Genomic DNA, 115,343 nt, shown 5'->3' with positions numbered 1-115,343 from the left:
AACCCGGACGCCACACACCGGCTGTACGCCGCGCTGGCGCGGGTGTCGGGCGCGCGGCGGCCCGTCACGGTGACCGATCCGCACGTCTCGGCGGACGTCGTCGCGCACGCGGACGGCCGCCGCTTCGTCTGGCTGGTCAGTCAGAGCGACGGGCCGCTGGTGGTCCGTCCGCGGACCGACGGGAAGCTGCACGCCCTGGCCGACGGCGAACCCGTGGACGATGTGCGGATCGACCCGTACGGCGTCGCCGTCCTGGAGCTGCGATGACCGTCCCCCGCTACCGCGACCCGGCGGCGCCGGTGCCGGAACGCGTTTGCGACCTGCTGGGCCGCATGACCCCGGCGGAGAAGGTGGGCCAGCTCAACCAGCGCATGTACGGCTGGCACGCCTACGAGCGCGGCCCGGACGGCCACCGCCTCACCGACGCGTTCCGCGAGGAGGTCGCCGCCTTCGACGGCATGGGCGCGCTGTACGGACTCCAGCGGGCGGACGCCTGGTCGGGCGTCGGGTTCGAGGACGGCCTGGACGCCCGGGACGGCGCCCTGACGGCGGCGGCCGTCCAGCGGCACGTCCGGGACAACACCCGGCTGGGCATCCCCGTCCTGCTGGTCGAGGAGATGCCGCACGGCCACCAGGCGCTGGACGGTACGGTGCTGCCGGTCAACCTGGCGGCCGGCGCCACCTGGGATCCGGAGCTGTACGCGGAGGCGGTGGCCGGCGCGGGCGCCGAACTGCGGGCCCGGGGCGCGCACATCGCCCTGGTGTCCGCGCTGGACCTCGTACGTGATCCCCGCTGGGGACGCAGCGAGGAGTGCTTCGCCGAGGACCCGTATCTCGCGGCACGGATGACCGAGGCCCTGGTCGAGGGTGCGCGGCGGGCGGGTGTCGCCGTGGTGCTGAAGCACTTCGCCGGCCAGGGCGCCACGGTCGGCGGGCGCAACAGCGCGGCGACGGAGCTGGGCCACCGCGAGCTGCACGAGATCCACCTCGCGGCGGCCCGGGCCGGGGTGGCGGCGGGCGCGGCCGGGGTGATGGCCGCCTACAACGAGTTCGACGGCGTACCGTGCGTCGCCAACCGGTACCTGCTGACCGAACTGCTGCGCGACGAGTGGGGCTTCGACGGTGTCGTGATGGCGGACGGAACCGCGATCGACCGGCTGGTGCGGCTGACGGGTGACCCCGTGTCGGCGGCGGCCCTGGCTCTGGACGCGGGCTGCGATCTGAGTCTGTGGGACGACTGCTTCCCCCGGCTGGGCGAGGCCGTGGAGCGGGGGCTGGTGTCCGAGGAGGCCTTGGACACCGCGGTGGCGCGGGTGCTCACGCTGAAGTTCCGCCTCGGTCTGTTCGAGCGGCCCGGGCCCGCGGACGGCCCGGGGAGCCCCGGCCGGCCGGACGTCGGCGACCTGGGCGAACGGATCGCCCGCGGCTCGGTGACGCTGCTCGCGCACGAGGGCGGGGTCCTGCCGCTGTCCCGGGCCGCGCGGCGGATCGCGGTGCTCGGGCCCAACGCGGATTCCGTCGCCCAGCAGATCGGTGACTACACGGCACCGCAGCGGCCCGGTGACGGCGTCACCGTCCTGGACGGCATCCGTGCCGCCGTCGCGCCCGGCACCGAAGTGGGGTACGCCCGTGGGTGCGAGCTGGTGGGGGACGACGTGTCGCGGGTGCCCGAGGCCGTGGCACTGGCCGCCGGCTCGGACGTCACCGTGCTGGTGCTGGGCGGTTCCAGTGCCCGCACCGCCGACACCGCCTTCGAGGAGAACGGGGCGGCCGTCACAGGGGCGGGAGCGCCGTCCGGCATGACGTGCGGTGAGGGCGTCGACCTCGCGGAGCTGGCCCTGCCACCGGCGCAGCGGGCCCTGCTGGCGGCCGTGTCGGCGACCGGGACGCCGGTCGTGGTGGTGCTGGTGCAGGGCCGGCCGCACGCCCTGCCCGAGGTCGACGCACCGGTCTCGGCGGTGCTGAGCACCTGGTACCCGGGACCGCGGGGCGGGCGCGCCGTGGCCGAGGTGCTGTTCGGCGACGCCGAGCCGCGCGGGCGGCTGCCGGTGTCGGTGCCCCGCTCGGCCGCCCAACTGCCCGTCTTCTACAACGGCAAGGACCACCGCTACCGCGGCTACGTCGACCAGAGCGCGACGCCCCGCCACGCCTTCGGGCACGGACTGTCGTACACGAGCGTCGAGTACGGGGCACCGCGCCTGTCGCAGGTCCGGGTCGCCGTGGACGCGCCCCGCCTGACCTGCCGGGTCGCCGTCCGCAACACCGGGACGCGGCCGGCCGACGAGACGGTGCAGCTGTACCTGCGCCGGGTGTCGGGGGGCACGTCCTGGCCGCGGGTGCGCGAGCTGCGGGGGTTCGTCCGCGTGCGCCTCGCGCCGGGCGAGCGGGCCGACGCGGTCTTCGACCTGGACGCTCGGACGCTGGCGTCCGTGGGGCGCGACCTGCGCCTTGCCGTCGAGGCGGGCGTCGTGGAACTGGAGACGGGACCGGCGTCCGACCGTACTCAGGGGGCACGTCTGGAGATCACCGACTCGGAATCGCGTGCAACTTAGGCTAGCCTTCCCTTCATGGCGAAGGTTCGTCGGCTCACGCCCCAGCAGCCCGAGATGTTCCGCGCCCGCGTGGTGCGGACCGAGCGGGTCACCCCGTCCATGCAGCGCGTCACGGTCACCGGGCCGGGGCTCGGCGGCTTCCCGTGGCTGGGGTACGACCACTGGTTCCGCCTCTTCCTCCAGCTCCCCCACCAACGCGCCCTCCGCCTACCGGAGTTCACCGGCGCCCAGTGGTGGCAGCCGTACCTGGCCATCCCCGAGGCCGAACGGCCGCACTGCGCCAACTACTCCGTGGCGGACTTCCGCCGCGAGAGCGCGGAGATGGACATCGACTTCGTGGTGCACCGCGGGCCCACGGGGGAGATCGAGGGCCGGGCCGCGATCTGGGCCTGCGCCGCCCGGCCCGGCGACGCGCTCGCCGTGCTCGACCAGGGGATCCTCTTCGACTGCCCGCGGGACGCCTCCGAGGTCACCGTCGTGGCCGACGAGACGGGCCTGCCCGCGACGGCGGGCATCCTGCGGTCCCTGCCCGCCGACGCGGTGGGCCGGCTCATCCAGGAGGTCCCCACCGCGGCCGACCGGCGCGAGCTGCACGCCCCGCCCGGCGTGAGCGTGACCTGGGTCGTGCGTGAGGACAGCGCCTCGGTCCCCGGCGCCGCCGCCCTGGGCGCACTGCGCCGGGTCACCCGCGCCGAGGCCACGGGGTACGCCTTCGTCGTCGGCGAGTCGACACTGGCCACCGAGGGCCGCAGGCACCTGCACCGCCTCGGTCTGCCGAAGGAGCGCATCACGTTCTCGGGCTTCTGGAAGCACGAGAAGGCGCAGGCCGCGGCCTGAGGCGGTTCAGGACTGGGCGTCCTTGACCCGCTGGTAGTGACGCCGGGCCTTCATCCGGTTCCCGCAGTCGGCCATGGAGCACCAGCGGGCACTGTTGGGCTTGCTCCGGTCCAGCAGGAAGAGCCGGCACTCGGGATTACCGCACGGCTTGAGCCGTCCCGGCTTCGTTTCCCGCAGATGCGCCCAGGCCAGTACGGACTCCACCGCGAGTCGCCGCGCCGCGGGCACCCGCAGCGACCACTCCAGCCTGCCGTCCTCGATGTCGGGCACGCTGTCGACGCCGTCGAGGAAGCCGCGCAGGGAGTCCGGCCCGCGCTCACCCCGGACGACGCTCTGCAGCACGTCCCGCACCTCGGCGAGGAAGGCGATCTCCTCACGCGTCCCGGCCCCGCCGTGGTCGCGCACCCAGGCGCGGGCCTCGTCGGGCGCGCCCAGGGTGTCGTGCACCGCACCCGCCACGACGGGCGTCGTGTTGAGCAGCTCCAGGAGCCGCTCCTCGGCCGCCCTGTCGATCATCACGTCCACCGTCTAACCCCTCTTCGCGAACTGACAGGTTACAGCCGCTCACACACTCTAACCCTTTATCTTCGCTTGACAGGTTAGCCCCGGAGTGCTCCACTGAAGCTAACCACTTAATGCAAACAAAGGGGTTACGATGAATGCCACCGTCCATCACCGCACCGCCACCATCGACGGCCTGGACGTCTTCTACCGCGAGGCCGGGGACCCGCAGGCGCCCGCCGTCGTGCTGCTCCACGGCTTCCCGACCAGCTCCCGCATGTTCCGGAACCTGATACCGAAGCTCGCGGACACCTACCACGTCATCGCGCCGGACATGATCGGCTTCGGGCATTCGGCGATGCCCCGGGTCGACGAGTTCGACTACAGCTTCGCCTCCCTCACCGACGTGACCGTCGGCCTGCTGGACCACCTCGGCGTCGACCGGTTCGCGGTGTACGTGCAGGACTACGGGGCGCCGGTCGCCTGGCGGATCGCCACCCGGTCACCGCGGCGCATCTCCGCGATCATCACGCAGAACGGCAACGCCTACACCGACGGCTTCGTCAAGACGTTCTGGGACGGACTCTTCGCCTACACCGACCACCCGGCCCCCGAGACCGAGGCCCCGGTCCGTGCGGCACTGTCCCCCGAGATGATCCGGTGGCAGTACGTGAACGGGGTGGCGGACCCGACCGTCGTCAGCCCGGACAACTGGACCGTCGACCAGGCCCTGCTCGACCGGCCGGGCAATGACGCCGTCCAGCTCACGCTGTTCCGCGACTACCCGACCAACGTCACCCTCTACCCCCGGCTCCAGCAGTACTTCCGCGACTCCCAGGTACCGCTGCTGGCCGTCTGGGGCGCCAACGACGAGATCTTCGGACCCGACGGAGCCCGCGCCTTCCAGCGCGATCTGCCCGAGGCCGAGATCCACCTCCTCGACACCGGGCACTTCGCCCTGGAGAGCCACCTGGAGGAGATCACCGGCCACATCCGCGGCTTCCTCGCCCGCGTCGCCCCCTGACCGGCGCCCGCCGGGCCAGGACCTCACGCGTGGCCGGCCGGGCGCCCCATGACGTGGGGCGCCAGGATGTCGGCCACCGTGCGGTTGCGCGGGACCGGGATGCCGAGACGGTCGGCGAGGTCCGCCACTCCCCCGCTGAGCCAGGGCAGTTCCAGGCGGTTGCCCTGCTCCAGGTCGTGGTGCATGGAGGACGTCATGTCCGCGGGGAGCGTGTCGCAGAAGTCGAGTCGGTCGTCGGCGAACCCGCTGTCCAGCCGCACGCCGGACGCCCGGGCCACGGCCACCGTCTCGGCCATCACCTCGCGCAGCAGGCGGCGGCTCTCCTCGTGGGCCCGCACGACCCCGATGGGCCGGCGGACGGCCGCCGTGGTCGCCGACAGGCCGACCAGGAAGACGAACTTCTCCCAGACGACCCGCTCGATGTCGTCGCTCGTCTCCGCGTCGATCCCGGCGTCGCGGAACGTGGCGAGTAGGGCGTCGCTGATCGCCTTCTGACCGTCGTGGTAGGGGCCGAGCACGATCCTCTGCAGCGTGCCGTTGTGGACCACGACCCCGGGCTCCTGGATGAACGCGGAGATGAAGCAGACACCGCCCAGGACCTGTTCGTCCGTCAGCCGGTCACGGAGGATGCCGTCCTTGTGCACCCCGTTCTGGAGGGACAGCACCGGCGCCGAGTGCGCCGCCGACGACCGCAGCTGTCCGGCGACGTCCTCGGTGTCCCAGAGCTTGACGGCGACCAGGACCACGTCGACGGGGCCGAGTTCGGAGATGCTCGCGACCACCGAGGCGGGCGGCGCCCGGAACACGCCCAGCGGGCTGCGCACGACCAGCCCCGACCGGCGTATCGCTTCGAGGTGGGCGCCGCGGGCCACGAAGGTCACCTCGTTCCCGGCGGCGGCCAGCCGCGCTCCGAAGTACCCGCCGACGCCGCCTGCCCCGATCACCGCGATGCGCATGAATCCGCCCCACTCCCCTTGGTAACCATTCGAACAGTTACTATCCAACCATGGACGGTGAGCAGCGGGACACACCTCGTCGCAGGGTCACCGCGCGACTCCGGGAGCTGCGTTTCGACGCGGGGGCCCTCTCCCTGAACCTCGTGGCGACGGTGGGCCGCAGGCCCGGCGTCCCGGTCGAACGGATGGGGGACGTCGCACGCCTCGAAACCTGGTGCCGCGGCGTGGGACTGGTGCCGGCCGAGGGGCAGGACCCGCAGGAGATGCTGCGCTCGCTGCACGCCCTGCGCGCGGCCGCGTTCGACATCGCCTCCTCCGCGCTCGACGGCCACCGGCCCCGGCCCGCGTCGGTGGACCTGGTCAATCAACTGGCCCGTGCCCAGCCGCCGGTGCCGCGACTGGAACTTGCTGCCGACGGTGGCGGCTGGGTCCCGAAGAACGGCCGGGCGCTGACCCGGGAAGCACTGCTTTCGCTCGTGGCACGGGACCTGATCGACCTGATGACGGACGAGGCCCGAAGCTCCCGCCTCACCGCGTGCGCCTCCGAGGTGTGCCGGATGCTGTTCCTCGACTCCGGCGGCGGCAGGCCGCGCAAATGGTGTTCCATGCGGCGCTGCGGCAACCAGGCCAAGGCGGCCGGCCACCGGTCGAGGGCCGGCGGGCCCCGGTGAGCCGTCCGCTATGACTTCACGAAGGCCAGGAGGTCGGGGTTGATGACCTCCGCGTGGGTCGCGTGCATACCGTGCGGGAACCCCTCGTACGACTTGAGGGTGCCGTTCTCGAGGAGTTCGGCGGAGAGCGGGCCCGCGTCGGCGTAGGGCACGACCTGGTCGTCCGTGCCGTGCGCGACGAGGACCGGTACGTCGATCCGCTCGAGGTCCTCGGTGAAGTCGGTCTCGGAGAACGCCTTGATGCACTCGTAGTGGGCGTTGGCCGCGCCCCTCATCCCCTGGCGCCACCAGTTGTCGATGAGGCCCTGCGACACCTTCGCGCCCTCCCGGTTGAAACCGTAGAAGGGCCCGGACGGCACCTCGATGTAGAACTGCGCCCGGTTGGCGGCGAGGGCCGCGCGGAACTCGTCGAAGACCTCGATCGGCGTGCCGCCGGGATTGGACTCGGACTTGACCATGATCGGGGGCACGGCGCTGAGGAGCACGGCCTTCGCGACCCGGCCCGGCTTGGCACGCGCCACGTAGCGCGCGACTTCGCCGCCGCCGGTCGAATGCCCCATGTGCACGGCGTCCTTCAGGTCGAGCGCGTCGGTCATGGCCGCCACGTCGGCGGCGTAGGTGTCCATGTCGTGGCCGGTCGAGGGCTGGCCGGAACGCCCGTGACCGCGCCGGTCGTGGGCGATCACACGGTAGCCGTGCGAGAGGAAGAACAACATCTGGTTGTCCCAGTCGTCCCCGCTGAGCGGCCAGCCATGGTGGAAGACGATCGGCTGCGCGTCGCGCGGCCCCCAGTCCTTGTAGAAGATGGTCGTGCCGTCCGAGGTGGTGACCGTGCCCATGGCTGATCCTTCCGCGTCCGGGGCAGGAGAGAGCGCCGGACCCTGGCCGGGGCCGGAGGCCGTGGCCGAGTCCGTCTCCGCCAACCCTACGTCGATGTCGGACATGCCACATTTTCACCCGTAATGATGAGCCGACATTCGCACAAGACCCGCGACCGGCGCCGACCGCACCATCGCGGGCATGAAGGAGAACGGCACCCGCACCCACCTCTCGCACGGCCTGCACGTGGTGCGCGACGGCCCGCCCCAAGCGCGGCCGCTGCTGCTCGTCCACGGCACCGGAGCCTCGGGCGCGTCCTGGGGTCCCGTGACCCCCGCGCTGGCCGCCCGCCATCACGTCGTCCGGGTCGACCTCCCGGGCTGCGGCCAGTCCCCGCCCGCGGAGTCGTACGACGTCCCCGCGCAGGCGGACCGCGTCGCGGCGCTCCTCGACCACCTGGGGCTTCGCTCCGTGACCGTGGCCGGGCACTCCAGCGGCGGGTACGTCGCGACGGCGCTCGCCGAGCGGCGCCCGGATCTGGTGGGGGCCATCGCGCTGGTCAGCACCGGTCCGGACATGGACGCCTTCCGCACGCAGCCCCTCGCCCTCCGCCTGCTGCTGGGCCCGCCGTTCGGCCGTCTCCTGTGGTCGCGCCGCACGGACGCGATGATCCGCAAGGGGATCGGCGCGACGGCCGCCCGCCCGGTGGACGTCCCGGACACGATGATCGACGATCTGCGGAACACCTCGTACCGGGCATTCCGGACGTTGTCGCACCGGAACATCGCGTACCTCACCGAGCGCGCCGTGTCCGAGCGCCTCGCGGCGCTCCGCCTCCCGGTGCTGGCCGTCTTCGGCGACGCCGACCCCCGTTGGGAACCGACGTCGGCGCACCGGTACGGCGCCGTGCCCGGCACGCGGGTCGAGACGCTGCCGGGGGTGGGGCACCTTCCCCCGCTCGAAGCGCCCGCGGCGACCGCCGAACTGCTGCTGCGTTTCGCGGCGAGGGGCGCCGGCGCTCCGCCCGTCGCCCACTGAGACCTAGAGTGTGCCCGTGTTGCCGTCAGACGCGCCACCCGACTGGACGAGCGTGGACATCGCCGTCCCGCACCCGTCGGTCCGGCTGCCGGGCATCAGCATGGCCGGCTTTCGGCAGCCCGTCCCCTCCTTCACGGACATCGCGATGGTGGCGCACCCGTCCGTCACCCTGCTCATCGACCTGAGCGAGGGCGAGGGCATCCAGTACGGCGCCCACGGCCGGCACGGTCGCGGCAGCTTCGTCGCCGGTCTCCTCCCGGGCGAGCTGCGGGCGTCGGGACGAGTGGGCGAGTGCCTCCAGATCCGGCTGGAGCCCGCCGCGGCGACCGCTGTGCTGGGCTGGTCGACCGACCTCACCGGGCGGGTCGAGTCCTTCGCGGACGTCTGGGGCCGGAACGCGGAACGGACCGAGGAGGAACTGCGCGCCGCGGGGTCGTTGGACGAACGGTTCGCCGTCGCGGCGGGCATGCTGCTCCGCCGGGCAGCTGACCGGCGTCCGGTCGACCCGGAGGTCGCGCGTACCTGGCGGCGGACGCTCACCGGCCGGGGGCGCGTACGGGTCGACGGCCTGGCCGGCGAGGTCGGTTGGAGCCGCAAGCACCTGTCGGCGCGTTTCACGGCCCAGCTCGGCATCACGCCCAAGCTCGCCGCGCGTCTCGTCCGCTTCGACCACGCCGCCCACCTCCTCGCGGCGGGCCTCGCCCCGGCCGCCGCGGCCGCGGAGGGCGGCTACGCCGACCAGTCCCACCTCCACCGCGAGGTGCGGGCATTCACCGGCCTCACCCCCACCGCCCTGGCCGCCGCACCGTGGCTGGCGATCGACGACGTCGCCTGGCCCGGCTCGTCACCGGGCCGGTCCGCCCCGCGTGCGGGTGTCACACGGCGTTGACCGGGTGCCGTACGACCGCGTCGGACAGGTGGCCCTGCGAGTTGTGGACGGTCGCGTCGGGCCATGGCGCTTCGTAGAGCCAGGCAGCACTGGTCCTCGCCGCACAGTTCGCCCGGGCCCCTGCCGTCCGCCTCCACCTCGGCGACGTAACCTCCGGCCGTATGGAACCCGTGCGCCGTCCTCCGGAACCCTCCTCCGTCGCTCCCCGGCCCCGGGCGCGTGACCTCGGTGTCGTCATCGGGTCCGGCACCCCCGGGCCCCGCAACGCCATCACCGACGTGCCGGGCGTCCGGGTCGGGCACACCACCGTGCGGCGGCCGCCCGACGTCCACAGCGGGGTCACCGCCGTCCTGCCCGACCTGGTCTGCCCCCGGACCCCACTGCCGGCCGGGGTGTTCAGCGGCAACGGCTACGGCAAGCTCATCGGGACCACCCAGCTCACCGAACTGGGCGCGCTGGAGACCCCGGTCCTGCTCACCTCCACCCTGTCGGCCTTCCGGGTCGCGGACGCCCTGGTCGGCTGGATGCTGCGGCGGCCCGGATGCGAGGAGGTACGCAGTCTCAACCCCGTGGTGGGCGAGTGCAACGACGGCTTCCTGTCGGACATCCGGGCACGTCCCGTCCACGAGGACCATGTGCACGCCGCCCTGGACACCGCCGCCGGCGGGGCCGTGGCCGAGGGGTGCGTAGGCGCCGGAACCGGCACCGTGGCGCTGGGTTTCAAGGCGGGCGTCGGCACCGCCTCGCGCACTCCGGAAGCGGGTGGCCGGCGCCGCACCGTGGGCGTCCTGGTGCAGGCGAACTTCGGCGGCACGCTCCGGGTGCTCGGCCGGACCCTCACCCCCCGCTCCCTGGGCGTCGCCGGGGCGGACAGTGCGGGGCCGGTCGCGGACGCGGGGTCCTGCATGATCGTGGTGGCCACCGACGCGCCGCTCGACGCCCGGCAGCTCACCCGGGTCGCCCGGCGCGCGGTGTTCGCGCTGGCACGCACCGGCGCGGCGTACAGCCACGGCAGTGGTGACTACGCCGTCGCCTTCGCCACCCGCCCGGGCGGCGCCCCGGTGGCCGATGCCGACCTGAACCCGCTGTTCGAAGCGGTGCTCGACGCCGTCGAGGAGGCGGTGCTCAACTCCCTGCTGGCAGCGACCACGACCACCGGCCTGGACGGCCGGACGGCCCCCGCGCTCCCGGCGGAGTCCCTGCTCCGCGCCCTCTCCGCCCCTCCGGCGCCGGGCGCCTGAGGCGAGTTCCGGCCTCATCGGTCAAGGGGAGTTCACGCGACGTACCGTGCGGATCAGGCTGGTCGATCAGAGGCATAGCGGGCGAGCGTGGTCTCTACCGCCTGCTCGACGGCGTAGCGGATGTCGGAGGCTGCCGGGTTCCAGTCGGTCAGCAGCATGCGGGGCCACAGGACGTAGTTGGCGATCATCCCGAGGAACTGGTTGGCAGCGCTCTCCGCGTCCGGAACGTCGGCGTTGCCGGCCTCGTGCTCCGACTCCAGGTAGTCCTGGACCGAGGTGAAGTAGGGCAGCTTGCCGAGCTGGAACTGCATGCGTCCCAGTTCGGGGAAGCGGGGCAGCTCGGCGATGACGATGCGGAACAGGGCTGTCATGCCGGGCCGGCTGATCAGGTCGGCGTAGCGGTGGCCGATGGAGGTCAGGCCGGAACGGAGGTCTCCTGCCCGAGGTCGCGCGACGGCGCCTGTGGCGTCACGCTGCCAGGACTCGGTGACGATGGCCTCGAAGAGGGCTGCCTTGGTGGGGAACTGCTTGAAGAGGGTGGACTTCGAGACTGCCGCCCCTTCGGCGATGCGGGCGAGGGACGTGCCGTCGTAACCGTGGTTCAGGAAGAGGTCCGTGGCCGCGGAGATGATCGCCTCACGCTTCTGCTGGGCGAGACGGCGGTGATGTGCGGAGAGCTCTGCTGCCATGCGTGCAGTATGCCCCAGCCCCGAGGCGAGTCACTTGACTCGCCTCTTTGGGCGCACCTACGCTGCACGGGAAAGGCGAGTCACCTGACTCGCATCCGATGGCGGTGTCCCAGGTCTCTCTGGTGCCGTGCGATGAGGGAGTAGCCGATGGCAGCCGACATGATCGCTCTGGTGACCGGCGCGAACCGCGGTCTGGGCCGGAGTACGGCCCTGGCGCTGGCGGCGCGCGGGGTGAGGGTCGTGGTCACTCATCGCGGTGATGCGACCGGCGCCGAGGAGACGGCGCGGCAAGTGCACGCCGCGGGTGGGACTGCCGCCGTCGCGCGTCTCGACATCAGCGACGTCTCCTCTTTCGGGGTCTTCACCGCCGAGCTGAGCGGACTCCTTGAGCGTTGGGGGGCCTCTCGGCTCGACATCGTGGTCAACAACGCGGGGGTGGGTGTCTTCGGCCCACTGGAAACCGTCACGACCAGCGACTTCGACACGGTGTTCGACACGAATGTGCGGGGCACGTTCTTCCTCGTCCAGTCGCTTGTGCCGATGCTGGCGAAAGGCGCCCGCGTCATCAACGTCTCGTCGTCGTTGACTCGCCACACCAGTCCCGCGACCTCGGTCTACTCCGCCTCGAAGGCCGCCGTCGAGGCCCTGAGCCGCACTCTGGCCGCAGAACTCGGCCCCCGTGACATCCGGGTCAACTCCATTGCCCCGGGGCCGACCGCCACCGACTTCAACGGCGGCGCCATGCGGGACGACGCCGGCATGCGCCAGGGCCTGGCCGGGCAGACCGCGCTCGGCCGCGTCGGCGAACCCGAGGAGATCGGCGACGCCATCGCCACGCTGGCGTCCGAGGGCCTGCGCTGGATGACCGCCCAGCGCGTCGAGGTCTCCGGCGGCGCCCTCCTCTGACCGGGTGAGCCTGCCCCGGGAGAGCCCAGGTTGATAGGCAAGTCGACGCTTGCCTATTCTGAGGTCATGACGCAGGATGTGTTCAAGGCGCTGGCCGACCCCACCCGCCGGCGCATCCTTGACGAACTGGTCGAACGGGACGGCCAGAGCCTGTTCGAGATATGCGCCCGCCTCACCACCAAGCACGGCCTGGGCCTGTCACGGCAGGCGGTCAGCCAGCATCTCGCCGTGCTGGAAGCGGCGGGCCTGGTCGTCCCCAGGCGTGAGGGCCGCTACAAGTTCCACGACCTCGACACCGCACCCCTGGAGCGCATCGTCACCCGATGGCTCAGACCCGACGCACCGGAGAGCACCCCATGAAAATCCACCTCACCAGCGTGTTCGTAGACGACCAGGAGAACGCCCTGCGCTTCTACACCGACGTCCTGGGCTTCGTGAAGAAGCACGACGTCCCCATGGGCACGGACCGGTGGCTGACCGTGGTCTCACCGGAGGCCCCCGACGGAACCGAGCTTCTGCTGGAGCCCTCCGGCCACCCCGCGGTGCGGCCCTACAAGGAGGCGCTGGCCCACGACGGCATCCCGGCCGCCTCCTTCGCCGTGGACGACGTGCCGGCGGAGTTCGACCGGCTGCGCGGGCTCGGGGTGCGCTTCACCCAGGAGCCGCTGGAGATGGGCCCCATCACCACCGCGGTGCTGGACGACACCTGCGGCAACCTGATCCAGATCGTGCACAGCAAGTAGCGGAGCGGGTCACCCCGCCGGCGGGCGGAACTGGGGGCCGTAGTTGCCCCCGCCGTCCGGCAGGGCGGTCTCCATCAGCCGCAGCGCGGGGGCTTCCATCGCGCCCATGGCGCGGACGGCCGAGCGCAGGGTGCGCGGGTCCCCGTCGGTCCACGCCGCGTCCAGGGTGCTCAGGACCTTGGCGTAGGCGGTGTCGAACTGGTCGAGCAGACCCTGGACGGAGGTGGACGCACCGGACCAGCCGCCCGCCGGGACGCGGGCCATGGGGCGTGCGGCGGGGAAGGGGACGGGGGCGCCGGTGAACTGCCAGCCGTCCTCCGTCTCGCGCAGCTGCCGCCCGTGGTAGATCTCGCCGAAGGCGTAGTAGTGGGCGGGGTGGTCGTCGCCGAAGGCTTCCGCCGGGGAGCTGGCGGTGCCCTCGCCCTGCTCCTTGATGATCTCGATCGAGCGCTCGACGCCGTCGAGGTCGGTCACGGGTTCCATGACGTCGTTGCCGATGCGATCGGAGAGCTGTCCCCGCGCCGTCATCTCGGGCGCCGCGGCCTTGAACGCGCCGAGCAGGGCGTCGTAGAAGTCACCGATGCTGGGCGCGTCCTCCACGTGCCGGGCGAGCGGTACGTCGGGGGCTTCGATCGCCATCATCACGTCGTGCACGTAGGGGCGGGTGAGGCCCGACAGGTAGACGTTCACCTCGGCGCGCACCCCGCCGGGGAGCGGCCCGGGGTAGGCGAGCGCCGCGTCCGCGATGCGTGGCCGGCCGCCGACGGCCACCAGCAGGTTGCAGACCACGCCCATGTGGTACATCTCGTCGGCGAGGATGCGCCGGATCAGCCGTGCCGCCTGGCTCGAGCGGTCCTCGATGGACCACCAGCCGCACAAGTACGGCGGGATCGTGGCGAGTTCGAGCGCCACGGCCACCTGCAGGGACTGCTTGAGCCACTCGACGTCCCGGCCGTCCGTGGGGACGGCGAGCAGCGACGCCACGGACGGGCAGGGGCCCGTGCCGACCGGGCAGCCGGCCGCCGGGACGGGAGCGGCCGCCGCCGAGGGAGTGGCCGCCGTCACGGGAGCGGCCGCCGTCAGAGCGGCCGACGCCATGAAGGTCCTCCGCCCGAACGGGGCCCGGGCCCCCGACGATTCCGCGCGCACATCTGTCACCCGCTGCTCCCTCGCATGTGAACCGCGCCTCGGACCGAGGCGTCCGGTTTCCTCCGACGGCTGGCGAAACTAGCAGCGTGGACGCCGTTTCCCCGGCGCGCGCCGCCGAGTGCGGCATCGCCCACCCGGTCGGCCGTATCGGTGGCGCGTCCGGCCGGGGCGGGCCCCGGTGGCCTCGGGGTCAGGAGTCGGTGGTCGCGTCGGCCGGTTCCGGTCCGTCCGCCGGGGCGGGGCCGGGGTGCCGCGGGCCCCGGGCGAGGACGTAGAAGAAGAGGACCGCCATGACGGCGACGCCCGCCCACATGGCCTGTCGCCGGCCGTCGACGAACGACTCCCTGGGCGCGTCCGCCACCGCCCGCGTGTGCGGCCCCGCCCGGTGCGCGGCGTCCAGCGCGTTGGCGACCCCTTCGCGCGCCGTGTCCGCGGTCGCGCCGTGTCCGCGGTCGCGCCGTGTCCGCGGTCGCGCCGGGGACACCGTCGAGCCGGGCGTCGACGGCGTCGCGGCAGCCCGCGGAGAGCAGGGCCCCGAGGAGGGCGACGCCGAGCGCGGTGCCGAACTCGCGGGTGACGTCGTTGAGCGCGGACGCCCCGCCCTGGTGCCCGCGCGGGAGGGCACCGGTGATGGCCTCGGTGGAGGGTGTCATCGCGAGGCCCATGCCGGCGCCCCCATGGCGAGCATGCCGGGCAGGACGGACAGGTAGCCGCCGTCGACAAGGCCGAGCCCGGCATGACCGTGGTGCGCCGGCGCATGACCGAGCCGGCGTCCGACCATCCCGCGCGCACGCGGGCCCACCCGGGGCGCGAATGGCTGGTCGTCCTGTCGGGCACCGCGACACTGCTCCTCGGCAACCGGCGGTTCCGGGTGGAGACCCACCAGGCGGCGGAGTTCCCCACCATGCTCCCGCACAGCATCGGCGCCGAGGGCGGGCCCTGCGTGATCCTCGGCATCTTCGACCGCGACGCCCGACGGGGCCACCAGCCCGGCGAGACGGGGACTCCCGCACGGTGATCCCGGCCCCCACGCAACACTCTTGACACGCTCACGTCGACCGCTTGTATGGTCTAGTCCAACAGAACTCGCCGCTCCGTTTGCGGAGTTGGCCCCTGCCCGGGGCCGTACTTCGCGCGAGGACGGCGAGCGCGCGTCACCTTCGCGCCTCTTGGCCCCACCCACGAGAGGCCGTACTCGGCGTGCGCGGTCACCCCCCACATTCGACCGCGCGCCGCCCTGGAACGGCCTGATGTGAAGGAGTTCCCCATGCACGCACGCAGGAAGACCGCCGCGCTGATCGGCGCGGCCCTCGCTCCCGTCGTCGCCGTCAGCCTCCCCGCCTCCTCGGCGAGCGCACACGGTTACATCTCCGATCCGCCCAGCCGCCAGGCCCAGTGTGCCGCCGGCACGGTGTCCTGCGGTGACATCCAGTACGAGCCGCAGAGCGTCGAAGGGCCCAAGGGGCTGACCAGTTGCAGTGGCGGCAACAGCCGCTTCTCGGAACTGGACGACGACAGCAAGGGCTGGGCCGTCACCCCGGTGTCGAAGAACACGACGTTCTCCTGGAAGCTCACCGCGCAGCACAACACCAGCACCTGGGAGTACTACGTCGGCGGGCAGCGGATCGCGCTGTTCGACGACGGCGGCGCCAAGCCGGGCGCGGTGGTGAACCACCAGGTCGACTTCGGTGGCCTCTCCGGCCAGCAGAAGGTGCTCGCCGTGTGGAACGTCGCCGACACGTCCAACGCCTTCTACGCCTGCATCGACGTCAACGTCGGCGGCTGACGTACCGGTTGCAGCAGTCCGGGAGCGGTCGCACTCCCCCTGAGGGCCGCGACCGCTCCCCCCTCCTCCGCCCTCCGTGCCGTTCCCCCCACCGAGCAGGAGTCGACAACCGTGCAGCACCGCAAACTCGCACTGCTGGCCGCCACCGGCGCGGCCGCCGCCCTCTGCAGCCTGGCCCTCGCGCCGTCGGCCCTCGCCCAGAAGTCCGACGCCCCCAGGTCCGACGCCGGGGCCGCCGCCGGATTCGTGGTCAGCGAGGCCCAGTTCAACCAGATGTTCCCGAACAGGAACTCGTTCTACACCTACAGCGGACTCACCGCGGCGCTCAGCGCCTACCCCGGGTTCACCAACACGGGCAGTGACACGGTGAAGAAGCAGGAGGCCGCCGCCTTCCTCGCCAACGTCAGCCACGAGACCGGCGGGCTGCAGTACGTGGTCGAGCAGAACGAGGCCAACTACCCCCACTACTGCGACGCCAGCCAGCCGTACGGCTGCCCGGCCGGCACCGACAAGTACTACGGACGCGGTCCCGTCCAGCTCAGCTGGAACTTCAACTACAAGGCCGCCGGGGACGCCCTGGGCATCGACCTGCTCAACAACCCCGACCTGGTCCAGAACGACGCGGCCGTGGCCTGGAAGACCGGCCTCTGGTACTGGAACACGCAGAGCGGTCCCGGGACCATGACACCGCACGACGCCATGGTCAACGGCGCGGGATTCGGCGAGACCATCCGCGCCATCAACGGCAGCCTGGAGTGCGACGGGGGCAACCCCGGTCAGGTCCAGAGCCGGATCGACAACTACCAGCGCTTCACGCAGGCCCTGGGCGTCGAGCCCGGCGGCAACCTCAGCTGCTAGCCGACGCCACCGGCCCCTCGCGATCAGCGGCACCGCCGATCGCGAGGGGTCGCCGCGCTACCCGCCGCAGGGAGAGCACCTCTGACCGGAGAGGGTGGCGCGCAGCCGCCACAGGTCGCGGAGGACCGCGATCTCGGACATGTGGTGGATGAACTCGAGGTTGGCGCCCGCCACCACGGTGATGTAGGGGTCGTCCGGGTCGGAACCGTACGGGTACTGCGAGAAGCCGACCGTGTCGAGTTGCTCGTCGGTGACGGTGGCGACGTCGGCGCGCCAGCGGTCGATCAGCGACCAGAAGCGGTCGAGGGCGACGTCGGCGGAGGGAGAGAAGTCGACCAGCTGCCTGGGGTCCTGCCGGCGTTCGCCGAAGGTCCACTCCCACTGGCCCGCGAAGCAGGAGTGCAGGTGCCCGAGCCGCCAGGCAAGGGTGGTGAACGGTGCCTCGTCCGGGGGCGGTTCACCGGTGTGGGCGAGCACCTGCCCGACGCGCTCGACGCTCACGCTCCAGTCCGCGGCGATCTTGGCGACCGGCATGCCCCCGGCGGCCTGTCGCGCCACCTCGGCGTACTCGTTGGCCGGGATGTCCGGGGCACCCTTGTCCAGCACCCACTCGCCCGGCCCGTACGCCCGGGGCGTCGCCGCCTTCGACCTGCGCCGGATCGACCAGCAGCCGCGCACCGGCTCCCACAGGTACTCCTCGTCGCCGAGTCCCGCCAGTCGTACCTGCGCCATCTCCCGGGCCTGGTCGAACTGGTCGAGCAGGCACCCCAACCGGTCGGTGCGCGCACCCTCGGTCTCCATGTCCGGCTCCCCTCGTGGCACCCCGCGCCCTCACGGCGTTCAGGCGGAGGCTAGCGAGACGCCACCCGGCGGTGCGACTGGATTTCGGCGCCGGAGGAGTTCACGGGGACGGCGTGACCCCGGCCGCGGTGGGCCGGCCGTCGACGTAGGTGGCCACCACCTCGATGTCGCCGATGCGCGAGGGGTCGACGCGCCGCGGGTCGTCGCCGAGCACGGCCAGGTCGGCGCGCTTGCCCTGGGTGAGGCTGCCCAGGTCGTCCTCCCAGTGGCAGGCGTGGGCACCGGCGACGGTGTAGGCGTGCAGGGCCTCGTCGACGGTGATGCCCTCGGCGGGGCCGATCCGCCGGCCCGACAGCGAGGCGCGTTCGACCATGAACTGGACGGCGCGCAGCGGGGATCCGTCGGTGACGGGGCGGTCGGAGCTGCCCACCAGCGGGATGCCGTGGTCCAGGAACGCCCTGCCCCGGTAGAGCCACGGGGCGCGTTCCGCACCCATGATCGCGGCGTAGTCGTCGCCGAAGCAGCGCAGGAAGTTGGGCTGGACGACCGCGGTGACACCGAGCCGGGCGAAGCGCGGGAGCTGGTCGGGGCGGACCAGTCCGGCGTGCTCGACGCGGTGCCGGGCGCCCGGCCGCGGACGGAGGGTCTGCGCCCTTTCCAGCGCGTCCAGGGCGACGTCGGCCGCGCGGTCGCCGATCGCGTGGACGGCGAGCTGCCAGCCGGCGAGGTGTCCGTCCACGATGGTCCGGGCCAGCACGTCGGGGTCGTCCTGCAGCTGGCCCGCGTGGTCGAGCCCTACGTAGGGGCTGCTGAGCGCGGCGGTCCTGGCCATCATGCCGCCGTCGGTGAACACCTTCAGCGCGCCCACGGAGAGCCGGTCGTCGCCGAAGCCGGTGCGCAGTCCGAGGTCGAGGGCCCGGGGGATGCCGTCCCTCTCGTGGGCGTCGACGGGGTGCAGCCGGTCCGCGGACACCATGAGCTGCACCCGTAGCGGCAGCAGGCCCCGGTCCCGGGCGAGTTGGTAGGCGCCCAGCTCGACCGGGCTGTGGCCCAGGAGGGTGCCTCCGATGCCCGCTTCGGCGCAGGCGGTGACGCCCTCGGTGAGGCAGGTGCGGGCGGCCCGTCCGATCGCCTCGGCCAACTCGTCCTGGGCGTGCGGCAGGCGCAGGGCGCGGGCGGCGCCCATGGCGCCCTCGGCGAGGAAGCCGTTGTCGTGCGGGGTGCCGGCGGGGAGCAGGTCGAGAACGGCGGAGTTGACGGCGCAGCCGTGCCCGGAGTCGTGCATCACGTAGAGCAGGTGTCCGTGGCTGACCCGGTCCAGTTCGGCGGCGGTCAGGTGGCGGCCGAGGACCCGCTGGTCGTAGCCCGCGATGCTCACCCAGGAGCCGGGGGTGCCCTTGCGGGTGACGGCCTCCGCCACGACCGCGAGGACGTCCTCGACCCGTGTGAGCCCGGCGATGCTCGGGGTGCTCTGCTTGAACCCGGTCCAGGCCAGGTGCACATGGGCGTCGATGAAGCCCGGCAGCACGGTGGCGCCCTGGAGGTCGACGACTTCGCGGGCCGGCAGGGAGGTCACGGCCTCGTCCAGGCCGACGATCCGGCCCCGCCAGATGCCCAGGTCGTGGGCGACGGGGTGGTCCGGGTCCATGGTGAGGAAGCGCGCGTTCGTCAGTCTGGTGGAGAGCATCGGGGGTCGGATCCTCCTGAGGCATTAGGTTAGGCTCGCCTAACGGCTGGCGAGCTTAGCCGTCCCGTTTTCCGCTCCACAAGGAGACGTTCATGAGGCTGGTGGGGGAAGAGCCCTTCGCCGCGTACGGGCTCTCCGGCGCGCCCGGCACCGACGCCTTCTGGGCCGGAGCGCGGACTCCCGCGTCGTTGGCCGACGGCGACGGCTGGACGACCCTGTTCCTGCGGCGCGGCGGGGAGGCGGCGAGCGTCGGCTTCGAGAGCTGGTCGGACCCGGTGCCGTTGCGCAGGTGGGGGCTCACGGACTGCTGGTACGCCGAGGTCCGCATGCCGGCGCGGCTGCGCGTGACGTACCAGTTCCTCGTGGGCGACGAGGCGTACGCGGACCCGTGCAATCCGGTGGGCGCGGGCGGCGAGCGGTCCATCGCGGCGACACCGGACGCCCCGCCCCAGCCGCACTGGCCCGTGGTGGGCGCCGACGACGTCCTGCCCCTTCCCCGCACCCGGCTGCGCTGGACCAGTGAACGCCTCGGTGGGCGGCGCACCGTTCGGGTCCATGAGGTGGGCGGGGGCGGGCCGGTGGTCCTGCTGCTCGACGGGGACGACTGGCTGTATCTGCATCCGGCGGCGGCCGCGTTCGACTCGGCGGTCACGAGCGGCGAGATACCGCCGGTCACGCTGGTGTTCCTGCCGGCCAAGGACCGGCAGACCGAGTTCGGGTGCCGGCCCGCGCTGTGGGAGGCGGTCCGGGACGAGTTGCTGCCCCTGGTGGCGGAGAGCGCCGTGCACGCCGACCCGGACCGGCTGGTGGTGGCGGGCCAGAGCCTCGGCGGACTGAGCGCGGTGTACGCCGCGCTGGAGTTCCCGGACCTGGTGTCCCGGGTGGCGTGCCAGTCGCCGTCGCTCTGGTGGACACCGGACGCCGCGCGCCTGCCGGACCCGCTGGGCGGCCCGGTCGGCGGCACCGTCGCCGCGCGGCTGCGCAGGGGTCCGGACCTGTCCGGGCTGCGGATCGCGTTCGACGTGGGGGAGCACGAGACGCGGATGCTCCCCCACTGCTCCCTGGTGGAGACCCTGACCGAACAGGCCGGTGCGACGGTGCTCGTCTCCCGCTCGGCCTCGGGCCACGACCGGGCGGGCTGGCGCCACGCCCTGCTCCGGGACGTGGCCTGGGCGCTCGCCTAGGTCCTGTCGTCGGACTCACGGCCTAGGAGGTACCGCCGACGACGGAGAGGTCGAGGGCGCGGTCGGCGTCGTGCGGGCGGAGGACGCGCGTGATGCCCTCCAGCAGGTAGTAGTCGGCGTAGGGGAGGGATATCTCGACGCCGTCCTCGGCCGGGCGGTTGCGCGTGCAGCGGGCGACCACCGCCTCGGCCCGCGTCGAGCCCCGCGTGAGACATGTCCGGGCCAGCGCGGTGAGCAGCCGCAGCGCCGTCTCGCGGTACTCCCGCCTGCCGGTGGCCGCTGCGAGGTCGAGCAGGCCGCAGGCCATGACCGCACCGGCCGAGGCGTCCTTGACGTCGTACGGCTGCTGCGGCGCCCGGTAGTCCCACACGGGGACGTGGTCCTCGGTCAGGGCGCCCGTCGCGAAGTCGGCCAGGCCGCGGGCGGTGGACAGGAAGGCGCGGTCGCCGGTCCTGCGGTACATCGTCGTGAAGCCGTAGATGCCCCAGGCCTGGCCGCGCGCCCAGCACGACGTGGGACTGTACCCCTGCACGGTGCCGGGCCCGACGGGCGCTCCGCTGTCCGGGTCGAAGTCGTAGACGTGCGGGGTCGATCCGTCGGGGCGGAGGAAGACCCGCTGCGTGGTCCTGGCGTGCTCGACGGCGATGTCCAGGTACTTCCCGTCCCCCGTCTCCCGGCTCGCGAAGGCCAGCAGGTCGAGGTTCATCATGGTGTCGATGATGACCCGGCCCGCGTTCCCGGGGTCGGAGAGCGCGCCCCACGCGCGGATGAAGCGGCCGCGCGGGTTGTACCGCTGGATGAGGGAGTCGGCCGCCCTGATCGCACCGTCCTTCCAGGCGGCGTCGCCCGTCAGGCGCCAGGCGGTGACCCACGACGGGTAGAAGAGGAAGCCCAGGTCGTGGGTGGAGGTGTCGTACCGGCGCGGCGCGAGTCCCCGCGCCGAGTCGAGGGCCAGGGTGCGGAAGTCCTCGTCGCCGCTGTGGAGATACGCCATCCAGAGCGTCCCGGGCCAGAACCCGCCCACCCAGTCGCCGTTCTCGGAGTAGACCCACTTCTCGAACTTCGTCCCCACCGGGAAGTCGCTCACCGTCGGCGCGACGACGCGGAGCTTCGCGACGGCGTAGTCCGCCGCGTCCCGCAGGACGCGCTCGGTGGCCGGCGCGGGCGCCCCGGCGTCGGCGGCGGCGGCCGCGGTCTGCTGTGACAGGGCGTGAACGCCCACGACGCCGGTGGCCGAGGCCAGCACGGTTCGACGGGAAACACTCATGGGTGGTCGTCCTCCAACTGGGCGACGGGACCTGGGAGTTGTCCGAAGCGTGGCACACGGCACCATGGGTGTACACCCTTGGGTGCTGTTCCTGTACGTGAACGGAGGTGATCACTCAGGGATCCCGCGGGCGGTCTTTCCCACTCGGCGCCGACGTGCCATGCTCCCCCGAACTCCACCGCGAACGTGATTCACATACATGTCTGATGGCATAAGGGAGAGGGGTGGGTATGTCTCACGACAAGAGCCACGGCGGCGCGGGTGGTTGCGCCGGTCCGGTCACCAGACGGGGTCTGCTCGGCGGTGCCGTGGTCGTGGCCGCGGGTGCCGTGGCCGGGGCGGCGCCGTCGGCCCTCGCCGCGGCCGGGGCACCGCCCGGCACGGCGCCCGGCAGGGTGCCGTCCCTGTGGCGTGAGTTCGCCCGGTCTCCCTTCACGCACCCCCAGATCCCCTTCGTCGGCCGGGCCGGCTGTCTCGGCGGGGCAGCACGGCTCCCCCGGCACACCGTGGTCGCCGACGTCCGCGACTTCGGTGCGGTGGCGGACGGCACGACCGACTGCGCCCCGGCGATCAATCGCGCCCTCGCCGCCGCCGGGCGGGCCGGCGGCGGCACGGTCACGCTGCCACCCGGCACCCTCCGCATCGACGGCCTGATCCGCGTCGGCCACTCGAACGTCGTGCTGCGCGGCGCCGGAAGCGACCGCACGACACTGCGCGCCACCAAGCACCTCACCGAACTCGTCGGCGCCTACGGGTCCCGGTACGGCGGCGACAAGTCCTCCTGGTCCTGGGCCGGCGGCCTGATCTGGCTGGCCCCCGAGGCCCGCTGGAACTCCCTCACCGACGCCATCAGGGCGAAGGAGTGGCCGTTCGAGGGCTGGACCGGCAACCGGCGCGACGAGTGGCGCACGCTGACGACCGTCGCCCCCGCCCGACGGGGCTCGTGGACGGTCCGGGTGAGCGCCCCCTCACGGCTCCGTCCCGGCGACCTCGTCCTGCTGCGCCTCGCCGACGACGCGGACCACACCCTGCTCGCCCACATGGCGGGCGGCGGACCGGGCGCCGAGTCCTACGCCTGGGACGATAAGACGAAGCTGACGTCGTACGTGCCCTACGAGTGGCCGGTCCGCCTCACGGAAGTGGACGGCCGACGCGTCACCCTGGAGCGCCCGCTGCCGCTCGACCTCCGCCCGGAGTGGGATCCCCGGCTGACGACGCACGTCGAGGAGTTGACCGGCTCGGGGGTCGAGGGGCTGACCCTGGAGGCCCCCGACGTTCCCCAGCAGCCGCACCTGCTGGACCGCGGGTACAACGGCGTCGTGCTGCAGTGCGCCTACGACTGCCGGGTGGACGACGTGACCGTGCGCCACGTCGACAACGGGTTCGGACTGGTCGCCGCCTCGGCCTGCACCCTGAGCCGCACCAAGGTGACTGGGCGCGGTTCCCACCACCCTTACTTCTGCCGCGAGGGGTCCCACGACAACCTGATCGAGGACTTCACCGTCGAGGAACGCACCACGCCCGCCCCCGCCGGCACCCAGTTGCACGGCATCAACGTGGAGGGGCTCTCCTCGCACAACGTCTGGTCACGCGGGGTGATGGAGATGGGTACCTTCGACAGTCACCGCGGCATGCCCTTCGCGAACGTGCGCACCGACATCACCGTGGACAACAACGGCCGCCACGGCGGCGACGCGAGCGCGGGACCGCTCTTCGGAGCCCGTTTCGCCCACTGGAACATCAGGGTGACGAACGGCCGGGCCGGTCTGATGAAGATCGACGGTCTGGCTCCCTGGTCCGCCACCGTCGGGATCAACGAGGTGCGCGAGTTCGACCAGATCGACGTCCCCGACTTCGCCGGGGACCTGCACGCGCGCCTGGAGCTGTACGGCACGACCGACGCCGTACGACCGCGGAACCTGTACGAGGCTCAGCACGGGCTGGGGCGGTAGGGCCCGGAAACGCGTCGGGTGGGGGGCTCACGCCACCCACCCGAGACGACGGGACGTCCTCAGCTCTGCGGACGGCTACCGTGGTTGGCGCCGTTCTTGCGGCGGGCCTTCTTCTTGCGACGTCGCTTCGAGGACATCGAAACCTCCTTGCTGATCACTTTTCACACGCTGTGCACCGGATGGTCGGCTCCGGTGATCACAGGTCCCCTTTCCCGTGTGTGCCACGGCAAACATCCGGAACGGGTGCATCGGGGGACACCTGTACGAGACCTGCGTCACCGGGTCACCGGGTCACCGCCAGGCGGTACTCCTCGTCGGCGGCCAGGAGGTTGCGGTGCGTGTCCTCGGCCGTGATGACGCCCTCGTCGAGGACGAGGACGCGGTCGGCGGCGTCCAGGAGGGCGGGGCTGCTGGTGATCACCAGGGTGGTGCGGCCCCGGCGCAGCTTGGCGACGTTGCGGGCGATGAGCTGTTCGGTGACCGCGTCGACGGCCGTCGTCGGGTCGCGCAGCACGAGGACGTCGGTGTCTGCGGCGAGGGCGCGGGCCAGGGAGAGCCGCTGGCGCTGTCCCCCGGAGAGGTTGGCACCGCGGTCGCGGACCGCGTAGTCGAGCCCCTCGCGGTGCAGGGCGACGACGTCGGTCAGCATCGACGCCTCGACCGCCTCGGGGACCGTCCGCCCGGTGCCCGACGGGTCGATGTTCGTGCGGAGGGTGCCCGCGAAGATCTCCGCGTCGTACGGGTTGACCAGCATCTGCTCGCGGACCGTCTCGACCGGGAGGCCGGCCAGGTCGCGTCCGCCGAGCCGCACGCTCCCGTCGTACCTGTCGGGCGGGACGTGCAGTGCCAGGACCGAGGCCAGGTCGGCGGCGGCGCGCGGCTGGTAGGCGGCGATCGCGACGAACTCGCCGGCGCCCACCCGGAACCGCACCTTGCGCAGCGTCCCGTGCCGTACGCAGTCCACCTCCAGGTCGGCGCCCGCGGGCGGCCGGCCGGTGCCCGGTGTCGTCACCGGCGGCGCGGTCAGCACCAGCGCCATCCGCTCGGCCGAGGCCCGGGCGATCATCACGTACTTCGGCATCTCCGAGAACAGCCTCAGCGGCTCCATGATGAACTGCGCGAGCCCCACGGCCATCACGAGTTCGCCGATGTTGATCCGGCCGGCGAAGGCCAGCCAGCCCGCCGTCAGGGTCACCGCGGCGGCGAGCACCGCGTTGAGGCCCAGCGCGGTGCCCGCGTAGACGCCGTTCACCCGGGCGACGGTGATGGACTGGTGCTTCGCCTCGGTACTGACCCTCCGGTACGAACGGAAGGCGGCGTGGTTGCCGCCGAAGCCGTGCAGCGGACGGAGTCCGATGATCAGGTCGGCGACCTTGGCGCCCGCCCGGGCCACCCGAGCCTGCTGTTCACGGGTGCTGGAGCCGATCCGCCGGGACATCACGCTCAGCACCGACAGGATCGCCGCGGTCCCCACGATCACCAGCAGGCCGAGCCGGATGTCGGCCAGGCCGAGCGCGACCGCCGCGATCAGCACCGCGACCAGCGAGCTGATCAGCAGCGGTACCACCTCGATGATGTCGGCGGTCTGGTCGGCGTCCTCGGTGGCGATGGTCAGCACCTCGCCGGACTTGAGGTCGATGTCCCGGGCCACGGGCTGGAGTCCGCGACCCGCGACCCGCACCCGCCAGCGGTGCGCCTCGGTCGTGTTGGCCTTCTGGAGCACCCGCATCCCGAACCGCCACGACAGCGACACGGTCGTGATGATCACGGCCAGCGAGCCGATGGAGACACCGAGCCTGCCGGGACTCCGGTCCCGCATGGTGTGTTCGACGATCAGTCCGAGCGCGATGGGGAAGGCGGTCTCGGCGGCCTGGTAGAGGCCCATGAGGAGGGTGCCCCAGGCCATGGCGCCGAGGTTGCGCCGCAGGGCGGTGCGGAGGATGTCGGACCCCTGGCGGGTCCGCTGCTTGTCAGAATTCTTCATCGAGGTGGCGGGCAATCGCTTCCGGGGTTCGCAGGGTCAACAGGTCGCGGATCGTGATCACTGGACCGTACTCCCGGCGGAGCAGTCCGGTCAGCCGTACCGCCAGCATGGAGTGCCCGCCGAGGGCCGTGAAGTCGCTGACCGCGCTCACCTCGTCGTCGTCCAGGTCCAGTGCCTCGGCGAAGAACTCGCAGACGGTGGTCTCGGTCTCCGTCTCCGGGCCGCGCTCCCCCGCCGTGGTCAGCGCGCCCAGCGGCTTGGCCTCGGGCAGCGCCTTGGTGTCGGCCTTCCCGTTCACGGTCAGCGGGACGGCGTCGACCCGCGCGTAGTGCGTGGGGCGCAGGAAGTCCGGCAGCCCGGCGCCGACCTCGGCCGCGACCGCCGCCAGGTCGGCGCCGTCCAGCACGAGGTAGGCGGCGAGCCGGTGGGCGCCGTCGACCTGCGGGTCGGGCTGGGCGACGGCGGCGGCGAACCGCACCGCCGGATGCGCTGCGAACACCGCCTCCACCTCGCCCAGTTCGACCCGGTGGCCGCGGATCTTGACCTGCTGATCGGTGCGGCCGAGGTACATCAGGTTGCCGTCGGGGCGGCGCAGCACGAGGTCGCCGGTGCGGTACATGCGCGCGCCGGGGGCGCCGAAGGGGCAGGCGACGAAGCGGTGCGCGGTCTGCGCCGGCTGCCCGAGATAGCCGCGCGCGATGCCGATGCCGGACACGTACAGCTCCCCGGGGACGCCGTCGGGCAGCGGCCGCAGCCACGGGTCCAGGACGTACACGTCGGTGTTGTCGATGGCGACCCCGACGACCGGGTCCTGGCATTCGAAGGTGCCGACGCCGAGGGTGTTGATGGTGTACTCGGTGGGCCCGTACAGGTTGTAGCCCACGGTGCCCTCGGTCGCGGCGAGCCGCTGCCACAGGGCCGGGGTGACGGCCTCGCCGCCCAGCAGCACCAGCGCGGGCCGGCGGGCCGGGTCGTCGAGCAGTCCCTCGGCGACCAGGTGCTGCGCGTAGGTCGGGGTCACGTTGATGACGTCGATGCCGTGCCGGAGGCAGTACGCGACGAGGCGGGGCGCGTCACGGCGCAGTTCCTCGTCGCAGATGTGCACCTCGTGGCCGTCGGCCAGCCACAGCAGTTCCTCCCACGACATGTCGAAGGCGAAGGACACGGTGTGGGCGATCCGGAAGGTCCGGTGGCCGTGTTCGGCCAGTACCGGTCCGAAGATGCGGCGCTGGTGGTTGGCCAGCATGTTGGTCAGCCCCGCGTACTCGGTCACCACACCCTTGGGCTTCCCGGTCGATCCGGAGGTGTAGATGGTGTACGCGGGGTGCCGCAGCCGGTGCGGATCGTCCGGCGTGAAGGTGCGGTACGGCTCGGCCTCGGGCAGCGGTCGGTCCAGCTCGATCAGGTCGCCGGTCAGCCGGGGCGAGACCGCGCTCACGGTGAGGGTGACGTCCGGGCGGGCGTCCGACACGATCGCGGCGATCCGCTCGTCGGGGTGGTCCAGCTCCAGCGGCACGTAGGCGGCGCCGACGCGCAGTACGGCGAACAGGGCCACGATGGAGTCGAGCGAGCGCGGGACCGCGATGGCCACGTTCGTCTCGGGTCCGATGCCGCGCCCGGCGAGGACGCCCGCCACCGCCCGGCTGCGGTCGCGGAGTTCCGCGAAGGTCATGGTGGAGCCGTCGGCGACGAGCGCCACCCGCTGCGGGTGGTGGTCCGCCGCCCGGTCGAAGCGGTCGACGACGGTGTCGGTGCCGACGTCGGTGCGTTCGACGGGGCGGGGCTCGGAGCCCAGGCCGCGCAGCGCGCCCACCGGGCCCGTGGCCCGGGCCAGGTCGTCCAGGACGCGCAGGTAGTCGTCGAGGAGGCGCCGGGCGTTCGCGGTGTCGTGGTCGCGGTACTCCAGCTTGACGGTGAGCCGGTCGCCGGGGGTGACGACCCAGGTGAACGGGTAGTGGGTGGAGTCGTCGGCGCGCACGGAGGTGATGCCGTGCCGGGCGTTCATCTCGGCGAAGGCGTCCAGGTCCAGGAAGTTCTGGAGCACGAACAGGTTGTCGAAGAGGGTGTCGTGGCCGCCGGCCCGCTGGATCTCGCCGAGCCCGAGGTGTTCGTGCTCCATGGCCTCGACCCTGGCCGTCTGGACCGCCGTCAGGTAGTCGCGGACCGTGTCGTGCGGCCGGGCCCTGGTCCAGGTGGGCACGGTGTTGAGGAGCACGCCCACGATGTCTGCGAGCCCCTCGCCGTCGCGTCCGGAGACGGTCACGCCGAACACGGCGTCGGTGCGGCCGGTCCGGGCGGCCAGGAACAGGCCGAACGCGCCGGTCAGGACGGAGTTCAGGGTGACCCCGTGCGTCCTGGCCGCCTCCCGCAGCAGTTCCGACTCCTCGGCGCCCAGTGTGTGGACGAGTGCGCGTGGCAGGTCGTCCGTGAGGGCCGGGACCGGTCCGGCCAGCAGGGTCGGGCCGGGGAGACCGGCCAGGTGCTCCGCCCAGAAGCGTTCGGAGGCGGCGGGATCCTTGGCGGCGAGCGCTCGCGCGTGGTCCTCGAAGCCGGGCGTGGCCGGGACCGCGACGGGGAGTGTGCCCGCGAGGACGGACCGGTAGGCGTCGAAGAGGTCCCGCAGCACGATCTCGCGCGACCAGCCGTCCCACAGCAGCAGGTGGTAGCTGAGCAGCAGGCCGTCGCGGTCGTCGGGCAGGCGCACCACGGTCAGGCGGATCAGCGGTGGTGCACCCGGGTCGAATCCCGTGTCCCGGTCGGCCAGTCTCAGGGCCTCGACCTCCGCGTCCGTGGCCGCTTCGACGGTGCGGACGCCGGCCCGCCGTCCGGCGGCGAGGACCTGGACGGGGTCGCCGTCGGCGTCCGTGGTGAAGCCCGCGCCCACAGCCGGGTGCCGGTCCATGACGAAGGCCATCGCCTCGGCCAACGCGTCGGTGTCCAGGCGCCGTTCGAAGGTGAAGTAGCTCTGGGCGACGTAGTGCCCGGTCGAGCCGGCCAGCTGGGCCTGGAAGAACAGGCCCCGCTGGAGGGGGGTGACCGGCGCGGTGCGCTCGGCGGTCCGCGCGGCGTCCGCGATCTTTGCGAGTGACGTCAGCCAGTGCCCGGTGATCGCGTCGGGGACGCCCTCGGCGAGGGTGAACTCCGCGTGCAGGGCGCCGGTGGCCGCGTCGGTCCACGCGTTCACCTCGACGGCGTACGGGCTGTGACCGTCCTCGCCGGTCAGGCGCGGCGCCTCGGATTCACCGCCGCGGCCCAGGTAGTTGAAGAGCACCTGCGGGTGGGTGTCGAAGAGCGGGGCGGTCTGCGGATTGAGGTACCTGAGCCGGCCGTAGGCGGCGTGCGCGTCCTCGTCGGGCTGCCGTTCTGTGATCTCGCGCGCGGCGGCGACGGGGTCGGTGTGCGGGGTGAGCCGTACCGGCGCGATGGCGGTGAACCAGCCGACGGTGCGGGTGTAGTCGTGGTGTGCGAGGGCCGGGACGCGGCCGTGCCGCTCCAGGTCGATCGCCAGGTCGGTGGGTTCCGCCTGGACTTGGGTGAGTGCTGTGCGCAGCGCGCCGCACAGCAGCTCGGTGAGACCGAGGCCGAGTGCGGCGGGCGCGGTACGCGTCAGGCGTTCGCCGACCTCGCTCGGGAGGACGGCCGTGGTCTGGCGCAGCCCGGTGGCCGGGGGCAGGGGTGTGGGGGCCGCGAGTGTGGTGAGCCAGTGGTCCAGGTCGTCGACGGCGGTGGCGGACCGGTACGTCAGCGCTTCGGCGTACTCGGCGTAGGAGGTGGTCGGCGGTGCCAGGGGCGTCCCGCGCAGGGCGTCGGCCAGGTCGTCCAGCAGGATCAGCCAGGACACGGCGTCCACGGCGAGGTGGTGCACGACGACGACCAGGGTGCGGCTCGTCTCCAGCCAGGTGAACGCGGCGACCTCGCCGGACTCGGGGTCGAGCCGGCCGGCGGCCAGGTCGGCGGCGGCCGCCGTGTCGGTCCCGTCCGTGCGGACGACCGTCACCTCGCGTTCGGGCTCCGTGGTCAGGGACCACACGCCGTGCCGGACGCGCAGGCGCAGCCTGAGCGCCGGGTGTGCGCTCACGACGGCATGGGCTGCGCGCCGCACGTCGGCGGGTCCGGCTTCCTCGGGGACGGTGAGTGTCCTGGCCTGGGCGAACCGGGTGAGCGGGCCGCCCAGTCGGCGCCGGCGCAGGATGATCGGTGTGAGGGGCAGCGGGCCGTCCTCGCGGCGGGTGGGTGCGGGGGTCCCGGTGTGCGGGGCGCCGGTGGTGCGGAGGTGGTCGGCCAGGGCGCGCGGTGTCCTCAGCAGGAACACGTCGCGCGGGGTGATCGGCAGGCCGAGCGCCCGGGCGCGGTTGATCACGGTGATGGCGACGATGCTGTCGCCGCCGGCGGTGAAGAAGTCGGTGTCGGCGTCCACGGCCGCGCCGGGCAGCGTGTCGGTGAAGATGCCGACGAGCGGGGTCAGGGCGTCGGTGCCCGGCCGGGCCGTCACTGGTGGCACTCCGGGCCGGCGGGTCTCGGCCGTGTCCTCCGGCTCCACCACGTCACGGGATGCCGCGGCGGCGCGCGCGGTCAGGGCGCCGCGGTCCAGTTTGCCGTTGACCGTCAGCGGGAGGGCGTCCACGGTCAGCACCCGGCCCGGCACCATGTGGGCGGGGAGCTTCGCCGCCAGGCGGGCGGTGAGGTCGTCGGGGACCCGGCCCACGACGTGGGCCACCAGGTGGTCGCCGGTGTCCGCCACCGTGACGGCCGCGTCCACCACCCCGTCGAGGTCCCGGAGCGCGGACTCCACCTCGCCGGGTTCGATGCGGAACCCCTTGAGCTGCACCTGGTCGTCGGCGCGGCCCGCGAACTCCAGCTCGCCGTCGAGCGTGCGGCGGGCGAGGTCGCCCGTGTGGTACATCCGGGAGCCGTCACCGGCGAACGGGTCGGCCACGAAACGCCCGGCCGTGAGCCCCGGCCGGCCCAGGTAGCCCAGGGACACCTGGTCGCCGGCGACGTAGACGGCGCCGACCCGTCCCGGCGGTACCGGCCGGAGCCGGTCGTCGAGCAGGTGGGTGACCAGGCCGGGGATCGGGCCGCCGATGGGACTGGCGTAGTCACCGGGACCGAAGTCCGCGTCGGTCAGGACCCGGTGGGTGACGTGGACCGTGGTCTCGGTGATGCCGTACATGTTGACCAGCTCGGGCGAGGCGGTGCCGTGCCGCTCGACCCAGCTGCGCAGGCGTCCCAGGTCCAGCGGTTCGCCGCCGAAGATGATCCGGCGCAGTGCGGGGAGCGGTCCACCGGCGTGCCGGTCGGCCTCGGCGAACTGGTGGAACGCGGACGGCGTCTGGTTGAGCACGGTCACCCCACGCTCGCGGACCAGCCGGTGGAAGTCGACCGGGGAACGGGTCAGCGCGTAGTCGGGCACCAGCAGTTCGGCGCCGTGGGCCAGCGCGCCCCACAGTTCCCAGACCGCGAAGTCGAAGGAGAAGGAGTGGAACTGGACCCACACGTCGTGCGGGCCGAACTCCATGGCGGGCCGCGTGTGGGCGAGCAGGGTCACCACGGCGGCGTGCGGGACGACGACACCCTTGGGCCGGCCCGTCGAGCCGGACGTGTAGATGACATAGGCGGGGTCGCGCCAGTCGGCCTCGCGACCCGGCTCGGTGCCGGCCGGTACGGGCTCCTCCCCCTGGACGAGCACCCGGGCGGCGACGCCCGCGCGGTCCAGCAGCCGGGTGAAGCGGTCGCGCTGCTCCGGGGCCACGAGGACGACCTGCGGCGCGGCGTCGGCCAGGACGTACTCCAGCCGCTCGTCCGGGTAGGCCAGGTCCAGCGGCACATAGGCTCCGCCCGCGCAGACCACCGCGACCAGGGCGACGACCTGCTCGACGGAGCGCGGGACGGCGACGGCGACGCGCCCGCCCGGTGCCACACCGGCCGCGCGCAGGACGGCGGCGAGATCGTCCTTGGCGTGCGCCAGTTCGCCGTAGGTCAGGGACCGGGTGGTGCCGTCGAGGGCGCACTGGGTGACGGCGGTGGCGGCGGGGTCGCGGCGCGCGGCGGCGTCGAAGAGCCCGCCCAGGGTGGCCGGGGCGACCGGTTCGACGTGCTCGGCCTCCGCCGTGGTGAGGTGGCCGACCGGGGTGTCGGGGCGGGTGAGCAGGCCGGTGAGGGTGCGGGTGAAGGTGTGCAGGATGCGTCGGGCCCGGGGTTCGCGCAGCAGCTCGCCGTCGTGGACGAGGTTGAAGCGCGGTCGGCCGTCGGGGGTGCGTTCCACCACCAGCGTCAGGGGGTAGTGCGGGGCGCCCTCGTTCACGATGCCGGTGACGGCCAGCGTGTCGCCGGGTCGCCGCAGGTCCGCGGTGTCGGTCGCGACGTCGAACACCACGAGGGTGTCGAAGAGGGGTCCCGTGCCGGCCCGCCGGGTGACCCCGGCGAGGGGGACGTGCTGGTGCGGCAGGACCGCGCTCTGGTGCTCCCGGACGGCGGCGAGCAGGTCGCGTGCGGTCGTGGTGCCGGTCCACCGGGCGCGCAGGGGGATGGTGTTGATGAAGAGGCCGACCATGTCCTCGATGCCGGGCACGTCGGCGTCGCGCCCGGAGACCGTCGAGCCGAACACGACGTCGTCGCGGCCCAGGAGGGAGCCCAGGGTCAGGGCCCAGGCGCCGTGCACGGCGACGCTGAGCGGCACGCCGGCCGCGCGGGCGGCGGCCTCGGCGTCGGTATCCGGTACCACGGCCGTGTCCGCGAAGCGGTCGGAGGGGGTGTGGCCCTCGGCGACCAGGGAGGGGCCGGGCAGTCCGTCGAGCTGCTCGCGCCAGACCCGGTCGCTCTCCTCGTCGTCGCGTGCGGCGAGGCGGCGCACGTGGTCGGGGAAGCCGCCGAGCGGGTGGACGGTGCCCGGCGCGTGGTACTCGGCGAGGAGGGTGCGCAGCATGGGCGGCACCGACCAGCCGTCGGCGATGATGTGGTGCACCGTCTGCACCAGGACGTGCCGGCCCTCGCCCGTGCGGACGAGGGTGTACCGCATCAGCGGGCCGGTGGCCAGGTCGAATCCGGCGCGGCGGTCGCGCTCGGCGTGCTCGCGTATCTCGTCGCCGGTGAGGCCGGGGCGGTCGAGCACGGTGAAGGGCGCCTGGACGCCGTTCTCCAGGACGGAGACCACCCGGCCGTCGTCGAGGGCCACGAAGCGCGCGGTCAGGTTCGGGTACAGGCTGAGCAGGCGGGTGGCCGCCGTGGCGAGCCGGTCGGTGTCGACCTCGCCGTCCAGGGTCAGCAGTTGCTGCTCGACGTAGCTGCCGGTCGCGTCGTCGTCGTAGACCGAGTGGAAGTACAGGCCCTCCTGCAGGGGGGTCAGCGGGAGGATGTCCCGCAGCGCGGTTCCGTCCAGGGCGTCGACGTCGGCCTGGGTGAGGGACAGGGGCCGGAAGTCGCTGGGTGTGTGGCCGCCGCGGTCGAGTGCGGCCAGGCCGTTCAGCGCGTCCAGGTAGTAGCCGCCGAGGGTGGTGATGTCCTCGTCGGTGAACATGCCGTCGGGCCAGGAGACGGTGGTGACGAGCTGGTGGGCGCCGTCCGTGCCGGGTTCGGCGACGGCGTTGAACTCCAGGGCGCGCGGCAGGCGCATGCGCGGGTCGCGCTTCTCCCCCAGCTGTTCCGTGTTGCGCGCGAGCTGCCAGTCGCCCGAGCCCCCGGCTTCGAACCGGCCGAGGTAGTTGAAGAGCACCTGGGGTGTCGGTGCGTCGAAGGAGACTCCGGCGAGGTGGCGGAGGGCGCCGTAGGAGACGCCGTTGTCGGGTACGCGCGCGAGGTCTTCCTTCACCGCCTTGAGCGCGGAGGCCAGGTAGGCGGGTGCGGTCGGGTCGGGGGCGCTGCCGGGGTCCACGGTGACCGGGAAGAGAGTGGTGAACCAGCCGACGGTCCGCGAGAGTTCGGGCTCGAAGCCGGCGGACGGGGCGACGAAGCGTCCCTCGCGGCCGTGGCCCTCCAGTTCGATGTGCGCGAAGGTCTGGGTCTGGCCGAGGTCGCGGCGCCACCGGGCGAGGGCGACGGCCAGTGCGGTCAGCAGGACGTCGTTGACGCCCGCGTGGAATCTGGCGGGTGTCTCGCCGAGGACGGCGGCGGTGGCACCCGCGTCGAGCGACACGGTACGTACCCGTTCCCTCGCCACGGTGTCGGTCACGGCCGGCGCGCGACGGCCCACCGGTTCGTCCGGGCCCGGCAGCGGGTGCCGGAAGGGGGCGCTGTCGGCGTCGAAGGCGGCGCGCTCGAGCAGCTGGGTCCAGCGCCGGAACGACGTCCCCTCGGGGGGAAGTCCGACGGGTGTGCCCGAGGAGAACTGCCGCCAGGCCGTGGCCAGGTCCTCCATGAGCACCCGCCAGGACACCCCGTCGATCACGACGTGGTGGACGACCAGGACCAACTGCCGTGCCGCGCGCCGCCAGACGGCGCTCAGCATGGTGCCGGACTCGGGGTCCAGTGCCTCGGTGGCGAGGGTGACGCACGCGTCGAGGGGCCGGTCGCTCTCCTGCCAGAGGGCCGCGGCCGGGGCCGTGTCGGGGATGTCGAAGCCCCAGCGGTCGCCGCGCACCAGCCGGGCGCGGAGCATGGGGTGCCGGCCGGTCAGGGCGGTCAGGACCGCGTCGAGGGCGTCCGCGCCGAGGCCGGCCGGGGTGTTCAGGACGACCGACTGCACGAAGCCGTCGACGGCGTCCGTGGTCTCGCCGAGCCACTGCACGACGGGGGACCCCACGACGGTGCCGGTCGGGACGTCGCGGTGGTCCACGGCCGTGGTGTCCTCGCGGCTCGCCACGGCGGCCAGCGCTCCCACGGTGCTGTGGGTGAAGATCTGCCGGGCCGTGACGTAGAGGCCCGCCTCGCGCAACGCGCCGAGCAGGAAAATCGCCAGGATGCTGTCCCCGCCGAGCTGGAAGAAGTCCTGGTCCACGCCGACCTCGTCCAGTCGCAGGAGCGCCGCGACCGCCGCGCACACCGCGCGCTCGTTCTCGGTGGCGGGCGGCACGGACGCGGCGGCGCCGGTCACGGGTTCCGGCAGCGCGTGGCGGTCGATCTTGCCGCCTGCGGTGAGCGGGAACCCGGTCGTCACGACGACGTGGGCGGGCACCATGTACTCCACCATGTGCGCGCCGGCCCACGCCAGGACGTCGTCGGCACGGAGGTCCTCGTGGCCGGCGGCGGGGATGACGTAGCCCACGAGGTAGGTGCCGCCCGCGGCGTTCTTCCTGGCGACGACGCAGGTGTGGCGCACCCCGGGGTGTTCCGCGAGGCCGATCTCGACGTCCTCGATCTCCAGGCGCATGCCGCGGATCTTGACCTGGTTGTCGGCGCGGCCGAGGAAGTCCAGCGAGCCGTCGGGGGCGAAGCGCGCGAGGTCTCCGGTCCGGTAGAGCCTGGACCCGTCGTCGGCGAAGGGGTTGGCCACGAACCGTGACGCGGTCAGACCGGGCGCGCCCGCGTAACCGCGGCCCAGGAGGAGGCCGCCGACGTACAGTTCGCCGCCGACGCCGACCGGGACGGGGCGCAGTTCGTCGTCGAGGACGTACAGCTGGGTGTTGGGGTTGGCCTTTCCGATGGACGTCGACAGGCGTTCCGCCGCGCCCCGGTAGACGACGTGGGAGACGCCGATGGTCGTCTCCGCCGGGCCGTAGCCGTGGTAGAGGGGGATGTCGAGCCGGGTGCGGAAGCGTTCGTACAGCTCGGGGGTGAGCACCTCGCCGCCGCACCACACGTGGCGCAGGCTGTCGAGTCGCCCGGAGTCGCCCGCCATCTCCAGCAGGACGTCCAGCATGGACGAGACGAGGTAGGTGAAGGTGACGCGCTGTTCGGCGATGACGCCGAGCAGATGGTGCGGGTCGCGTTCGCCGCCCGGGCGCAGGACCACGAGCCGGCCGCCGCGGACCAGCGGCAGGAAGATCTCGTTGACGGAGATGTCGAAGGAGAGCGGCGCTTTGAAGAGCGACACGTCGTCCGGACCGAAGCCCAAAATGTCCTCAGCCTGCCACAGCAGCCGTTCACTGATTGCCTCGTGGCGGATCATGGCGCCCTTGGGCCGTCCGGTCGACCCGGAGGTGAAGACGACGTAGGCGAGAGCGTCGCCCCGGACGGAGATTTCCGGCGCTTCGGCGGGGTGGGACCCGTAGCGCCAGTCGGCGAGGTCGACGGCGAGGGCCTCCGGTTCGTCCGGGGCGTGTTCGCCGGTGGCGTTGAGCTGTACGACGATCCCGGCGTCCTCGATGACGACGGCCCGGCGCTCGGCCGGCCAGTGCGGATCGAGCGGTACGAACGCGCAGCCCGCCCGGAGCACGCCGAGCAGCCCGACGACCATGTCGGCGGAGCGCTCCAGTGAGATGCCCACGGCGCATTCCGCGGTCAGCCCGCGTCCGGTCAGCCGGTGGGCCAGCTGGGCGGACATGGCCGCCGCCTGACGGTAGGTCAGTGAGCGGTGCTCGTCGACCACGGCGATGGCGTCCGGTCTGGTGCGGGCCTGGGCGAGGAACATCTCCACGAGCGTGGGACGCGCCCGGTCGGCGTCGGTGTCGTTCCAGGCGGCCAGGCTCGCCAGCCGGGCCGCCGGGCCGGAGGGGCCGATGGTGCCGAGGGGCCGGTCCGGGAAGTCGGCCAGGTCGTCGAGCGCGAGCTGCGCGTCGTCCGGTACGACGCCGTCCGGGAGGGTGATGCTCCGGCCGTCCGCCGCGACCTCCCAATCGCCTGGCGTGGCACCTCCGTTGGCGACCCAGCCGAGCACGTCGCCGAAGAGGGTGCCAGGGGTGAGGTCGAGCCCGGCGGGGCTGCGGCCCGTCGCCCAGTACGACAGTCCGATGGCGCAGGCCGCGGCGATGGTCCGGTCGGCGAAGTCCCCGGCGCGTCTGCGGATGTCGGTCAGGTGCCGGGGAGAGAGCTGTACGAGACGAGCGGTCGGTTCCATCATCGAAGACTCCACGCCCTTCCGAGGAATGCACGCAGGCTAACCTAACTAAGGCTTACCTAACCACTCTTGCCTAACTGCCCTCTCGCCAGGCCTGCCACAGCCGCGCGTACCGGCCGCCCAGCGCCACCAGTTCCTCGTGCGTCCCCTCCTCCACGACACGCCCGGCGTCCAGGACGGCGATCCGGTCCGCCGCCATCGCCTGGGTGAGCCGGTGCGCCACGAACAGCGTGGTCCGGCCGGCGCACGCGGCGAGCACGGCACGTTCCAGCTCGGCGGCGCCCTCGCTGCCCGCCTCCGCCGTGGACTCGTCCAGCACCACCACGGGTGAGCGGCTCAACACGAGCCGGGCGAGGGCGACCTGGGCGACCTTGGTCACGTCCAGGCGCTCTCCGCCCTCCCCCACCAGGGTGTCCAGTCCGTCGGGCAGGGTGTCGACCCACCGGTCGGCGCCCACCGTCCGCAGGGCGTCGGCGAGTTCGGCGTCGGTGGCCTCCGGCGCGGCCAGCCGCAGGTCGTCGGCGAGCGGCCCGGAGAACACGTGTGTCTCCTGGGTGAGGATGGTCACCAGGGACCGCGCCCCGGCCTCGTCCAGTCCGGCCAGGTCGGTCGGCCCGACCCGCACCGACCCCGCCTGCGGAGTCCCGATGCCCGCGATCAGCGCGGCCAGCGTCGTCTTCCCCGCGCCTGTGGCGCCGACCAGGGCGAGCGAACCACCGGCGGGGATCGTCAGGTCGACGTCCCTGAGCACCGGCTCGTCGGCGCCCGGGTAGGTGAACGTCAGCCCCTCCACCCGCACCGGACGGACACCGGCCGCCGCTGGCCCGACCGAGGCGTCGCCCACCAGCCGGTCCTCGGCGTCCTCGCCCACCACCCCGACCAGCCGGGTCAGGCTCGCACCCGACTTCTGCGCCTCGTCGAAGGTGAACATGATGGCACCGAGCGGCGTGAACAGCCGGTGGAAGAGCAGCGGGGCCGCCGACACCTCGCCGAGGGTGGCGGCGTCGGCCTCCAGCAGGGCGTACCCGACCACCAGGATGAGCGTCAGGCCGATGAACTCGGCGCGGTTCTCCCGGCCGACGAACCGCCCGAAGAACCGGAACACCTCGATCCCGAGATCGCGCACCCGCCACGACTCACGGGTGACCTGCTCGCGGAAGGCGTCCTCCAGCCGGTACGCCCGCACCGTGTCGATGCCGTTGAGACCGCTGATCAGGGCCTGGGCACGGTCGGCCTGGGCCACCCGCTGCCGCTGGTAGAGCGGGGCGGAGCGCGGGAGGTACCAGCGCAGGGCCAGCGCGTACGCGGGCAGCGCGCCCGCGCCCGCGAGACCGAGCCGCCAGTCCAGGCCGAACATGCCGGCCGTGGCGATGACGACCAGCACCCCCGCCGAGAAGACCGTGGGGACCGCCGTACGGATGCCCTTGGAGAGGACGGCCACGTCGTCGCCGACGCGGGACAGCACGTCTCCGCGCCCGACCTGCTCGACACGGGCGCTGGGCATGGCCAGCACCGCGCGGACGGCACCCTCGCGCAGTCGTGCGAGCAGGTCGGCGCCGAGCCGCCCGATCAGGTACGTCGACACCGCGGTGGCGGCCGCGCCGAGGAGCGCGGCCGCCACCATCACGGCGCCGATCGTGACGAGGACCGAGCGCGACTCGCCGCCGACCACGGCGTCGACCACCTGGCCGAGCAGCAGTACCGGGAGGACCTGGAGAGCCGCTCCGGCCACCGTGGTCAGTGCCGTGGCGAGGGTCAGCCACGGCACCTCACGGCAGTGCGCCCCGACCCAGCGGGTGGCTTCGCGTCCGGTCGCCGTGCGCAGGGCGGCCGGGGCGACCCGGGTGTCCGTGGCGCTCACACCTACCCGGCCGACTTGACGAGTTCGTCCACCGCGTACGGCATCGACAGCAGGGTGCCCTGGGAGATGGCCGCGCCGACCGCCGGGCCCTCGCTGTCCAGCAGGTAGGTCACCTTGCCGTTCTTGACCGCGTCGAGATTGGTGAAGAGCTTGAACTTCTTCAACGCGTCCTGATCCGCCTTGTCGTTGATGACGAAGACACGGTCGACGTCGACCAGGTCGACGCGTTCGGGCGAGAGCGTGGTGTAGAAGTCGCCGCCCGCGACCTCGTCGATCTTGGTCTGGTACTTGAAGCCGATACCCGTCACCAGGCGTCCGCGTACATCGGTTGAGGTGAACGGGGCCACCGAGTCCTTGTACCAGGAGAGTGCGACGGCGGTCCGGTCCGCGAACTCGGGGTGCGCCTTCTTGGCCGCGTCGAGCTTGCCCTGGATGTCGGCGACCATCTTCTCGCCCTCCTCGGCCTTGCCGAGGGCCTTGGCGATGTGCAGGGCGTTGTCCTGCCACGGGGCGCTGAACGGCTCCTTCTCCGCCTTGGTGCGTCCCACGGTCGGCGCGATCTTGGAGAGTTTGTCGTAGGCGGCCTGGTCGACCTCGGAGTACACGGCGACGATCAGGTCGGGGCGCAGTGCGGCGATCTTCTCGAAGTTGGGGCCGGTGTCACCGTTCTTCATGACGACCTCGGGCTTGGCGTCGCCCCACTTCTCCTTCACCCACGGCCACTGGGTGTTGATGTCGGGGCTCTGGCCTTCCGGGTTCGGGTACTGGTCGACCATACCGACGGGCTTGATGCCGAAGGCCAGGACCGTCTGGTCGTCCGTGTAGCCGACGGTGACCACCCGCTCGGGCGCCTTGGCGACCTCCGTGGTTCCGAACGCGTGCTCCACGGTGACGGGGAACGCGCCGGCGCCGTCGGTCGCCTTGTCGCCGCCCGCGCTGTCCGACGGGTCGTCGGAGTCGGAGCCGCACCCCGCGAGGAGGCCGACGCCGAGCGCGGCGGCGGAGAGTGCCGCCGCCAGTCGTCGCCAGGGCGTCATACGCGTCGTTCTGAGGAGCATCCGGAGATCCCTTGCTGTCGCGCCGTCCACTGCGCCCCGTTCTGAGGGCAGCGAATCTTATCGCACCCTAGTGAGGTTAGCCTACCCTCACTTCGACAACTCCGGGGAAACCGGGTCGAGTTCGACGTGGGCCCGCCCGATGGGCACGATGAGGGGCCGGTCCCCCACGGGGTCGTCGATCACCTTGGCGCGCAGCCCGAAGGCCTCGTGCAGCAGTTCGGCGGTGATGACCTCCCTCGGATGTCCCTGGGCCAGGATGGCCCCGTCCCGCATCACGACGAGGTTGTCGCTGTAGCGGGTGGCGAGGTTGAGGTCGTGCAGCACCATGACGACCGTGCACCCGGACTCGTGCAGGTCGTCCACCAGGTCGAGCACGTCGATCGCGTGCGCCAGGTCCAGGTAGGTGGTCGGCTCGTCGAGGAGCAGCAGATCGGTGCCCTGGGCCAGGGTCATGGAGATCCAGACGCGCTGACGCTGCCCGCCGGAGAGCGAGTCGACCGGACGGTCCGCGAGGTCGGACACCCCGGTCATGGCCAGTGCGCGGCCCACCACGGCCGCGTCGTCCGACGACCACTGCCTGAGCCAGCTCTGGTGCGGGTGGCGGCCCCTGGCGACCAGGTCGGACACCGTCAGTCCCTCTGGCGCGACCGGTGCCTGCGGCAGGAGTCCGAGCTTCTTGGCGACGTCCCGGGTCCTGAGCCCCGCGATGTCCTCGCCGTCCAGCACGACCGTGCCGCTGGTCGGCTTCAGCAGCCGGGACAGGGTCCGCAACAGGGTCGACTTTCCGCAGCCGTTGGGGCCGATGATGGTGGTGATCACCCCGGGCGGGATCGCCACGTCGAGCCCGTCGATGACCGGCCGGGCCCCGTACCCGACCGCCACCGACCTGGCGGCCAGCCGCGTGGCGCCGCCGACTGCCGGCCCGGCCCCGGTGATGGACTCAACGGCCACGAGGCCCCCCTCCATTAGGCACGCCTTACTTTGTACCAGCTATCGGCGGTTCGCCCGCACCAGCAGGTAGACGAGGAAGGGCCCGCCGATCGCCGCGGTGACCACGCCGACGGGCAGGGAGACCGGCAGTGCCGTCCGGGCGACCAGGTCCGATCCGGTCAGCAGCAGGGCGCCCACCATGCCGGAGGCCGCCAGCGGCGGCGTCGGGCACCTCGCCAGCCGCATCGCCACCTGGGGCGCCACCAGGGCCACGAACGGCACCGGGCCGGCCGCGCTCACGGCCACGCCGGCCAGCAGCACGGCGCACAGCAGCAGGACCGCGCGCACCGCCCCGTAGCGGACGCCGAGACCCGCGGCGATCTCGTCACCGAAGTGCATCGGCTTGAACTGGAAGGCGGCGCACGACACCACGGCCAGGAGTGCGAGCGTGCACCAGAGCGCCATCCGCACCTCGTCCCAGGACCGGTTGTCCAGCGAACCCACCAGCCACGCCTGGGCCCGGGCGACGTCTCTGATGTCCGCGGTGGCCAGCAGCCAGGTCGTGATCGCCTGCATGACGGCGGTCACCGAGATGCCGATGAGGATCAGCCGGAAGCCGTCGATCCCGCGGCGCCAGGCCAGGAAGTAGACCAGCAGGCCGGTCCCGAGCCCGCCCGCGAGCGCCGCCGCCGACAGGCCCACGGAGTCGACGACGGCCGTCGCGGCGCCGCCCGACACCGTCACCAGGAACACCGCCACCGCGCCCGCGCCGCTGGTGATGCCGAGGACGTCGGGGCTGGCCAGCGGATTGCGCGCGATGGACTGGGTGAGCGCGCCGGACACTCCGAGCGCGATGCCCACCACGAGCCCGGCCAGCGCGCGGGGCATCCGCAGGTCCAGGATGACGAACTCGTCGACCTGCTCGCCCCGGCCGACGATCGTGGTGAGGACCCGGGGCAGCCCGATGGGGAAGTCCCCGACGCCGATGGACAGGCAGCACACCAGGAAGGCCGCCGCCGCCAGCAGCATGGTGACACCCGCGGTCCAGGGCCGCCACACGAACGACACACCGCCGAGCCGCACTCCCGGCGCCAGCGACGCGCTCACGTCCGCCCCACCCGGCCGCACGTCCGTCCCGTCTGCCTTCACGTCCGCCCCGCTCACGTGTTCTTGAACTTTCCGCGCCACACCAGTACGGCGAAGAACGGCGCCCCCAGCAGCGAGACGACGACCCCGGCGTCCAGCTCCCCCGGCCGCACCACCACACGCCCCACGATGTCGCAGACCAGCAGCACCACCGCGCCGAGCAGACCGGCGTACGGCACCAGCCAGCGGTAGTCCGGGCCGGTGAGGTACCGCGCGACATGGGCCACCATGAGCCCGAGGAAGGCGATGGGACCGCAGGCCGCGGTGGCCGCGCCCGCCAGCAGGGTGATGGCGACGATGCCGGCCGTCCGGCTCCGCGCGACGTTCACCCCGAGCCCGCGTGCCACGTCCTCACCGAGGTTGAGGAGGTTGACGGCGGGCAGCGTGGTGAGCGCGAGCAGCAGCCCGGCGGCGATGAACGCGGACACCGGCCCGATGACGTCGAACCCGACGCCGGCCAGCGAGCCCGCGTTCCAGAACCGCAGCGCGTTCAGCGAGGCCTGGTCCGTCAGTGAGACCGCCGTGGTCATCGCCGCGAGGAAGACCGCGATCCCCTGGCCGGCCAGGGCGAGTGTCAGCGGGTTGCCCGCCCCCCGGCCGATGCTCGACAGCCCGAACACCACGGCACCGGCGAATCCAGCGCCGAGGAACGCGAGCCAGACGTACAGAAACGGGTCGGTCAGGCCGAGCAGGGCGATCGCCGAGACCACGGCGAACGAGGCGCCGGCGTTGATCCCCAGCAGCCCGGTGTCGGCGATGGGGTTGCGGGTGTACCCCTGGATCAGCGCCCCGGCGGCCCCGAGGGCGATGCCCGCCACGACCGCGAGGACCGTGCGGGGCACCCGCACGGTCCGCACGATGAGCCTGATCTCGGTGAGCCGCTGGTCGGCCTCGGGTGCGGCCGTCAGTCCGTGCCAGACCTCGGCGGGGGTCAACGCCCGGGCGCCGACGGCCAGCGAGGCCGCCGCCGCGAGCACGAGCAGCACGGCGAGTACGCCCAAACCGGCGACCCGTCTGCGACGGGCCTCCGTCGTGCCCCCGGGCGCGGGGCGCTGGGCCGCAGTCGTGGTCATGGCGACGTACACTAGCGCGCGCCGCCGCCGGCTCCGTCGGCGATGCTCCGGGCCTCGTCGGAGGCGGACTTCAGGTTCCGGTCGACCAGGGACTCCAGGATCTCGCCCACCCTGATCGCGGTGTTGGAGAGCAGCGACGACGTGATGCCGTGCGTGTGCTCCGTACCGCCCTGGAGGTAGATGCCGCAGCGCAGTGCCGGGTCGGTGGCGACGCGGTAGTCGCGCTCGACGCGCACCAGGCCCTCGTCGTCGCGCAGGCAGCGGTCCGCGACCTCGCCGAGCAGCCCGAGGGGGTCGGCCGGGCGGTAGCCGGTGGCGAAGACCACGACGTCCGCGTCGAGGAGCGTCTCCTCGCCGGTGACCAGGGAGGTCACGGTGGCACGGACCCGGTCCGAGGTCTCCTCGACGTCGGTGAGCCGGGAGACGTTGAGGAAGCGCAGCCGCTCGGTGCCGAGGACCTTCTCCCGGTACATCTGCCGGTACAGGTCGTCGATCAGGTCGATGTCCACCACGGAGTAGTTGGTGTTGCCGTGGTAGTCCATCAGCCGGCGTTTGACGCTGCCGGGCGCGGCGAAGTAGTCGTCAACGGCGGCCGGGTCGAAGATCCGGTTGGCGAAGCCGCTGTCGTCGGCGGGACTGTAGCCGTAGCGGGCGAAGACCGCGCACACCTCGGCCCCGGGGAAGCGACGGTGCAGGTAGGCGACGTTCTCGGCGGCGCTCTGCCCGGCGCCGACGACCACGAACCGGGCGGGTGCGGTGCCCTCCAACGTGTCGACCCGCGCCAGCAGTTCGGAGGTGTGCCAGACCCGGTCGCCGCGCTCGACGCCCTCCGGCATCAGGGGGCGCAGGCCGGTGCCGACGACGAGGTTGCGCGCCCGGCGCACCTCCAGCCCCTGGCCCGAACGGACCGTCACCTCGAGGTGGTCGACGGCTCCGTCGCGCTCCACGGGTGCGACGCCGACCACCTCGTGGCCGTAGGAGACCTGGTCGTCGACCTTGGCGGCGGCCCACTCGAAGTAGTCGTGGAACTCCACGCGCAGCGGGAAGAGGTTCTTGTGGTTGATGAAGTCGATCAGCCGGCCCTTGCTCTGCAGGTAGCAGAGGAAGCTGAACTCGCTGGCCGGGTTCCGCAGTGTCACCAGGTCCTTGAGGAAAGACACCTGCATCGTCGCGTCGTCGATCAGCATGCCGCGGTGCCAGCCGAAGCGGGGCTGCTGCTCGAAGAAGCGGGCGCTGACCGTCTCCTGACTGCCGGCCTGTGCGTTGTGCTCGCGGATCGCGATCGCCATGGCGACATTGGACGGGCCGAAGCCGATGCCAATGAGGTCGTGGACCAGCGTTGCGTCATCAGGAAGAACCTGTGACATGTCACTCCCATCGTGCGGGACGGTCGCCTGTGAGGCCTGGAGTGCCGGAATGGGACGTGCCGACGGAGCCGCCCGCCGGAAACTTAGGTGAGCCTAAGCTAAGGCTTTGCGGCTGTCGATAGGGCGAACCGGAGTGCCCGGCGTCCCGGTACTGATCAGCAACCATCCCGAGGACGACGAGTAGTCCGCGCGCCTCAAGGACGCGGAGTCGGACCGGCCGCAGTCACGGCCCGGCCGTCACGCGGGGACCGGCCGCGCATGACGGACGGGGCCCGACCGTGCTGCCACGGTCGGGCCCCGCCACGTACGGCCGGTGGCGGCCTCAGCCGCTCTTGCGCCGGAACGACCGCTGGCCGGCGGCCGGACCGTGGGTGCCGCGGATCTTCGCCACCTCGGTGTTCGCGGCGAGGGCCGCGGCCTCCGCCTGTTTGCCGCGCTTGCGCTCCAGGGCCTCGCGGAACTTGCCCTTCAGGTCGTACTGACCGTCCTCGTCGGGCGTGAGGGCGGGGCGCTCGTCCTCCGCCGGTTCCGAACCTGCCTGCGATGAAGACTCTTCAGCCATGACGACCTCCTGGGCTCGGACAATCAGGAGCACAGCTTGTCACGGCCGGCGACCCGGAACCACCGAAAATGTCCCCGGCCCGGCCGGCAGGGTCACCGTGTACTGACTCAGGTACGTGTCCAGGTACGGCGACCGGTCACCGGGGGTGGCGACGTCGTCGGCCGGGTCGTCGAGGGCGAGCCGCAGCCTGGCGTCACTGACCCGGATCGTCTCGCCGGAGGGAGTGTCCCGCCAGGACCCGGTCTGGATCGACCCGATCTCCACGGCCAGCACGTGTCCCGCGGCCAGGGTCCAGTCGGTGGCCTTCAGGTCGACGGTCAGCCGGCCGGAGTCCACCAGGGAGACCTGTTCGTCGAACATGACGGCGGTGCCGTCCGGGGCGACGTCGTGCAGCTTGACCATGACGTTGCCCTCGCCCTTCGCCTTCAGGGACAGCCGAGGCGTGCCGGTGACCCGTACGGGCCTGTTCAGCGGCTCGGACCACACGAAGAAGCTGGAGGCGACCTCACCGTCCCGCTGACGCTCCGCCAGCTCCGCGGCCAGCCCTTCGGGGGCCGGGTGCTCGGTCGCGGGGGCGTTCTCCATGTCCCACCGGCCGGTCGGCTGCGGCGGTGCCGCGGGCGTCGGCCCGCCCGGTGCGGCCAGCGCCGCGCGGGCGGACGCCCCGCCGTCGTCGACGTAGGAGCCGTCGCCGAGCGGAAGGTTCACCGAGCGCTCCGTGACGGGCCAGGTGCGCTGGGCGCGCCATGCGCCGGTGGAGTCCTCGACGGCGTAGGCCGGGTAACGCACCGACGGCCGCACGCCCTTGAGGTACTGGTCGTAGAACGACAGGGTCTCGTCGTACCAGCCCTCGCGGCCCATCGCCAGGCGGCCGTCAGGGGTGCGGTCCCCGCCGCGCACGTGGTCCCACTGGCCGACCCAGCCGCGCTCGGGGCCCCTGTGGTTGTCGAGATACTCCTCCATCTCCTCGGGCTTGGTGTTGTTCTCGATGAAGCCCTGCGTGACGAACAGCGGGGTGTCGCTGCCCTTCGCCATCCTCGCCAGGTCACGGGAGGTCCAGTGCTCGTCCCGCTGGTCGGATATCCGGTAGCCGGCCGAGTTCTCGGTCAGGCACTCCGGATGGGTCTGCTCGTGCAGCGCGGCCGCCCGGTAGCGCGGGTCGTCGTCCGGCATGGGCGCCATGGTGGCGATGGAGTTGTAGGCGTTCGCCGTTCCGGTCACGTTCGGGCGGGGCACACCGTTGGAGTAGATGTACTGGTACATGTCCCACAGCGGCTCCTGGGCGACGACGGCCTTGAGCGCGCGCTGGTCCAGGTTGTTGCCGATGAGGCCGGTGACCGCGTCGTACGACTTGCCGTACATGCCCACCGCGCCGGTGGACCACGGCTGCCGGGACGCCCAGTCGATCGCCGCCCGGACGTCCGCCTGTTCGCCGGGGCCGCCCCAGTCGAGGCAGCCGGTGGAGCCGCCGAAGCCGCGCAGGTCCACCATGACGAACGCGTAGCCCTGGTCGAACAGGTCGGTGCCCTCGATGAAGTCCTGGAAGCGGGCGGACGGGCCGGTGTGGGTCCAGCCCTCCGGCCCGGTCTGGCCCGCGTGGGCGAAGTACGGGCCGACGGACAGGATCACCGGCACCTTCTCACGGCGCGTCAGCCCCTCGGGCAGCAGGACGTCGGCGTGGAGCCGGGTGCCGGAGCGGTCGGCGGACGGGAAGTAGTGCTGGGTCCAGACCGAGCCCTCCGGGACGCGGTCGTTCTCCTCGTGCGTGACGGGGCCGGCCGTGGTGGCGGCCGGTCGGGCCTCCCCCTGGTCCGCGGCGACGGCGGGGCCGGCGAGACCGGCGGTCAGGGCGAGGGCGGCGACCAGTGCCGAGGCGCTTCGGACGGCGGCGCGACGTGCTCTCACATGCTCCTCCTTGGACGGTGGGTGCAGGTGGTGCAGGTGGTTCAGGTGGTACCGACGGTGCAGGCTGCTGTGCAGGTCTAGCAGTGCAGCCCTCGTACGTCGATGGGGCGCCCAACTCCGGTCCTGCCGTGGGCAGATCCCGTCCGCCACGCCCACGCTCCCGGTGCACATGGGGAGATGGCGACGAACCCGGCGATACTCCCGTCTCGGCCTGGGGCATTCCATCCGGCCGGCCTGCCTGCCGGGGAGACCGGCGGGCCGCGGCAGCGTGCGAACCACTGCGGCGAGAACCCCCTGCCGACCGGCCGACCGACCCTGGTGCAGGACGTGGAGCCGGCCACCGTCCACGACTGCTCGGTCCGGGAACTCTCGCGCCCGTCCTGAATCGCCCGCACCGCGAACCCTGCCTAAGGTTGGGGACGCCGGCCGAACCGGAGTTCTTGCCAATCGCGATCGCGGGAGAGTGGGGCGACATGGCGCGCGGTGTCGAATCGATCCGGCGGACCGCTCTCGGTACCGTCGGCGCCGTTCTGCTGGTGATCGGCGTCGCCCTCCTGGTGCTGCCCGGCCCGGGCCTGCTGCTCGTCTTCGCGGGGGTCGTGCTGCTCTCACGCGCGATCCCGGCCCTGGACCGGTTCGTCGCCCCCGCCCGGACGCGCGCGATGCGCGCCGCCGAAGAGAGCGTCTCCTCCCGCTGGCGGATCGCCGGGGCGGTGCTCGTGGGTCAGTTCCTCCTGGCCGCCGGCGTGGTGTGGGGCCTCTTCCCCGAGCTGCCGTTCTCCGGGTGGGCCACCGGGGCGAGCCTGATCATCTCCGGCTGCGTCCTCTTCGCCCTGCTCGTGTGGAGTCACCGCCGCGTTCAGGCGCAGCGCCGGGAGGCTCCGGAGCCTCCCGTGGACGGCGCGCGTTGACCAAACGGGACAGCGTTCCGTATATTAAACGGGACAGCGTTTCGCTTCCTGCTGCGCGAAGGACACCTCACCGTGCACACCACGCTTCCCACCCCCGTGCTCTCCGTCGCCCCGGTCACGCTGCCCGCCCCCGGCCGGGCCGTGGACCTCCAGGTCCGGGTCTCCGCGCCCGTCACCGGCAGCGGGCTGCCGGTCGTGCTCCTCTCGCACGGACAGGGCCCCTCGAACCACCTCTCCTCCCTCAACGGCTACGCACCCCTCGCCCACTACTGGGCGGCACACGGCTTCGTCGTGATCCAGCCGACCCACCTCAGCTCCAGGAGCCTCGGCCTGGACCCCGGCACCCCCGGCGCACCCCTGTTCTGGCGCTCCCGCGCCGAGGACATGACGCAGATCCTCGACCGGTTCGACGTCCTGGAGGAGGCGGTCCCCCAGCTCTCCGGCCGGCTGGACCGTGACCGGGTCGCCGTGGCCGGGCACTCGATGGGCGGGCACACCGCGAGCCTGCTCCTTGGCGCCCGGCTCACCGATCCGGACGACGGCACGGAGGTGAACCTGACCGAGCCCCGCATCAAGGCGGGCGTCCTGCTGGCCGCGCCCGGCCGGGGCGGCGACGCCCTCAGCGGGTGGGCGGCGGAGAACCTGCCGTTCCTGCGGACCATGGACTTCTCCACGATGACGGCGCCCGCGCTCGTCGTCGCCGGCGACAAGGACGACTCGGCCCACCTGACGGTCGCCGGGCCCGGGTGGCACGCCGACCCCTACTCCCTCGCCCCGGGCCCCAAGTCCCTGCTCACCCTCTTCGACGCGGAGCACGGGCTGGGCGGGATCGCCGGGTACGACGTCGCCGAGACCACCGACGAGAACCCCGGGCGGGTGGCCGCGGTGCAGCGGCTCACCAGGGCCTACCTGCGCGGCGCGCTGTACGCGGGGGACACGGCCTGGCGGGCGGCGGGCGAGGAGCTGACGGCCGGACCGAACGTGTCCGCGCGCATCGAGTCCAAGTAGCTCCCCAACCACTCGGCGGGGCAGCGCACTTCGAGCGCCGCGAACTTTGAACACATCGATGACAAAGTATGGACATGCCAAGCGGAAGTCTCCTACCTTTGCGGCGGAACCACCGTCCTGCCGCTCATGACCGGAGCGATTTCCGGCACGGTCCGGTCCCCACCCACTGGAGGACCAATGCCCCCACGGCTGTTCTCGCGCGCCCGAAGACACCTCATCCTCCTGCTGGCGTCAGCAGTGTCCGTCGGCGGCGTCCTGGCGGCCCCGGCCTCCTCCGCGGCCCCGGCGGACATCCCGCCGCAGGAACCCGGCGTCACCATGCGGGTCTTCGACGTCCAGACGCCCCTGAACGAGCTGTGCACCCTCAAACCGGGCCAGACCCCCAACCACGACAAGCTGATGCCGACGGTCGACTGGTCCAGCACGGCCGACTTCGGCGGCATCGCCGACAACTTCGTGACGGAGGCGTCCGGTTACCTGGTCGCTCCGCGCGACGGCACCTACGCGTTCCGGCTCGTCAGCGACGACGGCTCCCGGCTGACGCTGGACGGCGCCACGGTGATCGACCACGACGGCCTGCACGGCGCCGAGCCGAAGGACGGCACGGTCGAACTCACCGCCGGCGCGCACCCGCTGCGCGTCGAGCACTTCGACCGCGGCGGCGGCCAGCAGCTGCAGCTGTCCTGGATGCCGCCGGGCGAGAGCGGCTTCAGCGTCGTACCGCAGGAGGCGCTGAGCACCGACGCCGGGGTCGTCCGGGTGACGGCGCCGGGCCGCAAGGAGTGCGAGGCGGGCACCGACACCCCCGGCGACGGTCTGCCGCTGAACTCGGTACGCCCCGACCTCACCCTCACCGACCTGCGCCCCGAAGGCTTCGAGCCGCAGGTCACCGGCATGGACTGGCTGCCCGACGGACGTCTCGCGATCAGCACCTGGGGCGGCACCGACAACGTTGCCGGGGAGGTGTATCTCCTCGACAACGTCACCGGCGCGACCAGCCGTGACAAGGTCACCGTCAAGAAGGTGGCCGAGGGGCTGCGCGAGCCGATGGGCATCAAGTACGTCGACGGCGCGCTGTACGTGTCGCAGAAGCACGAACTCACCCGGCTGGTCGACGAGGACGGCGACGAGGTGACCGACGAGTACCGCACGGTCGCCACCTGGCCGTACGGAGGCAACTTCCACGAGTTCGCCTTCGGGCTGCTCTACCGCGACGGGTACTTCTACGTGAACCTCTCCGTCGCCATCGACCTCGGCGGCGCGACCACCACCCCGCAGCCCGCCCCGGGGCGCGGGACGACGTACAAGATCAACAAGAGGACCGGGAAGATCAGCCCGGTCGCGGGCGGGCTGCGCACGCCCAACGGCATCGGCTGGGGCCCCGGCGGCGACCTCTTCGCCACTGACAACCAGGGCGGATGGCTGCCGTCCTCGAAGCTCGTCCACGTCAAGCAGGACCGCTTCTTCAACCACTACACCGAGCCCGCGGGCCCCTTCGAGAAGTCGCCGGTCACCGAGCCGGTGCTGTGGCTGCCGCAGAACGAGATCGGCAACTCGCCCTCCACGCCGCTGTACGTGAGCAAGGGCACCTTCGCCGGCCAGATGCTGATCGGCGACGTCACCTACGGCGGCCTCCAGCGCGCCTACCTGGAGAAGGTGAGGGGCCAGTACCAGGGCGCCGTCTTCCGCTATACCCAGGGCCTGGAGGCCGGGGTCAACCGGATCTCCGTCGGCCCCGACGGCGCGGTCTACGCCGGCGGTCTCGGCGCGGACGGCAACTGGGGGCAGGAGGGCAAGCTGAAGTTCGGTCTGCAGAAGCTGACGCCGAACGGCGGCGACACCTTCGACATCCAGAAGATGCGGGCCGTACCGGGCGGCTTCGACCTCACGTACACCCAGCCGGTCTCCGAGGAGACCGCCGCGGAACTCGCCGACCGCTACCAGGCCGAGCAGTGGGGCTACACGCCGACCGCCGACTACGGCGGCCCGAAGATCGCCGAGGAGGTGCTGGCCGTGCGTTCGGCGACCCTCTCCGACGACGCGCGGACCGTGCGGCTGCGGCTGGACGGGCTGAAGCCGGACCGCGTGGTGCACGTGCGCTCCCCGCGGCCCTTCAGCTCGGAGTCCGGTGAGGCGCTGTGGAGCACCGAGGCCTGGTACACGCTGAACGAGATGCCCGGCAAGCAGCCCCCGCCGGCCACCCTGTACGAGGCCGAGGAGGCGCGCCTGACGGGCAGGGCCGGCATCAACACCGACCACGCCGGCTACTCCGGCAGCGGGTTCGTCGACCGCTACGCCACCGAGGGCGAGGCGGCCACGACGTTCGACGTGACCGTCCCGAAGTCGGGCACCTACGACGTGGGCCTGCGCTACTCCAACGGCCCGAACCCCTTCGAGGGCACCAAGTCGCTGTCCCTGTACGCCAACGGGAAGAAGGTGCGGCAGACGCGGCTCGCCTCCACCGGGGACTGGGACACCTGGTCCACGCGCACCGAACGGCTGAGGCTGCGCGCGGGCCACAACTCGGTGTCCTACCGGTACGACGCCGGGGACACCGGCCACGTCAACCTCGACCTGGTGACCGTGCACCCCCGGGGAGCCCGCGTCGCCCTGTTCGACGGCACCGCGGCCTCGCAGGAGCAGTGGCAGCACACGGACGGACGGCGGGTGGCCTGGCCGCTCACCGAGGAGAAGTCGATGGAGGTGTGCTGCGGCGACATCCGCACCAAGGACGCCTACCAGGACTTCAAACTGCACGTGGAGTTCCGCGTCCCCCTGCTGCCGCCCGACGTGACCGGCCAGGACCGCGGCAACAGCGGCATCTTCCTCCAGGACCGCTACGAGCTGCAGATCCTCGACTCCTACGGTGACACCACCCTGGACACCAACGAGGCAGGTGCGATCTATCTGAAGAAGGCGCCGGACACCAACGCGGCCGCGGCCCCGGAGACCTGGCAGACGTACGACGTCGTCTTCCGTGCCGCCCGCTTCGACGAGAGCGGCCGCAAGACCGCCGACGCGCGGGTGACGGTGGTCTGGAACGGCGAGAAGGTCCACGACGACATCGTTCTCGACGGGCCCACCGCCTCCGGCCGGGCCGAGACACCGGCGGCCGGGGCGATCCGGCTGCAGGACCACGGGAACAAGGTCCGCTTCCGGAACATCCGGGTGGAACCGCTCACCTGACCGGCGAGCGCGCGGGGCGGCCCCTGACGGCCGCCCCGCGTCTCCCGCTCCGGGCCGGAGCGCGTCGCTCGGTAGGGTGAGTGGCCGAGGCCCTGCACATCGAACAAGGAGCGGCATGAGCGAGCCGGCGTCCATCGCCCTGCAACTGGAGATCGCCCGGGAACTGGAGGTCGCGGAGACCTTCGACGCCGACCGGGAGATCGAACGCCGGGTGGCCTTCCTGGCCGACCGGCTGACCTCCACCGGGCTGCGGTCCCTCGTGCTCGGCATCAGCGGAGGTGTCGACTCCACCACCGCGGGCCGGCTGTGCCAGCTCGCCGTGGAGCGGGCCCGGGCCGCGGGTCACGAGGCCCGCTTCTACGCGATGCGGCTGCCGCACGGCGTCCAGGCCGACGAGCACCACGCCCAGCTCGCGCTCTCCTTCATCCAGGCCGACCAGGTGCTGACCGTCGACGTCCGGCCCGCGAGCGACGCCGCGCTGGACGCGCTGCTCGCCGCCGACGTGGCGTTCCGCGACGACCACCACCAGGACTTCGTGCACGGGAACATCAAGGCCCGGCAGCGCATGATCGCCCAGTACGCGGTGGCCGGGGCGCACCAGGGCCTCGTCGTCGGCACCGACCACGCGGCCGAGGCGGTCTCCGGCTTCTTCACCAAGTTCGGCGACGGCGCCGCCGACCTGGTGCCGCTGACCGGTCTCACCAAGCGCCGTGTGCGTGCCCTGGCGGGCCGGCTGGGGGCGCCCGCCGAGCTGGTGGGCAAGGTGCCGACGGCCGACCTGGAATCCCTCGACCCCGGCAAGGCCGACGAGGACGCCCTCGGCGTCACCTACGACGAGATCGACGACTTCCTGGAGGGCAAGCCGGTCAAGGACGAGACCTTCCAGAAGATCGTCGACCGGTACCGGCAGACGGACCACAAGCGGCGGCTGCCGATCGCGCCCTGAGGGCGCCCCGCTCGCGGACCGGGCCGGAAACGCCCCCTTTCGGCCCCCGTCTTTCGGCCCCCGTCGCCGCCTGCGCCGATCACTCGGACAGAGCACTGCGGGTGGTCCAGCTGATTCTGTGCACCCCGGCGCTCGACGCCGTCCACCCGCAGGCGCGAGAGGAAACGCACGGCACGCCCGTGCGAGGTGACCGGTCGTCACTCTTGTCCTTTATGTGCGGTTTGCCGGAAGCGACCTTAGTCTGTCCGAGGAAAGGCTCGAACAGTCGACAGCCGGTCACGCCGGCGGAAGGCGAGCTTCCATGGCTGAGCGGCTCAAAAGATCCGGACTGATCGGCGAACTGTCGGCCGAATTCGCCGGCACCATGGTCCTCATCCTCTTCGGCTGCGGCGTAGTGGCCCAGGTCGTGGCGGGCGGGGCGCTCACGGACCCCGCGGGCGGCCTCGGGGACCACGACAGCATCAGCTGGGCGTGGGGTCTCGGTGTCACCCTGGGCGTCTACGTGGCGGCACGGCTGAGCGGTGCCCACATCAACCCCGCGGTGACCCTCGCCCTCGCCGCGTTCAAGGGCTTCCCCTGGCGCAAGGTGCTCCCCTACGCGCTGGCCCAGACGGCGGGCGCCTTCGTGGCCGCCCTCATCGTCCGCTGGAACTACAGCGAAGCCCTGGCGAAGGCGGACCCCGGCCACACCATCAAGACGCAGACGGTGTTCTCCACGCTGCCCGCCAACGGCAACCCGGCGCTCCCGGTGCACGAGTGGGGCGCGTTCCGCGACCAGGTCATCGGCACCGCCATCCTGCTCCTGCTGGTCATGGCCGTCACGGACATGATGAACACCCCGCCGGGCGCGAACCTGGGCGCCTTCATCATCGGCCTGATCGTGGTCGCGATCGGCATGGCCTGGGGCACCAACGCCGGCTACGCCATCAACCCGGCCCGTGACTTCGGTCCCCGGCTGGCCAGCTTCCTCACCGGGTACGGGGGCGCGTGGCGAGATCAGTACGGAAATCTCTACTTCTGGGTGCCGATCCTCGGTCCGCTGATCGGAGGCGTGCTCGGCGCCGGTCTGTACAAGGTGTTCGTCGGCCGGTTCCTGCCGACCGCCGAGCCCGAACCGCCGGGGCGTGTCCCGGCATCAGAAGGCTGACACCGGCCGGAGAGGCGGCACAACCATGGCGGACTTCATCGGCGCGGTGGACCAGGGGACCACCAGCACGCGATTCATGATCTTCGACCACGGCGGCAACGAGGTCGCGAAGCACCAGCTGGAGCACGAGCAGATCCTGCCGCGCTCCGGGTGGGTGGAGCACGACCCGGTGGAGATCTGGGAGCGCACCAACTCGGTGATGCAGAACGCGCTGCGCAACGGCGGCCTGTCGGGCAGCGACCTGGCGGCCATCGGCATCACCAACCAGCGCGAGACGACGGTGGTCTGGGACCCGCGCACCGGCCGCCCCTACTACAACGCCATCGTGTGGCAGGACACCCGCACCGACGCCATCGCGGCGAACCTGGAGCGCTCGGGCCGGGGCGACGTCATCCGCCGCAAGGCCGGACTGCCCCCGGCGACGTACTTCTCCGGCGGGAAGATCCAGTGGATCCTGGAGAACGTCGACGGCGTCCGCGAGGCGGCCGAACAGGGGCACGCCGTGTTCGGCAACACGGACTGCTGGGTGCTGTGGAACCTGACCGGCGGTCCCGACGGCGGCATCCACGCCACCGACGTGACCAACGCGAGCCGCACCATGCTGATGAACCTGGAGACGCTCGACTGGGACGACGAGCTGCTGGGCTTCTTCGGCATCCCGCGGAGCATGCTGCCCACCATCAACCCCTCCTCGCACCGGGAGGCGTACGGCACCACCCGGACCTCCCGGCCGCTGCGCGCCGCCGTTCCCATCACCGGCGTCCTCGGGGACCAGCACGCGGCGACCGTCGGGCAGGTCTGCTTCTCGCCCGGCGAGGCCAAGAACACCTACGGCACCGGTAACTTCCTGGTCCTCAACACCGGTACGGAGCTGGTCCGTTCGGAGCACGGCCTGCTCACCACGGTGGCCTACCAGTTCGGCGACAGCCCGGCGGTCTACGCGCTGGAGGGCTCCATCGCGGTGACGGGTTCGGCGGTGCAGTGGCTGCGCGACCAGATGAAGATCATCAAGACCGCGGCCGAGAGCGAGGAACTGGCCCGTACCGTCGAGGACAACGGCGGCATGTACTTCGTCCCCGCCTTCTCCGGACTGTTCGCCCCGTACTGGCGCTCCGACGCCCGGGGCGCGATCGTCGGGCTCGCCCGGTACAACGACAACGCGCACCTGGCGCGGGCGACGCTGGAGGCCATCTGCTACCAGAGCCGCGACGTCGTCGTGGCAATGGAGCAGGACTCCGGCGTCCACCTGGACGTGCTCAGGGTCGACGGCGGGGTGACCGCCAACGACCTCTGCATGCAGATCCAGGCCGACGTCCTCGGCGTCCCGGTCAGCCGCCCGGTCGTCGCGGAGACCACCGCGCTCGGCGCGGCCTACGCGGCGGGGCTCGCGACGGGCTTCTGGCGGGACACCGACGAACTGCGCACGCACTGGGCGGAGTCGAGGCGCTGGGAGCCCCAGTGGTCCGAGGAGCGGCGCGCGGAAGGGTACGCCGGCTGGAAGATGGCCGTGGAGCGCACCCTCGACTGGGTCAAGGTGCCCGAGAGCTGAGCACGGCGCGGGGTTCCCGCTCCGACCCTCACGCCGGGGGACGTCGGGGCTTGCCCATAGGGTGACCCCCATGTCTGCCAGATTGAGTTCCGCGAGGACCCGCGCCGCGCTGCGCACCGGCGCCCGCGTCTCTGCCGAGTTGCTGATCGTACTCGTCATGCTCGCGGTGGCCCTGTGGCTCCTCGGCCGCATGTGGTCGGTCGTGTGGCCCCTGATAGTCGGTCTGCTCCTGACCACGCTGACCTGGCCCGCGGCCCGTTTCCTGCGCCGGCACGGCTGGCGCCCCGCGCTCGCCGCGGCGACGGTCACGGTCGGGTTCCTGCTGGCCGTCCTGGGCGTCGTGGCACTGATCGCGGTGCCGATGTCGTCCCAGACCGGGGAGTTGACCGACGGTGTGGTCGAGGGCATCGAGCGGCTGCGCGAGTGGGCCGCCGGTCCGCCGCTGAACATCGGTGACGACCAGATCACGGGTGCGCTCGACTCGGCCATGGCCCGTCTCCAGGACAGCGTCGGCAGTGTGGTGACCGCCGTGACCACGGGGGTGAGCGCCGTGGTCAACGGTCTGATCACCGCGGTGCTGGGCCTCTTCCTGATGTTCTTCTTCCTCAAGGACGGACCGCGGTTCCTGCCGTGGCTCACCCGTCAGCTGCCCGGCCGGCTGGCCACCGACGTCCCGGCCGTGGCCCTGCGCGCCTGGGAGACCCTGGGTTCCTTCGTCCGCTCGCAGGCACTGGTGGGCCTGCTCGACGCGGTCTTCATCGGCCTCGGGCTGTGGATCCTGGATGTGCCCCTGGTCCTGCCGCTGGCCGTGCTGACGTTCGTGTCCGCGTTCGTGCCCATCGTGGGCGCCCTGTTCGCGGGCTTCGTCGCGGTGCTCATCGCGCTGGTGTCCAACGGGCTGACGGACGCGCTGCTCGTGCTGGCGATCATCGTCGTCGTACAGCAGTTGGAGGGCAACGTATTCCAGCCCATCATCCAGAGCCGCGGCCTCGGTCTGCACGCTGCGGTGATCCTGCTGGCGGTGACGCTGGGCGGCAGCCTGGCCGGGATCGTGGGCAGTCTGCTCGCGGTGCCGATCGCCGCGCTGATCGCGGTGGTCTGGAACTACGTGCGCGAGCAACTCGTCGAACCACCGGAGGAACCCGCCCAGGCCACGGCGGCGCCTGCCGGGGCCTGAGCGGCAGGCCGGGCGGGCGGCGGCGGGCGGCGGGCGGGAAACCGGTCGCCGCCGCGGTACGGGTGCGGTTGGCTTGCGGTCATGGATCTGTTCACCAGCTCATGGGCGGCCCTGCGCACCGCCGTCGCCGAGCTGGCCGACGAGGACTTCGCACGGCCGTCCGGCTGCACCGGCTGGCTCGTCCGAGACCTGGTCTGCCACCTGGTCATCGACGCCCAGGACGTCCTGATCACCCTGGCCACCCCGGCCTCGGCGGAGCCGACCCGGTCCGCGGCGACCTACTGGAACGTCATCGACCCCCCGACGGGTGACGACCCGTTGGACGCGCTGACCGTCCGGCTGGCCGCCGCCTACCAGGAGCCGTGGCTGCTCAAGTTCCATCTGGACGACGTGGGTTCGGCCGCCGGCCGCGCCGCCGGACTCGCGGACCCGGCCGCCCGCGTGGAGACCCAGGACCAGGTGCTCACGGCGGGCGACTACCTTTCGGCATACGTCCTGGAGTGGACGCTGCACCACCTCGACCTCGTCGCCCACCTCCCGGACGCGGCCCCGCCTCCCGCCGAGGCGCTGGCCGGGGCCCGCGCGCTGCTGGAGCGGGTCGTCGGGGAGGAGTTCCCCCGCTCGTTCGGCGACGCGGACGCGCTGCTGGTGGGCACGGGCCGGCGCGCGCCGACCGCGGCGGAGACGACGGCGCTGGGCGCACTCGCCGCGCGGCTCCCCTTCGCGCTGGGCTGAGCCGGCACCCGTACCGCGCCCATCGGCCGACCGCGGTCAACCGACCGGACGACAGGCCCGTCCTCCGCTGCCTCGACGTGCTGCGCGTGCTGCTCGCGGACCGGGGCGCGGTCAACCCCGCGGCCGGGTGCGCCGCCGGGTGGCGTGGAGGGTGCCGAGCAGGTCGAGGGCGCGGACGCTCGGGCCGCCGGGTTCGGCCTGGTAGACGACGAGTTGCTGGCCGGGCGCGTCGCGTACGTCGAATGCCTGGTAGGTGAGGGCGAGGGCGCCGACCTCGGGGTGGCGGAGGTTCTTGGCGTCCTGGGTCTTGCCGCGCACGGCGTGGGCGTTCCACAGGCGGGTGAAGTCCGCGCTGTGCTCGGAGAGGGTGCCGACCAGGCGGCGCAGCCGTGGGCTGTCCGGGTCGAACCCGGCCGCCTGGCGCAGATTGGCGACGGTGGCCTGGGCCGCCCGCTCCCAGTCCTCGTAGAAGGCCCGGCCCGCGGGGTCGAGGAACACCATGCGGGCCAGGTTGTCGGCCGGGTCGAACGGCTCGAAGAGGGCTTCGGCCAGGGCGTTGGCGGCAAGGAGGTCCAGGGTGCGGCTCAGCACGAACGCCGGGGTGTGCGGGAAGCCGTCCATCAACTGACGCAGCGCGGGGCTGACTTCCTCCGCGGCATGGGCGGAGGGCGCCTCGCCGGGTGCGCCGCCGGCGAGGCGGAAGAGGTGTGCCCGCGCGTCGGTGTCCAGGCGCAGGGCGCGGGCGAGGGCGTCGAGGACCTGGGACGAGGGGTTGCGTTCGCGGCCCTGCTCCAGGCGGGTGTAGTAGTCGCCGTTGACTCCGGCGAGGACCGCGACCTCCTCGCGGCGCAGCCCGGCGACCCTGCGGGTGCCGTGGCTGACCATGCCGACGTCCCGCGGCCGCAGTCCGGCCCGGCGTGCGCGCAGGAACTCGCCCAGGTGGTTCTCGTCCATGGCGTCCAGGCTAGGCGGCGGCCCGGGTCCCTGCCCGGGTGTGTCGCACCCAGGCAGGGACCGTCCTGGTACCTGGCCGGTGACCTGCACAGACTCGGTGGAGCAAGGCCGGAAACCGAGAGGACGCACTGTCATGACACACATCGCGAAGGTCGTACTGGTCACCGGGGCGAGCAGCGGGATCGGTGAGGCCGCGGCCCACCGTCTGGCCGCCGACGGCCACCGGGTGTTCCTGGGCGCCCGCCGCACCGACCGGCTGGAGAAGCTGGCCGGGCGGATCACGGCCGAGGGCGGCACGGCCGCCTTCCGACGGCTGGACGTCACCGACGCCGCCGACGTCCGGGCGTTCGTGTCGGCCGCCGCCGAACGCTGGGGCCGGGTGGACGTGCTGGTGAACAACGCCGGGGTGATGCCGCTCTCGCCGCTCGCGGCCCTGAGGACCGACGAGTGGGACCGGATGATCGACGTGAACGTGCGCGGGGTGCTGCACGGCGTCGCGGCCGCGCTGCCGGTCATGCGGCGGCAGGGCGGCGGACACGTCGTGAACATCGCGTCGGTCGGCGCGTACGAGGTGGTGCCCACCGCCGCCGTGTACTGCGCGACCAAGTTCGCGGTGCGGGCCCTGTCGGAGGGGCTGCGCCAGGAGTCGGACGGGAGCATCCGGGTGAGCGTCGTCTCGCCCGGCGTCACCGAGTCGGAGCTGGCCGACTCCATCTCCGACCCGCGTGCGCGGGAGGACATGAAGACCTACCGTTCGGTGGCCCTCCCCTCCTCCGCCGTCGCGGACGCGATCGCGTTCGCCGTGTCCCGGCCCGCCGGGGTCGACGTCAACGAGATCGTCGTACGCCCGGCGGGCAGCGCCCAGTAGCCGGGGCCCGGTCCCGGCGGTCAGGTCCAGGCCCGCCGCTCCGCGCCGCGGGGGTCGTCGACCGGCGTCCACTCCGCGTCGATGCGCATGGTCGTCCGGCGCCGGGTGTCGTAGGCGTCCCAGCCCGGGTCCCCGGTGCTCGCGAACCTGATCCAGGCCGCGTGCGTGCGGGCGGCGAGGTCCGCCGGTGGTGCGTCGGGGCCGAGCAGGCCACCGGGTCCGCGCAGCTCCGGCAGGCCGGTGCGGTCGAAGACGAAGGGCAGCTCCATGGTGTGGGTGGCGCCGAGCCGTCCGTCCAGGGCCTGCGAGCGCCAGGCGAACTCGTAGGCGTGGGTGGAGGAGGCCGGATGCGCGGCGTGCGCGTCGGCCAGGGCGCGGCTGCCGGCGCCGAAGAGGGCGTCGCCCATGATGGCGGAGCGGAGTTCGCCGGGGCTCGCTCCGGGGCGTGCCGTGCGGTACGTCCCGACGAGCCGCGCCGGGTCCGGGTGCGCCTGCGCGGCCGTGGCGTCGACGTCGTGGGCGTCGGAGGTGGTGTACCGGTCGACGGGGACCAGGTAGAGGTTGCCCTCCTCGGTGTTGGTTCCGATGAGCAGGTCGGTGCCCGCCCCGGCGCCCGCGGCGACGGACATCGCGGGCTGGGTGTCGAGGACCAGGCTGAAGGGGCTGAGGCCGAGCAGCGGGTCGCGGTGAGTGGGGGTCCGCAGGTCGAGGCCGGCCAGGCCGCCGACGGCGTCGACCAGGCGGTCGTCGGGGATCTGCGCGAAGGCGTCGGCCCGGGGTGCCACGCCGAGGGCGCCGGCCGCCGCCGCGGTGACGCGGGCGGCCTGCTCGGTGGTGAACGCGCCCAGGCCGCTGCCGCTCTGGACGATCGCCCGGCGCAGGAGCCCGGCGGCTCCGGGGTCGGCGAGGACGCCGCCCACGATCGTCGCCCCGGCCGACTGGCCGAAGAGGGTGACGCGGTGCGGGTCTCCGCCGAAGGCGGCGATGTTCTCCTGTACCCACCGCAGTGCGGCGACGACGTCCAGCAGGCCGCGGTTGGCGGGCGCTCCGGGCAAGTCGAGGAACCCGGCGATGCCCAGGCGGTAGTTGAGGGTGACGAGGACGACGCCGTCGCGGGCGAACGCGGACCCGTCGTACATCGGGGCCCGGGTCGATCCGGCGACGAACCCCCCGCCGTGGACGAACACCATGACGGGAAGGGCGCCACTCCTGGTCTCCGGCGTCCACACGTTGACGGTCAGATAGTCGTCGCCGGGGATCCGGCCGGGGCCGAAGTAGGCCGACATGTCGACACGGCCGAGTCTGCGCTCGGACTGCGGTGCGGTGGGCCCCGGCCGGGTGGCGTCGCGTACGCCGTCCCACCTCTCGTGCGGCCGGGGCGGTGCGAAGCGGCCGGCGCCCCGGGGCGGTGCGGCGTAGGGGATGTTCAGGAAGGCGGCGGTGCCGTCCCCGAGGGTTCCGCGTACGGCGCCCCGGGTTGTGGTCACGACGGGGTCGTGGTGGTTCACTTCGTGCCCTTCAGGTGGTCACGGCGCTGCTCGGTGTACGGGTCGAAGGGCGCCCAGCCCTTGATGGCGAACTTGTCCGCGTCGCGCGCCACTTCGGCGGCTCCGTGGCCGGCCAGGTGCGCCGGGAACAGGAGGGCGTGGTGGTCGGCGGCCCAGCCCAGGAGCCTGCGGCGGGTGGCGCGGGCGCCGGCGGGGTCCTCGCAGAAGCAGCTGTTGTGGTCCGGTTCGAGGATCTGGACCGGGGAGTGCACCAGGTCCCCGACGAAGAGCGCGCGGTCCGCCCCCGAGTCGAGGGTGAGCACGCTGGAGCCAGGGGTGTGACCGGGGGCCGGGTCCAGCCGCAGATTGCCGTCGATCCGGTGGCCGCCCTCCCACAGCACCACCTGTCCGGCCCGGTGCACCGGGGCCACGCTGTCCTCGAACACGTTCTGGTTGCCGCGGCCCAGCAGCGGACGGTGACCGTTCTCGGGGTTCCAGAACTCGAAGTCGTCGCGCGGCATCAGATAGGTGGCGTTGGGGAAAGTGGGCACCCAGTCCCGTCCGTCCAGGTGCGTGTTCCAGCCGACGTGGTCGATGTGGAGATGTGTGTTGATCACGACGTCCACGTCCTCCGGTGCGACGCCGGCCCGTGCGAGATTGGCGAGGAAATCGGTGTCGAGCCGGCTCCAGACCGGCGCGTAGGGGCGTTCCTTGTGGTTGCCCACACCGGTGTCGACGAGGATGTTCTTGCCCTCGCTGCGCAGCAGCCAGGTCTGGATCGCCGAGTTCACGATGTTGGTCCGGGAATTCAGGAAATGCGGTTCGAGCCAGTCCCGGCGGCGGTCCCACACGTCCTCCGGGACTTCGGGGAAGAACGTCTCGGGTGTCATGTCCACGGGCCCGAAGTATTCCCACACCCGGGTGACACCGACATTCCCGAGTTCGATCCGTTCCATGACGCTCCTTGGTGAGGCGAGGACATTACTGGGCCCGCCCGAGAACCTACGGACACTCCGGCGGGCGGGGTATCCGTCACCCGACTGCACCCGCGCCGGGCGGCCGACGCCGCTTGTAGCCTTGGCGGCGTGGACGAGCGCACAGGGAAGGCGGGTGCCGCCGCGGATCCGGGGCCGGACACCGGCGAGCCGGTCGTGGGCCGGGACGCGGAGTGGGCACGCCTCCTTCGTGCGCTGGACCCGGCGTCGCCCGAGCGGGTGCTGCTGCTCCTGGGCGAGGCGGGCACGGGCAGGAGCACGCTGCTGGAGTCCGTGGCGCGGCGGGCCGCGGTGAGCGGTACGCGCGTGCTGCGGGCCACCGGGAGCGGGTCGGAGTCGGACCTCGCGTTCTCCGCGCTGCACCAGCTGCTGCGGCCGGTGCGCACCGAGGCGGAGCGACTGCCGGACGGACAGCGCGCGGCGCTGGGCGACGCCCTCGGCGACGGGCGGGACGCGGCGCCGCCCGACCTCATGCTCGTCGGCGTGGCCGTCCTGAACCTGCTCTCCGCGCTGGGCGGGCGCTCCCCCGTGCTGGTGCTCCTCGACGACGCGCCGCTGTTCGACCGCACCTCCCTCACCGTGCTGTCCTTCGTCGCCCGGCGGCTGGCGGGCGAGCCGGTGACGATGCTGGTCGGTGCCCGTACGGGCGGGCGCCTCCCGGGCTTCGACGGGCACGCGCCGGCCCTCGTCCTCGGACCGCTGGACGACGCCTCGGCCCACCGTCTGCTGGACCTCCAGCCGCAGAGTCCCGTGGGCCGGACCCGGGCGCGGATCCTCGACCAGGCCGTCGGCAACCCGCTGGCGCTGGTGGAACTGGCGAGGTCCGCCCGGGACCCGGGCCGGGAGCCGACGCCCGCCGGACCGCTGCCGCTCACCGACCACCTGGAGCGGGTCTTCGCCAACCGTCTCGACGGCCTCCCCTCCCCCACCGCACGGGCCCTGCTGCTCCTGGCCGCCATGGACACCGGCGACTCGGCGCTCGCCGTACCGGCCGGGCTGCCCGGTGCCGGGGACGACGCGTGGCTGCCCGCCGAGGCGGCCGGGCTGATCGGGCGGACCGGCTCCGGTGTCCGGTTCCGCCACCCGCTGGTGCGGTCCGCGGTGTATCACGCGGCGTCCTCCGAGGCCCGCCGTGCGGCGCACCTGGCGCTGGCCGGCCTGCTGCGTGCCGAGCCGGACCGGCGCGCCTGGCACCGTGCCGCCGCCGCCCCGCACGCGGACGCCGACGTGTCGGCGGACCTGGTGCGCACCGCCGGGCGGGCCGGCCGCCGGGGCGGCCACGCGGCGGCGGCGAAGGCGTTGCAACGGGCCGCCGAACTCGCCCCGCGCCCCGAGGACGGCTCCCGGCTGCTGGTGGCGGCCGCGCGAGCGGCGGTGCTCACCGGGGACCTGTCCTGGGTCGAGGAACTGGTCGCGGCCGTCCGTGCGCGCACGGACGACGTGGGGCTGCGGGCCGAGGCGGCCGTGCAGGCCGGGCGGCTGGCCGTGCTGACCGCGCGTCACTCCGCGGTCTTCGCCCGGCTGACCGACACCGCCGAAGGGCTCGCCCGCTCCCGGCCCGCCGCCGCGCTGGATCTGCTGACGGACGCCGCGGTGGTCCGCTTCTATGCCGGACGCGCGGCCCAACTGCACCGGCTCGAAGAGGTGCTGGCGGGGCTGCCGGAGGACGTGCCGGATCCGTGGCCGGGCATCTGGGTCAGGGCCGTGTCCGACCCTTCCGGGAGCCGGGCGTGGCTCGTCCCCCGACTGCCCCGGCTGGCCGAGGAGTCCGCGGGCCGGCCCGAACGGCTCACCGCGGTGGGCGTCATGGCGTGGCTCATGGACGAGACACCGCTCGCCGTCCGCGCCTTCGACGAGGCCTTCGACCACTGGGAGGCGCACGGGGCGCTCCCCCACGGCATGGGCGGCGCGGCGGCCTGGGCCTACCTGGAGCAGGGGCGTTGGGAACGGGCTCGCAAGGCCTGCGCCCGCGTCACCGCGGTCGGCTCGGCGCTGGGCCTGGACCACGCCGTGGCGTGCGCGGCAGCGGTGGACGCCATGCTGCTCGCCCTCCAGGGGGACGGTGAGGCGGCCCGCGCCCGGGCGGCGGACGCGCTCGCCCTGATCGACCCCCTGGAGAGCCGCTCGGTCGCGGTCTACGCCCGGCGCGCGCTGGCGGCCGCCGCGACGGCCGACGGCGCCCACGAGACGGCGTACGACCACCTGCGCGCGGTCTTCACCGCGGACGGCTCACCCGTGCACTACCACGCCTCCTATCCGGCGCTCGCCGACCTGGCCGCGGCCGCCGTGCGCGCGGGGCGGCGCGAGGAGGCCGCCGCGATCGTCGAGCGTGCCGCGCACGCACTCGCCCAGAACGCCTCGCCCCGTCTGCGCGCCCTGATCGAGCGGGCCCGCGGTCTCCTCGCGGACCCGGAGGACGCCGAACCCCGCTTCCGGGCGGCCCTCGCCGGCCCGGACTCGGCGTACCGGCCGTTCGAGCGCGCGCAGGCCCTGCTGGACCTCGCCGAGTGGCTGCGCCGCCGGCGGAGGATCACCGAGGCGCGTGCGCCGCTCGCCGAGGCCCTGGAGACCTTCCGGCGGCTGGGCGCGCGCCCCTGGGCCGAACGGGCCCTGGCCGAGTCGCGGGCCGCCGGAATCGACGTCGCCGACGCGGACCCCGGGTCGCTGGCCGGGCTCTCTCCGCAACAGCGGCAGATCATCGGGCTCGCCGCCCGCGGGCTGACCAACCGCGAGATCGGCGAGCGGCTCTTCCTCTCCCCGCGCACGGTCGGCTCCCACCTGTACCGCAGCTTCCCCAAGCTGGGCGTCACGGCCCGCTCGCAGCTCCGCGACCTCGTGGAGCGGGCGGGCGGCGACCGGTCGTGAGGCCGCGCGACCGTGCGGGCGTCCGGGCTACCGTCGACGCTCGCGGTACAGGTCGCGGAGCAGGGCGATCTCGGCCCCGTGGTGGAGTACCTCCTGGTTGACCCACCAGACGATGTCGACGAACGGCTCCTCCGCGTCACTGCCGTGGGGGTACGTGCACCGGCCGACGGTGTCCAGTGCGGCGTCGTCGATGCTCAGCAGGGCCTCCCGCCAGGCCGTGGCGCCCGCCTCGAAAGCGGCGACCCCCTCCTTCGCGCCGCCCGCGACGGCGTACACGTCGCGGGTGAGGGTGCGCGTGCCGGCCGTGTGGTCGGCCCGCAGGAGCAGCATCTCGGCGAGGTGGCTGAGCCGCCACGCGAGGCTCGTGAAGGGCGGCGGTACGGGATGCGGGTGGGGCGCGGCGTCCCTGCCCCACTCGCCGGTGCCGGTCAGCAGCGTGGCCCGCGGCCCGGGCCCGTCCGCCCGCCGCCGCACCGACCAGCAGCCCGGCACCGGCTCCCAGGAGAACTCCTCGTCCGTCACGCGAGCGACCGGGGTCCGGGTTCCGTCGCCGCTGTCCATGTCCGGGCCGGTCAGACGGCCGGTCAGGCGCTCGCACGCGAAGTCGAACTGTTCGATCAGGGGGACCAGACGGGCCGGTGTCATCGGACTCTCCTGCCGTGTACCGGACGGGACCGGTGATGCATACGTGCTGCCGGCCCGACAGCCTGCCACGACCGCCCCGCGTCGCGCGCCCGGATTTCCGCGGAGCCCTCGGTTCCGTCCGGGCCGTGGGTGAACCGGTGTACGGGGAAAGGGCGTTGCCGCGTAGGTTGTGGGAAAGCACCCACGCCTCGGCTGAAAGACGGACCGCCACCATGAACGACCCCGCGACGACGCCCGGTCACTCGGCACACCAGAAGATCGACACCTCGGTACCGCACTCGGCCCGGATCTGGAACTACTGGCTGGGCGGGAAGGACAACTACCCGGTGGACGAGGAGGCCGGCGACGCGTACACCGCCGTCTTCCCCGGCATCGTCACCATCGCCCGCAGCAGCCGGGCCTTCCTGCGCCGCAACATCACCCATCTGGTCGCCGAGGCGGGCATCCGGCAGTTCCTCGACATCGGCACCGGTCTGCCGACCGCCGACAACACCCACGAGGTCGCCCAGCGTCTCGCGCCCGAGGCGCGCGTCGTCTACGTGGACAACGACCCGATGGTCCTCGCCCACGCCCGCGCGCTGCTGTACTCCACCCCGGAGGGCGCGACCGCCTACATCGACGCCGACGTGCTCGACCCCGACACCGTCCTGGCGGCCGCCGCCAAGACCCTGGACCTCGACCGGCCGGTCGCCCTCATCCTCAGCAACATCCTGGGCCACGTCGCCGACCACGACCGGGCGCGCTCCATCGCCACCCGGCTGATGGACGCCCTGCCGTCCGGCAGCCACCTCTCGGTCAACGACGGCTCGCGGGGCACGGACCCGGAGTTCGAGCGGGCGCAGGACGCCTACAACGAGAGCGGTGCCGCGCCGTACATCCTGCGCACCGTCGACGAGATCACGGCATACTTCGACGGCCTGGAGCTCGTGGAGCCGGGCGTGGTCCCGGTGACCCTCTGGCGCCCCGAGGCCGGCGGCCCCGCCCCTGAGCCCGTCGGCGAACACGGCGGTCTCGCGCGCAAGCCGTGACGCAACGCGCGGCGTCCGGCGCCGGACGCCGCGCCACGCCCGATCGAAAGGAGCACCCCGATGTCCGCATGGCAGCTGCCCGAGTCGTACCGCAGCGGCTCGGGCACCGTCCGCTGGAACCGGCTGGGCGACCCGGACGGGCGCCCGCTGGTCCTGCTGCACGGAACGCCGTTCTCCTCGTACGTGTGGCGTGCGGTGGCCCGTTCGCTGACGCGGGACCACCAGGTGTTCGTGTGGGACATGCCCGGCTACGGGCTGTCGGAGAAGTTCCCGGGCCAGGACGTGTCACTGGCGGCGCAGGGCAGGGTCTTCACCGAGCTGCTGGACCACTGGGGCCTGGCGGAGCCCCTGGTCGTCGCGCACGACTTCGGGGGCGCCGTCGCGCTGCGGGCCCATCTGCTGCACGACGCCCGCTACCGGGCACTGGCCCTGGTCGATCCGGTCGCGCTGGCGCCCTGGGGGTCGCCGTTCTTCCGCCTGGTCCGCGAGCACGCCGAGGTCTTCGAGCGGCTGCCCCCGGCGCTCCACGGGGCGCTGGTGCGCGAGTACGTCGGTTCCACGGGCGGTCCCGGACTGCACCCGGCGGTGCTGGACCAGCTCGTCCGGCCCTGGCTCGGCGAGTCGGGGCAGCCGGCCTTCTACCGGCAGATCGCCCAGGCGGACCAGCGGTACACCGACGAGATCCAGGACCGGTACACCCGGATCGGCGTACCGACACTGGTCTGCTGGGGTGAGGACGACGCCTGGATTCCCGTGGCGAAGGGGCGCGAACTCGCCGCCGCCGTGCCCGGCGCACGGTGGGAGCCGATCGCCCAGGCGGGTCATCTGGTCCAGGAGGACGCGCCGGCCGAGCTGACCGCCGCACTGCTCGGCTTCCTGCGCGACGTTCCCTGACGACACACCACAGGGCAGGGTGCCCGGAGACGCGCGGTCTCCGGCCACCCTGCCCTGTTCGGCGGTCTGCCGGTCAGGCGGGGGTGATGTTCTCCGCCTGCGGGCCCTTCTGGCCCTGGGTGATGTCGAAGGTGACGGCCTGGCCTTCCTGGAGCTCGCGGTAGCCCTGGGCGTTGATGTTGGAGTAGTGCGCGAAGACGTCGGGACCGCCGCCGTCCTGCGCGATGAAGCCGAAGCCCTTTTCAGAGTTGAACCACTTGACAGTTCCGCTGGCCATGCCTTTTGCCTTTCAGCCGTTATCGGATCCGCACCGCGCGAACCCGGAGGTGGTCGTCCTGGTCCTCCGGCATTGCACAGCAAACCGCCCGCACTCCGGGGCGGGCGGTCTGGGCGAACCACGACATCTGCTGCTGACGCTACACGGCATGTCCGAGCCCCACCAGTGAGTAAGGGGTGTGAGCGGCAACGATGTTGCGTACGAGGGCCCGGAACGGCCGCCGCGCGGGTCCCCTCTGCGCCATCCGGGGGAGAGGGCGGGGCGAGCGGACACCCCGGTTCCGCAAGTGGTCTAGCTATGAGTAGTCCACCCACGGAGTCGGAGATCGATATGACCGTCAGGAAAGCGCTGGCCCTGGTGATCGGCGCTGCCGTGTGCACCGGCGTGCTGGGGACCGGCTGCGCCCGGCAGCAGGCGGCCCCCTCCTCGCAGGACGCGCACGGGCCCGGCAGTCCGGCGGCCCAGCCGGTGTCCCCCCAGCCCGGTCCCCCGCGCCACTTCCCCCGTCCGCTTCCCGGGGTCGGTCCGGTCATGCGGGACCTGCTCCCGCCCGGCACGCGGCAGGCCCTGGTGGTGACCGGTGAGTCGGAGACGTCGTCGCAGGCGCGGGTGGTGCTCTACGAGCGGTATCCCGCCCAGGGGTGGCGGGCGGTCGCGGGTCCCTGGTCCGCGCACAACGGCCTGCGCGGCTGGACCGACGACCACGAGGCGGGCGACCTGCACTCGCCCATCGGTGTCTTCGGGCTCAGCGACGCGGGCGGCCGGCTGCCGGACCCGGGGAGCCTGCTCCCGTACGACCAGGATCCCGAGTTCGCCGTGTCGGGCACCGGGCATCTGGGCGAGCCGCTGGAGGGGTCCTTCGACTACGTGATCGCCATCGACTACAACCGGGTGCCGGGCACCACCCCGCTGGACCTGACCCGTCCCGAGGGGGAGGACAGGGGCGGCGGCGTCTGGATCCACGTGGACCACGACGGGCCGACCAACGCCTGCGTGTCCCTGAGCGAGGAGCACATGCGCGCGTTGCTGACCGCCGTGGACCCGGACAAGGAGCCGGTGGTCGTCATGGGCCCGAGGGAGGTCCTGGCGCGGTAGTACACCCCTCGTGCGTCCACCCCGCGTAGACGCCCGGTGCGAGAAGGCAACGGAGCACGACGTCACCGGACCGGGCCGGACGGACCGGTTCGGACGGTGCGGTCTTGACGGGGCAAAGCACGGTCGGCCTACTGGAGACCAACTGGGCGTATGCGGGGGACCGGCCCCATGCCGACCCGCCGTCATCCCGGGCCGGGACCGAGGTCAGGAGTCCGACAGTGCGGCGTCGACGGGCGGCGGCGGCAGTCCTGCTGGCGTGGGCGCTGCTGTATCTCCTCACCCCCCGGCCGCCGGTGCTCGACGAGGCGTCCGCGGAGCGTGCGGCGGTCACGGTCGCCGTGGTGGCCGACACCGCGGGGGAATCCGGTCCCTGCGAGGAGGACTCCCGGGCCCGTCACGTCGCCGTCCGCGCGCCGAGGGCCGCGGGTTCGGCGGGCGCCGACGACGGGGACGTCGCCCGCGTCCCGGCGCCTGCTCACGACGCCAGGCAGCACGGGGCGGCGGCCGGCCGTCCGTCGCCGGCCCGCGGGAGGGTGACCGACGGGGGCGCCCCGGGCGTGGCCGCACTGCAGACGTTCCGCTGCTGAGCGAGGCGGTACCGAGCAGGCCTGCGCCGCGCGGCCCGGGTGACCACCCGCCGCGACGCGGTGTCCGGCAGGCCGTCGTGTGTCCTCAGTTCCGACGACGCAGGAGGCAGGCGCGTGTCCGGTAAGCGCATCGACGTGATCGGGCCGGGGCGGCTCGGCGCGGACGACCACAAGATCTGGCGGGAGATCAGGGCCGCCTCCCGAGCACCGGCGAACCCGTTCCTGGACCCGGCGTTCACCACGGCCGTGGGCCTGGTCAGGCCGCGGGCCGAGGTGGCGGTCCTGCGGGACGACGGCGTCCCGGTGGGGTACTTCCCGTACGAGCGGGGATTCGCGGGCCAGGGCCGGGCCATCGGGCTCGGGGTGTCGGACAGCCAGGGCGCCGTGCTGCGGGACGGCATCCGTCTCGACCCCCGGGCGCTGCTGCGGGCCTGTTCGCTGTCGTCCTGGGAGTTCGACAACCTGGAGTCGGACCAGGACATGTTCCTGCCGCACACGGCCGAGGCGCTGGCCTCGCCGGTCGTCGACCTGGGTGACGGCTTCGACCGGTACACGCGGGCCCTGCGCGCCGGGTCGCCCGGGTTCCTGAAGCAGACGCTCGCCAAGGAGCGAAGACTCGCCCGGCAGGTCGGCGAAGTCCGCTTCGTGTACGACGAACAGGACCCCGCGGCGCTGGGCACGCTCATGCGCTGGAAGTCCGCGCAGTACCGGCGCACCGGCCGGCGCGACCGGTTCGCGCAGACCTGGATCACCGCTCTGGTGGAGCTGCTCGCCCGGAGCGAGGATCCCGGGTGCCGTGGTGTGCTGTCGGTGCTGCACGCCGGCGGCCGGCCGGTGGCCGCCCACTTCGGGCTGCGCTCGCCGACGGTCCTGTCCTGGTGGTTCCCGGCGTACGACCGTGCGTACGCCAAGTACTCACCCGGGCTCGTGCTGCTGTTGCGGATGCTGGAGGCGGCGGCCGCGGACGGGATCGAGACGGTGGACCTGGGCAGTGGGCCGGCCCGCTACAAGGAGTCGTTCAAGACGCGGGACCTGCGGGTGTACGAGGGTGCGGTGGTGCGCCCCGGGCCGGGCGGCGCGGTCCACCGGATGCGTCGGGATCCGGTACGGGCCGCCCGGCGTTTCGTGCGGGACCGGCCGCGGCTGGCGCGCACCGCGGCCCGGGCGCTGGAGGAGCTGGGCCGGGTGCGCGACCGCTGACGCGGGCAGGGGGGTGTGCGGCGGGTGTTCAGCGCACGGGCGGCATCTCGGTGGGCGTCGAGTCGAGGCCGGGCCTGCGCTCGCGCCAGGCACCCCGGGTGAAGTCGGGGATCTCGACCGGGCGGCCGCCCCGGGCCAGGGAGGTGACGCTCAGCGGGACCGGCGCGCACCAGGCGGCCGAGTCGTAGACGTCGATGTCCGGCACCAGCCCCACCCGCATGAGCTGGACCAGGCGCCACTGGAGGACGTAGTCCATGCCGCCGTGGCCGCCGTTGTTCGCGGCGTCGTCGCCGACCTTCCGCCACAGCCAGTGGTCGTACTCCTTGCGGTAGGCCTCGAAGTCCCGCCAGGTGTGGCCGCTGTGGTCCGGTTCGACGTAGATCCGGGCGCCGGTCGGGGCGGATCCGGCGTAGTCCTCGACGATGCCCCGGCTGCCGGCGAGGGTGTTGATGCGGCTGTACGGCCGGGGCGAACTCACGTCGTGCTCCGCCCGGATGGTCCGGCCCCGCGCCGTTTCGATCATGCAGGTGACCAGGTCACCGTTGATGTATTCCTCCTTCCAGGAGGGGTGGTCCCGGGGGACGAAGCGCGCCCGGTAGTCGGCCAGGCCCTTCGGCGCGGTCGAGGTGGCGGTGAGGGTGGCCATGCGGTCGCCGCGGTTGACGTCCATGGCCGCCGCGATGGGTGCCAGTCCGTGCATCGGGTAGAAGGACGCGGTGCTGCGGGTGTGCCAGAGCCGGCGCCAGGAGTCGGTGTAGTAGGTGTCGGAGAAGAGGAGTTCACGCAGGTCGTGGAGGTAGCCTCCGTGGCCGTTGGTGACCTCTCCGAACAGGCCGTCGTGGGCAGCCTTCAGCATGGCCAGCTCGTTGCGGCCGTAGCTGCAGTTCTCGGACAGGAGCAGGTGCCTGCGGGTGCGCTCGGAGGTGTCCACGAGGTCCCACAGCTGGCGCAGTTCGGTCGCGACGGGGAGCTCCACCACGGCGTGCTTGCCGCTGAGCAGCGCCGCTCTCCCCTGCTCGTAGTGGAACTCCCAGGGCGTGGCGATGTACACGAGGTCGATGTCGTCGCGCCTGAGCATCCGGGCGTAGGAGTCGGCCGAGCCGCCGTACTCGGCGGGGCGCGGGTGGCCCTTGCCCGCCAGCCGGTCGGCGGCGTTCTTGGCGCGGTCGGCGCGGATGTCGCAGACGGCGGTCACCGTACAGCCGGGTACGGCGGCCCAGCCGGTGATCATACCGCCGCCGCGGTTGCCGAGGCCGATGACGCCGACGCGGACGGTTCTGTGGGCGTCGAAGGGCACGCCGATCATCGACTTCTGGCCGGGCCGGCGGCGGGGCGGGGCCGGCTCGGCCGCCGACGCGGACGGGGCGGCCGCGGTCATCCCGGCGGCGGCCGCGCCGGTGGCGACGGCGGAGCCCAGCAGCAGTCGGCGTGAGACAGCGGGCTTTTCGGACATGACGGCAACACTCCTCGTGGGCGGTCGGCTGCACGGTGGGGGCGCGGACGGGCGTTGTCGAGCACTGTCGGGGCATGACTCTGCGGTGTCAGCCCTGACATGTCAATACGTGCTCGATACAAAGCCGTTCCGAGCATCTCCGCGCACCGGAGGGGTGCTCGTCCTCGCGTCTACATGCCGTCCTGGACCACTCCGCGGGTCGAGAGCGTGACGGGGTCCTTGGTGGTGAAGTCGCCGGGCGGGATGCCCGGATGGTGCCCCTGACCCGGGGGCGGGGCCTGGTCGCGCGGGCCCAGGGTGAGGCGGGAGACGATGCGGTAGCGGTCGCCCCGGTAGAGCGAGTGCACGTACTCGACGGGGCGGCCCAGCGTGTCGGTGGTCAGGCGCTCGAAGAGGAGCGCCGGGGAGAGTTCGGGGACGTCGAGGAGGTCGGCCTCGGCCCGGGTGACCACGGTGGGCTCGATCGACTGCACGGCCTCGCTGACCCGGACGTCGTGCCGCTCGGCCAGGTGCGCGTACAGGTCGCCCTGCTCCAGTTCCTCACTGGTCAGGTCCGAGACGAGGTCGGCCGGTACGTGCAGGTACTCGATGGCCATGGGCGCTCCGTCCACCAGCCGCAGCCTGGCCACGTAGTGGATCCGCGCCGCCGGCGACATGCGCAGCTTGCGGCCCACCCGGGCGCCCGCGGGGAGGGTGCGGACCTCCAGGAGGCTGCTGGTCCAGGCGCCCGCGGCCTGCGGGAGGCTGAAGGCCCGCCGGTCCGAGACCAGTTCCTGGGTGATCTTCTCGGCGGCGACGAACATGCCCCGGCCGTGCTCGCGCACCAGCAGTCCGGCGACCACCAGTTCGTCGACCGCGGCACGCAGCGTGGGCCGGGAGACGCCGAGTTCGGCGCACAGGGTGCGTTCGGAGGGGATGGCGTCCCCCGGGCGCCGCTCCTCGACGAGTTCCAGGATCGCGTCGCGGACGCGCTCACGTTTGAGCACCGCACCGGAGGCGGCGGCGTCGATCTCCATGCAGTACTCCCGTAACTGGTCTGCTGGTCAACCGAGCTTACCTGTCCACCTAGCTCGTGATCCAGCCACTCGTCGGGCCTACACGGCTGAAATCCCTTAGGCACGCGAGGGGTTGACGCCCTCATTGGTCCATGCCACCTTCGACCGACGCCGACTGGTAAGCCCTGCGCCCCTTACTGGTCAAGTGCGGGTGCGTCGTCCCTTCCAGCTCTCCCAGAGGTGAACCGTGAAGTACCGCTCCCTCGCCCTGTTCTCCACCCTGGTGCTCGGTGCCGGGCTCGCCGCCTGTTCCTCCGGCGGCTCCTCGGACGGCGCCGGGTCCGGCCGGACCGCCCTCGACGTGTGGCTCATGCGCGACAGCGTCTCGGCCGGCTTCCAGAAGGAGTTCGAGACGGGCTTCGAGAAGGCCCATCCCGACATCGATCTGAAGATCCAGATCCAGGAGTGGGAGGGCATCGGTGAGAAGGTCACGGCCGCCCTGGCCAGCAACGACGCCCCCGATGTCATCGAGGTCGGCAACACCCAGGTCGCCCAGTACGCCCAGAGCGGCGGCCTCACCGACTTCTCGGACCGGGTGGACGAACTGGGCGGTGGCGACTGGCTGAAGGGGCTCGCGGAGCCCGGGGCGTACGACGGGAAGCAGTACGGCATCCCCTACTACGCGGCCAACCGGGTCGTCATCCACCGCACCGACCTGTTCGAGAAGGCGGGCGTTGACCCCGCCTCGATCAGGACCAGGGACCAGTGGATCGCCGCCACCCGCAAGCTCGACGAGGGCGGCACCCAGGGGATCTATCTGCCGGGACAGAACTGGTACGTCCTGTCGGGCTTCGTCTGGGACGAGGGGGGCGACCTGGCCGTGAAGTCCGGCGGCGGTTGGAAGGGCGGCCTGGACAGCCCCGGGGCGCTGCGGGCGATGGACTTCTACCAGCGCCTCCAGGCCCTCGGCAAGGGCCCCAAGGACTCGGACGAGTCCCAGCCGCCGCAGGCGGAGGTGATGGCCAAGGGCCAGGTCGCCCAGATCATCGCGGTCCCCGGCGGTGCCAAGGTCATCGAGGAGAAGAACCCCGAACTCAAGGGGAAGCTCGGCTTCTTCCCGATTCCCGGCAAGACCGCCGACCGGCCCGGCGCCGTCTTCACCGGCGGTTCCGACCTGGTCGTCCCGGCCGTCGCCGCGCACCAGGAGGAGGCGTTCACCTTCATCCGGGAACTGACCGGCGACGCCTGGCAGAAGAAGCTCGCGGTCGCCATGAGCTACGTACCGAACAAGACCACGCTGGCGGACGCCGTCTCCGGCGACCCGGGCACCGCGGCCATGGCGGCCGGTGCCGCGAACGGACACGCCACCCCCAACACCCCGCAGTGGGCGGCGGTCGAGGCCAAGAACCCGGTCAAGGAGTACATGACCGCCGTCCTCACCGGCGAGGACGCGGCGTCCGGGGCCGCAAAGGCGTCCCGGACCATCACCGACACCCTCAACAGCGGCTCCTGACCGCGACCCGACGATCCGAGGGAACAGGAGGCGCCGTGTCGACCGTCCGTGAGCGGAGCGTGCCGCGCGAGGCAGCCCGTCGCCGTCCGCCCGCCGCGTCCGGGGGCGTGCGGGGACGCGGCGGGACGGGCCGGGGCGCGCTGTGGCCGTACCTGCTGATCGCGCCCGCCGTGCTGGGCATGCTCTACCTGCTGCTCTATCCGCTGGCCCGCGCGGTGCTCATCTCCGTGCAGGACTTCCGGCTGCGCCAACTCATCCTGGGTGATGCCGAGTTCGTGGGGCTGCGCAACTACCGGACGCTGCTCGGCGACCCGGAGTTCTGGGAGGTGGTGCGCCGCACCTTCGTCTTCATGGCGGTCTGCGTGGTCGCCATCATGGTCCTGTCGACCCTGGTCGCGCTGATGACCGAGCGGCTGGGCAGGGTGGCCAGGACCGTGGTCCTCAGCTCCCTGGTCCTGGTCTGGGCGGTCCCGGTGGTCGCGGCCACCACCGTCTTCCAGTGGCTGTTCCACTCCGAGTTCGGCATCGTCAACGAGACCCTGACCGGCCTCGGCCTCGACTCGTACGAGGGATACACCTGGTTCGCGCACGGCGGCACCGCGTTCGCCATCGTGGTGGTGCTGATCGTCTGGCAGTCCGTGCCGTTCGCGGCGATCACGCTCTACTCGGCGCTGGTCACCGTACCGGCCGAGCTGTACGAGTCGGCGCGGATGGACGGCGCGGGCGGCACCCGCGTCTTCCGCTCCGTCACCTTCCCGCTGATCCAGCCGATCTTCATGCTCGTCCTGTCGCTCGAGGTCATCTGGACGTTCAAGGCGTTCGTGCAGATCTGGGTGATGACCCGGGGCGGCCCCGGCGAGGCCACCACCATCCTGCCGGTGTACGCCGTGCAGACCGCGCTGGCCGGGCAGCGCTACGACCTGGGGTCGGCCGCCTCGATGCTCACGGTCCTGCTGATGAGCGGCGTCCTCGTCCTGTACTTCCGCCAACTCTTCCGTCAGGAGGGCGAGCAGCTGTGAGCACCCCGCACCCCTCGCCGCGCCGCGCGCCCCGCCGCGCGCTGCGCCGCCTCCCGCTCCACGCGGCGGCCCTGCTCACCGTCGTGGTCTGCCTGTTCCCCGTGTACTGGATGGTCACGACGGCCCTCAAACCGTCCACGGACATCCAGTCGTACGACCCCCGGCTGATCCCCGGCGCGTGGACGCTCGACCACTTCCGGCGGGCCGTCGGCGCCGACGGGTTCGCGCTGTTCTGGCGCAACAGCATCCTGGTCACCCTCAGCGCCGTGCTCCTCGCCCTGCTGGTCGCCCTCGGCGCCGCCTACGCCGTGGCCCGGATGCGCTGGCGCGGGCGCCGGCAGTTCATGCTGGCAGTGTTCATCGCGCAGATGGCGCCCTGGGAGTCGCTGATCATCCCGATCTACATCATCTCCCGCGACACCGGCATGCTCGACCGCCTGCCGACGCTGACGCTCATCTACTTCATGATCACACTGCCGTTCACCGTGGTGGTGCTGCGCGGCTTCATCGCGGGCATCCCGCCCGAACTGGAGGAGGCCGCGCAGGTGGACGGGTGCACCCGGGGCGCCGCCTTCCGCAAGGTCGCTTTCCCGCTGCTGGCGCCCGGTCTGATGGCCACCTCGCTGTTCGGCTTCATCACCGCGTGGAACGAGTTCACCTACGCCAACTTCCTCATCATCAAGCAGCAGGACAGCCGGACGCTGCCGGTCTGGCTCTCCTCGTTCCAGTCGACGTTCGGCACCGACTGGGGAGCCACCATGGCGGCCTCCACCCTCTTCGCCCTCCCCGCGCTGGTCGTCTTCCTCGCCCTGCAACGCCATGTGACGGCCGGGCTCGCCTCAGGAGGCGTCAAGGGCTGACCCGTACGGCCCTCCCCGCCCTCCCCCGCCCGCCGCGCACCGCCGACCACCGGAGCCGTCCCGTGGACCTGCCACGCCCCGAACTGGCCCTCGTACCCCGCCCCCGGCGCCTCTCCACCCGTGCCGGCCGCTTCCGCCTCGACGACACGACCCGGCTGCGGGTCACCCCGGGCGCCGGACCGGCCGCCGCCCTGCTGCGCACCCTCCTCGCCCCCGCCACGGCGCTGCCCCTGCCGACGGCCGCCGACGGCGCCTTCGTCCTCGCCCTCGACCCCGCCCTGACCGGCCTCGGCGACGAGGGCTACGGCCTGACCGTCAGCCCGCAGGGCGTCCTCCTGCGCGCCGCCCGCCCGGCCGGACTCCTGCACGGCGTGCAGACGGTGCGGCAACTCCTGCCGTACGAGGCCCTGTCCGGGCGGCCGGTGCGCGGGGTGCCGTGGGAGCTGCCCGCGGTGGAGATCACCGACGTGCCCCGGTACGCCTGGCGCGGCTCCATGCTCGACGTCGCCCGGCACTTCCAGCCGGTGTCCTACCTGCGGCGCTACGTGGACCTGATGGCGCTGCACAAGCTGAACGTGTTCCATCTCCACCTCACCGACGACCAGGGCTGGCGGATGCCGGTGGCCGCGTATCCGCGGCTGACCGAGGTCGGCGGAGCGCGGGCGGAGTCGATGGCGGGGCCCGCGGGCAGTGACCGCTTCGACGGCGTCCCGCACGGCGGTTCCTACACCCGGGCGGAGCTGCGGGACCTGGTGGCGTACGCGGCCGGGCGCGGCGTGAGCGTGCTCCCGGAGATCGGGCTGCCCGGACATGTCCGCGCCGCGCTGGCCGCCCACCCCGAGCTGGGCACCGATCCCGGACGGCGCCTGGGCGTGTGGACCCACTGGGGGGTGTGCGAGAACGTCCTGGGCACCGACGACCACGTCCTGGACTTCTTCCGGACCGTCCTGGACGAGGTCATGGACGTCTTCCCCGCGCCGTACGTCCACATCGGGGGCGACGAGTGCCCCACCGTCGAGTGGGAGCGCAGTGCGGCGGCGCGCGCCCGGGCCGCCCGGGAAGGGCTGCCGGGACCGCGCGCCCTGCACCCCTGGTTCATCGCCCGCATGTCCGAGCACCTGGTGGGCGCGGGCCGCCGGCCGGTCGTGTGGGCCGAGAACGGCGTCACCCTCCCCCTGGACTGCACGGTGATGAGCTGGCGCGAACCCGGCCACGCGCACGCGGCGGCACGGCGCGGGCACGAGGTCGTGCACGCCGACCACCGGGCGACGTACTTCGACTACCCGCGCGGCCCCGGCCCCGGGGAACCGCCCGGCCAGCCCGGCGGGATCGTCGACCTGCGCGCGGTGTACGACGTCGACCTCACCCCGCCGGCGCCCGAGGACGCGTCCCGGGTGCTGGGCGCCCAGGGCCAGTTGTGGACCGAGTTCGTGCCCACCGGGGCCCACGTCGAGTACCTCACCTACCCGCGGCTGTGCGCGCTCGCCGAGCGGGTCTGGGACGGCACGTCCGGCTGGCGGGACTTCACGTCCCGGCTGGCCGGGCACCGGGCCCGCCTGGACGCCCTGGACGTGCCGCACGCCGACCCGCCGGTCCCCGTGCCGGCGCTCCACGCCCCGAGCTTCACACCCCCCACGCTCCCGCACCCGCGGAAGCCCTGCCGAAAGGACTACCGATGAACGACCGACCCACCGGCCGACTCCCCGGCCGAAACACCAGCCGCACCGGCCCCGGGCGCGTCCGGCTCGCGCTCGCCCTGGCGGCGCTCCTCGGGGGCGGTGCCCTGACCGCCCTCCCCGCCCAGGCCGCCCCCGCGGCGGACGGCCTCAGCGTCCAGTACCGCACCAGCGCGGGCGGGGCCACCGCGGACCAGACGGAACCCTGGCTGAAGGTCCGCAACACCGGCTCCTCCCCCGTCCAGCTCAGCCAGGTGAAGGTCCGCTACTACTTCAAGGCCGACTCGCCGGGCGACTCCTACCGCTTCGCCTGCTCCTGGGCGGTGCGCGGCTGCTCGGTCGTCACCGGCACGTTCGGCACGCTGAGCAACCCGACGGCGACCGCCGACCGCTACCTGGAGGTCGGCTTCACCCAGGCGGCCGGCACACTGGCGCCCGGCGCGGACACCGGCGACCTCCAGCTGCGGTTCCACCGGACCAACTGGCAGACGGTCCGGCAGAGCGACGACTACTCCTTCAACGGCGCCCAGACGTCGTACGCGAGCTGGGACAAGGTCACCGCTCAGCTCGCCGGTGCCACCGTGTGGGGCACGGCCCCCGAGGGCAACGACCCGACCGACCCCACCGATCCCACGGACCCGCCCGGCGACGGGCAGGCGCTGTTCGACGACTTCGACTACGGCTCGCACACCGACCCCGCGATCTCCGCGCACGGCTGGAGCGTGCGCGCCAACTCCGGCGGCCCCGGCGTCCCCGGCGCCACCTGGGACCCGTCGAAGGTCACCTTCGTCTCGTCCGGGGGCAACTCGGTGATGAACCTGGAGACCTCCACGGCGGGGACCGGCGCGTCCACCACCCACACCGAGGTCCTCACCAGGGCCACGAAGTTCCGGAACGGCACCTACGCCGCGCGCGTGAAGTTCTCCGACGCGCCGAGGTCGGGGCCCGACGGCGACCACCTGGTGCAGACGTTCTTCACCATCAACGACCTCAAGGCGCCGATGGCCGACGACTACGCCGAGTACGACTTCGAGTACCTGCCCAACGGCGGGTGGGGCGAGCCGGCGAACATCCTGTACACGACGTCCTGGGAGACCTACAACCCCGACCCCTGGCAGGCCGTCAACCAGCACTCGGAGCAGCGCCGGAGCTACGCGGGCTGGCACGACTTGGTCGTCACGATCGACGACAGCGCCATCAGGTACTACGTGGACGGGCAGCACTTCGGCACCCATGACGCGCAGTACCTGCCCGAGCGGCCGATGTCGATCAACTTCAACCAGTGGCTGATCGACCTGAACGGCCAGACGTCGACGGCCCCGCGCGCCTACGACCAGCAGGTCGACTACGTCCTGCACGTCAAGGACCAGGTGCTCACCCCGGCCCAGGTGGCCGCGAAGGTCGCCGGGTACCGGGACGCCGGTACGGACTTCGTGGACGAGGTTCCCGCCTCCTGACCCCTGGCGGGGACGGTCAGAACAGCCGCTCCTGGGCGGGTGCCGGCCGTCCCCGCCGGTTGCGGGGACGGGTGCCCGGGGCGGGCGCCTCCTCCCCGAACAGGGGGGCGGTGCCGTACTCGTCCGGCTCGGCCGGCACGGTGGCGGGACCGGTGCCCACGTTGAGGACCAGCGGGGCGTCCCGGTCGAAGTCGCCCGGTGTCATCGCCACCCACTCACGGTCCTGCCGCTCTCCCACGCACCGACACCTCTCTCGCGCCGCCCGCCGCGACCACGCGACGCTACCAGCCCCGCGGCCACCCGGTGATCACGGCTCCGGCCTGGCTCCCTCCCATCGTTCCCGGTGTTCCGCCGACCGACGCATCATGATTTATTCTGCGCTGAATGAAGGTTCTTCGATCACCTTCGTGCACCGACTCTCTCATTTCGAACCCTTGACAGGGGCTGGATCCGGTCGATTTACTCCCGGTCAACGCCGATGTCATGCGATCGGCGGCAGAGGTACGCCCAGCCGGTAGCTGGCTCGACGCCAGGAGCCCGGACTGAGTCGCCAGGACTGCCATGCGCGTCCGAGGCGGGGCCGTGCCCACCACCCTCCGGAGCTCGAACCATGAGCCGCACGCAGGTGCACACCTCGAAGAAGCCGGTTCTGGCGGGCGTCTGCGCCGCCGCCGTCCTCGCCACCGCCGCCGCACTCGTCCCGGGCAGCACCCCGGCCGAGGCCGCGGTACCGGCCCCGCCCCCCGCGCACGCGGACTTCGACTACCAGATCGGCGGCGCCTACACCCCGCCGGCCGGCGTACGGGTGGTCAGCCGCGACCACACGGCCTCCCCCGCGGCGGGCCTCTACAACATCTGCTACGTCAACGCCTTCCAGGCGCAGCGCGGTGCCGAGGACGAGTGGGACGACGACCTGCTGCTGCGCGACGCGGGCGGCGACATCGTCTACGACACCGAGTGGAAGGAGGCCCTGCTCGACCTGCGCACCGCCGACAAGCGCGAGCGCGTCGCCGAGAAGATCGGCACCTGGATCGACAGCTGCGGGGACAAGGGTTTCCAGGCGGTCGAGCCGGACAACTACGACAGCTACACCCGCTCGCACAAGCTCCTCGACGCCGCCGACGCCCAGGCGTTCATCAAGCTGCTCGCGGAGCGCGCGCACGCCGACGGGCTGGCCATCGGTCAGAAGAACACCGTCGAACTCGCCGGGAACCGCGTGGCGAACGGTCTGGACTTCGCGGTGGCCGAGGAGTGCGGCGAGTGGGACGAGTGCGGCGACTACACGGCCGAGTTCGGCGACCACGTGATCGTCATCGAGTACACCGCCGAGGGCCTGTCGAAGGCCTGCTCCGGGTTCGCGGACACGCTCAGCATCGTCCGGCGCGACCTGGACGTCTCGCCGAAGGGCAGCAGCTCCTACGTCCGTGAGACCTGCTGACTTTACCCACGGCCAGTCCTTGGAGGTACAGATGGATGCGGTCCGACGTGCCGCGGGACCCTCCCGCAGGAGGGTGCTGCGGTCGGCCTCAGGCGCGGCGCTCACGGCGGTCGCGGGCACCACGCTGACCGGCTGCGGAGCCGGCAGGGATGACGGCGTCGGCCCCGACGGCACGGTCACCATCGAGATGTGGCACGGCCAGGCCGACACCGCGAAGAAGGTCCTGCAGGGCCTGGTGGCCGACTTCGAGCGCGGTCACCCGCGCCCCAAGGTGTCGATGGGCGGCGGGGTGCTGTCGGACGTGATGCTCCAGAAGGTGACCGCCGCCCTCGCCGCCGGGTCCTACCCGGACATCGCCTACATCTTCGGCTCGGACCTGGCGCGGGTGGCCCGCAGCCCGCAGGTCGTCGATCTGACCGAGGAGGTCGAGTCCGGTCCCGTGCCGTGGAAGAGCCACTGGGCGGCGGCCCGGGAGGCCGTGACGATCAACGGGCGGGTCAGGGCCGCTCCGGCACTGCTCGACTCACTCGCCGTGGTCTGCAACAAGAAGCTGTTCCGCGAGGCGGGCCTGCCGCTGCCGGAGGCCGGCTGGAGCTGGCAGGACTTCGTCACCTGCGCGCGTCGCCTGACCGACAGCGGCCGCGGCCGGTTCGGCACCGGCTGGCCCGGCACGGGCGACGAGGACACCGTGTGGCGCCTGTGGCCGATGATCTGGGACCTCGGCGGCGACGTCGTCGACGACAGCGGCAAGGGCATCGGCTTCTCCGACTCCGGCACCCGCGCGCTGGAGGTGGTGGCCGGCCTGGTCCGTGACAAGAGCGTCTACATCGACCCCAAGCCCGGCAGCGAGCAGATGTACCAGGTGTTCCTGTCCGGCCGCATGGGCATGGTGGTCACCGGTCCCTGGCAGCTGCCCGACGTCGAGCACGCGGAGATCGACTACCACGTCGCTCCCCTGCCGACCTTCAGCGGGCGCCCGGTGACCATCTCGGGACCCGACACCTGGACCGTGTTCGACAACGGCGAGGCGCGGTCCCGCGCCGCCCGCACCTTCCTGGACTGGCTCTCGCGGCCCGAGCAGGACGTGCGCTGGGACATCGAGGCCGGCAGCCTCCCGCTCAGCCGCCGCACCGAGTCCCTGCCGGCCTGGCAGGACAAGGTCGCCCGCACCGAGGGCCTGGCCGTGTTCACCAAGGCCCTGGAGACGGCGCGCGTGCGCCCCGTCCACCCGGCGTACCCGGAGGTCTCGCAGGCGCTGGGGCAGGCGATCGTCGCCGTGCTCCTGGGGCGCGGCACTCCCGAGAAGGCGTTGCGTGCCTGCGCCGACGACGCCAACGCCGCCCTGCTCATACCGCGTTGAGGAGCCACACCGCCATGCCGCGCCTCCCCCGACCCATCACCCTCGCGGGATCGCCGCCCGAGCCACGTGCCCTGCGCCGCAAGCGCCGGCGCGAGACGGGCACCGCCTGGGCCTTCGTCTCACCGGCGGTCCTCATCGTCCTGGGCCTGAGCATCGTGCCCGTGGTCTGGTCGCTGCTACTGTCCTTCCAGGCCAGTGACCTGGTGACGCCGAGCCGCTGGGTCGGCCTCGACAACTACCGCGCCCTCGCCCAGGACCCCGACTTCAGTCAGGCGGTCCGCAACACCCTGCTCTACACGGTCCTGTACGTGCCGCTGAGCATGTTCTTCGGACTGGCCCTCGCCCTGGTGCTGAACCGGCGCTTCCGCCTGGTCGGCCTCTACCGCACCCTGATCTTCGTGCCGTTCGTCCTGTCGGCGACGGCGCAGGGCGTGCTGTTCTCCTTCATCCTGGACCCGGAGTTCGGCGCCGCCAACTCGGTGCTGCACCGCCTCGGCATCTCGTCGCAGGGCTTCCTCTCCGATCCGTCCCAGGCGCTGCTGGTGCTGGTGGCGATCACCCTGTGGAGCGGCACCGGGTTCTGCGTCGTCGTCTACCTCGCCGCCCTCCAGGACGTGCCGCAGTCCCTCGTCGAGGCGGCCCGCCTCGACGGCGCCGGCCGCCGGCATCTGCTGCGCCACGTCACGCTGCCGACCCTCACGCCGGTCACCGTCTTCCTGGTGGTGTGGCAGGCCATCCAGTCCCTCCAGGTCTTCGACCTCGTGTACGTCACCACCAAGGGCGGCCCGCTCGGCTCGACCACGGTGATCGTCTACTTCATCTGGGAGCAGGCGTTCAAGAACGCCACCGCCGGATACGGGGCCTCGGCCGCGTACGTCCTGGCCGTCGCCCTCGCCCTGGTCGCCGGGTCCGTCCGCATCGTCCGGCGTCGGGGACGCCACCGTCTCGAAGGGGCCCGATCATGACGGCGACCTCCACCCGGCCCGACACCCTCCACACCGTTGCGTCGAAGCCCGCCGGCATCGAACGGCACCGGCGGCGGCTCCCGTTCAGTCCGTGGCACCTGCTGCTCGCGCCGCTCGCCCTCACCTTCGCCGTGCCGCTGGTCTGGCTGCTGCTGAGTTCGGTGATGAGCAACGCGGAGATCAACCGCTTCCCGCCGGCCCTGTGGCCGTCCGGCATCGATCTCGGCGGCTACCGCTACGTGCTGGGCAACGCGATGTTCCCCCGCTGGTTCGCCAACTCGCTGATCGTCTCGGCGGTCACCGTCACCGCGAACCTCGTCTTCGGCTCGCTCGCCGGGTACGCCTTCGCCCGGATGCGGTTCGCGGGGTCCCGGGTGCTGCTGGGGCTGATGCTCGCCACCATGGCGGTGCCGTTCCAGCTGACGATGATCCCGACGTTCCTGGTGATGAAGAAGTTCGGGCTCATCGACACCCTGGGCGCGCTGATCGTGCCGTCACTGGTCACCCCGTTCGCGGTCTTCCTGCTGCGGCAGTTCTTCCTCTCGCTGCCCAGGGAGCTGGAGGAGGCCGCCTGGATCGACGGCTGCTCCCGGCTGCGGGTGCTGTTCCGCATCGTGCTGCCGCTGTCGCGGCCCGCGCTGAGCACGGTGGCCGTGCTCACCTTCCTCACCACGTGGAACGACCTGACCTGGCCGCTGATCGCGATCAACCACGACACGCAGTACACGCTGCAACTGGGCCTGACCACCTTCCAGGGACAGCACCACACCCAGTGGGCCGCGGTGATGGCCGGCAACGTCATCACCGTGCTGCCCGTGCTGCTCGCCTTCCTCGGCGCGCAGAAGACCTTCATCCAGTCGATCACCTCCAGTGGTCTCAAGGGCTGACGTCCCGCCCTCCCCCGCCGCACCTCTCCCGCCTCAGCCACCCCAGGGAAGACCCATGTCGCACACCCTCGACCTGCTCGTCGTCGGCGACGCCAATCCCGACGTCGTCCTCGGGCCGCTCGACGCCCCGCTCGCCTTCGGGCAGCGCGAACAACTCGTCGCCGTTGGCGCCCTCACCCTCGGCGGCTCCGCCGCGATCATGGCGTGCGGCGCCGCCCGCCTCGGTCTGCGGGTGGCGTTCGCCGGACGCGTCGGCGACGACGACGCGGGCCGGTACATGCGCGACAGCCTCCGTTCGCACGGCGTCGACACCACCGCCCTGCGCACCGACTCGCGCCTGCCCACGCCGCTCACCGTCGTTCTGACCCTGGCCGAGGGGGACCGCGCCATCGTCACGGCGCCGGGAACCCTGCGGTCCACGACGGCCTCCGACGTCCCGGCCGACCTGCTGGCCGCGGCCCGTCACGTGCACGCAGCGTCGTACTTCCTGCTGCCCGGCCTCGCCGCCGGGCTGCCCGGCCTGCTGCGCGCCGCGCGCTCGAACGGCGCGACGACCTCCCTCGACACCAACGACGACCCCTCGGGGCGCTGGGACCCGCCCGGTCTCGACGCCGTGCTCGCCCACACCGACTACCTGCTGCCCAACGCGGCCGAGGCGCGGCGGCTCGCCGGACTCGACACGACGGACCTCGGCGAGTCCGCCGCCGCCCTCGCGGAGCGAGGACCGACGGTCGTCGTCAAGAACGGGGCCGAGGGCGCCCTGTGCCACGACGGCAGCACCCTGCTCTCCACGCCGGGCATCCCGGCGCGGCCCGTCGACACGGTGGGCGCCGGCGACAGCTTCGACGCCGGCTTCGTCGCCGCCCTCCTCGCCGGGCTCACCCTGCCCGACGCCCTCGAACTCGCCGCCGTCTGCGGCGCGCTGTCCACCCGCGCCCACGGCGGCACGACCGCCCAGCCCACCTGGGACGAAGCGTTCGCCCAGGTCACCCGCAACGGAAAGAACCCCGCATGAGCACCGCCCAGCCGACCGCCCCCAAGATCACCTTCATCGGAGCCGGCAGCGTCGTCTTCACCCAGGGCCTGCTCGCCGACCTCTTCGCGTTCGACGAGCTGAAGTCCGCGCACATCGCGCTGCACGACATCGACGCGGAGCGCCTGTCCACCGCGCGGGCCGCCGCCGAGTACATCGCCGCCGAACGCGGCGCCCGCCCCCGTGTCACCGCGCACGCCGACCGCCGCGAGGCCCTCGCCGGCGCCGACTTCGTCATCAACATCGTGCAGGTCGGCATGCGGGAGGCGACCCGCACCGACTTCGAGGTGCCGGCCCGGTACGGGTTGCGCCAGACCATCGGCGACACCCTCGGCGTGGGCGGCATCTTCCGCGCCCTGCGCACCTTCCCGCTGCTCAGGGAGTTGGGTCGGGACATCGCCGAGCTGTGCCCGGACGCCTGGCTGCTCAACTACACCAACCCGATGGCGATGAACGTCCAGTACCTCGCCGAGGCGACCGGCCTGACCCGGGTGGTGGGACTGTGCCACTCCGTCCACTGGACCATCCAGAGCCTGTGCGACCTGCTCAAGGTCCCCTACGAGGAGGTCACCTACCGGGCCGCGGGCGTCAACCACCAGGCGTGGGTGCTCCGTCTGGAGCACGGCGGCAGCGACCTGTACCCGCGGCTCGACGCCCTGATCGCCGAGGACGAGCAGCTGCGCCGGCGGGTCCGCGTCGACATGTACCGGCGCCTGGGCGCGTACCCGACCGAGACCAGCGAGCACTCCTCCGAGTACGTCCCCTGGTACCTGCACCACGACAGCGAGATCGACCGGCTGCGGCTGCCCGTCGGCGCCTACCTGGACATCGTGGACGAGAACGTCGCCGAGTACGAGCGGACCCGGTCTGCGCTGGCCTGCGGCGCGCCGCTCACCGTCGAGGGCACCATGGAGTACGCCCCGCAGATCATCCACAGCATCGTGACCGGCACGCCCCGCACGATCTACGGCAACGTGCCCAACCACGGCCTGATCGACAACCTCCCCGCCCGCGGCGCCGTCGAAGTACCGTGCCTGGTCGACTCCTCGGGCATCCAGCCCACCCGGATCGGCGCGCTGCCCCCGCAATTGGCGGCCCTCAACCGCACCTACCTGAGCACCACCGACCTGGTGGTGCGGGCCGCGACGGAGGACGACCCGCGGCACATCAGGCACGCCGCGATGACCGACCCGGCGACGGCGGCGACGCTGCGGGTCGAGCAGATCTGGGAGCTGTGCGACGCCATGGTCCGCGCCCACGGTGACCGGCTCCAGCCGGGGCTGCGGGCGGTGCTCGGCCGCTGAGCCGGCGCGACCGACCCGACCGAATCGACCGAATCGACCGACTCTGCGAACACGACGAACACGACGAGGGAGGCGGGACGATGCCCCGAGTGACGCTGGCGCTGGTCGGTGCCGGTCTGCGCGGGCTGACGTACGCACGCCACGCCCAGGACACCGGCGCGGGCGAGGTGGTGGCGGTGGCCGAACCGGACCCCGTGCGCCGGGCCGCGGCCGGACGGGAGTTCGGCGTGCCGGCGCACCGCCTGTACACCGGCTGGGAGGAGCTGGCGGGGCGGGAACGGCTGGCGGACGCTGCGGTGGTCGCCACCCAGGACCGCCTGCACACGGCGCCCGCGGTGCGGCTGGCGGGGCTCGGCTACCACCTGCTGCTGGAGAAGCCGATGGCGACCGAGGAGCGGGACGCGAAGGCCATGGCCGAGGCCGCGGAACGGGCCGGGATCATGCTCGCGGTCTGTCACGTCCTGCGGTACACGCCCTACACACGGGCCCTCAAGTCCCTGCTGGACAGCGGCCGGATCGGCAGGCTGACGAGTGTGGAGCACCTGGAGCCGGTCGGCTGGTGGCACCAGGCGCACTCGTTCGTGCGCGGCAACTGGCGCCGAAGCGACACCTCGGCACCGATGCTGCTCACCAAGGCGTGCCACGACGTGGACTGGCTGGTCCACCTCGTCGGCAGCGCCCCGCGGCGGGTCTCCTCCTTCGGCTCGCTCACCCACTTCCGCGCCGACGCCGCGCCCGCCGGGGCGGCCGCACGGTGCCTGGACTGTTCGGTCGAGGCGGACTGCCCGTACTCGGCCAAGCGGCTCTACCTCGGCTGTCTGGGCGACGCGGACAGCGAGTTCTGGCCGCTGTCGGCGGTGACGGACACCTTCACCGAGGAGGGCGTGGAGCGGGCGCTGCGCACCGGCCCCTACGGGCGTTGTGTGTACGCCTGCGACAACGACGTCGTGGACCACCAGGTCGTCGCCATGGAGTTCGCCGACGGCGCCACCTGCTCGTTCACCATGAGCGCCTTCACGCCGATGGGGCACCGGCGCACCCGGCTGCACGGCACGCACGGCTTCGCCGAAGGGGACGGGACGAGCATCCGGCTGGTCGACTTCCGCACGGGCGCCGAGTCGGTGGTCGATCCCGAGGTCACGGCCGGGGCTTCGGCGGCCGACGGGCACGGCGGCGGGGACGAGGCGCTGGTCGACGCGTTCCTCGACGCGGTCGCCACCGGTGACGCGAGCGCCCTGGCGTCGGACGCGGCCGCGAGTCTGGCGACCCACCGGGTCGTCTGGGCCGCCGAACGGGCCCGCCGTACCGGTGAGGTGGTCACGATCGGCTCGTGACGCGGACGCTTGGTGCGGCCCCGCGTACGGGGGATGACACGGGGCCGCACCAGCAAGCTATCGAAGTAATCCGGTCCCGGCCAGACCCGGCGGCCTAGCGGTCGCCGCACTCGGCCGGCTCTGCCCGTTCGGGCAGCTCCTTCTGCCTCGGCGTCTCCTGACTCACCGGCACCACCGCGTTACCGTCCTTGGGTGAGCATCACGTCCCGGCGAGCGGCCAGGTGAACGACGAGCGGCTGACCGTGGCGGAGGCGACCGGCCACACGGACGAGGCACCGCCGGAGCAGGCGGAACAGCCCCCGGAGCGGAAGCGGAGGCGCCGGGGTCCCGGACTCCTCACCCTGCTGCTGTTGCCGGCTCTGGTGACCGTCATCGGTGTGGCCTCCTTCCTCGCGCTGACGGGCGGACTGCCGAACCCCTGGCCCGACGACTCGGACTCGAAACGGTCATCGGGAGTCGACGTCGACCCCTCCTACATCCCGTGGCTGCGCAAGGCGGCCTCGGCCTGCACCGTCCTCGACCCGTCCGTGCTCGCCGCCCAGATCGACCAGCTCTCCGGCTGGAGCGACGACACGGACGAGCTGTCGGGGCAGAAGGGCATCGCCGCCTTCACCGACTCCGAGTGGCGGACCTGGGGCAAGGACGACGACGGCAACGGCAAGGCCTCGCCGCGCGAACCGGCGGACGCCATCATGGCGCTGGGCCGGCGGGACTGCTCCCTGGCCGAGAAGGTGACCGAGCTGCGCACCGAGGGCCGGGTCAACGGCGACCTCGTGGACCTGACGCTGGCCGCGTACGCGACCGGAACGGACGCCGTGACGAAGGCGGGACGCGTCCCGGCGGAGGCGGAGACCTATCTCGCCGAGGTCCACAAGCTGCTCCCCCGCTACGAGGCGCTCGACCGGGAGGATCCCGCCGGTGCGGGCGGTGCGGCCGGCGCCCTGCTGACCGCCCCCGTCAGCCCGCTCACCATCACGTCGCCCTACGGATCCCGCGAGCATCCGCTGACCGGTGTGACCAAGCTGCACACCGGCGTGGACTTCGCGGCGCCCCAGGGTGCGCAGGTCGTCGCCGCGCGTGGGGGACGCGTGGTGTTCGCGGCGCCGACCAGCGCGTACGGCAACCGTGTCGTGGTCGACCACGGGACCATCCAGGGCAAGCGGCTGGAGACGACGTACAGCCACCTGTCCGCCCTGGAGACCGCCGTCGGGCAGTCGGTGGAGGCCGGGACACCGATCGGCCGGGTCGGCTCCACCGGCCTGTCCACCGGCCCGCACCTGCACTTCGAGGTCGTCCTCGACGGCTACTACACGGACCCGCAGCCCTGGCTCGTCAGCGGCGGCTAGCGGCCGCCGGACAGGGAACTCCTTACAAGGGGGGCAGGCCTGCGCTCCTCCCGGCGCGGTGTCACTGCCGCCGCGCGCGTTTGATCCGCCGGATACCGTCCAGGGACACAACATGACCCAGTCGAAGCACGAGACAGAACGAAAGTACGAGCCCGCGACCCGCGGCGCCGGCGGGCTGCCCGACCTCACTGGTGTCGGTCCGGTCGCCTCGGTCACCGAGGCCGCGTCCGAGAAGCTGGACGCGGTCTACCACGACACCGAGGATCTGCGTCTCGTCGCGACCTCGGCCACGCTGCGCCGGCGGACGGGCGGTGCGGACGCCGGCTGGCACCTGAAGCTGCCGCTCACCGGGGACACCCGGGAGGAGGTGCGGGCCCCGCTGTCCGACGAGGTGCCCCCGGCGCTGCGCGAGCTGGCCCTGTCCCGCACCCGGGGCGCTCACCTGCGCCCGGTCGTCCGGATCCGCTCCAAGCGGGCCGTGCGACAGCTGCGCGACGCGGAGGGCAGGGTGCTCGCCGAGCTGAGCCTCGACGACGTGCGCGCCGACTCGCTGCTGCCGGGCGGCGGCCGTGCCGAGTGGAGCGAACTGGAGGTCGAACTCGCGGACGGGGCCGACGCCGATCTGCTGGACCGCGTGGAGAAGAAGCTCCGCAAGAAGGGCGTCGTCCGGTCCGACAGCCCCTCGAAGCTCGCCCGCGCGCTGCGGGACACCGGATCGGGAACCGGGCGGGAGGCGCCGGGGCCCGCCGAGGTGGTCGCGGCGTCGCCCGGCTCGTACGTGCTGGGGTATCTGCGCGAGCAGGTCGACGCCCTGGTGGCGCTGGATCCCGCGGTCCGCCGCGACCTGCCCGACGCCGTGCACCAGATGCGCGTCACCTGCCGCCGCCTGCGCGGTTGCCTGCGCTCGTACCGGTCGGTGCTCGACCGCCGGACCACCGATCCGGTGCGCGCGGAACTCAAGTGGCTGGCGGGCGAGCTGGGTGTGGCGCGGGACCAGGAGGTACTGCGCGAACGCATCGGCACCGCGCTGGACGAGCTGCCCGACGACCTGGTGCTCGGCCCCGTCGCCGCCCGGCTGCGGGTGTGGGACGTGTCCCGCGGCGGCGACGCGCTGACGCGGACGCGGGAGGCCCTGGATTCGCCCCGCTACCTGCTGCTCCTCGACGCGCTGGAGGGGCTGCTGCGGGAGCCGCCACTGCGGACCAAGGCGTCGGGGAAGCCGGCCCGGACGATGGCCGGGGCGGTGCTCAAGGAGTACGGCCGCCTCGCCGGGCGCATGGAGCACGCCTACGGGCTGTCGCCCGGCCCGGAGCGGGAGACGGCGCTGCACGAGGCGCGCAAGGCGGCCAAGAAGGTCCGCTACGCGGCCGAGGTCGCGCGTCCCGCGCTCGGCAAGCCCGTCGCGCGGCTCGGCAAGCGGTCCAAGAGGGTGCAGAAGGTGCTCGGCGAGCACCAGGACGCGGTCGTCGCCCAGGACGCCCTGCGGTCGCTGGGGGTGGCGGCCCACGGGGCGGGCGAGTCCGCGTTCACCTGGGGGCTGCTGCACGGCAGGGAGCGGGCTCGCGCGGAGGCGAGCCGGCGCGAGCTGCCCGAGGTGTGGCGCGCGGCCTCGGACCCGGCGCTGCGCGCTCCGCTGGAGCACTGAGCCTCCGGCGGCCCCTCGGAGGCAGTGCTTCCGAGGGGCCGCCGTCCGGCCCGTCTCAGTTGGTCGATTCCGGGTGGAGCCCGGGGCCGTCGCCGTGCTCGGCCAGGGGTGTCGGCGAGAGGTCGGCCGGTTCCTCGTCGGCCTCCAGCAGGGTGTCGGCGGGGCCCACGATCAGCGGGTCGGGCCGGCCCACGGCCCGGTGGTCCTTGGCGGGGTAGTCGCAGCGGTCCAGCAGGCTGCGCATCGCCGCCAGCCGGCCGCGGCGCTTGTCGTTGTTCTTGACCACCGTCCAGGGCGCGTGCTCGGTGTCGGTGGCCCGGAACATGTCGACCTTCGCCGCGGTGTAGTCGTCCCAGCGGTCCAGCGAGGCGAGGTCCGTCGGCGACAGCTTCCAGCGGCGTACCGGGTCGACCCGGCGGATCGCGAAACGGGTCCGCTGCTCGGCCCGGGAGACGGAGAACCAGAACTTCACCAGCAGGATGCCGTCATCGGTGAGCATGCGTTCGAACAGCGGCGTCTGTTCGAGGAACGCGCGGTACTCGGGCTCGGTACAGAAGCCCATCACGCGTTCGACACCCGCCCGGTTGTACCAGGAGCGGTCGAAGAAGACGATCTCGCCGGCGGAGGGAAGGTGGGCGACGTAGCGCTGGAAGTACCACTGGCCGGCCTCCTTCTCGGTCGGTTTGTCCAGTGCGACCACGCGTGCGCCGCGAGGGTTCAGACGTTCGGTGAAGCGCTGGATGGTGCCGCCCTTGCCCGCCGCGTCGCGGCCTTCGCACAGCACCACGATCCGCTGTCCGGACTCCTTGACCCAGCGCTGCATCTTGAGCAGCTCGATCTGCAGGACCCGCTTCTCCCGCTCGTAGTCGGTCCGGCGCACCTTGCGGTCGTAGGGGTGGTTCTCCCGCCAGGTGTCGATGGGGGTCCGGTCGGCGTTGAGGAGGACCGGCTTCTCCGGTCTGCGCTCGTCGATCCGCAGGCCGTCGAGGAGGTCCGCCTCGGTGGGCTCTTCGTCGCGCGGCGTCCCGTCCTCGCGCCCCGCCCCGTCCCGGCTCACGCGGCACGCTCCCGCCGGGGCAGCGCGCGCACGGGTGCGGCCGGTGTGCGGGCGGCCCGTACCCGGTACGTCGTCCGCGCCGGGTCGGCGACGGGATCGCCGAGGGTGATCCGCCCGGCGGCGTGCAGCGCGTCGCACTCGGCGGTGGGCAGCGCGACGTAGCAGCCGCCTCTGCCGGTGGCGGAGTCCAGCGGGCGCCAGTAGCTGTACCTGCGCCGCCCGCCCTCGCGCACGGTGACGAAGACGGGGGTGCGTGCGTCGGCGACGATCCTCAGGACCTCGGCCTCACCCTGGCCGAGCGGGGTGTGGCGCGCGGTGGCACGGGAGGCGGTGGTCCGCGGTCGGACGGCGTGAAGCGGCATCGGCAATGGCCCTTCCAGGTCAGTGACTCGAGACCGCCTACCCGGTCCGGCCGGTGTTGATCTCGGTTACCCGCATTCTGCGGCACCACACTGACAATGACGTGGGCCGCGCGCCGGAACTCGCAGGTCAGCCGAGGGCGGAGGCGCTCACGTGGCCGCCCGCGCGGCTCAAGGGGTGCGGATTGACCCGGGCGAAGCCCTCTTGGCGCTCGTAGGGGAAGTACGGGTAGGGGGCGGCCTTGGCGCTGGCGGCGTCGAGCCGGGCCGCCTGGTCCTCGGTCAGGGACCATCCCACGGCGCCCAGGTTCTGCCTGAGCTGGTCCTCGTTGCGGGCGCCGATGAGGACCGAGGAGACGGTCGGGCGCCGCAGCAGCCAGTTGACGGCGATCTGCGGGACGGTCCGGCCGGTCTCCTCCGCGAGGGCGTCGAGGCAGTCCGTGACGCGGTAGAGGAGGTCGTCCGCGACGGGCGGCCCGTAGTCGGCGGTGGCGTGCAGCCGGCTGTCCGGGGGGAGGGGGCGACCGCGGCGGATCCGGCCGGTGAGCCGTCCCCACCCGAGAGGGCTCCAGACGACGGCTCCGACCCCCTGGTCGACGGCCAGCGGCATCAGCTCCCACTCGTAGTCCCGTCCGACGAGGGAGTAGTAGACCTGGTGCGCGGCGTAGCGCTGGTACCCGTGGGTGTCCGCGTCGGCCAGCGACTTCATCAGCTGCCACCCGCTGAAGTTCGAGACGCCTGTGTAGCGGAGCTTCCCGGCGCGTACGAGGTCGTCGAGGGTGGCCAGCACCTCGTGCACCGGGGTGCCCGCGTCGTAGGCGTGCAGCTGGAAAAGGTCGATGTAATCCGTGCCGAGCCGGCGCAGGGCCTGGTCGACGGCCTTGATCAGACGCGTCCGCGAGGTCCCGGCGTCCCCCGGGCCGTCCCCCGTCGGCAGACCGGCCTTGGTGGAGATCAGCACCTGGTCGCGGCGTCCCTTGACGGCGGCGCCGAGCACTTCCTCCGAGGCGCCCGCGGAGTAGACGTCGGCGGTGTCGAACATGGTCACCCCCGCTTCCAGGCAGATGTCGACCAGCCGGCGCGCCTCTGCCGCGTCCGTGTCGCCCCAGGCGCCGAAGAGTTCGCCGCGCCCGCCGAAGGTGCCCGCGCCGAAGCTCAGTGCCGGGACCATGAGCCCGGACGCGCCCAGTCTCCTGTATTCCACAACCGCATCCCCTCGTCCGGCCGTCGCGCACGACGGCGACTTTTAACGGGACTTCCGTTCCGTTAATGTGAGACACACGCTAGCACCAGCCATCCATTAATGGAACAGGAGTCCCGTTATGGCATCCGAGAGCACAGGCCACGGCACCGTTCGACCCGGCGGCCGCACCGCCCGGGTGCGGTCCGCCGTACTCCGGGCGGCCGGCGACGCGCTGGCGGAGCACGGACTGGCCGGCCTCGACCTGGCCGACGTGGCGCGCCGCGCGGAGGTCGGCAGGACGACGGTCTACCGCCGCTGGGGAACCCCGGCCCACCTGGTCGCGGATCTGCTCGCGGACATGGCCGAGCAGTCGCTGCCCCGCACCGAGTCCGGCTCGCTCCTCGGCGACCTGCGGGCGAACGCCCGGCTCGTGCAGCGCACGCTGGCCGAGCCCCGCCAAGGCGCCCTGTTCAAGGCCGTCCTGGCCGCCGCCACCTGCGACCCGCAGACGGCGGCCGCCCTGCACCGGTTCTACGAGGTCCGCGTCGCGGAGTGGGAGCCCTGCGCCCGGCAGGCCGTGGAACGCGGCGAACTGCCGGCGGCCACCGACACCCGCGAGGTGATCCGGGCCGTCTCCGCCCCCCTCTACTACCGCCTGCTGACCACCGGCGAACCGCTCGACGAGGCGGCGGCCGACCGCGCCGCGGAGGCCGCCGCGGCTGCGGCACGGGCCGGGGTCTTCACCCGGCCGACGGCCTGACGGTCGGCCCGAACCGGGCCGCCCGGACCGAAGAGTTGCCCGAACTCTTGCCCGGACTCTTGCCCGATCGAGGTCTCACTACTTAAATCACACCTTGAACTAAGCCGCCGCGTCCTGCGGTTGGCGCTGGGCCACTCCTTGTCCGCACCCGCAGAAAGCCCACAGATGAGACTCAGATCCTTGGGTGTCGCGCTCGTCGCCACGGCGGCGCTCGTCACCCTTCCCGCTCCTGTCACGGCCACCGCAGCCGACACGCCCCTCTCCCAGGGCCGCACGGCCACGTCGTCGTCGGCCGAGAACGCCGGAACGCCCTCGGGCAACGCCGTCGACGGGAACACGAACACCCGTTGGTCGTCGGCCGCGAGCGACGACCAGTGGCTCCAGGTCGACCTGGGCGCCACCGCCTCCGTCACCCGGGTCGTCCTCGACTGGGAGGCGGCCTACGGCAAGGACTACAAGATCCAGCTCTCCCCGGACGGGAGCACCTGGACCGACGCGAAGACGGTGACCGGCGGCGACGGCGGCACCGACACCGTGGACGTCTCGGGCCAGGGACGGTACGTCCGCATGCAGGGCGTCCACCGGGCCACCGACTGGGGTTACTCCCTGTGGGAGTTCCAGGTCTTCGGCACCACCGGCCCCGCCGCCCCCGGCTCCTGCGACAGCGCCGACGCCGCGCGCGGCAAGCCCGCCTCCGCCTCCTCCGTCGAGAACGCCGGGACACCCGCCGCCGCGGCGTTCGACGGCGACGCCGGCACCCGCTGGTCCAGCCAGGCCTCGGACCCGCAGTGGCTGCGGGTCGACCTGGGCGCGGTTCGCGACCTGTGCAAGGTGGACCTGCACTGGGAGGCCGCCCACGCCAAGGAGTTCCGGATCGAGGCCTCCTCGGACGGACAGAGCTGGCACACGCTGAAGAGCGTCACCGGCGCCACCGGGGGCAAGGCCTCCTACGACGTCAGCGGTTCGGGCCGGTACGTCCGCGTGTACGGCACCGCGCGCGCCACGGGTTACGGCTACTCGCTCTGGGAGTTCGCCGTGCACACCGGGACGACCGGCACTCCCCCGGTCGAGGGCGGCGGCGACCTGGGCCCGAACGTCATCGTCGTGGACCCCTCGACCCCGAACCTCCAGCAGCGCTTCGACCAGGTCTTCGCCCAGCAGGAGTCGGACCAGTTCGGCAGCGGGCGCTACCAGTTCCTGCTGAAGCCGGGCACCTACAACGGCCTCAACGCCCAGCTCGGCTTCTACACCTCGGTCTCCGGCCTGGGCCTCAACCCGGATGACGTCCAGCTCAACGGCGACATCACCGTGGACGCCGGCTGGTTCAACGGCAACGCCACGCAGAACTTCTGGCGTTCGGCCGAGAACCTCGCGATCCGGCCCGTGAGCGGCACCAACCGCTGGGCGGTGGCCCAGGCGGCACCCTTCCGCCGCATCCACGTGCAGGGCGGCCTCAACCTCGCGCCCAACGGCTACGGCTGGGCCTCCGGCGGCTACATCGCCGACTCGAAGGTCGACGGCACGGTGGGCCCCTACTCGCAGCAGCAGTGGTACACCCGCGACAGCTCGGTGGGCGGCTGGACCAACGGCGTCTGGAACATGACGTTCACCGGAGTCGAGGGCGCGCCCGCAAGCAACTTCGAGACCGGCCCGTACACCACGCTCGACACGACGCCGATCTCCCGCGAGAAGCCGTTCCTCTACCTGGACGGCGACGAGTACAAGGTGCGGGTGCCCGCCAAGCGGACCAACGCCCGCGGGGTGTCCTGGCCCGCCAACGCCGGCGGCACCTCGCTGCCGCTCAGCCAGTTCTACGTGGTCAAGCCGGGCGCGACGGCCACGACCATCAACGCCGCGCTCGACCAGGGTCTCAACCTGCTGTTCACGCCCGGGGTCTACCACATCGACAAGACCATCGAGGTCGACCGCGCCAACACCGTCGTGCTGGGCCTCGGCCTGGCCACGATCATCCCGGACGGCGGCGTCGACGCCATGCACGTGGCCGACGTCGACGGTGTGCGGCTCGCGGGCTTCCTGATCGACGCGGGCCCGCAGAACTCCGACACGCTGCTGCGGATCGGGGCGCCGGGCTCGGACGCCGATCACGCGGCCAACCCCACCAGCATGCAGGACGTGTTCATCCGGATCGGCGGCGCGGGGCCGGGCAAGGCCACCGACTCCGTTGTGGTCAACAGCGACGACGTCCTGATCGACCACACCTGGATCTGGCGGGCCGACCACGGCGAGGGCGTCGGCTGGGAGACCAACCGCGCCGACTACGGCTTGCGCGTCAACGGCGACGACGTCCTCGCGACGGGGCTGTTCGTCGAGCACTTCAACAAGTACGACGTGTACTGGAGCGGCGAACGCGGACGGACCATCTTCTTCCAGAACGAGAAGGCGTACGACGCCCCGAACGAGGCCGCCATCACCCACGACGGCATCGTCGGCTACGCGGGCTACAAGGTCGCCGACTCGGTGAACGAGCACGAGGCGGTGGCCCTGGGCAGCTACTGCAACTACACGTCCGATCCGGGCATCGTCCAGCACCACGGGTTCCAGGTGCCGGTCAAGCCGGGCATCAGGATGCGCCACCTCCAAGTGATCTCGCTGGGTGGCATGGGCCAGTACCGGCACGTCATCAACGACACCGGCGCGCCCACGTCGGGGACGAGCACCGTGCCGTCCAAGGTCACGCAGTTCCCGTGACCGGAAGGTAGGACGCGGTGCGCCCGCGCGCACGGGGGTGGGCCCCGGGCGCGCGGGCGCATTCGCAGGGTCAGGCCAGTTGCACGAGCAGGTCGCCGCCCTCGACCTGCTGGATGCGGTTGATGGCGAGACGGGTGACCGTGCCGGCCTTCTGGGCGGTGATCGTGGCCTCCATCTTCATCGCCTCGATGGTGGCCACGGTGGCACCGGCCGCCACCTCGTCGCCCTCGGCGACGGCGAGGGTCACCACACCGGCGAAGGGCGCCGCGACGTGGCCGGGGTCGGTCCGGTCCGCCTTCTCGGTGACCGGCACGTCGGAGGCCGCCGAGCGGTCGCGGACCTGGATGGGCCGGATCTGCCCGTTGAGCGAGGACATCACGGTGCGCATGCCGCGTTCGTCGGCGTCGCCGACCGCCTGGAGTTCGATGAGCAGCCGGACGCCGGGGTCCAGGTCGACCGTGTACTCCTTGCCCGGGCGAAGCCCGTAGAAGAAGTCCTTGCTGTCCAGGACGCTGGTGTCACCGAACGACGCGCGATGGGTGTCGAACTCGCGCGCCGGCCCCGGGAACAGCAGCCGGTTGAGGGTCGCCCTGCGGTCCTTGGCCAGCCCCGTGCGGTCGTCGGCGCTCAGCTCGGGTACCGGCTTGGCCTCGGCCCGCCCCCGCAGCGCCTTGCTGCGGAACGGCTCGGGCCAGCCCCCGGGCGGGGTGCCCAGCTCACCGCGCAGGAAGCCGACGACCGAGTCGGGGATGTCGAAGCGGTCCGGCTCCGCCTCGAAGTCCGCCGGGGAGACACCGGCCCCCACCAGGTGCAGGGCCAGGTCGCCGACCACCTTGGAGGAGGGCGTGACCTTCACCAGGCGGCCCAGCATCCGGTCGGCGGCCTCGTACATCGCCTCGATGTCCTCGAAGCGGTCGCCGAGACCGAGCGCGATGGCCTGGGTGCGCAGGTTGGAGAGCTGCCCGCCGGGGATCTCGTGGTCGTAGACCCGGCCGGTCGGGGAGGCGAGGCCGGCCTCGAAGGGGGCGTAGACCTTGCGGACGCTCTCCCAGTACGGCTCCAGGTCGCCGACGGCCCGCAGATCGAGGCCGGTGGGCCGGTCGGTGTGGTCGGTGGCGGCCACGATCGCCGACAGGGACGGCTGCGAGGTGGTGCCGGCCATGGACGCCACCGCTCCGTCCACGGCGTCCGCGCCGGCCTGGACGGCGGCCAGGTAGGTGGCGAGCTGACCGCCGGTCGTGTCGTGGGTGTGCAGGTGCACCGGCAGGTCGAACTCCCGGCGCAGCGCCGACACCAGGGTCGCCGCGGCCGGGGCGCGCAGCAGGCCGGCCATGTCCTTGATCGCCAGGACGTGGGCGCCCGCGTCCACGATCTGCTCGGCGAGGCGCAGATAGTAGTCGAGGGTGTAGAGCCGCTCGGCGGGGTCGGACAGGTCGGCGGTGTAGCAGAGGGCCACTTCCGCGACGGACGTCCCCGTCTGGCGTACGGCCTCGATGGCGGGACGCATCTGCTCGACGTCGTTGAGGGCGTCGAAGATGCGGAAGATGTCGATGCCGGTGGCGGCGGCCTCCTGCACGAAGGCGTCGGTCACCTCGGTCGGGTAGGGGGTGTAGCCCACCGTGTTGCGGCCGCGCAGCAGCATCTGGAGGCAGATGTTGGGCACGGCCTCGCGCAGGGCGGCCAGCCGCTCCCACGGGTCCTCGGCGAGGAACCGCAGCGCCACGTCGTAGGTGGCGCCGCCCCAGCACTCCAGGGAGAGCAGCTCGGGCAGGGTGTGGGCGACCACCGGGGCGACGGCGAGCATGTCCTTGGTGCGCACCCGGGTGGCGAGCAGCGACTGATGCGCGTCGCGGAAGGTGGTGTCGGTGACCCCGATGGTGGAGGACTCGCGCAGGCGGCGGGCGAAGCCCTCGGGGCCCAGCTCGGCCAGCAGTTGCCGGGACCCGGCCGGGGGCTCCCCCGCGGGCACCGCCCGCAGCTTGGTCATCGGGTCGGCCAGCTCGGGGCGCTCACCGTGCGGCTTGTTCACGGTGACGTCGGCGAGGTAGGTCAGCAGCTTCGTGCCGCGGTCGGCGGAGTGCCGGGCGGTGAGCAGGTGCGGGCGCTGCTCGATGAACGAGGTGGTGACCTGGCCCGCCTGGAAGTCGGGGTCGTCCAGGACCGCCTGGAGGAACGGGATGTTGGTGGCGACGCCGCGGATGCGGAACTCGGCCACGGCGCGCCGGGCTCGGTTCACGGCGGTGGTGAAGTCCCGGCCGCGGCAGGAGAGTTTGACCAGCATCGAGTCGAAGTGGGCGCTGATCTCCGTACCGGCGTGGGTGGTGCCGCCGTCGAGCCGGATGCCGGAGCCGCCGGGCGAGCGGTAGGCGCTGATCTGCCCGGTGTCGGGGCGGAAGCCGTTGGCCGGGTCCTCGGTGGTGATGCGGCACTGGAGGGCGGCGCCGCGCAGGGTGATGTTCTCCTGCGCGAGCCCGAGGTCCGCCAGCGTCTCACCGGCGGCGATGCGCAGCTGGGACTGGACCAGGTCGACGTCCGTGACCTCCTCGGTGACGGTGTGCTCGACCTGGATGCGGGGGTTCATCTCGATGAAGACGTGGTTGCCGTCGCGGTCGACGAGGAACTCCACGGTGCCGGCGTTGCGGTAGCCGATCTGCCGGGCGAAGTTCACCGCGTCGGCGCAGATCCGCTCGCGCAGGGCGGGGTCGAGGTTGGGCGCGGGCGCCAGCTCGATCACCTTCTGGTGGCGGCGCTGCACCGAGCAGTCCCGCTCGAAGAGGTGGATGACGTCGCCCTGCCCGTCGGCGAGGATCTGCACCTCGATGTGGCGGGGCTCCACGACCGCCTTCTCCAGGAAGACCGTGGAGTCGCCGAAGGCGGAGGCGGCCTCCCTGGAGGCCGCCTCGATGGCCTCCCGCAGCTGCTCGGGGTCCTCGACCCGGCGCATGCCGCGCCCGCCACCGCCGGCGACCGCCTTGACGAACACCGGGAAACCGATGCCGTCGGCGGCGCGGACGAGTTCGTCCACGTCGGTGGAGGGCGCGGAGGAGCCGAGCACCGGTACGCCGGCCTCGCGGGCGGCGGCCACGGCACGGGCCTTGTTGCCGGTCAGCTCCAGGATCCTGGTGTCGGGTCCGACGAAGGTGATGCCGGCCTCTTCGCAGGCACGGGCCAGCTCGGGGTTCTCCGACAGGAATCCGTAGCCCGGGTACACGGCGTCGGCCCCCGCGCGGAGCGCCGCGCGGACGATTTCCTGCACGGAGAGATACGCGCGAACCGGATGCCCCGGCTCCCCGATCTCGTAGGCCTCGTCGGCCTTGAGCCGGTGCAGCGAGTTGCGGTCCTCGTGCGGGAAGACGGCGACGGTGCGCGCGCCGAGCTCGTAGCCCGCCCGAAACGCGCGGATCGCGATCTCACCGCGGTTGGCGACCAGCACCTTGCGGAACATTCTTGATCCCTTCAGCCTGCCGGGTGACGAGACCATCGTGTCGGCGCCGTCTCCGGTACGCCATGTGAGCCGGGCCACTCCCGGACCGGCGCACCCGGGCGGTGCGCCGTCGCGGACGTGGGCGGGTCAGACGTCGGAATCGATTCCGGTGACCAGCGTCGGTCCGAGCGGCGCGCTGCCGCGGTCCAGGCCCGCCGTGCGCAGGGCGGAGTCCGCGATCTCCTTGGCACGGCTCTCCGCGTGCGCGGCGGTGTCCGCCTCGACGGTGAGGCGGATGGTGAAGGTGCCGTCGTCGTTGACCGAGAGGGCGTCCAGGTCCTCCTCGTCTCCCAGGTGGGTCCCGTGCGGGTCGTCGGGGCGCAGTGCGCGGGCCAGCTCGTCCGTCGTGGCGTCCTGGACCGTACCGGTGAACGTGCCGGGCACCGAGATGACGTATGTCGTCATGACACTCCTCCTTCTGATCCCCTCCGCCTACCCGCGGGGCCCGGCCGCAGGCGTTCCGTCACCCCAGGGCGGCGGTGAGGCGGTGGCGCAGGCGCTCCACGCCGACCGGGGTGCGGAAGGGGGCGGCGACGGCGCAGCCCGGGAGTCCCGCCCTTGCCAGGGTGGACAGCAGGGCCCGGGGACCGCTGTCGAGGTAGGTGGTGAAACCCGCCCGGCGCAGCGCGTGCAGCGTGCGGTGGAAGGCCATGGGCTCGGTGAGGTGGGCGGCGGCCGAGGCGCGCAGCTGAGCCGGGGTGTCCAAGGGACGGTCCGTGACGGTCGTGTACACGGCGAGAGCGGGTGGTGTGACGGGCTGCGCGCTCAGGAGGCGGCGGAAGGACCGGTGAACGTCGGTGAGCAGGGGGTGGTGGTAGGCGGTGCGGCTGGTCAGCGGCGTGGCGCGGTGGCCGAGTTCGCGGGCCGCGCACGCCGCGGTGGCCAGCTGGTCCTCGGGGCCGGCCAGGACCGTCTGGGCGGGCGCGTTGCGGGCGGCGATCCGCACCCGGGCCAGCGCCCGGGTGCGCAGCAGCTCCGCTGCCCGGCCGGCGGTCAGGTCGGTGGCCAGCAGGCCCGCCGCCGGCAGCGCGGCGTCGCGCAGCAGCCGGTCGCGCAGGTGCAGCAGCCGGACGCCTTGTTCCAGGGTGAGCACGCCGGCGGCGGTGAGAGCGGCGAGGTCGCCCATGCTGTGGCCGAGCACCGCGTGGACGGGCCGGGCGGCGAGGTCGAGCAGGACGGCGGCCAGGGCGGTCACCGCGGTGTAGGTGGCCAGGTCGAAGGCGAGGGGGTCGGTGCGCAGGAGCTGGTCGGGGCCGGGCGCGCCGGGGTCGGTGAGGAGACGGGCGACGGGTGGCCCGGCGGCGCCGAGGGCGGTGCTGTGGGCGTCCACCCTCCGCAGTACGTCCGCCACGGCCGGCAGGTCCCGCAGGTGGCGCAGCGCGCCGGGGAGGTAGGCCCCCTGGCCGGGGCACATCAGCACGGTGCGCGGTGTGCCTCCGGCGGGGGCCGGGCCGCCGTGGCTCATGAGGCGCCGGTGAAGGCGAGTGCGACGTTGTGGCCGCCGAAACCCATGCTCGTGGTGACGGCCGCGAGGGATCCGGGAGGCAGCGCCGCGGGGCTGGGTCCCACGACGTTCAGGCCGGTCTGATCGATCGCGGGGTCGAGGCGTTCGAGACTGCACGCGGGCGGTGCGGTCCGCTCGCGCAGGGCGAGCAGGGTGAGGACGGCCTCGATGGCGCCGGCCGCCCCGAGGGTGTGCCCGAAGGCGGCCTTGGTGGCGCTGACCGCCACGTCCTTGAGGCCCTCGGCGAAGATCCGGCGCAGAGCCTGTGCCTCGCCGAGGTCGCCGAGCGGTGTCGACGTGGCGTGGGCGTTGACGTGCCGGACCTGCCCCGGACGGAGCCCGGCGTCGTTCAGGGCCTCGTCGACGGCGGCGGCGCAGCCCGTGCCACCGGGCGCGGGCTGTGCGACGTGGTGGCTGTCGTTGGTGATGCCGGCTCCGGTCAGCCGGCCGTGGACGCGGGCGCCGCGGGCGGCGGCGTGCGCGGCGCTCTCCACGACGAGCATGCCGGCGCCCTCGCCCATCACGAAGCCGTCCCGTTCGGCGTCGAAGGGTCTGGACGCGCCCTTGGGGTCGTCCAGGCGCCGGGAGAGTGCCCGCAGCCGCGCGAACCCGGCGAGGGCGAGCGGATGCAGCGCGGCTTCGGCACCGCCCGCGACGACGATGTCGGCACGGCCGTCCCTGATCATGCCGAGGGCCTGGGCGAGGGCCTCGGCGCCGGAGGCACAGGCGCTGACGGGGGCGTGCACCCCGGCCTTGGCTCCCACCATCAGTCCCACCTCGGCCGCCGGGTGGTTGGGCAGCATGACGGGGATGGTGCGCGGGCTCACCCGTCCGGGGCCCCGGGTCCTCAGGCGGTGGTCGTGCTCCAGGATGCTGGTGAAGCCGCCCAGTCCGACCCCTACGACCACGGCCACCCGCGAACCGTCCGCGGAGAGGGACGACGGGTCCTCGAATCCGGCGTCGCGCGTGGCCTCGCGCGCGGCGACCAGGGCGAACTGCGCCGAGCGGTCGCAGTGCGCCGCCTTGGCGGGGGGCAGGACCGTGCCGGGATCGACCGCGGCGGGCGCCGCGAGGTAGGTCTGCGCGGGGCCGTCCGGCGTCGCGAAGTCGACGCGCTCGATGCCGCACACGCCGTCCAGCAGGGCCCGCCAGGTGGTGGGGACGTCGCCGCCCAGCGCGGTCGTCGTGCCGAGTCCGGTGACGACGGCGTCCCGTTCGTGGCGGTCCGGGCCGGCCGCGTGTCGTGGGCTCACGCGGTACCGCCCGCGGGAGCGGCGGCGCTCCGGGCCAGGTGCGCGGCGATCTGCCGGACCGTCGTGAGCTGTTCCGCCTGCTCCTGGGACACCTCGATCTGCCAGCGGTCCTCGATCGCGGCGATCAGCTCCAGCATGGCCAGCGAGTCGACGCCCAGGTCGTCCTTGAGGGAGGAGTCCGGTACGACTTCCTCCACGGACAGGTCCTCGACGGTGGCGGCCAGCAGTTCCCGCAGTTCGGCGAGGAGTTCTCGTTCCTCGGCGGTGGATGTCATGCCGGTTCCTCCTTCTCGTCCGGCGATCTGCCGGACGCACGCCGACAGGCTGTCCGGCCCTCCGGCACGGCAAGCGCCCCGGAGGGGGTGACGGCGGGGTGCCGGGAGCACATGAGGGGCGTCGGCGGACCATCTGTGTCCTCCCTTCACGTTGAGGCGCCCCGCCGCGGGGTGAGGGCGGCGGGCGGTGAGCGCGTAAAGGGGCCGCGCGTAAGGGGACCGCGTGGACCGCCGGCCGGGGCCGTCTTTTCCTCAGCGGACTTTGGCGGCTCTTTTAAGGCTTTCTGAAGATGACCTTCGAACGGCCGTTTCCCCCCGTTCGGGTCCTAGGCTCTCGAACACCCCCCACAGTCCCGGTGGGCGCGGTCGCGTCCACCGGGTCCGGGTACGGGGTTCCGACAGCCGACAGACAAGCCGAGGTGTCCTGCGTATGGGTTCCCGCCGAGCCGCTCGCCCGTCCCGCTCCCACGCCCGCCCCCGCGGCGGGTTCCGGACCCGCGGTACCGCGCTGGTGCTCGGCGCGGTCACCCTGACGGCGGGCGTCGGGATCACCCTGGCGGTCGCGGACGGCGACGACGGCGGGGCCTCGGACCAGGTGAGCGCGGACGCCGCCGGGCAGACGCCGGAGGCCGAGGACGCGGGCGGCGCATCGCCCCTGGCGTCCGCATCGGCGAGCCCGAGCGCCACGGCGAGCGGTTCACCGAGCGCGAGCGCGGAGCCGACGAAGAAGCCGAAGAAGACGGCGAGCCCGTCCACCGGCGCCGCGAAGGCGGACCCTCCCGCGTCCCGCACGCCCGAGAAGGCGACGGCGAAGAGCGGCGGCGACCGCTCGGCGGGCGGCGGCGACACGGGGGCGGACAGCGGGTCGGGGTCGGGTTCGGGCTCCAGTGGGTCGAGCGGGCCCGAGGCCCAGGTCCTCGCACTGGTGAACGAGGAGCGGGCCGCCGCCGGCTGCTCGCCGGTCACCGCCAACGACAAGCTGACCCGGGCCGCGGACGACTACAGCGACGTCATGGCGAGCAGCGGTGTGATGTCCCACACGGGCCCGGACGGCTCCACCATGACGAGCCGCGTCGAGGCCGCCGGCTACCAGTGGTCCACGCTCGGTGAGAACATAGCCCGCGGTCAGGCGGACGCGGCGGCGGTGATGGACTCGTGGATGAACAGCGAGGGCCACCGGGCGAACATACTCAACTGCTCCTTCAAGGAGCTGGGCGTCGGCGTCCACGTCGGCGACGGCGGCCCCTGGTGGACCCAGAACTTCGGCGCGAGCCGCTGACCCGTCTCACCGCTGAGCGTCCTCGCGGACGCCGGCCAGCACGAACGACACCCGCACCCGCGCGCCGCCCATCGGCGCGCGGGTGATCGTCAGTTCGCCGTCCGCCGCGCGGGCCGCCCGGGCCACGATGTCGAGGCCGAGCCCGGTGGAGCCGCCGACGCTGACGCCCCGGGTGAGCGCCGCCTCGGGATCCGCCACGCCCGGCCCGGCGTCGTCGACGGTGAGGAAGACGTACCGCTCCTGCCGCTCCACGAGCACGGTGAAGGCGGTGCCCTGCGGTGTGTGCCGGAAGACGTTGCCGATCAGGGCGTCGACGACGGCCGCGAGGTCGTCCTCGGGGAACGCGACCGGTGCCGGGCGCGGAGTCAGGGAGCGCTGGTACGCCCGGCCCTGCTGGCCCGCGAGGACGGACCAGAACTCCAGGCGCATCGCGACCACCTCGGCGACGTCGCACGGTTTCCCCGCCACCCCCGCCCCGCCGAGCTGCGCCGCGGCCAGGGGCGTACGCGCCGCCGCGATGATCGCGTCCAGCTCGCTCTCCAGCTGCCCGGCCGCCTCCGTGACCCGCCGGGCGCTCGGGGTCGCGCCCATCCGGTCGGCCTCCAGGTAGAGGGCGGTCAGCGGGGTGCGCAGCCGGTGGGAGAGGTCGGCGACCAGCTCGCGTTCCACGGCCAGCAGGTCCACGACCCGGTCGGCCATGCTGTTGAACGCCACTCCGGCCTCCTGCAGTTCCGGCGGCCCGTCCGGTTCCACCCGTACGTCGAGGTCGCCGGAGCCGAGGGCGAGCGAGGCGCGCTTGAGGCCGCGCGAGGAGCGGACGACGCGGGCGCCGAGCCGGTCGGCGACCAGCACCGAGCCACCGACCAGGCCGAGGGCGAGCAGCGCCATGACGCCCCACGAGGCGGCGACGCCCCGGGTGAGGTCGGCGGCGGGGACGTAGGCCTCGACGACCGCGACCCGGTCGCCCCGCAGGACGACGGGCTGGAGGTAGACCCAGCCGTCGTCGGTGTCGACGGCAAGGGTCTCGCGCCCCCGTACAGCCCGGTCCAGCGTGCTCTCGGGGGCGTGCGGGGTGCCGACGAAGCCGCCGTCGGGGAGCCGGACCACGAGCTGGTCGGAGGAGCCCAGCTCGGCGACGGCCTGCTGCACGTCGGCGCGCCGGGTGGTGAGGGCGAGCACCGGCGACAGGGCGGAGGCGCGCTGCTCGGCTGCGGTGGTGACCCGGTCCCGGGCCTGTTCGCGCACGAGCAGGGCGAGCGGGATGAGGAACGACAGCGCCACCATCGAGGTGACGGCCAGGGCGATCCCGGCGAGGGCACGTCTCATGGCGAGCTGACCAGTTTGATTCCGATGCCGCGCACGGTGTGGAGATAGCGGGGCTTTCGCGCCTTCTCCCCCAGTTTGCGACGGAGTGCGGAGAGGTGGACGTCCACCGTCTGGTCCTCCACGTACGGCTGCTGCCACACCTCGGCGAGTATCCGCTGCCGGGACATGACCTGGTCGGCGTTGGCCGCGAGGTAGGCGAGCAGGTCGAACTCGCGGCGGGTGAGGGGAAGTTCCCGGCCGGCGAGGTGCGCGGTGCGGGCGGTGGCGTCGATGCGCAGGTCGCCGACCTGGAGGACGGGCCGGCGCGCCGCGCGGACGTCGGCGGGCACCGAGCGGCGCAGCACGGCGGCGAGGCGGGCGGCGAGCTGGCCGCCGGAGAAGGGCTTGACCATGTAGTCGTCGGCGCCCGCGTTGAGCAGCCGGATGACCTCGGTGTCGTCGTCGCGCGCGGTGGCGACCAGCACCGGCACGCGGGATATGCCCCGGATCATCCGCAGCACGTCGAGCCCGTCGAGGTCGGGCAGCCCGAGGTCGAGCACGACGATGTCCGGCGGGCTCTGGGTGATCTCGCGCAACGCCTCGAAACCCTGGTGCGCGGTCTTCACGGCGTAGCCGTGCCCGGTCAGGACCTCGATCAGCGCGGCCCGGATCACGGGGTCGTCCTCGACGACAAGTACGGAGGCCATGGGCAGGCACGTTAGCCGGTCCGTCACTATGGTGTCGTGTCCCGCCTTCTGCGCTACCTGATCATCTGGCTGTCGTGCACGGCGGCCAGTGTCACGGCCGTCATCATCACGATCCACTTCGTGGTGGGCTCGACCCGGCCGACGGCACCGGTCGCGCAGTCGGCACCGAAGGAGCTGCCGGCCTCTCCCGCGCCCAGACCGTCCAGGACCGCGAAGCCCTCCCCCAGCGCCTCGCCCACCAGCCGGAAGCCCAGTCCGACGCCGTCCCGTACGAGCACGAGGCCGCCGAGCCCGACCGCGAAGCCCACGCCGACCGCGCCCACCGCCTCCCCGCGACCGCCGGGCGGCGGAGGCGACCCGGGGTGCGAGGAGGGCGGCGCGGGCGTGTACACGGTGCCTTCGGAGGGCGGCAAGGCGACCGTGCGGTTCGGCGGTTCCGGGGTGTGTCTGATCTCTGCGGTGCCGAACCAGGGCTTCACGGTGAGTACGGAGCAGAGCGAGCCGGAGAACCTGACGGTGACGTTCTCGGCGAGCCGCCACCGCTCGGAGATCACCGCGACGACGCGGCCGCGGAGCCAGGCCAACGTCCGTGAGGTGTCGTGGTGACGTCGGTCACGCCGTGGCGCAGTCGGACCCGTTGAGGCGGAACGCGGCCGGGGCGGTGTTGGCGGCGCCCTTCCCGGCCGTGAAGCCGAGGGTGACCGTGGAGCCGGCCGGGATGGTGGCGGTGTAGGAGGCGGGGGCGACGCTCACCGCACCGGCGTTCTGGGTGGCGGTGCCTCCCCACATGTTGCTGATGGTCTGGCCGTCCGCGAAGGCGAACGCCAGCGCCCAGGGGGTGATGGCGGCGGTGCCGGTGTTGCGGACGGCGATCTCGCCCTGGAAGCCGCCCGGCCACTCGCCGACGACCCGGTATCCGACGGAGCAGGCCGCGCCCGGAGTGCCGCCCTCGTCGGTGGTGACGTCGACGGTGGCCGAGCGGGCGGAGCGGTTGCCCGCCGCGTCCCGGGCGTAGACGGCGAAGGTGTAGGCGGTGCCCGCGGTGAGGCCGGTCACCGTGGCGGTGGTGCTCGTGGACGCGGCGACCCCGGTCTCGGCGCCGTCGGCGACGCGGACGACGTCGTAGCCCCTCACGCCGGTGTCGTCGGTGGACGCGGCCCAGCCGAGCGTGACCGACGTGTCCGTGACCGCGGAGGCGGCGGGCGCTCCGGGTGCCGTCGGGGCCTCGGTGTCGCCCGGGGTGCCGCCGCCGTAGACGGTGGCCTCCTTCGCGGTCTGGGCGATGCCGTTGACGCCGTGGAAGATGCGCTCGCCCCAGGAGCTGAGCCGGCTGGGGTCGAAGTCGAGGGCGAGGTCGAGGACCGGGTCGGTGTTGCCGCTCCAGGACCAGGCCAGGTAGCCGAGGTCGAGCTGCTCGGCGGTGGCCATCATGGTGTCCTCGTCCGGATCGCCCCACTGGTCGGCGGGGCCGCCGAACTCGCCGATGAGGATGGGCAGTCCGGCGTCGACGAAGGCGTTCAGGTAGTCGGTGATCTCCTGGGCCGTGTCGTAGACGCTGTACATGTGGATCGAGAAGATCAGGTTGCCGGTGGGGTCGGCGTCGTACACGGACTTCGCGTCGGCCCGCATGACGCCCTGCCAGTCCTGGCCCCAGTTGGGCGCGTCCACCATGATCGTGTGCTGGAAGCCCGCGTCGCGCAGCTTCTCGACCGCCGCGATGGTCGGCGCGGTCCAGCCGGCGGGGTCGGTGTTGCCCCAGGGCTCGTTGCCGATGTTGACGACGACGTAGTCCTCCTGACCGGCCAGCACGTCCTTGAGGCCGATCCAGTAGTCGGCCGCATGGTCGAGGGTGCCGGCCGCGGCGTCCTCGCCGTAGCCGGTGGTGTCGTGCACCTCCAGCACGCAGATCAGCCGGTTGGCCTTGCACTGTCCGACGACGGCGGCGACGTCCTCGGGGCTGTTCTCGCTCCAGCGGTGCCCGTCGGAGAGGACGACGCGGACGGTGTTGGCGCCCAGCGCCTTCACGTCCGCGAGGGACTGCGTCTCGCCGGGGTACCAGGTGTGGGCGTGGTTGACCCCGCGCATGACGAAGTCGTTGCCGTTGCCCTCCAGTAACCGGCCCTCGCTGATGTGCAGTCCGGCCGCCTGCGCACCGACCGCCGGCTGGGCCACTGCCGTCGAGGGGCAGAGGGCACCGAAGAGGACCAGCCCGATCAGGGCGGCGAGCCCTGCCATGAGGCGGACCAGAGGGCTCTTCGGCGTGTTTCGTCTTGCTGTGCGCACGGCGACTCCAGGAGTAGTGCGGACACGGGGTCTGTGGCGTGGGAGCGCTCCCACGCCACAGACCCCATCCACTCACTGCGCCGCGTACACGTCAAGACGTCGCACAGAAAACGCTTGCCCCACCATCCGATGGCATCCGGACGGTGGGGCGGGCAGGCACTGCGGCACCGTCCCTGGGTCAGCCCTCTTCGCGCAGGCCCCAGGGGGACCCGTACTCGGTGAGGAGGTCGAGGAAGGGGCGCGGCGGGAACGCCTCGGGGCCGAGGACCCCGGTGCCCTGCCAGGCGCCGGTGGCGAGGAGTTCGAGGGCGACGACCGGGTTGACGGCGGTCTGCCAGACGACGGCCTGGGAACCGTACTCGCGCATCGACCACTCGTTGTCGACGACGTGGTAGAGGTACACCTCGCGCGCCGCGCCGCCCCGGGTGCCCTTGACCCAGGTGCCGGCGCAGGTCTTGCCGGTCATCCGGTCGCCCAGGCCGGCCGGGTCGGGCAGGCAGGCGGCGACCACGTCGCGCGGGGACACGCCGACCGGGCCGTCCGCGCCGGGCACGGTCACCTCGGCGGTGGAGTCCAGGCCGAGTTCGTGGAGGGTCCGCAGCTTGGCGATGAAGTCCTCACCGAGGCCGTACTTGAACGTCACCCGTCGGGTGTCCACCCAGCGCGGGATGAGCAGCACCTCCTCGTGCTCGACGTTCACGCACTCCACGGGGCCGATGCCCTCGGGGAAGTCGAAGGTCTCGGGCTCGCTGAACGGCGCGGTGGTGAACCAGCCGCGGTCCTTCTCGAAGACGACCGGCGGGTTGAGGCACTCCTCGATGGTGGTCCAGATGTTGAAGGACGGCGCGAAGTCGTAGCCCTCGACGGTCAGGTTCGCGCCGTCGCGGACCCCGATCTCCTCGATGTCGTCGAAGAGTTCGTCCGCGGCATAGCGGGCGAAGACGTCGGAGAGGCCGGGTTCCACGCCCATGCCGACCAGGGCGACCCGGCCGGACTCGTCCCAGCGACCGGTCAGGGCGAACTGGTCGTCGCCGAGCTTCACCCCGCACTCCTCGTGCGGGCGGGAGGGGTGCGGGACGGACAGCGACATCGCCATGTCCAGGTAGTGGGTCCCGGCCGCCAGCGCCGCCTCGAACAGGGGCATCACGAAGCGCGGGTCCGTCGCGTTGAGCAGGACGTCGCAGCGCTGCTCGGCGAGCATCCGGCGTACGGCCTCGCCGTCCGAGGCGTCCAGCCGCCGGGCGCTGAAGCGGTCGCCGTCCTCGCCGAGCGCGGCGACCGCGGCCTCGGCACGGGCGAGGTCGTAGTCGGCCACGACCATGTGGGTCAGGAACCGCCTGCGGGCCGCGATCCTGGTGACGGCGGTACCGACACCGCCCGCGCCGACGAGGAGTACACGCATGTCGGACACCTTTCTGGCTCGTCACGGAAGACGGGCGCCTCCCGGGTACCCCCGATGGAACGGGAGCCCGAACGGTAAGGTCAACCGTGTTGGCATAAGGCTGCCGCGATGGCGGTGACGAGGAGGAGTGCGATGCCGAAGCCGGTGGTACGGGACGAGGCACGGCGCAGGCGGCGTCCGACCCGGCAGGGCACGGTGCTGTCCGAGACGCTGATCGTGGACACCGCGCTGCGGCTGCTGCGCGAGCACGGCGGCAGCGGACTGACCGCGCGGCGCCTGGGTCTCGCGCTGGGCGCGGACCCGAGCACCCTCTACCGGTACTTCGCGGGGATGGACGACCTCACACGGGCCATCGGCGACGAGCTGATGGGCCGGGCCCTGGAGAGCTGGACGGCGACCGGCCGGTGGCGTGCCGACCTGCGGGCCCTGGGCCTCGCCATCCACTCGGCCTACCTGGCCCACCCGCAGGCCGCCGTGCTCACCGCGAGCCGGGTCACCGGGCGCCCCCGGGAGATCGCCGTGGACGAGACCATCCTCGGCATCCTGCGCGGCGCCGGTCTGCCGGACGAGGACGCGGCCCGCATCTACCACACCTTCATCGACCAGAGCCTGGCCTTCGCGGCGCTCGACGCCGGTGCGCTCGCGCTGACGGAGGAGAGCCGGACGGCGGACGAGGACATGTGGGCCACCACGTACGCACGCCTGCCGGCGACGTCGCACCCCCACATCGCCGCCACGGCACCACTCCTGGCCCGGCGGATGCCGCACAGCGCCTACCCGGTCGCCCTGGAGATGCTGCTGGACCACATGGCGGCGCGTCTGGGGTCGTGAGGGACGCGCGTGCTCCGTGGTGGGAGGCCGGCTCGCTCGCTGCGCGAGGACGGCTCGCCCCCGCTCAGTCCACCGTCACCACCACGGAGTGCCACCCGCTCGCGCCGTCCGGCACGGTCTTGGTGCGCTTCTCGGTCTGCACCTCGCCGGTGCGGTCGGTGGCCCGCACGGTCAGGGTGTGGCCGCCCTTCGTGGCCTTCCAGGCGTAGGACCACTGACGCCAGGTGTCGCGGGAGTCCTCGGCCGCGAGGGTGGCCTCCTGCCAGGGGCCGTCGTCGACGCGGATCTCGACCTTGTCGATGCCTCGGTGCTGGGCCCAGGCGACGCCCGCGACCATCACCGTGCCCGCCCCGGGCCGGCCGAAGGGCTTCGGCGTGTCGATCCGGGACTGGGTCTTGATCGGGGCCTCGCGGGCCCAGTCGCGCTTGACCCAGTACGAGTCGTAGTCGTCGAACGTCGTCAGCTCGATGTCCTTGATCCACTTGCAGGCCGAGACATAGCCGTAGAGGCCGGGCACGAGCATGCGGACCGGGAACCCGTGGTCGAAGGGCAGGGGTTGGCCGTTCATCCCGACGACGAGCATCGCGTCGCGGCCGTCCATGACGTCCTCCACCGGGCTGCCGATGGTCATGCCGTCCGTGGAGCGGGCGACGAGCTGATCGGCGGGGCCGCCCGCCGACGGCGGCCGCACGCCGCACTCCTGAAGGAGGTCGGCCAGCCGGACGCCGATCCAGCGGGCGTTGCCCACGTACGGGCCGCCGACCTCGTTGGACACACAGGTGAGGGTGATGTCGCGTTCGATCAGCTCGCGCCGCAGCAGGTCGTCGAAGGTCAGGGTCCTCTCCCGGGTGACTCCCTTGCCGTGGACGCGCAGCTTCCAGGTCGTCGCGTCGACCTTGGGGACCACCAGGGCGGTGTCGACCCGGTAGAAGTCGCTGTTGGGGGTGAAGAAGGAGCTGACCCCGTCCACCCGTACCTGGGCACGGCGGGGCACGGCGGGGGCGCCCGAGGCGGGCCGCGGGAGGGTGATGCCCTCGCGGGACGCGACGGCTTCGCGGCCGCCCGCGCCGCTCAGGGCCCGGCCCAGTGCACCGGCCCCGGCGGAGGCGGCGGCAGCGGCGGTCGCCGCGATCACGAAGCGGCGCCGGTCCCAGTCCTCGCCCTCTCCGTCCAGGACGTCCCGGCCCGGTGCGGGCAGGTGGCCGACGAGGAAGTACAGCAGCACCGCGCCGGCGACCGCGCCCACCACCGAGGGCAGGGCGTCCGTGACGCCCGTGGAGTCGGGCCGGCCGAGGGCGGCGGCGGCGCCGACGACACCGAAGACCAGGACGCCCGCGGCTCCCGTACGCCGGTGGCGGAGGGCGAGCACGCCGAGGGCCAGGGCGAACAGCGTCAGGACGGCGAGGATGCCGAGCTGGAGGACCAGCTTGTCGTTGGTGCCGAAGGAGCGGATCGCCCAGTCCTTGACGGCGGCCGGCGTCCGGTCGATGGCGGCCCCGCCGACCGCGACGACCGGACCGGCCTGCGGTCGCACGGCCACCGCCGCCAACTCGGCGGCGGCGAGCGCCGCGCCGCCCGCCAGCAGGCCGCTCAGCGCTCCCAGTCCGAGGCGGGTCCAGCGGGCGGCCGGCTGCTTGCGCGGGGTCTTCTCGTCGTCACTCACGCCGGTAATCCGGCGCCGGGCGGCGGGCGGATTGGTGACCGTGGGCAGCCGGCGCGAAGGCGTGCCGTAGTACCGCCCGCATCGCGTGCCGGATCGCCGCACGCGCCTCGTCGGTGTGGTCGATGGTCTCGAATCCGTGGTGCCCGTGCGGTACGTCGACCACTTCCAGGTCCGCCCCGCGGTCCCGGGCCGCCGCCAGGAACTCCTCGACGGTGGCGGCGATCTCGGGCATCTCCCGTCCCACCCGGGTGAGTACGAGGGGCAGCGCCCCCGTGTGCGCCAGCGCCCGCGCCGGGTGGAAGCGGGTGCCGGACAGCCCCCAGTTGGGAAGCGGGGCGAGGACCGGGTAGGTGGCGGCGAGGCAGCGCAGCCACGCCGGGGGCGCGGCCAGCCAGTCGGCGGTGAGCAGACCGCCGCCGGAGAAGAACCACAGCGCGATCCGGTCGGCGTCCACCCTGGGGTCGCCCCGGACCAGTTCGACGGCGGCGGCGACGTCGGCGGCGGCCCGCTCGTAGTCGCCGAGGTCGTGCAGTCGGTGGTCGAGGAGCACGCCCACCGCCCCCTCCCGGGCCGCGTACCGAGCGTGCCCGGTCAGTCCCGGCCAGCCTCGCGGGGTCGGGGCCGCGTCGGCGGGTACCGGGCCGCCGTGCACGAACACCACGGCGGGGCGCGGCTCCTCGGCGTCGGGCAGGTACAGGTCGACGTTGCCGTGCCGTTCCCGGGGGACTTCGGGGACGTCCAGCACGAACGGCCGCAGGTGCGCGGGCGGTTCGGCGTCGTCGACGGGCGTCAGGCGGTGCCCCTCGCCGGCCGCGGCCCGCAGCAGTACGTCGCCGAGGTCGGCCGGGCTGGAGAGCATCGGCCAGTGTCCGGTGGGGAGTTCGAAGAACGACACGCGCGGGTCGGTCAGGGCGCGCAGCGCGGGGTCGCCAAGACCCACCAGCATCTGGATCAGCTCGATGCTGGTGCCGTTGGCGGTGCAGAGCACTCCGGTGGAGGGCACCGTGTCGACGGCTCCGGTCAGCCGCAGCGGCTGGAGCAGGGTGCCGAGCGGCTGCGGGGCGGCGAGCGCGGTGAGCCGGTCCAGGGCCGCGGCCGGGATGCCCTCGGTGCTGCCCCAGCGCTGCCACGCGTCGTGGGCCGGGGGCGGCAGCAGTCCGTCGTGGCTCTCCTCCCCGCCCACCCGCTCGCGCAGGGACTGGTCGGGCACCGCGGCCAGCGCCGGGACGCCGTCCCTCGGCAGGCCCGAGTCGAGGTGCACGATCCGGGCGACGCGGTCCGCGCGCCGGTCGGCGGCGCCGACGGCCGGGTGGATGCCGTAGTCGTGGCCGACCAGGACGACCTTCCGGTCCGGCCCGGTCTCCACCGAGTCGATCACCGCGAGTACGTCCGCGATGTGGGTCTCCAGGTCGACGCCGGTGCCCGGCGCGGCGCGCGGCCCGTCGAGACCGGTGAGGGCGACGGTGTGCGCCCGCGCGCCGGCGGTGGTGAGGCGCGCGGCGGTGTCCTGCCAGATGTGGGTGCCGGTGAACATGCCCGACACCAGGATGAACGTGGTCATGGTCGCTCCCTCGTCGCGGAGTCCGGTACGGCGTCGTCGCGATGCCGTCCGTCCGCGGACCGGGCCGATCACCGGTCCGCGTTCGCCGGTACGGTAGGAACTCCCCCTGAGGGAGGTTCAAGTGGTCACGTCGTACGACGGTCTGTGCGGCATCGGCGAACTCGCCGAGCGGGCGGGTGTCACCGTCAAGACCGTCCGCTTCTACTCCGACCGCGAGCTGCTGCCGGAGGCCTCCCGCAGCGCGGGCGGGCACCGGCGGTACGGCCCCGAGGCGCTCGACCGGCTGCGGTTGATCCGGTCGCTGCGCGCGCTGGGTCTGTCCGTGCCCGAGGTACGCCGGGTTCTCGAGGAGGAGGACGAGGCCGGTGGACGGGGCGGTGAGGGCGGGACGCTGGAGGACGCGGTCGCCGGACGGCTGCGCGAACTCGGCTCGGAGCTGCGGGCGATGCGCTGGCGGGAGGCGGCGCTGCGGCTGGTGCAGGAGTGCCCGCCCGGGGAGCGGGCCGCCCGTCTGCGGCTGATCGGCGCCGTGTCGCTGCCGCCCAGCACGGCGCCGCTGGTCCGGTTCTGGCGCGGCTGGCTGCCGGCCCGGATGCCGGCCCCGGCGGCCGGGGCGTTCCTGGACGTGGCGGTTCCGCAGCCGCCCGACGACCCGGCCCCTGGCCAGCTCCTGGCCTTCGCCCGTCTCAACGCCCTCACGCTCGCTCCGTGCCCGGGCACGGCGCAGCCGCAGCCCGAGGCGCACCGGGTCTCCGGGGCCAGGGGTGCGGCCGTGCTGTACGCGGGGCTGGCGGAGGCGTACGAGCTGGCCGGTGTGCACCTGCGCCGGGACCGGGAGCCGCGGCCCGGCGAGGCGCTGGACGGTTTCGTCGCCGCGTACACGAGTGCGTACGGGGTCCGGGACACGCCCGGCTTCCGGCGCCGGCTGGCCGGGCAACTCGCCGCCGACCCGCGGCTCGACACCTACTGGGACCTGGTCTCCGAGGTGCGTACCCCGCCGGGCGGCAGGCCGGAGCCGACCCCCGGGGCCGCGCACGACTGGCTGCTCGCGGCGCTTGCCGCACAGACGGGGGCGTTCGGGGGGACCGGGGAGTCCGTGGGTCAGGGCACGTCGCCGCGCCAGTCGAAGCGGCGGGGGTCCCCCGGCCTGGGGGCGTACGCGGAGCGGCCGCCCGCGCCGTAGTGGCCGATCTCGGTGGCCAGGGACACGCCCCGGCCGCGCTCCTGGTCGGTGAGGTCAGTGACGTCCAGCAGCAGGCCGTCGAGGGGACCGCCCACCAGTTGCGCGTACACGCGTCCGGCGCGTGGTCCGGGGCTGTCGTGGTCGGCGCCGTAGACCCTGCCCCGCATGAACTCCACTTCATCCATGACGGGCAGCCTCGCATCCGCCACTGACAACGGCCGGGTTGCAGGGGCCGGACAGGGGTCCTAGTAGTGCTTGGTCATGTGCGGTCTGGGATGGCGTGTCTTCTTGATCGGTCGTGTCGTTGATCGGGTGTGCTGGGTGGGGAGTTGGCTGCGGT

General features: G+C 72.8%; 93 protein-coding genes and 1 pseudogene (1 of these 94 running past the window's edge). 50 read left to right on the top strand and 44 right to left on the bottom strand.

Translation table 11 applies throughout. From position 1 onward, the window contains the following. The 3 genes in view from ACFW01_RS13975 to ACFW01_RS13965 are tightly spaced (at most 15 nt apart) and all read left to right on the top strand, a layout consistent with a single transcriptional unit that may run on beyond the window. Positions 1-267, top strand: partial view of a cellulase family glycosylhydrolase gene (locus ACFW01_RS13975; protein WP_234957832.1) — the 3' portion only. 1,668 nt of this gene lie to the left of the window's left edge; the window shows 267 of its 1,935 coding nt (coding positions 1,669-1,935); the start codon falls outside the window, past its left edge; it ends in the stop codon at positions 265-267. Continuing rightward, positions 264-2,552, top strand: a complete 2,289-nt coding sequence (locus ACFW01_RS13970) for a glycoside hydrolase family 3 N-terminal domain-containing protein (RefSeq protein WP_234957833.1) — start codon at positions 264-266, stop codon at positions 2,550-2,552. The genes ACFW01_RS13975 and ACFW01_RS13970 overlap by 4 nt, the downstream gene beginning before the upstream one ends. A gap of 15 nt (positions 2,553-2,567) precedes the next feature. Beyond that, positions 2,568-3,389, top strand: a complete 822-nt coding sequence (locus ACFW01_RS13965; protein ID WP_234957834.1) for a siderophore-interacting protein — start codon at positions 2,568-2,570, stop codon at positions 3,387-3,389. Positions 3,390-3,395: 6 nt separating this feature from the next. Here the strand turns inward: ACFW01_RS13965 and ACFW01_RS13960 are convergent, their stop codons facing one another. Further along, on the bottom strand, positions 3,396-3,905 hold the full coding sequence (locus ACFW01_RS13960; protein WP_234957835.1) for a CGNR zinc finger domain-containing protein: 510 nt from the start codon (positions 3,903-3,905) through the stop codon (positions 3,396-3,398). A gap of 139 nt (positions 3,906-4,044) precedes the next feature. Here ACFW01_RS13960 and ACFW01_RS13955 point away from each other — a divergent pair, with 139 nt between their 5' ends. Then, positions 4,045-4,914: an alpha/beta hydrolase gene (locus tag ACFW01_RS13955; RefSeq protein WP_234957836.1), complete on the top strand. Its 870-nt coding sequence runs from the start codon at positions 4,045-4,047 to the stop codon at positions 4,912-4,914. A 23-nt stretch (positions 4,915-4,937) separates the two neighbouring features. Here ACFW01_RS13955 and ACFW01_RS13950 read toward each other — a convergent pair whose 3' ends face one another. Further along, on the bottom strand, positions 4,938-5,870 hold the full coding sequence (locus ACFW01_RS13950) for a 2-dehydropantoate 2-reductase (RefSeq protein ID WP_234957837.1): 933 nt from the start codon (positions 5,868-5,870) through the stop codon (positions 4,938-4,940). Positions 5,871-5,920: 50 nt separating this feature from the next. On the opposite strand from ACFW01_RS13950, the gene ACFW01_RS13945 reads away from it, so the two are divergent. Beyond that, complete coding sequence (locus ACFW01_RS13945; protein WP_234957838.1) at positions 5,921-6,541, top strand: CGNR zinc finger domain-containing protein; 621 nt, start codon at positions 5,921-5,923, stop codon at positions 6,539-6,541. An 8-nt stretch (positions 6,542-6,549) separates the two neighbouring features. On the opposite strand, the gene ACFW01_RS13940 is transcribed toward ACFW01_RS13945, so the two are convergent. After that, complete coding sequence (locus tag ACFW01_RS13940; RefSeq protein WP_234957839.1) at positions 6,550-7,380, bottom strand: alpha/beta fold hydrolase; 831 nt, start codon at positions 7,378-7,380, stop codon at positions 6,550-6,552. Between the two features lie 181 nt (positions 7,381-7,561). Between ACFW01_RS13940 and ACFW01_RS13935 the strand changes: the two genes are divergently transcribed. From ACFW01_RS13935 to ACFW01_RS13925, 3 genes are all read left to right on the top strand, one after another. Next, positions 7,562-8,398 (top strand): alpha/beta fold hydrolase, encoded by an 837-nt coding sequence (locus tag ACFW01_RS13935; RefSeq protein WP_234957840.1) that lies wholly within the window; start codon positions 7,562-7,564, stop codon positions 8,396-8,398. A 100-nt stretch (positions 8,399-8,498) separates the two neighbouring features. Next, the gene (locus tag ACFW01_RS13930) at positions 8,499-9,287 is read left to right on the top strand and encodes a helix-turn-helix domain-containing protein (RefSeq protein WP_234957928.1); all 789 of its coding nucleotides are present in this window, start codon (positions 8,499-8,501) and stop codon (positions 9,285-9,287) included. A 161-nt stretch (positions 9,288-9,448) separates the two neighbouring features. Then, positions 9,449-10,528 carry a P1 family peptidase gene (locus tag ACFW01_RS13925; protein ID WP_234957841.1) on the top strand — a complete coding sequence of 360 codons (1,080 nt, stop codon included), beginning with the start codon at positions 9,449-9,451 and terminating at the stop codon, positions 10,526-10,528. Between the two features lie 53 nt (positions 10,529-10,581). On the opposite strand, the gene ACFW01_RS13920 is transcribed toward ACFW01_RS13925, so the two are convergent. Then, positions 10,582-11,217, bottom strand: a complete 636-nt coding sequence (locus tag ACFW01_RS13920) for a TetR/AcrR family transcriptional regulator (protein ID WP_234957842.1) — start codon at positions 11,215-11,217, stop codon at positions 10,582-10,584. A 147-nt stretch (positions 11,218-11,364) separates the two neighbouring features. On the opposite strand from ACFW01_RS13920, the gene ACFW01_RS13915 reads away from it, so the two are divergent. The 3 genes from ACFW01_RS13915 (at position 11,365) to ACFW01_RS13905 (ending at position 12,866) form a co-directional block, all read left to right on the top strand. After that, positions 11,365-12,123, top strand: coding sequence for an SDR family oxidoreductase (locus tag ACFW01_RS13915; protein WP_234957843.1), 759 nt, complete (start codon positions 11,365-11,367; stop codon positions 12,121-12,123). Positions 12,124-12,189: 66 nt separating this feature from the next. After that, positions 12,190-12,483 (top strand): metalloregulator ArsR/SmtB family transcription factor, encoded by a 294-nt coding sequence (locus tag ACFW01_RS13910; protein ID WP_234957844.1) that lies wholly within the window; start codon positions 12,190-12,192, stop codon positions 12,481-12,483. Beyond that, complete coding sequence (locus ACFW01_RS13905) at positions 12,480-12,866, top strand: VOC family protein (RefSeq protein WP_234957845.1); 387 nt, start codon at positions 12,480-12,482, stop codon at positions 12,864-12,866. Before ACFW01_RS13910 ends, ACFW01_RS13905 begins: the two co-directional genes overlap by 4 nt. A 9-nt stretch (positions 12,867-12,875) precedes the next feature. Here the strand turns inward: ACFW01_RS13905 and ACFW01_RS13900 are convergent, their stop codons facing one another. Together ACFW01_RS13900 and ACFW01_RS13895 are read right to left on the bottom strand one after the other, a co-directional pair. Beyond that, a complete protein-coding gene (locus ACFW01_RS13900; protein ID WP_234957846.1) occupies positions 12,876-13,964 on the bottom strand; it encodes a ferritin-like protein in 1,089 nt (362 codons plus the stop codon). A 241-nt stretch (positions 13,965-14,205) separates the two neighbouring features. After that, complete coding sequence (locus ACFW01_RS13895; protein ID WP_384503684.1) at positions 14,206-14,499, bottom strand: hypothetical protein; 294 nt, start codon at positions 14,497-14,499, stop codon at positions 14,206-14,208. 237 nt (positions 14,500-14,736) lie between these two features. Between ACFW01_RS13895 and ACFW01_RS13890 the strand changes: the two are divergent. From ACFW01_RS13890 to ACFW01_RS13880, 3 genes and pseudogenes are all read left to right on the top strand, one after another. Continuing rightward, a pseudogene (locus ACFW01_RS13890) lies at positions 14,737-15,033 on the top strand (cupin domain-containing protein); the annotation flags it as partial. A gap of 249 nt (positions 15,034-15,282) precedes the next feature. Beyond that, entirely contained in the window at positions 15,283-15,801 is a 519-nt protein-coding gene (locus ACFW01_RS13885; RefSeq protein WP_161329375.1) for a lytic polysaccharide monooxygenase auxiliary activity family 9 protein, read from the top strand. A gap of 111 nt (positions 15,802-15,912) precedes the next feature. Further along, the gene (locus ACFW01_RS13880; protein ID WP_234957847.1) at positions 15,913-16,659 is read left to right on the top strand and encodes a chitinase; all 747 of its coding nucleotides are present in this window, start codon (positions 15,913-15,915) and stop codon (positions 16,657-16,659) included. A gap of 57 nt (positions 16,660-16,716) precedes the next feature. Here ACFW01_RS13880 and ACFW01_RS13875 read toward each other — a convergent pair whose 3' ends face one another. Next, entirely contained in the window at positions 16,717-17,460 is a 744-nt protein-coding gene (locus ACFW01_RS13875; RefSeq protein WP_234957848.1) for a DinB family protein, read from the bottom strand. Positions 17,461-17,560: 100 nt separating this feature from the next. Next, a complete protein-coding gene (locus tag ACFW01_RS13870; protein ID WP_234957849.1) occupies positions 17,561-19,147 on the bottom strand; it encodes an amidohydrolase in 1,587 nt (528 codons plus the stop codon). Between the two features lie 92 nt (positions 19,148-19,239). On the opposite strand from ACFW01_RS13870, the gene ACFW01_RS13865 reads away from it, so the two are divergent. Further along, positions 19,240-20,331: an alpha/beta hydrolase-fold protein gene (locus ACFW01_RS13865; RefSeq protein WP_234957850.1), complete on the top strand. Its 1,092-nt coding sequence runs from the start codon at positions 19,240-19,242 to the stop codon at positions 20,329-20,331. Positions 20,332-20,353: 22 nt separating this feature from the next. On the opposite strand, the gene ACFW01_RS13860 is transcribed toward ACFW01_RS13865, so the two are convergent. Then, positions 20,354-21,598, bottom strand: coding sequence for a glycoside hydrolase family 88 protein (locus ACFW01_RS13860; protein ID WP_234957851.1), 1,245 nt, complete (start codon positions 21,596-21,598; stop codon positions 20,354-20,356). 230 nt (positions 21,599-21,828) lie between these two features. On the opposite strand from ACFW01_RS13860, the gene ACFW01_RS13855 reads away from it, so the two are divergent. Further along, a complete protein-coding gene (locus ACFW01_RS13855; RefSeq protein ID WP_234957852.1) occupies positions 21,829-23,550 on the top strand; it encodes a glycosyl hydrolase family 28-related protein in 1,722 nt (573 codons plus the stop codon). Between the two features lie 59 nt (positions 23,551-23,609). On the opposite strand, the gene ACFW01_RS13850 is transcribed toward ACFW01_RS13855, so the two are convergent. The 11 genes from ACFW01_RS13850 to ACFW01_RS13800 all read right to left on the bottom strand — a co-directional run bounded on the left by ACFW01_RS13850 (position 23,610) and on the right by ACFW01_RS13800 (position 46,366). Then, positions 23,610-23,687 (bottom strand): 50S ribosomal protein bL37, encoded by a 78-nt coding sequence (locus tag ACFW01_RS13850; protein ID WP_370443954.1) that lies wholly within the window; start codon positions 23,685-23,687, stop codon positions 23,610-23,612. Between the two features lie 146 nt (positions 23,688-23,833). After that, entirely contained in the window at positions 23,834-25,534 is a 1,701-nt protein-coding gene (locus ACFW01_RS13845; protein WP_234957853.1) for an ABC transporter ATP-binding protein, read from the bottom strand. Next, positions 25,521-36,467: a non-ribosomal peptide synthetase gene (locus tag ACFW01_RS13840; protein ID WP_234957854.1), complete on the bottom strand. Its 10,947-nt coding sequence runs from the start codon at positions 36,465-36,467 to the stop codon at positions 25,521-25,523. The genes ACFW01_RS13845 and ACFW01_RS13840 overlap by 14 nt, the downstream gene beginning before the upstream one ends. A gap of 70 nt (positions 36,468-36,537) precedes the next feature. After that, on the bottom strand, positions 36,538-38,325 hold the full coding sequence (locus tag ACFW01_RS13835; protein ID WP_234957855.1) for an ABC transporter ATP-binding protein: 1,788 nt from the start codon (positions 38,323-38,325) through the stop codon (positions 36,538-36,540). Positions 38,326-38,327: 2 nt separating this feature from the next. Further along, complete coding sequence (locus ACFW01_RS13830) at positions 38,328-39,383, bottom strand: iron-siderophore ABC transporter substrate-binding protein (RefSeq protein ID WP_234957856.1); 1,056 nt, start codon at positions 39,381-39,383, stop codon at positions 38,328-38,330. Between the two features lie 87 nt (positions 39,384-39,470). Then, positions 39,471-40,334: an ABC transporter ATP-binding protein gene (locus ACFW01_RS13825; RefSeq protein ID WP_234957857.1), complete on the bottom strand. Its 864-nt coding sequence runs from the start codon at positions 40,332-40,334 to the stop codon at positions 39,471-39,473. A gap of 39 nt (positions 40,335-40,373) precedes the next feature. Beyond that, the gene (locus tag ACFW01_RS13820; RefSeq protein WP_384503757.1) at positions 40,374-41,396 is read right to left on the bottom strand and encodes a FecCD family ABC transporter permease; all 1,023 of its coding nucleotides are present in this window, start codon (positions 41,394-41,396) and stop codon (positions 40,374-40,376) included. Between the two features lie 77 nt (positions 41,397-41,473). Further along, positions 41,474-42,532: an iron ABC transporter permease gene (locus ACFW01_RS13815; RefSeq protein ID WP_234957858.1), complete on the bottom strand. Its 1,059-nt coding sequence runs from the start codon at positions 42,530-42,532 to the stop codon at positions 41,474-41,476. Positions 42,533-42,543: 11 nt separating this feature from the next. Continuing rightward, on the bottom strand, positions 42,544-43,899 hold the full coding sequence (locus ACFW01_RS13810; protein WP_234957859.1) for a lysine N(6)-hydroxylase/L-ornithine N(5)-oxygenase family protein: 1,356 nt from the start codon (positions 43,897-43,899) through the stop codon (positions 42,544-42,546). Positions 43,900-44,221: 322 nt separating this feature from the next. Further along, the gene (locus tag ACFW01_RS13805) at positions 44,222-44,461 is read right to left on the bottom strand and encodes a DUF5302 domain-containing protein (protein WP_234957860.1); all 240 of its coding nucleotides are present in this window, start codon (positions 44,459-44,461) and stop codon (positions 44,222-44,224) included. A gap of 39 nt (positions 44,462-44,500) precedes the next feature. Next, entirely contained in the window at positions 44,501-46,366 is a 1,866-nt protein-coding gene (locus ACFW01_RS13800; RefSeq protein WP_234957861.1) for a CocE/NonD family hydrolase, read from the bottom strand. Positions 46,367-46,839: 473 nt separating this feature from the next. Between ACFW01_RS13800 and ACFW01_RS13795 the strand changes: the two genes are divergently transcribed. The 8 genes from ACFW01_RS13795 to ACFW01_RS13760 all read left to right on the top strand — a co-directional run bounded on the left by ACFW01_RS13795 (position 46,840) and on the right by ACFW01_RS13760 (position 57,025). After that, positions 46,840-47,277 (top strand): PGPGW domain-containing protein, encoded by a 438-nt coding sequence (locus ACFW01_RS13795; protein ID WP_384503677.1) that lies wholly within the window; start codon positions 46,840-46,842, stop codon positions 47,275-47,277. 48 nt (positions 47,278-47,325) lie between these two features. Further along, a complete protein-coding gene (locus ACFW01_RS13790) occupies positions 47,326-48,285 on the top strand; it encodes an alpha/beta hydrolase family protein (protein WP_384503755.1) in 960 nt (319 codons plus the stop codon). A 177-nt stretch (positions 48,286-48,462) separates the two neighbouring features. Next, positions 48,463-51,471: a family 16 glycoside hydrolase gene (locus ACFW01_RS13785; RefSeq protein ID WP_234957864.1), complete on the top strand. Its 3,009-nt coding sequence runs from the start codon at positions 48,463-48,465 to the stop codon at positions 51,469-51,471. A 115-nt stretch (positions 51,472-51,586) separates the two neighbouring features. Further along, entirely contained in the window at positions 51,587-52,417 is an 831-nt protein-coding gene (gene nadE / locus ACFW01_RS13780; RefSeq protein WP_234957865.1) for an ammonia-dependent NAD(+) synthetase, read from the top strand. 301 nt (positions 52,418-52,718) lie between these two features. Beyond that, positions 52,719-53,564, top strand: coding sequence for an MIP/aquaporin family protein (locus ACFW01_RS13775; RefSeq protein ID WP_234957866.1), 846 nt, complete (start codon positions 52,719-52,721; stop codon positions 53,562-53,564). Positions 53,565-53,589: 25 nt separating this feature from the next. Then, positions 53,590-55,113 (top strand): glycerol kinase GlpK, encoded by a 1,524-nt coding sequence (glpK, locus tag ACFW01_RS13770; RefSeq protein ID WP_234957867.1) that lies wholly within the window; start codon positions 53,590-53,592, stop codon positions 55,111-55,113. Between the two features lie 70 nt (positions 55,114-55,183). After that, positions 55,184-56,290 (top strand): AI-2E family transporter, encoded by a 1,107-nt coding sequence (locus tag ACFW01_RS13765; RefSeq protein ID WP_384503674.1) that lies wholly within the window; start codon positions 55,184-55,186, stop codon positions 56,288-56,290. Positions 56,291-56,371: 81 nt separating this feature from the next. Next, positions 56,372-57,025 (top strand): maleylpyruvate isomerase N-terminal domain-containing protein, encoded by a 654-nt coding sequence (locus ACFW01_RS13760; RefSeq protein WP_384503672.1) that lies wholly within the window; start codon positions 56,372-56,374, stop codon positions 57,023-57,025. A gap of 111 nt (positions 57,026-57,136) precedes the next feature. Here the strand turns inward: ACFW01_RS13760 and ACFW01_RS13755 are convergent, their stop codons facing one another. Then, a complete protein-coding gene (locus ACFW01_RS13755) occupies positions 57,137-57,979 on the bottom strand; it encodes a helix-turn-helix domain-containing protein (RefSeq protein WP_384503670.1) in 843 nt (280 codons plus the stop codon). Positions 57,980-58,112: 133 nt separating this feature from the next. Between ACFW01_RS13755 and ACFW01_RS13750 the strand changes: the two genes are divergently transcribed. Next, the gene (locus ACFW01_RS13750) at positions 58,113-58,847 is read left to right on the top strand and encodes an SDR family oxidoreductase (protein WP_234957871.1); all 735 of its coding nucleotides are present in this window, start codon (positions 58,113-58,115) and stop codon (positions 58,845-58,847) included. A 20-nt stretch (positions 58,848-58,867) separates the two neighbouring features. Here the strand turns inward: ACFW01_RS13750 and ACFW01_RS13745 are convergent, their stop codons facing one another. Together ACFW01_RS13745 and ACFW01_RS13740 are read right to left on the bottom strand one after the other, a co-directional pair. After that, positions 58,868-60,355 (bottom strand): carboxylesterase/lipase family protein, encoded by a 1,488-nt coding sequence (locus ACFW01_RS13745; RefSeq protein ID WP_384503668.1) that lies wholly within the window; start codon positions 60,353-60,355, stop codon positions 58,868-58,870. Next, complete coding sequence (locus ACFW01_RS13740; RefSeq protein ID WP_234957873.1) at positions 60,352-61,290, bottom strand: MBL fold metallo-hydrolase; 939 nt, start codon at positions 61,288-61,290, stop codon at positions 60,352-60,354. Before ACFW01_RS13740 ends, ACFW01_RS13745 begins: the two co-directional genes overlap by 4 nt. Positions 61,291-61,419: 129 nt before the next feature. Here ACFW01_RS13740 and ACFW01_RS13735 point away from each other — a divergent pair, with 129 nt between their 5' ends. Next, on the top strand, positions 61,420-64,194 hold the full coding sequence (locus ACFW01_RS13735) for an AAA family ATPase (RefSeq protein WP_384503666.1): 2,775 nt from the start codon (positions 61,420-61,422) through the stop codon (positions 64,192-64,194). Between the two features lie 27 nt (positions 64,195-64,221). Here ACFW01_RS13735 and ACFW01_RS13730 read toward each other — a convergent pair whose 3' ends face one another. Next, complete coding sequence (locus tag ACFW01_RS13730; protein ID WP_384503664.1) at positions 64,222-64,839, bottom strand: DinB family protein; 618 nt, start codon at positions 64,837-64,839, stop codon at positions 64,222-64,224. A 212-nt stretch (positions 64,840-65,051) separates the two neighbouring features. Between ACFW01_RS13730 and ACFW01_RS13725 the strand changes: the two genes are divergently transcribed. Both ACFW01_RS13725 and ACFW01_RS13720 read left to right on the top strand, forming a co-directional pair. Continuing rightward, complete coding sequence (locus tag ACFW01_RS13725) at positions 65,052-65,867, top strand: SAM-dependent methyltransferase (RefSeq protein ID WP_234957876.1); 816 nt, start codon at positions 65,052-65,054, stop codon at positions 65,865-65,867. A gap of 60 nt (positions 65,868-65,927) precedes the next feature. Next, positions 65,928-66,761, top strand: a complete 834-nt coding sequence (locus ACFW01_RS13720) for an alpha/beta fold hydrolase (protein WP_384503662.1) — start codon at positions 65,928-65,930, stop codon at positions 66,759-66,761. A gap of 73 nt (positions 66,762-66,834) precedes the next feature. Here ACFW01_RS13720 and ACFW01_RS13715 read toward each other — a convergent pair whose 3' ends face one another. After that, positions 66,835-67,038 (bottom strand): cold-shock protein, encoded by a 204-nt coding sequence (locus ACFW01_RS13715; RefSeq protein ID WP_003978336.1) that lies wholly within the window; start codon positions 67,036-67,038, stop codon positions 66,835-66,837. Positions 67,039-67,368: 330 nt separating this feature from the next. Here ACFW01_RS13715 and ACFW01_RS13710 point away from each other — a divergent pair, with 330 nt between their 5' ends. The 3 genes from ACFW01_RS13710 to ACFW01_RS13700 all read left to right on the top strand — a co-directional run bounded on the left by ACFW01_RS13710 (position 67,369) and on the right by ACFW01_RS13700 (position 69,920). Beyond that, positions 67,369-68,133 carry a hypothetical protein gene (locus ACFW01_RS13710; RefSeq protein WP_384503660.1) on the top strand — a complete coding sequence of 255 codons (765 nt, stop codon included), beginning with the start codon at positions 67,369-67,371 and terminating at the stop codon, positions 68,131-68,133. 218 nt (positions 68,134-68,351) lie between these two features. After that, positions 68,352-68,720 carry a hypothetical protein gene (locus ACFW01_RS13705; protein WP_384503658.1) on the top strand — a complete coding sequence of 123 codons (369 nt, stop codon included), beginning with the start codon at positions 68,352-68,354 and terminating at the stop codon, positions 68,718-68,720. Between the two features lie 114 nt (positions 68,721-68,834). Continuing rightward, a complete protein-coding gene (locus ACFW01_RS13700; RefSeq protein WP_234957880.1) occupies positions 68,835-69,920 on the top strand; it encodes a GNAT family N-acetyltransferase in 1,086 nt (361 codons plus the stop codon). 28 nt (positions 69,921-69,948) lie between these two features. On the opposite strand, the gene ACFW01_RS13695 is transcribed toward ACFW01_RS13700, so the two are convergent. Then, on the bottom strand, positions 69,949-71,373 hold the full coding sequence (locus ACFW01_RS13695) for a Gfo/Idh/MocA family protein (protein WP_384503656.1): 1,425 nt from the start codon (positions 71,371-71,373) through the stop codon (positions 69,949-69,951). A gap of 170 nt (positions 71,374-71,543) precedes the next feature. After that, the gene (locus ACFW01_RS13690) at positions 71,544-72,389 is read right to left on the bottom strand and encodes a GntR family transcriptional regulator (RefSeq protein WP_234957882.1); all 846 of its coding nucleotides are present in this window, start codon (positions 72,387-72,389) and stop codon (positions 71,544-71,546) included. A 226-nt stretch (positions 72,390-72,615) separates the two neighbouring features. Here ACFW01_RS13690 and ACFW01_RS13685 point away from each other — a divergent pair, with 226 nt between their 5' ends. The 5 genes from ACFW01_RS13685 (at position 72,616) to ACFW01_RS13665 (ending at position 78,893) form a co-directional block, all read left to right on the top strand. Next, on the top strand, positions 72,616-73,881 hold the full coding sequence (locus ACFW01_RS13685; RefSeq protein ID WP_384503654.1) for an extracellular solute-binding protein: 1,266 nt from the start codon (positions 72,616-72,618) through the stop codon (positions 73,879-73,881). Positions 73,882-73,916: 35 nt separating this feature from the next. Further along, the gene (locus tag ACFW01_RS13680) at positions 73,917-74,900 is read left to right on the top strand and encodes a carbohydrate ABC transporter permease (RefSeq protein ID WP_234957884.1); all 984 of its coding nucleotides are present in this window, start codon (positions 73,917-73,919) and stop codon (positions 74,898-74,900) included. Then, a complete protein-coding gene (locus ACFW01_RS13675; protein WP_234957885.1) occupies positions 74,897-75,760 on the top strand; it encodes a carbohydrate ABC transporter permease in 864 nt (287 codons plus the stop codon). Before ACFW01_RS13680 ends, ACFW01_RS13675 begins: the two co-directional genes overlap by 4 nt. Before the next feature lie 62 nt (positions 75,761-75,822). After that, on the top strand, positions 75,823-77,439 hold the full coding sequence (locus ACFW01_RS13670) for a beta-N-acetylhexosaminidase (RefSeq protein WP_234957886.1): 1,617 nt from the start codon (positions 75,823-75,825) through the stop codon (positions 77,437-77,439). Further along, on the top strand, positions 77,436-78,893 hold the full coding sequence (locus tag ACFW01_RS13665) for a cellulose binding domain-containing protein (RefSeq protein WP_384503651.1): 1,458 nt from the start codon (positions 77,436-77,438) through the stop codon (positions 78,891-78,893). Before ACFW01_RS13670 ends, ACFW01_RS13665 begins: the two co-directional genes overlap by 4 nt. Before the next feature lie 16 nt (positions 78,894-78,909). Here the strand turns inward: ACFW01_RS13665 and ACFW01_RS13660 are convergent, their stop codons facing one another. Further along, positions 78,910-79,131 (bottom strand): hypothetical protein, encoded by a 222-nt coding sequence (locus tag ACFW01_RS13660; protein WP_161327279.1) that lies wholly within the window; start codon positions 79,129-79,131, stop codon positions 78,910-78,912. Between the two features lie 372 nt (positions 79,132-79,503). Here ACFW01_RS13660 and ACFW01_RS13655 point away from each other — a divergent pair, with 372 nt between their 5' ends. The 9 genes from ACFW01_RS13655 to ACFW01_RS13615 all read left to right on the top strand — a co-directional run bounded on the left by ACFW01_RS13655 (position 79,504) and on the right by ACFW01_RS13615 (position 90,205). Next, on the top strand, positions 79,504-80,331 hold the full coding sequence (locus ACFW01_RS13655) for an endo alpha-1,4 polygalactosaminidase (protein WP_384503649.1): 828 nt from the start codon (positions 79,504-79,506) through the stop codon (positions 80,329-80,331). Positions 80,332-80,362: 31 nt separating this feature from the next. Next, positions 80,363-81,691: an extracellular solute-binding protein gene (locus tag ACFW01_RS13650; RefSeq protein ID WP_384503647.1), complete on the top strand. Its 1,329-nt coding sequence runs from the start codon at positions 80,363-80,365 to the stop codon at positions 81,689-81,691. Between the two features lie 14 nt (positions 81,692-81,705). Next, positions 81,706-82,656, top strand: a complete 951-nt coding sequence (locus ACFW01_RS13645) for a carbohydrate ABC transporter permease (RefSeq protein ID WP_384503645.1) — start codon at positions 81,706-81,708, stop codon at positions 82,654-82,656. Next, positions 82,653-83,543 (top strand): carbohydrate ABC transporter permease, encoded by an 891-nt coding sequence (locus ACFW01_RS13640; RefSeq protein WP_384503643.1) that lies wholly within the window; start codon positions 82,653-82,655, stop codon positions 83,541-83,543. The genes ACFW01_RS13645 and ACFW01_RS13640 overlap by 4 nt, the downstream gene beginning before the upstream one ends. Positions 83,544-83,598: 55 nt before the next feature. Beyond that, positions 83,599-84,558: a carbohydrate kinase family protein gene (locus ACFW01_RS13635; protein WP_384503641.1), complete on the top strand. Its 960-nt coding sequence runs from the start codon at positions 83,599-83,601 to the stop codon at positions 84,556-84,558. Continuing rightward, positions 84,555-85,880: an alpha-glucosidase/alpha-galactosidase gene (locus ACFW01_RS13630; RefSeq protein WP_384503639.1), complete on the top strand. Its 1,326-nt coding sequence runs from the start codon at positions 84,555-84,557 to the stop codon at positions 85,878-85,880. Before ACFW01_RS13635 ends, ACFW01_RS13630 begins: the two co-directional genes overlap by 4 nt. 80 nt (positions 85,881-85,960) lie before the next feature. Further along, positions 85,961-87,214: a Gfo/Idh/MocA family protein gene (locus ACFW01_RS13625; RefSeq protein ID WP_384503637.1), complete on the top strand. Its 1,254-nt coding sequence runs from the start codon at positions 85,961-85,963 to the stop codon at positions 87,212-87,214. Positions 87,215-87,435: 221 nt separating this feature from the next. After that, complete coding sequence (locus ACFW01_RS13620; protein ID WP_384503753.1) at positions 87,436-88,560, top strand: M23 family metallopeptidase; 1,125 nt, start codon at positions 87,436-87,438, stop codon at positions 88,558-88,560. A 112-nt stretch (positions 88,561-88,672) separates the two neighbouring features. Continuing rightward, the gene (locus ACFW01_RS13615) at positions 88,673-90,205 is read left to right on the top strand and encodes a CHAD domain-containing protein (protein WP_384503635.1); all 1,533 of its coding nucleotides are present in this window, start codon (positions 88,673-88,675) and stop codon (positions 90,203-90,205) included. A gap of 55 nt (positions 90,206-90,260) precedes the next feature. Here ACFW01_RS13615 and ppk2 read toward each other — a convergent pair whose 3' ends face one another. The 3 genes from ppk2 to ACFW01_RS13600 all read right to left on the bottom strand — a co-directional run bounded on the left by ppk2 (position 90,261) and on the right by ACFW01_RS13600 (position 92,825). Continuing rightward, complete coding sequence (gene ppk2 / locus ACFW01_RS13610) at positions 90,261-91,262, bottom strand: polyphosphate kinase 2 (RefSeq protein ID WP_384503633.1); 1,002 nt, start codon at positions 91,260-91,262, stop codon at positions 90,261-90,263. Next, positions 91,259-91,624 (bottom strand): hypothetical protein, encoded by a 366-nt coding sequence (locus ACFW01_RS13605; RefSeq protein ID WP_384503631.1) that lies wholly within the window; start codon positions 91,622-91,624, stop codon positions 91,259-91,261. Before ACFW01_RS13605 ends, ppk2 begins: the two co-directional genes overlap by 4 nt. A 127-nt stretch (positions 91,625-91,751) precedes the next feature. Continuing rightward, entirely contained in the window at positions 91,752-92,825 is a 1,074-nt protein-coding gene (locus tag ACFW01_RS13600) for an aldo/keto reductase (protein WP_234957897.1), read from the bottom strand. A 118-nt stretch (positions 92,826-92,943) separates the two neighbouring features. On the opposite strand from ACFW01_RS13600, the gene ACFW01_RS13595 reads away from it, so the two are divergent. Then, a complete protein-coding gene (locus ACFW01_RS13595; RefSeq protein WP_234957898.1) occupies positions 92,944-93,564 on the top strand; it encodes a TetR/AcrR family transcriptional regulator in 621 nt (206 codons plus the stop codon). Positions 93,565-93,729: 165 nt separating this feature from the next. Further along, positions 93,730-96,273 (top strand): discoidin domain-containing protein, encoded by a 2,544-nt coding sequence (locus ACFW01_RS13590; RefSeq protein ID WP_384503629.1) that lies wholly within the window; start codon positions 93,730-93,732, stop codon positions 96,271-96,273. A gap of 70 nt (positions 96,274-96,343) precedes the next feature. Here the strand turns inward: ACFW01_RS13590 and ACFW01_RS13585 are convergent, their stop codons facing one another. The 5 genes from ACFW01_RS13585 to ACFW01_RS13565 form a co-directional block, all read right to left on the bottom strand. After that, positions 96,344-99,718 (bottom strand): pyruvate carboxylase, encoded by a 3,375-nt coding sequence (locus ACFW01_RS13585; protein ID WP_384503627.1) that lies wholly within the window; start codon positions 99,716-99,718, stop codon positions 96,344-96,346. Between the two features lie 126 nt (positions 99,719-99,844). Next, on the bottom strand, positions 99,845-100,162 hold the full coding sequence (locus ACFW01_RS13580) for a hypothetical protein (protein ID WP_384503625.1): 318 nt from the start codon (positions 100,160-100,162) through the stop codon (positions 99,845-99,847). A 58-nt stretch (positions 100,163-100,220) separates the two neighbouring features. Continuing rightward, positions 100,221-101,222: an ACP S-malonyltransferase gene (locus tag ACFW01_RS13575; RefSeq protein WP_384503623.1), complete on the bottom strand. Its 1,002-nt coding sequence runs from the start codon at positions 101,220-101,222 to the stop codon at positions 100,221-100,223. After that, positions 101,219-102,514, bottom strand: coding sequence for a beta-ketoacyl-[acyl-carrier-protein] synthase family protein (locus tag ACFW01_RS13570; protein WP_384503621.1), 1,296 nt, complete (start codon positions 102,512-102,514; stop codon positions 101,219-101,221). The genes ACFW01_RS13575 and ACFW01_RS13570 overlap by 4 nt, the downstream gene beginning before the upstream one ends. After that, entirely contained in the window at positions 102,511-102,789 is a 279-nt protein-coding gene (locus tag ACFW01_RS13565) for an acyl carrier protein (RefSeq protein ID WP_384503619.1), read from the bottom strand. The genes ACFW01_RS13570 and ACFW01_RS13565 overlap by 4 nt, the downstream gene beginning before the upstream one ends. A 430-nt stretch (positions 102,790-103,219) precedes the next feature. On the opposite strand from ACFW01_RS13565, the gene ACFW01_RS13560 reads away from it, so the two are divergent. Continuing rightward, positions 103,220-104,068 carry a CAP domain-containing protein gene (locus ACFW01_RS13560; RefSeq protein WP_384503617.1) on the top strand — a complete coding sequence of 283 codons (849 nt, stop codon included), beginning with the start codon at positions 103,220-103,222 and terminating at the stop codon, positions 104,066-104,068. Positions 104,069-104,074: 6 nt separating this feature from the next. Here ACFW01_RS13560 and ACFW01_RS13555 read toward each other — a convergent pair whose 3' ends face one another. The 5 genes from ACFW01_RS13555 to ACFW01_RS13535 all read right to left on the bottom strand — a co-directional run bounded on the left by ACFW01_RS13555 (position 104,075) and on the right by ACFW01_RS13535 (position 109,765). Beyond that, positions 104,075-105,394 carry a HAMP domain-containing sensor histidine kinase gene (locus ACFW01_RS13555; RefSeq protein ID WP_234957906.1) on the bottom strand — a complete coding sequence of 440 codons (1,320 nt, stop codon included), beginning with the start codon at positions 105,392-105,394 and terminating at the stop codon, positions 104,075-104,077. Continuing rightward, positions 105,391-106,080, bottom strand: coding sequence for a response regulator transcription factor (locus tag ACFW01_RS13550; RefSeq protein WP_361363371.1), 690 nt, complete (start codon positions 106,078-106,080; stop codon positions 105,391-105,393). The genes ACFW01_RS13555 and ACFW01_RS13550 overlap by 4 nt, the downstream gene beginning before the upstream one ends. Positions 106,081-106,133: 53 nt before the next feature. Then, complete coding sequence (locus ACFW01_RS13545; protein ID WP_384503614.1) at positions 106,134-106,664, bottom strand: hypothetical protein; 531 nt, start codon at positions 106,662-106,664, stop codon at positions 106,134-106,136. Positions 106,665-106,692: 28 nt separating this feature from the next. Then, positions 106,693-108,315: a cellulase family glycosylhydrolase gene (locus ACFW01_RS13540; protein WP_384503612.1), complete on the bottom strand. Its 1,623-nt coding sequence runs from the start codon at positions 108,313-108,315 to the stop codon at positions 106,693-106,695. Between the two features lie 226 nt (positions 108,316-108,541). Then, positions 108,542-109,765, bottom strand: a complete 1,224-nt coding sequence (locus ACFW01_RS13535) for a saccharopine dehydrogenase family protein (RefSeq protein ID WP_384503610.1) — start codon at positions 109,763-109,765, stop codon at positions 108,542-108,544. 132 nt (positions 109,766-109,897) lie between these two features. On the opposite strand from ACFW01_RS13535, the gene ACFW01_RS13530 reads away from it, so the two are divergent. Next, positions 109,898-110,596: a TetR/AcrR family transcriptional regulator gene (locus tag ACFW01_RS13530; RefSeq protein WP_234957911.1), complete on the top strand. Its 699-nt coding sequence runs from the start codon at positions 109,898-109,900 to the stop codon at positions 110,594-110,596. 64 nt (positions 110,597-110,660) lie between these two features. Here the strand turns inward: ACFW01_RS13530 and ACFW01_RS13525 are convergent, their stop codons facing one another. Continuing rightward, positions 110,661-112,259 carry a sulfite oxidase gene (locus tag ACFW01_RS13525; protein ID WP_384503608.1) on the bottom strand — a complete coding sequence of 533 codons (1,599 nt, stop codon included), beginning with the start codon at positions 112,257-112,259 and terminating at the stop codon, positions 110,661-110,663. Further along, complete coding sequence (locus tag ACFW01_RS13520) at positions 112,252-113,820, bottom strand: alpha/beta hydrolase (RefSeq protein ID WP_384503606.1); 1,569 nt, start codon at positions 113,818-113,820, stop codon at positions 112,252-112,254. Before ACFW01_RS13520 ends, ACFW01_RS13525 begins: the two co-directional genes overlap by 8 nt. Positions 113,821-113,941: 121 nt before the next feature. Between ACFW01_RS13520 and ACFW01_RS13515 the strand changes: the two genes are divergently transcribed. Beyond that, positions 113,942-115,003: a MerR family transcriptional regulator gene (locus ACFW01_RS13515; protein WP_234957914.1), complete on the top strand. Its 1,062-nt coding sequence runs from the start codon at positions 113,942-113,944 to the stop codon at positions 115,001-115,003. Here ACFW01_RS13515 and ACFW01_RS13510 read toward each other — a convergent pair. Then, positions 114,922-115,188, bottom strand: a complete 267-nt coding sequence (locus ACFW01_RS13510) for a hypothetical protein (RefSeq protein ID WP_234957915.1) — start codon at positions 115,186-115,188, stop codon at positions 114,922-114,924. The genes ACFW01_RS13515 and ACFW01_RS13510 overlap by 82 nt on opposite strands. Positions 115,189-115,343: the final 155 nt, after the last annotated feature.

The organism is Streptomyces sp. NPDC058985 (genome assembly GCF_042740985.1).
Classification (GTDB): Bacteria; Actinomycetota; Actinomycetes; order Streptomycetales; family Streptomycetaceae; genus Streptomyces.
This window is presented reverse-complemented; position numbering and strand designations above follow the sequence as displayed.

Excerpts from the sequence above, each read along its gene's own strand:
- ACFW01_RS13970 (WP_234957833.1), top strand. The coding sequence starts at position 264 with ATGACCGTCCCCCGCTACCGCGACCCGGCGGCGCCGGTGCCGGAACGC.
- ACFW01_RS13965 (WP_234957834.1), top strand. The coding sequence starts at position 2,568 with ATGGCGAAGGTTCGTCGGCTCACGCCCCAGCAGCCCGAGATGTTCCGC.
- ACFW01_RS13960 (WP_234957835.1), bottom strand. The coding sequence starts at position 3,905 with ATGATCGACAGGGCGGCCGAGGAGCGGCTCCTGGAGCTGCTCAACACG.
- ACFW01_RS13955 (WP_234957836.1), top strand. The coding sequence starts at position 4,045 with ATGAATGCCACCGTCCATCACCGCACCGCCACCATCGACGGCCTGGAC.
- ACFW01_RS13950 (WP_234957837.1), bottom strand. The coding sequence starts at position 5,870 with ATGCGCATCGCGGTGATCGGGGCAGGCGGCGTCGGCGGGTACTTCGGA.
- ACFW01_RS13945 (WP_234957838.1), top strand. The coding sequence starts at position 5,921 with ATGGACGGTGAGCAGCGGGACACACCTCGTCGCAGGGTCACCGCGCGA.
- ACFW01_RS13940 (WP_234957839.1), bottom strand. The coding sequence starts at position 7,380 with ATGGGCACGGTCACCACCTCGGACGGCACGACCATCTTCTACAAGGAC.
- ACFW01_RS13935 (WP_234957840.1), top strand. The coding sequence starts at position 7,562 with ATGAAGGAGAACGGCACCCGCACCCACCTCTCGCACGGCCTGCACGTG.
- ACFW01_RS13930 (WP_234957928.1), top strand. The coding sequence starts at position 8,499 with ATGGCCGGCTTTCGGCAGCCCGTCCCCTCCTTCACGGACATCGCGATG.
- ACFW01_RS13925 (WP_234957841.1), top strand. The coding sequence starts at position 9,449 with ATGGAACCCGTGCGCCGTCCTCCGGAACCCTCCTCCGTCGCTCCCCGG.
- ACFW01_RS13920 (WP_234957842.1), bottom strand. The coding sequence starts at position 11,217 with ATGGCAGCAGAGCTCTCCGCACATCACCGCCGTCTCGCCCAGCAGAAG.
- ACFW01_RS13915 (WP_234957843.1), top strand. The coding sequence starts at position 11,365 with ATGGCAGCCGACATGATCGCTCTGGTGACCGGCGCGAACCGCGGTCTG.
- ACFW01_RS13910 (WP_234957844.1), top strand. The coding sequence starts at position 12,190 with ATGACGCAGGATGTGTTCAAGGCGCTGGCCGACCCCACCCGCCGGCGC.
- ACFW01_RS13905 (WP_234957845.1), top strand. The coding sequence starts at position 12,480 with ATGAAAATCCACCTCACCAGCGTGTTCGTAGACGACCAGGAGAACGCC.
- ACFW01_RS13900 (WP_234957846.1), bottom strand. The coding sequence starts at position 13,964 with ATGGCGTCGGCCGCTCTGACGGCGGCCGCTCCCGTGACGGCGGCCACT.
- ACFW01_RS13885 (WP_161329375.1), top strand. The coding sequence starts at position 15,283 with ATGCACGCACGCAGGAAGACCGCCGCGCTGATCGGCGCGGCCCTCGCT.
- ACFW01_RS13875 (WP_234957848.1), bottom strand. The coding sequence starts at position 17,460 with ATGGAGACCGAGGGTGCGCGCACCGACCGGTTGGGGTGCCTGCTCGAC.
- ACFW01_RS13870 (WP_234957849.1), bottom strand. The coding sequence starts at position 19,147 with ATGCTCTCCACCAGACTGACGAACGCGCGCTTCCTCACCATGGACCCG.
- ACFW01_RS13865 (WP_234957850.1), top strand. The coding sequence starts at position 19,240 with ATGAGGCTGGTGGGGGAAGAGCCCTTCGCCGCGTACGGGCTCTCCGGC.
- ACFW01_RS13860 (WP_234957851.1), bottom strand. The coding sequence starts at position 21,598 with ATGAGTGTTTCCCGTCGAACCGTGCTGGCCTCGGCCACCGGCGTCGTG.
- ACFW01_RS13855 (WP_234957852.1), top strand. The coding sequence starts at position 21,829 with ATGTCTCACGACAAGAGCCACGGCGGCGCGGGTGGTTGCGCCGGTCCG.
- ACFW01_RS13850 (WP_370443954.1), bottom strand. The coding sequence starts at position 23,687 with ATGTCCTCGAAGCGACGTCGCAAGAAGAAGGCCCGCCGCAAGAACGGC.
- ACFW01_RS13845 (WP_234957853.1), bottom strand. The coding sequence starts at position 25,534 with ATGAAGAATTCTGACAAGCAGCGGACCCGCCAGGGGTCCGACATCCTC.
- ACFW01_RS13840 (WP_234957854.1), bottom strand. The coding sequence starts at position 36,467 with ATGATGGAACCGACCGCTCGTCTCGTACAGCTCTCTCCCCGGCACCTG.
- ACFW01_RS13830 (WP_234957856.1), bottom strand. The coding sequence starts at position 39,383 with ATGCTCCTCAGAACGACGCGTATGACGCCCTGGCGACGACTGGCGGCG.
- ACFW01_RS13815 (WP_234957858.1), bottom strand. The coding sequence starts at position 42,532 with ATGACCACGACTGCGGCCCAGCGCCCCGCGCCCGGGGGCACGACGGAG.
- ACFW01_RS13810 (WP_234957859.1), bottom strand. The coding sequence starts at position 43,899 with ATGTCACAGGTTCTTCCTGATGACGCAACGCTGGTCCACGACCTCATT.
- ACFW01_RS13805 (WP_234957860.1), bottom strand. The coding sequence starts at position 44,461 with ATGGCTGAAGAGTCTTCATCGCAGGCAGGTTCGGAACCGGCGGAGGAC.
- ACFW01_RS13795 (WP_384503677.1), top strand. The coding sequence starts at position 46,840 with ATGGCGCGCGGTGTCGAATCGATCCGGCGGACCGCTCTCGGTACCGTC.
- ACFW01_RS13785 (WP_234957864.1), top strand. The coding sequence starts at position 48,463 with ATGCCCCCACGGCTGTTCTCGCGCGCCCGAAGACACCTCATCCTCCTG.
- nadE (WP_234957865.1), top strand. The coding sequence starts at position 51,587 with ATGAGCGAGCCGGCGTCCATCGCCCTGCAACTGGAGATCGCCCGGGAA.
- ACFW01_RS13775 (WP_234957866.1), top strand. The coding sequence starts at position 52,719 with ATGGCTGAGCGGCTCAAAAGATCCGGACTGATCGGCGAACTGTCGGCC.
- glpK (WP_234957867.1), top strand. The coding sequence starts at position 53,590 with ATGGCGGACTTCATCGGCGCGGTGGACCAGGGGACCACCAGCACGCGA.
- ACFW01_RS13765 (WP_384503674.1), top strand. The coding sequence starts at position 55,184 with ATGTCTGCCAGATTGAGTTCCGCGAGGACCCGCGCCGCGCTGCGCACC.
- ACFW01_RS13760 (WP_384503672.1), top strand. The coding sequence starts at position 56,372 with ATGGATCTGTTCACCAGCTCATGGGCGGCCCTGCGCACCGCCGTCGCC.
- ACFW01_RS13755 (WP_384503670.1), bottom strand. The coding sequence starts at position 57,979 with ATGGACGAGAACCACCTGGGCGAGTTCCTGCGCGCACGCCGGGCCGGA.
- ACFW01_RS13750 (WP_234957871.1), top strand. The coding sequence starts at position 58,113 with ATGACACACATCGCGAAGGTCGTACTGGTCACCGGGGCGAGCAGCGGG.
- ACFW01_RS13740 (WP_234957873.1), bottom strand. The coding sequence starts at position 61,290 with ATGGAACGGATCGAACTCGGGAATGTCGGTGTCACCCGGGTGTGGGAA.
- ACFW01_RS13730 (WP_384503664.1), bottom strand. The coding sequence starts at position 64,839 with ATGACACCGGCCCGTCTGGTCCCCCTGATCGAACAGTTCGACTTCGCG.
- ACFW01_RS13725 (WP_234957876.1), top strand. The coding sequence starts at position 65,052 with ATGAACGACCCCGCGACGACGCCCGGTCACTCGGCACACCAGAAGATC.
- ACFW01_RS13720 (WP_384503662.1), top strand. The coding sequence starts at position 65,928 with ATGTCCGCATGGCAGCTGCCCGAGTCGTACCGCAGCGGCTCGGGCACC.
- ACFW01_RS13715 (WP_003978336.1), bottom strand. The coding sequence starts at position 67,038 with ATGGCCAGCGGAACTGTCAAGTGGTTCAACTCTGAAAAGGGCTTCGGC.
- ACFW01_RS13710 (WP_384503660.1), top strand. The coding sequence starts at position 67,369 with ATGACCGTCAGGAAAGCGCTGGCCCTGGTGATCGGCGCTGCCGTGTGC.
- ACFW01_RS13695 (WP_384503656.1), bottom strand. The coding sequence starts at position 71,373 with ATGTCCGAAAAGCCCGCTGTCTCACGCCGACTGCTGCTGGGCTCCGCC.
- ACFW01_RS13690 (WP_234957882.1), bottom strand. The coding sequence starts at position 72,389 with ATGGAGATCGACGCCGCCGCCTCCGGTGCGGTGCTCAAACGTGAGCGC.
- ACFW01_RS13665 (WP_384503651.1), top strand. The coding sequence starts at position 77,436 with ATGAACGACCGACCCACCGGCCGACTCCCCGGCCGAAACACCAGCCGC.
- ACFW01_RS13655 (WP_384503649.1), top strand. The coding sequence starts at position 79,504 with ATGAGCCGCACGCAGGTGCACACCTCGAAGAAGCCGGTTCTGGCGGGC.
- ACFW01_RS13650 (WP_384503647.1), top strand. The coding sequence starts at position 80,363 with ATGGATGCGGTCCGACGTGCCGCGGGACCCTCCCGCAGGAGGGTGCTG.
- ACFW01_RS13645 (WP_384503645.1), top strand. The coding sequence starts at position 81,706 with ATGCCGCGCCTCCCCCGACCCATCACCCTCGCGGGATCGCCGCCCGAG.
- ACFW01_RS13640 (WP_384503643.1), top strand. The coding sequence starts at position 82,653 with ATGACGGCGACCTCCACCCGGCCCGACACCCTCCACACCGTTGCGTCG.
- ACFW01_RS13635 (WP_384503641.1), top strand. The coding sequence starts at position 83,599 with ATGTCGCACACCCTCGACCTGCTCGTCGTCGGCGACGCCAATCCCGAC.
- ACFW01_RS13630 (WP_384503639.1), top strand. The coding sequence starts at position 84,555 with ATGAGCACCGCCCAGCCGACCGCCCCCAAGATCACCTTCATCGGAGCC.
- ACFW01_RS13625 (WP_384503637.1), top strand. The coding sequence starts at position 85,961 with ATGCCCCGAGTGACGCTGGCGCTGGTCGGTGCCGGTCTGCGCGGGCTG.
- ACFW01_RS13615 (WP_384503635.1), top strand. The coding sequence starts at position 88,673 with ATGACCCAGTCGAAGCACGAGACAGAACGAAAGTACGAGCCCGCGACC.
- ACFW01_RS13605 (WP_384503631.1), bottom strand. The coding sequence starts at position 91,624 with ATGCCGCTTCACGCCGTCCGACCGCGGACCACCGCCTCCCGTGCCACC.
- ACFW01_RS13595 (WP_234957898.1), top strand. The coding sequence starts at position 92,944 with ATGGCATCCGAGAGCACAGGCCACGGCACCGTTCGACCCGGCGGCCGC.
- ACFW01_RS13590 (WP_384503629.1), top strand. The coding sequence starts at position 93,730 with ATGAGACTCAGATCCTTGGGTGTCGCGCTCGTCGCCACGGCGGCGCTC.
- ACFW01_RS13585 (WP_384503627.1), bottom strand. The coding sequence starts at position 99,718 with ATGTTCCGCAAGGTGCTGGTCGCCAACCGCGGTGAGATCGCGATCCGC.
- ACFW01_RS13580 (WP_384503625.1), bottom strand. The coding sequence starts at position 100,162 with ATGACGACATACGTCATCTCGGTGCCCGGCACGTTCACCGGTACGGTC.
- ACFW01_RS13575 (WP_384503623.1), bottom strand. The coding sequence starts at position 101,222 with ATGAGCCACGGCGGCCCGGCCCCCGCCGGAGGCACACCGCGCACCGTG.
- ACFW01_RS13565 (WP_384503619.1), bottom strand. The coding sequence starts at position 102,789 with ATGACATCCACCGCCGAGGAACGAGAACTCCTCGCCGAACTGCGGGAA.
- ACFW01_RS13560 (WP_384503617.1), top strand. The coding sequence starts at position 103,220 with ATGGGTTCCCGCCGAGCCGCTCGCCCGTCCCGCTCCCACGCCCGCCCC.
- ACFW01_RS13555 (WP_234957906.1), bottom strand. The coding sequence starts at position 105,394 with ATGAGACGTGCCCTCGCCGGGATCGCCCTGGCCGTCACCTCGATGGTG.
- ACFW01_RS13550 (WP_361363371.1), bottom strand. The coding sequence starts at position 106,080 with ATGGCCTCCGTACTTGTCGTCGAGGACGACCCCGTGATCCGGGCCGCG.
- ACFW01_RS13540 (WP_384503612.1), bottom strand. The coding sequence starts at position 108,315 with ATGGCAGGGCTCGCCGCCCTGATCGGGCTGGTCCTCTTCGGTGCCCTC.
- ACFW01_RS13535 (WP_384503610.1), bottom strand. The coding sequence starts at position 109,765 with ATGCGTGTACTCCTCGTCGGCGCGGGCGGTGTCGGTACCGCCGTCACC.
- ACFW01_RS13530 (WP_234957911.1), top strand. The coding sequence starts at position 109,898 with ATGCCGAAGCCGGTGGTACGGGACGAGGCACGGCGCAGGCGGCGTCCG.
- ACFW01_RS13520 (WP_384503606.1), bottom strand. The coding sequence starts at position 113,820 with ATGACCACGTTCATCCTGGTGTCGGGCATGTTCACCGGCACCCACATC.
- ACFW01_RS13510 (WP_234957915.1), bottom strand. The coding sequence starts at position 115,188 with ATGGATGAAGTGGAGTTCATGCGGGGCAGGGTCTACGGCGCCGACCAC.